The sequence below is a fragment of the Pseudonocardia oceanicola genome (genome assembly GCF_047200735.1).
In the GTDB taxonomy this organism is placed as follows: Bacteria; Actinomycetota; Actinomycetes; order Mycobacteriales; family Pseudonocardiaceae; genus Pseudonocardia.
Genome location: NZ_JBJZON010000001.1, coordinates 795,376 through 910,030, shown reverse-complemented (window position 1 = coordinate 910,030; position 114,655 = coordinate 795,376). Strand labels below are relative to the sequence as shown.

Annotated in this window: 96 protein-coding genes and 1 pseudogene (2 of these 97 running past the window's edge); 51 read left to right on the top strand and 46 right to left on the bottom strand. The window is 75.3% G+C overall.

Annotated features, from left to right (window positions below; all coding sequences use genetic code 11):
* Nucleotides 1–873, top strand: partial view of an NAD(P)H-dependent flavin oxidoreductase gene (locus ACL02T_RS04130; RefSeq protein WP_412829283.1) — the 3' portion only. It extends 180 nt beyond the left edge of the window; only the last 873 of its 1,053 coding nucleotides appear in the window; the start codon falls outside the window, past its left edge; it ends in the stop codon at nt 871–873.
* Between the two features lie 14 nt (nt 874–887).
* On the opposite strand, the gene ACL02T_RS04125 is transcribed toward ACL02T_RS04130, so the two are convergent.
* On the bottom strand, nt 888–1,862 hold the full coding sequence (locus ACL02T_RS04125; protein ID WP_412829282.1) for a class I SAM-dependent methyltransferase: 975 nt from the start codon (nt 1,860–1,862) through the stop codon (nt 888–890).
* A 241-nt stretch (nt 1,863–2,103) separates the two neighbouring features.
* Between ACL02T_RS04125 and ACL02T_RS04120 the strand changes: the two genes are divergently transcribed.
* From ACL02T_RS04120 to ACL02T_RS04110, 3 genes are all read left to right on the top strand, one after another.
* Nucleotides 2,104–4,800 (top strand): MGH1-like glycoside hydrolase domain-containing protein, encoded by a 2,697-nt coding sequence (locus ACL02T_RS04120; protein WP_412829281.1) that lies wholly within the window; start codon nt 2,104–2,106, stop codon nt 4,798–4,800.
* Nucleotides 4,797–6,917 (top strand): glycogen debranching protein GlgX, encoded by a 2,121-nt coding sequence (glgX, locus tag ACL02T_RS04115; protein ID WP_412829280.1) that lies wholly within the window; start codon nt 4,797–4,799, stop codon nt 6,915–6,917. Before ACL02T_RS04120 ends, glgX begins: the two co-directional genes overlap by 4 nt.
* A 204-nt stretch (nt 6,918–7,121) precedes the next feature.
* Nucleotides 7,122–7,895: an IclR family transcriptional regulator gene (locus ACL02T_RS04110; protein WP_412829279.1), complete on the top strand. Its 774-nt coding sequence runs from the start codon at nt 7,122–7,124 to the stop codon at nt 7,893–7,895.
* Nucleotides 7,896–7,923: 28 nt separating this feature from the next.
* Here the strand turns inward: ACL02T_RS04110 and ACL02T_RS04105 are convergent, their stop codons facing one another.
* Nucleotides 7,924–9,105, bottom strand: coding sequence for a geranylgeranyl reductase family protein (locus tag ACL02T_RS04105; RefSeq protein ID WP_412829278.1), 1,182 nt, complete (start codon nt 9,103–9,105; stop codon nt 7,924–7,926).
* Between the two features lie 310 nt (nt 9,106–9,415).
* Here ACL02T_RS04105 and ACL02T_RS04100 point away from each other — a divergent pair, with 310 nt between their 5' ends.
* From ACL02T_RS04100 to ACL02T_RS04080, 5 genes are all read left to right on the top strand, one after another.
* Nucleotides 9,416–10,822, top strand: coding sequence for an MFS transporter (locus ACL02T_RS04100; RefSeq protein WP_412829277.1), 1,407 nt, complete (start codon nt 9,416–9,418; stop codon nt 10,820–10,822).
* A complete protein-coding gene (locus ACL02T_RS04095; protein ID WP_412829276.1) occupies nt 10,819–11,883 on the top strand; it encodes a Rieske 2Fe-2S domain-containing protein in 1,065 nt (354 codons plus the stop codon). Before ACL02T_RS04100 ends, ACL02T_RS04095 begins: the two co-directional genes overlap by 4 nt.
* Nucleotides 11,880–12,116, top strand: coding sequence for a hypothetical protein (locus tag ACL02T_RS04090; protein WP_412829275.1), 237 nt, complete (start codon nt 11,880–11,882; stop codon nt 12,114–12,116). Before ACL02T_RS04095 ends, ACL02T_RS04090 begins: the two co-directional genes overlap by 4 nt.
* Nucleotides 12,117–12,148: 32 nt before the next feature.
* Nucleotides 12,149–13,114, top strand: a complete 966-nt coding sequence (locus ACL02T_RS04085) for a PDR/VanB family oxidoreductase (protein WP_412829274.1) — start codon at nt 12,149–12,151, stop codon at nt 13,112–13,114.
* A 141-nt stretch (nt 13,115–13,255) separates the two neighbouring features.
* Complete coding sequence (locus tag ACL02T_RS04080; RefSeq protein WP_412829273.1) at nt 13,256–14,311, top strand: tyrosine-type recombinase/integrase; 1,056 nt, start codon at nt 13,256–13,258, stop codon at nt 14,309–14,311.
* 129 nt (nt 14,312–14,440) lie between these two features.
* Here ACL02T_RS04080 and ACL02T_RS04075 read toward each other — a convergent pair whose 3' ends face one another.
* A complete protein-coding gene (locus ACL02T_RS04075; RefSeq protein ID WP_412829333.1) occupies nt 14,441–16,687 on the bottom strand; it encodes a HelD family protein in 2,247 nt (748 codons plus the stop codon).
* Between the two features lie 333 nt (nt 16,688–17,020).
* Between ACL02T_RS04075 and ACL02T_RS04070 the strand changes: the two genes are divergently transcribed.
* The gene (locus ACL02T_RS04070; protein WP_412829272.1) at nt 17,021–17,833 is read left to right on the top strand and encodes an RNA polymerase sigma factor SigF; all 813 of its coding nucleotides are present in this window, start codon (nt 17,021–17,023) and stop codon (nt 17,831–17,833) included.
* A gap of 42 nt (nt 17,834–17,875) precedes the next feature.
* Here ACL02T_RS04070 and ACL02T_RS04065 read toward each other — a convergent pair whose 3' ends face one another.
* The 4 genes from ACL02T_RS04065 to ACL02T_RS04050 form a co-directional block, all read right to left on the bottom strand.
* Nucleotides 17,876–19,039, bottom strand: a complete 1,164-nt coding sequence (locus ACL02T_RS04065) for a DNA topoisomerase IB (RefSeq protein WP_412829271.1) — start codon at nt 19,037–19,039, stop codon at nt 17,876–17,878.
* A gap of 68 nt (nt 19,040–19,107) precedes the next feature.
* Nucleotides 19,108–21,468, bottom strand: a complete 2,361-nt coding sequence (locus ACL02T_RS04060) for a glycoside hydrolase family 65 protein (protein WP_412829270.1) — start codon at nt 21,466–21,468, stop codon at nt 19,108–19,110.
* Nucleotides 21,465–22,202 carry a beta-phosphoglucomutase family hydrolase gene (locus tag ACL02T_RS04055; RefSeq protein ID WP_412829269.1) on the bottom strand — a complete coding sequence of 246 codons (738 nt, stop codon included), beginning with the start codon at nt 22,200–22,202 and terminating at the stop codon, nt 21,465–21,467. The genes ACL02T_RS04060 and ACL02T_RS04055 overlap by 4 nt, the downstream gene beginning before the upstream one ends.
* Before the next feature lie 114 nt (nt 22,203–22,316).
* Nucleotides 22,317–24,080 (bottom strand): ATP-dependent DNA ligase, encoded by a 1,764-nt coding sequence (locus ACL02T_RS04050; RefSeq protein ID WP_412829268.1) that lies wholly within the window; start codon nt 24,078–24,080, stop codon nt 22,317–22,319.
* A 163-nt stretch (nt 24,081–24,243) separates the two neighbouring features.
* On the opposite strand from ACL02T_RS04050, the gene ACL02T_RS04045 reads away from it, so the two are divergent.
* Nucleotides 24,244–26,805 (top strand): DEAD/DEAH box helicase, encoded by a 2,562-nt coding sequence (locus ACL02T_RS04045; protein WP_412829267.1) that lies wholly within the window; start codon nt 24,244–24,246, stop codon nt 26,803–26,805.
* A gap of 88 nt (nt 26,806–26,893) precedes the next feature.
* Here ACL02T_RS04045 and ACL02T_RS04040 read toward each other — a convergent pair whose 3' ends face one another.
* Together ACL02T_RS04040 and ACL02T_RS04035 are read right to left on the bottom strand one after the other, a co-directional pair.
* Entirely contained in the window at nt 26,894–27,217 is a 324-nt protein-coding gene (locus ACL02T_RS04040; protein ID WP_412829266.1) for an acyl-CoA dehydrogenase family protein, read from the bottom strand.
* A 143-nt stretch (nt 27,218–27,360) separates the two neighbouring features.
* Complete coding sequence (locus ACL02T_RS04035; protein WP_412829265.1) at nt 27,361–28,182, bottom strand: DUF742 domain-containing protein; 822 nt, start codon at nt 28,180–28,182, stop codon at nt 27,361–27,363.
* A 271-nt stretch (nt 28,183–28,453) separates the two neighbouring features.
* Here ACL02T_RS04035 and ACL02T_RS04030 point away from each other — a divergent pair, with 271 nt between their 5' ends.
* The 3 genes from ACL02T_RS04030 (at nt 28,454) to ACL02T_RS04020 (ending at nt 30,531) form a co-directional block, all read left to right on the top strand.
* On the top strand, nt 28,454–29,101 hold the full coding sequence (locus ACL02T_RS04030; RefSeq protein ID WP_412829264.1) for a Pr6Pr family membrane protein: 648 nt from the start codon (nt 28,454–28,456) through the stop codon (nt 29,099–29,101).
* A gap of 135 nt (nt 29,102–29,236) precedes the next feature.
* Nucleotides 29,237–29,845, top strand: a complete 609-nt coding sequence (locus ACL02T_RS04025; RefSeq protein ID WP_412829263.1) for a sulfite oxidase-like oxidoreductase — start codon at nt 29,237–29,239, stop codon at nt 29,843–29,845.
* Nucleotides 29,845–30,531 carry a ferredoxin reductase gene (locus ACL02T_RS04020; protein WP_412829262.1) on the top strand — a complete coding sequence of 229 codons (687 nt, stop codon included), beginning with the start codon at nt 29,845–29,847 and terminating at the stop codon, nt 30,529–30,531. Before ACL02T_RS04025 ends, ACL02T_RS04020 begins: the two co-directional genes overlap by 1 nt.
* Nucleotides 30,532–30,576: 45 nt before the next feature.
* Here the strand turns inward: ACL02T_RS04020 and ACL02T_RS04015 are convergent, their stop codons facing one another.
* Nucleotides 30,577–31,377, bottom strand: coding sequence for a DUF1932 domain-containing protein (locus ACL02T_RS04015; protein WP_412829261.1), 801 nt, complete (start codon nt 31,375–31,377; stop codon nt 30,577–30,579).
* A gap of 8 nt (nt 31,378–31,385) precedes the next feature.
* Nucleotides 31,386–32,180, bottom strand: a complete 795-nt coding sequence (locus ACL02T_RS04010) for a metal-dependent hydrolase (protein WP_412829260.1) — start codon at nt 32,178–32,180, stop codon at nt 31,386–31,388.
* Nucleotides 32,181–32,246: 66 nt separating this feature from the next.
* On the opposite strand from ACL02T_RS04010, the gene ACL02T_RS04005 reads away from it, so the two are divergent.
* A complete protein-coding gene (locus ACL02T_RS04005; RefSeq protein WP_412829259.1) occupies nt 32,247–32,960 on the top strand; it encodes an HpcH/HpaI aldolase family protein in 714 nt (237 codons plus the stop codon).
* A 22-nt stretch (nt 32,961–32,982) separates the two neighbouring features.
* On the opposite strand, the gene ACL02T_RS04000 is transcribed toward ACL02T_RS04005, so the two are convergent.
* From ACL02T_RS04000 to ACL02T_RS03965, 8 genes and pseudogenes are all read right to left on the bottom strand, one after another.
* On the bottom strand, nt 32,983–33,207 hold the full coding sequence (locus ACL02T_RS04000) for a hypothetical protein (protein ID WP_412829258.1): 225 nt from the start codon (nt 33,205–33,207) through the stop codon (nt 32,983–32,985).
* A gap of 90 nt (nt 33,208–33,297) precedes the next feature.
* Nucleotides 33,298–34,143, bottom strand: a pseudogene (locus ACL02T_RS03995) (YihY/virulence factor BrkB family protein); the annotation flags it as partial.
* A gap of 425 nt (nt 34,144–34,568) precedes the next feature.
* Nucleotides 34,569–35,552, bottom strand: coding sequence for a methylmalonyl Co-A mutase-associated GTPase MeaB (gene meaB, locus ACL02T_RS03990; protein WP_412829257.1), 984 nt, complete (start codon nt 35,550–35,552; stop codon nt 34,569–34,571).
* Nucleotides 35,552–37,798, bottom strand: a complete 2,247-nt coding sequence (scpA, locus tag ACL02T_RS03985; protein ID WP_412829256.1) for a methylmalonyl-CoA mutase — start codon at nt 37,796–37,798, stop codon at nt 35,552–35,554. Before scpA ends, meaB begins: the two co-directional genes overlap by 1 nt.
* Complete coding sequence (locus ACL02T_RS03980) at nt 37,795–39,741, bottom strand: methylmalonyl-CoA mutase family protein (protein WP_412829255.1); 1,947 nt, start codon at nt 39,739–39,741, stop codon at nt 37,795–37,797. Before ACL02T_RS03980 ends, scpA begins: the two co-directional genes overlap by 4 nt.
* Before the next feature lie 143 nt (nt 39,742–39,884).
* On the bottom strand, nt 39,885–40,355 hold the full coding sequence (locus tag ACL02T_RS03975; protein ID WP_412829254.1) for a Rieske (2Fe-2S) protein: 471 nt from the start codon (nt 40,353–40,355) through the stop codon (nt 39,885–39,887).
* Between the two features lie 16 nt (nt 40,356–40,371).
* On the bottom strand, nt 40,372–41,460 hold the full coding sequence (locus ACL02T_RS03970) for a DUF6529 family protein (RefSeq protein WP_412829253.1): 1,089 nt from the start codon (nt 41,458–41,460) through the stop codon (nt 40,372–40,374).
* A 22-nt stretch (nt 41,461–41,482) separates the two neighbouring features.
* Nucleotides 41,483–42,085, bottom strand: coding sequence for a hypothetical protein (locus tag ACL02T_RS03965; RefSeq protein ID WP_412829252.1), 603 nt, complete (start codon nt 42,083–42,085; stop codon nt 41,483–41,485).
* A 224-nt stretch (nt 42,086–42,309) separates the two neighbouring features.
* Between ACL02T_RS03965 and ACL02T_RS03960 the strand changes: the two genes are divergently transcribed.
* Both ACL02T_RS03960 and ACL02T_RS03955 read left to right on the top strand, forming a co-directional pair.
* Entirely contained in the window at nt 42,310–42,873 is a 564-nt protein-coding gene (locus tag ACL02T_RS03960; RefSeq protein WP_412829251.1) for a sigma-70 family RNA polymerase sigma factor, read from the top strand.
* Nucleotides 42,870–43,544 carry an anti-sigma factor gene (locus ACL02T_RS03955; RefSeq protein WP_412829250.1) on the top strand — a complete coding sequence of 225 codons (675 nt, stop codon included), beginning with the start codon at nt 42,870–42,872 and terminating at the stop codon, nt 43,542–43,544. The genes ACL02T_RS03960 and ACL02T_RS03955 overlap by 4 nt, the downstream gene beginning before the upstream one ends.
* 29 nt (nt 43,545–43,573) lie before the next feature.
* Here the strand turns inward: ACL02T_RS03955 and ACL02T_RS03950 are convergent, their stop codons facing one another.
* Entirely contained in the window at nt 43,574–44,629 is a 1,056-nt protein-coding gene (locus ACL02T_RS03950; RefSeq protein ID WP_412829249.1) for an LLM class flavin-dependent oxidoreductase, read from the bottom strand.
* Nucleotides 44,630–44,770: 141 nt separating this feature from the next.
* Between ACL02T_RS03950 and ACL02T_RS03945 the strand changes: the two genes are divergently transcribed.
* Genes ACL02T_RS03945 through ACL02T_RS03925 form a run of 5 tightly spaced genes read left to right on the top strand, consistent with a single transcriptional unit; the run spans nt 44,771 to nt 52,077 of the window.
* A complete protein-coding gene (locus tag ACL02T_RS03945; protein WP_412829248.1) occupies nt 44,771–46,189 on the top strand; it encodes a cytochrome ubiquinol oxidase subunit I in 1,419 nt (472 codons plus the stop codon).
* Nucleotides 46,190–46,233: 44 nt separating this feature from the next.
* A complete protein-coding gene (gene cydB / locus ACL02T_RS03940; RefSeq protein ID WP_412829247.1) occupies nt 46,234–47,235 on the top strand; it encodes a cytochrome d ubiquinol oxidase subunit II in 1,002 nt (333 codons plus the stop codon).
* Between the two features lie 50 nt (nt 47,236–47,285).
* Nucleotides 47,286–48,974: a thiol reductant ABC exporter subunit CydD gene (gene cydD / locus ACL02T_RS03935; protein WP_412829246.1), complete on the top strand. Its 1,689-nt coding sequence runs from the start codon at nt 47,286–47,288 to the stop codon at nt 48,972–48,974.
* A 6-nt stretch (nt 48,975–48,980) separates the two neighbouring features.
* Entirely contained in the window at nt 48,981–50,711 is a 1,731-nt protein-coding gene (gene cydC / locus ACL02T_RS03930) for a thiol reductant ABC exporter subunit CydC (RefSeq protein WP_412829245.1), read from the top strand.
* A 13-nt stretch (nt 50,712–50,724) separates the two neighbouring features.
* On the top strand, nt 50,725–52,077 hold the full coding sequence (locus ACL02T_RS03925; RefSeq protein WP_412829244.1) for a hypothetical protein: 1,353 nt from the start codon (nt 50,725–50,727) through the stop codon (nt 52,075–52,077).
* Between the two features lie 95 nt (nt 52,078–52,172).
* Here the strand turns inward: ACL02T_RS03925 and fabG are convergent, their stop codons facing one another.
* Nucleotides 52,173–52,934, bottom strand: a complete 762-nt coding sequence (gene fabG / locus ACL02T_RS03920; protein WP_412829243.1) for a 3-oxoacyl-ACP reductase FabG — start codon at nt 52,932–52,934, stop codon at nt 52,173–52,175.
* A gap of 163 nt (nt 52,935–53,097) precedes the next feature.
* Between fabG and ACL02T_RS03915 the strand changes: the two genes are divergently transcribed.
* Both ACL02T_RS03915 and ACL02T_RS03910 read left to right on the top strand, forming a co-directional pair.
* The gene (locus ACL02T_RS03915) at nt 53,098–53,859 is read left to right on the top strand and encodes an SDR family NAD(P)-dependent oxidoreductase (RefSeq protein WP_412829242.1); all 762 of its coding nucleotides are present in this window, start codon (nt 53,098–53,100) and stop codon (nt 53,857–53,859) included.
* Between the two features lie 18 nt (nt 53,860–53,877).
* The gene (locus ACL02T_RS03910) at nt 53,878–54,249 is read left to right on the top strand and encodes a VOC family protein (protein ID WP_412829241.1); all 372 of its coding nucleotides are present in this window, start codon (nt 53,878–53,880) and stop codon (nt 54,247–54,249) included.
* Nucleotides 54,250–54,320: 71 nt separating this feature from the next.
* On the opposite strand, the gene ACL02T_RS03905 is transcribed toward ACL02T_RS03910, so the two are convergent.
* Entirely contained in the window at nt 54,321–54,779 is a 459-nt protein-coding gene (locus ACL02T_RS03905; RefSeq protein WP_412829240.1) for a hypothetical protein, read from the bottom strand.
* Between the two features lie 297 nt (nt 54,780–55,076).
* Between ACL02T_RS03905 and ACL02T_RS03900 the strand changes: the two genes are divergently transcribed.
* Entirely contained in the window at nt 55,077–56,648 is a 1,572-nt protein-coding gene (locus ACL02T_RS03900; protein ID WP_412829239.1) for an AMIN-like domain-containing (lipo)protein, read from the top strand.
* A 130-nt stretch (nt 56,649–56,778) separates the two neighbouring features.
* On the opposite strand, the gene ACL02T_RS03895 is transcribed toward ACL02T_RS03900, so the two are convergent.
* Nucleotides 56,779–58,374 carry a Na+/H+ antiporter gene (locus ACL02T_RS03895; RefSeq protein ID WP_412829238.1) on the bottom strand — a complete coding sequence of 532 codons (1,596 nt, stop codon included), beginning with the start codon at nt 58,372–58,374 and terminating at the stop codon, nt 56,779–56,781.
* A 42-nt stretch (nt 58,375–58,416) separates the two neighbouring features.
* Here ACL02T_RS03895 and ACL02T_RS03890 point away from each other — a divergent pair, with 42 nt between their 5' ends.
* From ACL02T_RS03890 to ACL02T_RS03875, 4 genes are all read left to right on the top strand, one after another.
* Nucleotides 58,417–58,950, top strand: a complete 534-nt coding sequence (locus ACL02T_RS03890; protein ID WP_412829237.1) for a YbhB/YbcL family Raf kinase inhibitor-like protein — start codon at nt 58,417–58,419, stop codon at nt 58,948–58,950.
* 49 nt (nt 58,951–58,999) lie between these two features.
* A complete protein-coding gene (locus tag ACL02T_RS03885; protein WP_412829236.1) occupies nt 59,000–59,581 on the top strand; it encodes a hemerythrin domain-containing protein in 582 nt (193 codons plus the stop codon).
* Between the two features lie 42 nt (nt 59,582–59,623).
* Nucleotides 59,624–60,454 carry a family 1 encapsulin nanocompartment shell protein gene (locus ACL02T_RS03880; protein ID WP_412829235.1) on the top strand — a complete coding sequence of 277 codons (831 nt, stop codon included), beginning with the start codon at nt 59,624–59,626 and terminating at the stop codon, nt 60,452–60,454.
* A gap of 212 nt (nt 60,455–60,666) precedes the next feature.
* Entirely contained in the window at nt 60,667–61,491 is an 825-nt protein-coding gene (locus ACL02T_RS03875) for an alpha/beta fold hydrolase (RefSeq protein WP_412829234.1), read from the top strand.
* Nucleotides 61,492–61,592: 101 nt separating this feature from the next.
* On the opposite strand, the gene ACL02T_RS03870 is transcribed toward ACL02T_RS03875, so the two are convergent.
* Together ACL02T_RS03870 and ACL02T_RS03865 are read right to left on the bottom strand one after the other, a co-directional pair.
* On the bottom strand, nt 61,593–62,543 hold the full coding sequence (locus ACL02T_RS03870) for a hypothetical protein (protein WP_412829233.1): 951 nt from the start codon (nt 62,541–62,543) through the stop codon (nt 61,593–61,595).
* Entirely contained in the window at nt 62,540–63,184 is a 645-nt protein-coding gene (locus ACL02T_RS03865; protein ID WP_412829232.1) for a hypothetical protein, read from the bottom strand. Before ACL02T_RS03865 ends, ACL02T_RS03870 begins: the two co-directional genes overlap by 4 nt.
* An 85-nt stretch (nt 63,185–63,269) precedes the next feature.
* Here ACL02T_RS03865 and ACL02T_RS03860 point away from each other — a divergent pair, with 85 nt between their 5' ends.
* Together ACL02T_RS03860 and ACL02T_RS03855 are read left to right on the top strand one after the other, a co-directional pair.
* Nucleotides 63,270–64,361 (top strand): hypothetical protein, encoded by a 1,092-nt coding sequence (locus tag ACL02T_RS03860; protein ID WP_412829231.1) that lies wholly within the window; start codon nt 63,270–63,272, stop codon nt 64,359–64,361.
* Between the two features lie 205 nt (nt 64,362–64,566).
* A complete protein-coding gene (locus ACL02T_RS03855) occupies nt 64,567–65,646 on the top strand; it encodes an AbrB family transcriptional regulator (RefSeq protein WP_412829230.1) in 1,080 nt (359 codons plus the stop codon).
* A gap of 54 nt (nt 65,647–65,700) precedes the next feature.
* On the opposite strand, the gene ACL02T_RS03850 is transcribed toward ACL02T_RS03855, so the two are convergent.
* Nucleotides 65,701–66,582, bottom strand: coding sequence for an ABC transporter substrate-binding protein (locus tag ACL02T_RS03850; protein WP_412829229.1), 882 nt, complete (start codon nt 66,580–66,582; stop codon nt 65,701–65,703).
* Nucleotides 66,583–66,710: 128 nt separating this feature from the next.
* Between ACL02T_RS03850 and pgm the strand changes: the two genes are divergently transcribed.
* Both pgm and ppgK read left to right on the top strand, forming a co-directional pair.
* Nucleotides 66,711–68,342, top strand: coding sequence for a phosphoglucomutase (alpha-D-glucose-1,6-bisphosphate-dependent) (gene pgm / locus ACL02T_RS03845; protein ID WP_412829228.1), 1,632 nt, complete (start codon nt 66,711–66,713; stop codon nt 68,340–68,342).
* Complete coding sequence (gene ppgK, locus ACL02T_RS03840) at nt 68,339–69,103, top strand: polyphosphate--glucose phosphotransferase (protein ID WP_412829227.1); 765 nt, start codon at nt 68,339–68,341, stop codon at nt 69,101–69,103. The genes pgm and ppgK overlap by 4 nt, the downstream gene beginning before the upstream one ends.
* A gap of 48 nt (nt 69,104–69,151) precedes the next feature.
* Here the strand turns inward: ppgK and ACL02T_RS03835 are convergent, their stop codons facing one another.
* From ACL02T_RS03835 to ACL02T_RS03815, 5 genes are all read right to left on the bottom strand, one after another.
* Complete coding sequence (locus ACL02T_RS03835; RefSeq protein ID WP_412829226.1) at nt 69,152–70,627, bottom strand: mannitol dehydrogenase family protein; 1,476 nt, start codon at nt 70,625–70,627, stop codon at nt 69,152–69,154.
* A gap of 48 nt (nt 70,628–70,675) precedes the next feature.
* Nucleotides 70,676–71,581 carry an aldose 1-epimerase family protein gene (locus ACL02T_RS03830; protein WP_412829332.1) on the bottom strand — a complete coding sequence of 302 codons (906 nt, stop codon included), beginning with the start codon at nt 71,579–71,581 and terminating at the stop codon, nt 70,676–70,678.
* 88 nt (nt 71,582–71,669) lie between these two features.
* Entirely contained in the window at nt 71,670–71,954 is a 285-nt protein-coding gene (locus tag ACL02T_RS03825; protein ID WP_412829225.1) for a nitroreductase/quinone reductase family protein, read from the bottom strand.
* A gap of 512 nt (nt 71,955–72,466) precedes the next feature.
* Nucleotides 72,467–76,057 (bottom strand): AAA family ATPase, encoded by a 3,591-nt coding sequence (locus tag ACL02T_RS03820; protein ID WP_412829224.1) that lies wholly within the window; start codon nt 76,055–76,057, stop codon nt 72,467–72,469.
* 3 nt (nt 76,058–76,060) lie between these two features.
* Nucleotides 76,061–77,332 carry a metallophosphoesterase gene (locus ACL02T_RS03815; protein ID WP_412829223.1) on the bottom strand — a complete coding sequence of 424 codons (1,272 nt, stop codon included), beginning with the start codon at nt 77,330–77,332 and terminating at the stop codon, nt 76,061–76,063.
* Between the two features lie 211 nt (nt 77,333–77,543).
* Between ACL02T_RS03815 and ACL02T_RS03810 the strand changes: the two genes are divergently transcribed.
* Both ACL02T_RS03810 and ACL02T_RS03805 read left to right on the top strand, forming a co-directional pair.
* Nucleotides 77,544–77,825: a hypothetical protein gene (locus ACL02T_RS03810; protein ID WP_412829222.1), complete on the top strand. Its 282-nt coding sequence runs from the start codon at nt 77,544–77,546 to the stop codon at nt 77,823–77,825.
* Between the two features lie 212 nt (nt 77,826–78,037).
* A complete protein-coding gene (locus ACL02T_RS03805; protein WP_412829221.1) occupies nt 78,038–78,697 on the top strand; it encodes an RNA polymerase sigma factor in 660 nt (219 codons plus the stop codon).
* A gap of 133 nt (nt 78,698–78,830) precedes the next feature.
* On the opposite strand, the gene ACL02T_RS03800 is transcribed toward ACL02T_RS03805, so the two are convergent.
* From ACL02T_RS03800 to nhaA, 3 genes are all read right to left on the bottom strand, one after another.
* Nucleotides 78,831–81,896 (bottom strand): helix-turn-helix transcriptional regulator, encoded by a 3,066-nt coding sequence (locus tag ACL02T_RS03800; protein WP_412829220.1) that lies wholly within the window; start codon nt 81,894–81,896, stop codon nt 78,831–78,833.
* 235 nt (nt 81,897–82,131) lie between these two features.
* On the bottom strand, nt 82,132–83,355 hold the full coding sequence (locus ACL02T_RS03795) for an MFS transporter (RefSeq protein WP_412829219.1): 1,224 nt from the start codon (nt 83,353–83,355) through the stop codon (nt 82,132–82,134).
* 115 nt (nt 83,356–83,470) lie between these two features.
* Nucleotides 83,471–84,763, bottom strand: coding sequence for a Na+/H+ antiporter NhaA (nhaA, locus tag ACL02T_RS03790; RefSeq protein ID WP_412829218.1), 1,293 nt, complete (start codon nt 84,761–84,763; stop codon nt 83,471–83,473).
* A 148-nt stretch (nt 84,764–84,911) separates the two neighbouring features.
* Between nhaA and ACL02T_RS03785 the strand changes: the two genes are divergently transcribed.
* A complete protein-coding gene (locus ACL02T_RS03785; RefSeq protein ID WP_412829217.1) occupies nt 84,912–86,135 on the top strand; it encodes an ROK family transcriptional regulator in 1,224 nt (407 codons plus the stop codon).
* Here the strand turns inward: ACL02T_RS03785 and ACL02T_RS03780 are convergent.
* Entirely contained in the window at nt 86,119–86,859 is a 741-nt protein-coding gene (locus tag ACL02T_RS03780) for a GNAT family N-acetyltransferase (RefSeq protein ID WP_412829216.1), read from the bottom strand. The two genes, ACL02T_RS03785 and ACL02T_RS03780, sit on opposite strands and share 17 nt — an antisense overlap.
* 88 nt (nt 86,860–86,947) lie before the next feature.
* Between ACL02T_RS03780 and galT the strand changes: the two genes are divergently transcribed.
* From galT to ACL02T_RS03765, 3 genes are read left to right on the top strand one after another with little or no spacing between them, the layout of a single operon-like run.
* Nucleotides 86,948–88,048, top strand: coding sequence for a galactose-1-phosphate uridylyltransferase (galT, locus tag ACL02T_RS03775; protein ID WP_412829215.1), 1,101 nt, complete (start codon nt 86,948–86,950; stop codon nt 88,046–88,048).
* Complete coding sequence (galK, locus tag ACL02T_RS03770; protein WP_412829214.1) at nt 88,045–89,169, top strand: galactokinase; 1,125 nt, start codon at nt 88,045–88,047, stop codon at nt 89,167–89,169. Before galT ends, galK begins: the two co-directional genes overlap by 4 nt.
* Nucleotides 89,166–89,522 (top strand): YchJ family protein, encoded by a 357-nt coding sequence (locus ACL02T_RS03765; RefSeq protein ID WP_412829213.1) that lies wholly within the window; start codon nt 89,166–89,168, stop codon nt 89,520–89,522. Before galK ends, ACL02T_RS03765 begins: the two co-directional genes overlap by 4 nt.
* A 3-nt stretch (nt 89,523–89,525) precedes the next feature.
* Here ACL02T_RS03765 and ACL02T_RS03760 read toward each other — a convergent pair whose 3' ends face one another.
* A complete protein-coding gene (locus tag ACL02T_RS03760; RefSeq protein WP_412829212.1) occupies nt 89,526–90,140 on the bottom strand; it encodes an Rv1733c family protein in 615 nt (204 codons plus the stop codon).
* Nucleotides 90,141–90,263: 123 nt separating this feature from the next.
* Nucleotides 90,264–91,475 carry a PucR family transcriptional regulator gene (locus ACL02T_RS03755; protein WP_412829211.1) on the bottom strand — a complete coding sequence of 404 codons (1,212 nt, stop codon included), beginning with the start codon at nt 91,473–91,475 and terminating at the stop codon, nt 90,264–90,266.
* Nucleotides 91,476–91,601: 126 nt separating this feature from the next.
* Between ACL02T_RS03755 and ACL02T_RS03750 the strand changes: the two genes are divergently transcribed.
* From ACL02T_RS03750 to ACL02T_RS03715, 8 genes are all read left to right on the top strand, one after another.
* Nucleotides 91,602–92,675: a squalene/phytoene synthase family protein gene (locus ACL02T_RS03750; RefSeq protein ID WP_412829210.1), complete on the top strand. Its 1,074-nt coding sequence runs from the start codon at nt 91,602–91,604 to the stop codon at nt 92,673–92,675.
* Nucleotides 92,672–93,802 (top strand): squalene/phytoene synthase family protein, encoded by a 1,131-nt coding sequence (locus tag ACL02T_RS03745; RefSeq protein ID WP_412829209.1) that lies wholly within the window; start codon nt 92,672–92,674, stop codon nt 93,800–93,802. The genes ACL02T_RS03750 and ACL02T_RS03745 overlap by 4 nt, the downstream gene beginning before the upstream one ends.
* Nucleotides 93,799–95,208 carry a hydroxysqualene dehydroxylase HpnE gene (gene hpnE, locus ACL02T_RS03740; RefSeq protein ID WP_412829208.1) on the top strand — a complete coding sequence of 470 codons (1,410 nt, stop codon included), beginning with the start codon at nt 93,799–93,801 and terminating at the stop codon, nt 95,206–95,208. Before ACL02T_RS03745 ends, hpnE begins: the two co-directional genes overlap by 4 nt.
* A complete protein-coding gene (locus tag ACL02T_RS03735; RefSeq protein WP_412829207.1) occupies nt 95,205–96,251 on the top strand; it encodes a polyprenyl synthetase family protein in 1,047 nt (348 codons plus the stop codon). Before hpnE ends, ACL02T_RS03735 begins: the two co-directional genes overlap by 4 nt.
* Before the next feature lie 106 nt (nt 96,252–96,357).
* Nucleotides 96,358–98,268, top strand: a complete 1,911-nt coding sequence (gene shc, locus ACL02T_RS03730; RefSeq protein WP_412829206.1) for a squalene--hopene cyclase — start codon at nt 96,358–96,360, stop codon at nt 98,266–98,268.
* Complete coding sequence (gene ispH, locus ACL02T_RS03725) at nt 98,265–99,812, top strand: 4-hydroxy-3-methylbut-2-enyl diphosphate reductase (RefSeq protein WP_412829205.1); 1,548 nt, start codon at nt 98,265–98,267, stop codon at nt 99,810–99,812. The genes shc and ispH overlap by 4 nt, the downstream gene beginning before the upstream one ends.
* Before the next feature lie 68 nt (nt 99,813–99,880).
* Nucleotides 99,881–100,885, top strand: coding sequence for an adenosyl-hopene transferase HpnH (gene hpnH, locus ACL02T_RS03720; protein ID WP_412829204.1), 1,005 nt, complete (start codon nt 99,881–99,883; stop codon nt 100,883–100,885).
* A 204-nt stretch (nt 100,886–101,089) separates the two neighbouring features.
* Nucleotides 101,090–101,749, top strand: a complete 660-nt coding sequence (locus ACL02T_RS03715; protein WP_412829203.1) for a VC0807 family protein — start codon at nt 101,090–101,092, stop codon at nt 101,747–101,749.
* Nucleotides 101,750–101,778: 29 nt separating this feature from the next.
* Here the strand turns inward: ACL02T_RS03715 and ACL02T_RS03710 are convergent, their stop codons facing one another.
* Nucleotides 101,779–102,909 (bottom strand): MGDG synthase family glycosyltransferase, encoded by a 1,131-nt coding sequence (locus ACL02T_RS03710; RefSeq protein ID WP_412829202.1) that lies wholly within the window; start codon nt 102,907–102,909, stop codon nt 101,779–101,781.
* A 59-nt stretch (nt 102,910–102,968) separates the two neighbouring features.
* Between ACL02T_RS03710 and ACL02T_RS03705 the strand changes: the two genes are divergently transcribed.
* From ACL02T_RS03705 to ACL02T_RS03695, 3 genes are all read left to right on the top strand, one after another.
* A complete protein-coding gene (locus ACL02T_RS03705; protein ID WP_412829201.1) occupies nt 102,969–105,344 on the top strand; it encodes an MGDG synthase family glycosyltransferase in 2,376 nt (791 codons plus the stop codon).
* 224 nt (nt 105,345–105,568) lie between these two features.
* Nucleotides 105,569–106,492 carry a DMT family transporter gene (locus ACL02T_RS03700; RefSeq protein ID WP_412829200.1) on the top strand — a complete coding sequence of 308 codons (924 nt, stop codon included), beginning with the start codon at nt 105,569–105,571 and terminating at the stop codon, nt 106,490–106,492.
* Between the two features lie 115 nt (nt 106,493–106,607).
* Nucleotides 106,608–107,345: an SDR family NAD(P)-dependent oxidoreductase gene (locus ACL02T_RS03695; RefSeq protein WP_412829199.1), complete on the top strand. Its 738-nt coding sequence runs from the start codon at nt 106,608–106,610 to the stop codon at nt 107,343–107,345.
* A gap of 158 nt (nt 107,346–107,503) precedes the next feature.
* Here ACL02T_RS03695 and nusB read toward each other — a convergent pair whose 3' ends face one another.
* The 3 genes from nusB to ACL02T_RS03680 form a co-directional block, all read right to left on the bottom strand.
* A complete protein-coding gene (gene nusB, locus ACL02T_RS03690; RefSeq protein WP_412829198.1) occupies nt 107,504–107,923 on the bottom strand; it encodes a transcription antitermination factor NusB in 420 nt (139 codons plus the stop codon).
* 1 nt (nt 107,924) lies between these two features.
* The gene (gene efp, locus ACL02T_RS03685; RefSeq protein ID WP_412829197.1) at nt 107,925–108,488 is read right to left on the bottom strand and encodes an elongation factor P; all 564 of its coding nucleotides are present in this window, start codon (nt 108,486–108,488) and stop codon (nt 107,925–107,927) included.
* Nucleotides 108,489–108,729: 241 nt separating this feature from the next.
* Nucleotides 108,730–109,860 (bottom strand): aminopeptidase P family protein, encoded by a 1,131-nt coding sequence (locus ACL02T_RS03680; RefSeq protein ID WP_412829196.1) that lies wholly within the window; start codon nt 109,858–109,860, stop codon nt 108,730–108,732.
* A 23-nt stretch (nt 109,861–109,883) separates the two neighbouring features.
* Between ACL02T_RS03680 and ACL02T_RS03675 the strand changes: the two genes are divergently transcribed.
* Nucleotides 109,884–110,594, top strand: a complete 711-nt coding sequence (locus ACL02T_RS03675; RefSeq protein ID WP_412829195.1) for an MBL fold metallo-hydrolase — start codon at nt 109,884–109,886, stop codon at nt 110,592–110,594.
* Nucleotides 110,595–110,618: 24 nt separating this feature from the next.
* On the opposite strand, the gene aroQ is transcribed toward ACL02T_RS03675, so the two are convergent.
* The 5 genes from aroQ to ACL02T_RS03650 form a co-directional block, all read right to left on the bottom strand.
* Complete coding sequence (aroQ, locus tag ACL02T_RS03670) at nt 110,619–111,053, bottom strand: type II 3-dehydroquinate dehydratase (RefSeq protein ID WP_412829194.1); 435 nt, start codon at nt 111,051–111,053, stop codon at nt 110,619–110,621.
* On the bottom strand, nt 111,050–112,204 hold the full coding sequence (aroB, locus tag ACL02T_RS03665; protein ID WP_412829193.1) for a 3-dehydroquinate synthase: 1,155 nt from the start codon (nt 112,202–112,204) through the stop codon (nt 111,050–111,052). Before aroB ends, aroQ begins: the two co-directional genes overlap by 4 nt.
* A 165-nt stretch (nt 112,205–112,369) precedes the next feature.
* Nucleotides 112,370–112,999, bottom strand: coding sequence for a shikimate kinase (locus ACL02T_RS03660; protein ID WP_412829192.1), 630 nt, complete (start codon nt 112,997–112,999; stop codon nt 112,370–112,372).
* 131 nt (nt 113,000–113,130) lie between these two features.
* Nucleotides 113,131–114,318 carry a chorismate synthase gene (gene aroC, locus ACL02T_RS03655; protein ID WP_412829191.1) on the bottom strand — a complete coding sequence of 396 codons (1,188 nt, stop codon included), beginning with the start codon at nt 114,316–114,318 and terminating at the stop codon, nt 113,131–113,133.
* A 12-nt stretch (nt 114,319–114,330) separates the two neighbouring features.
* On the bottom strand, nt 114,331–114,655 hold the 3' end of the coding sequence (locus ACL02T_RS03650) for a prepilin peptidase (RefSeq protein WP_412829190.1). The gene runs 602 nt beyond the window's last position; only the last 325 of its 927 coding nucleotides appear in the window; its start codon lies beyond the right edge, outside the window; the stop codon is at nt 114,331–114,333.

The window sequence follows — 114,655 nt, the reverse complement described above, 5'->3', positions numbered from 1 at the left end:
GTCGAGCGGTTCCGGGCGGGCACGGACGGGCCGCTCCAGCTCAACATCTGGATCCCGGACCCGCCGGTCGACGACCCCGACCGCCGGCGCGCCGCCGAGGAGTACCTCGCGGGTTTCGGCGACCCGGGCGACCCGGGACCGGCCGCGCCCGACTTCGCCGAGCAGTGCGAGGCCATGCTCGAGGCCGCGCCGACCGTCATCTCCTCCATCATGGGCGTGTTCGAACCGGACTACGTCGAGCGGATGCACGCCCGCGGCATTGCCTGGTTCGCCTGCGCCACCACGCTGGCCGACGCCCTGGTCGCGCAGGAGGCCGGGGCCGACGCGGTCGTCGCGCAGGGTATGGAGGCGGGCGGGCACCGCGGCACGTTCGAGCCCGCCGCGGCCGAGCACACCGACGTCGGGCTCGTCGCCCTGCTCCCCCACCTCGTCGATCGGCTGCGCGTCCCGGTCGTCGCCGCCGGCGGGATCGGCGACGGCCGGGGCGTGGCGGCGGCGCTGGCACTCGGCGCCAGTGCCGTCCAGGTGGGCACGGCCCTCCTGCGGTCACCGGAGGCCGGGCTCGACGACGCCTGGACCTCGGCGTTGGCCGAGCTGCCTCCGGAGCGGACGGTGCCCACCCGGGCCTACTCCGGGCGGCTCGGTCGGGCCGTGCCGACGCCCTTCGTGACCGCATGGAGCCGTCCCGACGCGCCCGCGCCGGCGCCCTACCCCGATCAGCGGCGGCTGGTCGGGCGGTGGCGGCGGGGTGGCGCGGCCGGGGTGGACGCCGTCAACCAGTGGGCCGGACAGGGCGCGGCGCTCGCGCGCCGCGCGCCCGCCGGCACCATCGTGCAGGAGATGTGGGACACCGCCCGCTCCCTGCTCGCCTAGGGAATCGACGGCGGTCAGCAGCTGCTGCCCGGGTGCGGGCTCCGAGCGCACGGGTCCCGCTTGCGCAGAGCCACCTGCCAGTCCTCGAACAGCAGGTCGTACTGCCCGTGGAGCAGCGAGCGGAACGCCGTGACCGCGGGCCCGGCCGACATGCCGAACGAGTCGGGGAAGAGGGTGTGCTCGCAGTCGTCGAAGACGACGATGCCGCCGGGACGCAGCAGCCGCCAGGACATCGCCGCGTCCTGCAGCACGTCCAGGTTCCGGTGGGAACCGTCGACGTAGACGAAGTCGAAGGCGCCCTCGGGCAGGAGCGGAAGGACCTGGTGGGAGAGACCCCGCACCGTGACGATCCGGTCCGCGCACCCCGCGACGCGGACGTTGTGGTCGAAGTTGCGCTCCTGCCCCTCGTACTCGCCGAACGGCTCGACGCAGAGCAGCCGACTGCCGGGCCCGCTGAGCAGGTGCGTCGCGATCCAGCACGCCGACCGCCCCTCGTAGGAGCCGATCTCGACGGCCTGCAGCCCCGGCCGCCCGGCCAGCTGCCCGAAGTGCTCGAGCCAGTGCGTCTCGTGGTAGGAGAACCAGTCCTGCGTGTAGCGCCCCGGCCCGTCCAGCAGCTTCGGCTGGAAGCGGTCCGTGATCAGGTGCCGGACCCGGTTCGTGCTGGCCGCGGACACCGCACCCTGGGCGACGACCCGCTCCAGCAGCCCGCGGATCTGCTCGCGCCCGTAGGCGAGCCCGGCCTGGCCGATCCGGCCGGAGCGGTGCGCGGCCTCCAGGGTCTCGATCTCGGCGACCGCGGCGTCCACGATCGAGGGCACGTCCTCGTCGGCGAGACCGGCCGTGCGCATCGCCCGGAACCAGTCGAGGTAGGACGCGCGGAACGGTTCGCTGAGCACCGCCATCCGTCGCCGGATCGCCCGGACCCGGTCGGACGACCCGGTCCGTTCCTCCTGGCCCGTGCACCCCGGCGCCGAGCGGTGTGCCATCTCCGCATCCTCCCCGGTGAGCAGCAAGGGCCCGGGCCGCCTCGCTCACTCGACCGGCCCGGCGACGGCCGATCCAGGCTAGCGGCGGCACCGCCCCCGCGCAGGGTGCTTCGGCCGAGGCACTCTGCCGGCGGGGCGTGGACGGCACCGTGCGAGGGCGCGGTTCGCCTTCCCCGGGTGAGCCCCCGGGATGCACGTGGGCCGGAGACTCCGCGCCGGGCGACGGGACCGGGAGGCACGGATGGGCGTGGAGACCGAGCGGGTGCGGGGGTTCGAGAGCCTCGACGAGGGGCTGCGGACGGGTGATCCGTGGTACCGCTGGGGGCCCTACCTCAGCGAGCGGCAGTGGGGGACGGTTCGCGAGGACTACAGCCCCGACGGCGAGGCCTGGTCCTACCTGCCGCACGACCGGGCCAGGTCCCAGGCCTACCGGTGGGGCGAGGACGGCCTGGCCGGCTTCTCCGACGTCGAACAGCGGCTCTGCCTCGGCCTGGCCCTGTGGAACGGGCGGGACCCGATCCTCAAGGAGCGGATCTTCGGGCTCACCGGACCCGAGGGGAACCACGGCGAGGACGCCAAGGAGTACTGGTGGTACCTCGACGCCGTCCCGAGCCACGCCTGGAACCGCTGGCGCTACCACTACCCCCAGCGCGCCTTCCCCTACGAGGACCTGGTGGCGACGAACGGGTCGCGCGGCCGCCGGGATCCCGAGTACGAGCTGCTCGACACCGGCGCCTTCGACGACGACCGCTACTGGGTGGTCGAGGTGCACTACGCGAAGGCCGACCCGGACGACCTGCTGGTGACCGTCGAGATCACCAATGCCGGGCCCGAGCGGGCCGAGGTGCACGTCCTGCCGAGCATCTGGTTCCGCAACACCTGGTCCTGGGGCCCCGCCGCGACGGCACCGGCGATGCGCGCGACCGGCCCGGCGTCCGTCGCGGTGCCGCACCCCTTCCTCGGGGGCCTGGAGCTGACCGCGGGCCCCGGCCCCGACGGGACCGCACCCGACCTGCTGTTCTGCGACAACGAGACCAACCTGCAGCGCCTCTACGGTCGCCCGGGACCGCGGTACCCGAAGGACGGGATCAACGACCACGTCGTGCACGGCGCGACCACGGTGAACCCGGACCGCACCGGGACCAAGTGCGCGGTGCACCACCGGGTGGCGGTCGACCCGGGTGCGACCGCGGAACTGCGTCTGCGGCTGCGCCCCGAGGACCGGCCCGCCGACCTGGGCGAGGAGTTCGCACGGGTCCGCGACCTGCGGCGCGCGGAGGCGGACGAGTTCTACGCCGAGCTGACGCCCGCGGCGGCCTCCGCCGACGAGGCGAACGTGATGCGCCAGGCCTTCGCCGGGCTGCTGTGGAGCAAGCAGCTCTACCACTACGACGTCGCGCGCTGGCTCGACGGCGACGCCGGCCAGCCCGCGCCGCCGGACTCCCGGCACCGGGGACGCAACGCCCGATGGCGGACCTTCAACTCCTTCGACATCATGTCGATGCCGGACAAGTGGGAGTACCCCTGGTTCGCGTCCTGGGACCTGGCCTTCCACTGCGTCGCGCTGGCCCATGTCGACCCGGCCTTCGCCAAGTACCAGCTGCTCCTGGTGTGCCGCGAGTGGTTCCAGCACCCGAACGGCGCCCTGCCCGCCTACGAGTGGGACTTCGGCGACGTGAACCCGCCGGTGCAGGCCTGGGCCGCGGTCGAGGTGTTCGCCATCGACGGCGCGCGCGACATCGACTTCCTCTCCCGGGTCTTCGACAAGCTCCTGCTCAACTTCACCTGGTGGGTCAACCTGGAGGACTCCGACGGCTCGAACGTCTTCGAGGGCGGCTTCCTGGGCCTGGACAACATCGGCCCGATCGACCGCTCGCACCTGCCACCCGGCTACGTGCTCGAGCAGTCCGACGCGACCGGCTGGATGGCGTCCTACGCGTTGGCCATGGGGGTCATCGCGACCGTGCTGCGGCACTCCGGGCAGCGCCCGGCCGACGACCTGGTCCGCAAGTTCCTCGAGCACCTCGCCGCCATCCGCGGCGCCGTCGAGGCCGAGGGCCTGTGGGACCCGCAGACGGGTCTGTTCGCCGACCGGCTCCTGACCCCGGACGGCACCACCGTGCCCGTGGCGGTGCGGTCCATGGTCGGCGTGATCCCGATGCTCGCCGCCGGGGTCGCCGACGAGCCGATCCTGCGGCGCGCGGCGACCGCCGGTAAGCACTTCGCCGACTTCCTGGACCGGGAGGGCCTCAACGACCAGCAGGAGCTCGCCGAGCGCGGGCTGCTGCGCGGCGAACCGGGGAACCGGCAGATGCTGCTCGGGGTGGTCGGCGTCGACCGGCTCGAGAGCCTGTTCGCCCAGCTGTTCGATCCCGCCGAGTTCCTCTCCCCGCACGGCCTGCGCTCCGTCTCCGCGTACCACCGGGAGCACCCGTACGTGCTCGACGCGCCCGGCCTGCACGCCCGGATCGACTACGAGCCGGCCGAGTCGACCATCCCGATGTTCGGCGGGAACTCCAACTGGCGCGGCCCCGTCTGGTTCCCCGTCAACCACCTCGTGGTCACCTCGCTGGAGCGCTACCACCGCTTCTTCGGCGACGACTACACCGTCGAGTACCCCACCGGGTCGGGGAAGCGGATGCGCCTCGACGAGGTCGTCGGGGACCTCTGGGAACGTCTGGTCTCGCTCTTCCTCGCCGACGAGGACGGCCGCCGGCCCTGCTTCGGCGGTGTCGAGCGGCTGCAGCGCGACCCGCGGTGGAAGGACAACCTGGTGTTCTCCGAGTACTTCCACGGCGACGACGGCGCGGGGCTGGGCGCGTCGCACCAGACCGGCTGGACCGGCCTGGTCGCGGACGTGATCCGCCGCCGGCACGGCGCGGTCGGCTCGGCCGGGGACGTGTTGCGCAGGCTGCGGGACGAAGGCACGGGCCGGTGAGCGCGCCCGACCGCGCCGTGCTGCCCGGCGCGATCGCCCCGCTCGGCGCGACAGTGCGCGACGGCGGCACCAACTTCGCGGTGGCCTCGCGCGCGGACGCGATCGAGCTCTGCCTGTTCGACGGGACCGACGAGCAGCGGCACGCCCTGACCGAGTACGACGCCGGCGTCTGGCACGGTTTCGTGCCGGGTGCCGGCCCCGGGCAGGCCTACGGCTACCGCGCCCACGGCCCCTACGACCCCGCCCGGGGGCTGCGCTACAACCCCGCCAAGCTGCTGCTCGACCCCTATGCGCGGGCGGTCCGGGGCGAGGTCCGCTTCGGCCCCGAGGTGCTCGGCCACGATCCGGACGACCCGGACCGGCCGAGCCGGCTGGACTCGGCGGCGCACGTCCCGCGCGGTCTGGTCGTGGGCCCGTCCGCGACCACCGCCGGGCCGGCACCGCGGTACACCTACGCCGACACCGTGATCTACGAGGTCCACGTCAAGGGGTTCACCGCGACCCATCCCGGCGTCCCGCCCGAGCTGCGCGGCACCTACGCCGGTCTGGGGCACGACGCCGCCGTGGCCCACCTCGTCGGACTGGGCGTCACCACCGTCGAGCTGCTCCCGGTGCACCACCACGTGTCCGAGGCGTTCCTGCCCGGCCGCGGCCTCACCAACTACTGGGGCTATAACTCGATCGGCTACCTCGCCCCGCACCCCGGGTACTCCGCCGAGGTCCGCGCCGGGCGCCCGGGCGGCGAGGTCGCGGAGTTCCGGGAGATGGTCGCGGCGCTGCACCGGGCGGGTCTGGAGGTCGTGCTCGACGTCGTCTTCAACCACACCGGGGAGGGCGGCCCGGAGGGCCCGACCCTGTGCCACCGCGGCCTCGACAACGCCGGCTACTACCGGCTCGACCCGGCCGAGCCGCGCCGCTACCTCGACACCACCGGCTGCGGCAACTCGCTGAACACGGCGGACCCGTTCACGTTGCAGCTGATCATGGACTCGCTGCGCTACTGGCTCGGCGTGCTGGGCGTCGACGGGTTCCGGTTCGACCTGGCCCCCACGCTCGCCCGCGACGACGGCGGGTTCGACCGTCTCGCGGCGTTCTTCGACCTGGTCTCGCAGGACCCGGTGGTGTCGCGGGCGAAGCTGATCGCCGAGCCGTGGGACGTCGGGCGGCCGGACAGCTACGACCTCGGCCGGTTCCCGCCGCTGTGGCGGGAGTGGAACGGCCGCTACCGCGACAGCGTCCGCGACTTCTGGCGCAGCCACGACGGCCTGCTCGGCGAGTTCGCGACCCGGTTCGCGGGATCAGCCGACCTCTACGGCGGTCGCGGACGCCGACCCACCGCCTCGGTCAACTTCGTCACCGCGCACGACGGGTTCACCCTGGCCGACCTCGTGGCCTACGACGGCAAGCACAACGAGGCCAACGGCGACGGCAACCGCGACGGCGGCGACGACAACCGCTCCTGGAACTGCGGGTGGGAGGGACCGACCGACGACCCGGAGGTGCTCGCGCTCCGGGGCCGCCAGCAGCGCGCCCTGCTGACCACGCTGCTGCTCTCGTTCGGCGTCCCGATGCTGCTCGGCGGCGACGAGCTCGGCCGCACCCAGCGCGGCAACAACAACGCCTACTGCCACGACGACGAGCTGACCTGGTTCGACTGGGCGCACGTCGACGAGGAGCTGCTCGCGTTCACCCGCAGGCTGATCACGCTGCGGCGCACGCATCCGGTGTTCCGGCGGCGGCGTTTCCTCTCGGGCGTCGACTGGCGGAACCTGCGCTGGTACACCCCCGCGGGCACGATCGTCACGGGCGCCGAGTGGGCCGATCCGGGCGCGCGCAGCGTCGCCATCTACCTCGACGGCCGGGACGCGCCGGACCGCGACGCCGCCGGCGGCCTGCAGCTCGACGACGACTTCCTCGTCCTGGTCAACGCCTGGTCGGAGCCCGTGCGCTTCACCGTGCCCGACCTGCGTCCGGACCAGGCCTGGCAGGCCGAGATCGACACCTTCGCGCCGGCCGAGGTGGAGGTCCACGGCAAGCCCGCCGCGGGCGACGCCGTGACCGTGCGGCCGCGCTCGGTCGTCGTCCTGCGAGGCCCCTCCGACGGCTCCACCACCTGAGCCCGGCCTCGGCCGGCCCGGGGCCGCGATCACCCGTCCGGGACGGAAGGGGTCGGATACCGATCAGCCACGTCCACGATCGGCGATCATCGACACCTCGGCGCCCTCGTCAGCGGAGCGGGGCCCGGGTACGCCGTTCCCGGCGCGGGCGGCTGCCACACTGGGACCCCGGTGACACGGCCGGGGCGAGCAGGGAGCGGGGCGGTGGCGCGAGGGCGGCCGGCGGGTCCGACGGGCCCGGTGCTGACCCGCGGGCTGGCGCTGCTCGGCGCGTTCGGCCCGACCCGCCCGGCGCTGACGCTCAGCCAGCTGGCGCGGCACACGGGGATGCCGCTGTCGACCGCGCACCGCCTTCTCGCGGAGCTCGTGGACTGGGGCGCCCTGGAGCGCGACGACACCGGGTCCTACCGGGTCGGGCTGCGGCTCTGGGAACTCGGTGCGCTCGCCCCGCGGGGGCAGGGCCTGCGGGAACGCGCGCTGCCGTTCCTGGAGGACCTCTCCCAGATCACCCGGGAGAACGTCCAGCTCGCCGTCCGCGAGGGCACCGAGGTGGTGTTCGTCGAGCGGATCGGCGGGTCCGTCGCCGTGCCGGTGCTCACCCGGGTGGGCGGCCGGTTCGCCCTCACCGCGACCGGTGTCGGTCTCGTGCTGCTCGCGCACGCCCCCGCCGACGTGCAGGAGGACGTGCTGTCCGGCCGGATCGAGCGCTTCACCCGGTACACGGTCACCGACCCCGACCGGTTGCGCCGCATGCTCGCCGACGTCCGCGTGAACGGGTTCTCCATCAGCGACCGCCAGGTGACCACGGACGCGCTCTCGGTCGGCGCGCCGGTCCAGGACGAGCGCGGCCAGGTCGTCGCGGCCGTCTCGCTCGTGGTCCGGCACGGCACGGCCTCACCGCACGCGTTGAGCCCGCTGGTCCGGACCAGCGCCCGGGCGATCAGCCGGGCCCTCGCCGACCGGTACCGCGGCTCCTGACCGGGTCACCCCGCCCGCGCCGGACGGATCAGGTCGTCGCCGGTTCGAGCGGACGGTGCCTGCGCGGGCGGGGTGCCACACCCCGGGCCGGCCCCACGAACGCGGCGCCGATCGCCGCGAGGACGCGGGGTGCGGCGGTGCCGCGCTCCAGGCCGACCTCGACGACGGTGTCGAACACGCGCTGGTCCCGGGCGGCGGCGAGCACCGCGGCGTGGACGAAGCGCGGGCTGCGCATCAGGCGGGACAACGCGGCGGTGTGCCGGTGGTGGCGACCGAAGCAGCGGCGCAGGGCCGCGCGGTGCACCGCCCCCGCCGCCGCCCCGCAGAGCGCGGCCTGCCCGGCGAGCACCCCCGAGGCCACGGCGTCGAAGATGCCCTCGCCGGTGAGCGGGTTGACGAGCGCGGCGGCGTCGCCCGCGAGCAGCACCCGCCCGTCCGGCTGGGCGCGGGCCCCGGTGGACAGCGGGAGGCGGTGGCCGCGCACCGTCGCCGGATCGAGGTCCTGCCCCGGCAGGTGCGTGGCGAGCCCGGCGAGGAGCTCGTCACGGCTGGTCGGGGCGGTGCCGTCGAAAATCCCGTAGCCGACGTTGGCCCCTCCGCCGGCCAGTGGGAACGACCAGGCGTAGGCCGGCCGGCGACCCTCGGCGAACGCGATGTGGAGGGCGTCGGGCACCACCGGGTCCTGTGTGGTGTAGCCGCGGACGGCCACGGCCGTGCTCCGCGGCCGGGACGGGACGCCCAGGCTGCGGCGGACCACCGAGTTCGCGCCGTCGGCCCCGACGACCGTGCGTGCGGCGGTGTCGCCGTCGAGCACCACGTGGTCGCGACGCACCTCGATCCGCCGCACCCGCTGCCGCCGCACCCGTGCCCCCCGCTCGAGGCAGGCGGAGACCAGCGCGTGGTCCAGGACGGCGCGGGGCACGACCCGGTTCGGCCGCGCGCAGCTCCGGTCGACCACGGCGCCCCACGGCGAGCGCACGTGCAGGCGGGGTACGGCGGCGCCCAGCCGGGCGAGGTCGGGCAGGCCGAGGGCGGCGAGGAGGTCGAAGACGCCGGCGGCGATCCCGTCGCCGCAGGTCTTGTCCCGGGGGAAGGTGGCGGCGTCGACCAGCAGCACACGGGCCGCCGGGTCGAGCCGGAGCACCCGGAGGGCGGCGGCCGCGCCCGCCGGGCCCGCGCCGACCACGGCGACGTCCCACATCTCCGTCATCCCGACCTCCCCCGCGGCCGGGACGCCGACGACGCGCGAGGTGGTACCCGGCCCGTCCCGTATCGAACCACCCGGCGCGCCGCGACGGGACGCGATCCGGCGGCCGCGCACAAACACTTCCATTTCCCGGAAGTCGGGTTCGGTCGCGCCGGACGGCGCACGCATGCTCTCGACACCGCCGCGGGGACCCGGGCGGCGCCCGCTCCCACCACCACCGCACGGCGCGGTCCGGTGCGGGCCGAAGACGCAGTCGACGACGGAGTGCTGCCATGCCTTCTCCCACCCCATCCGCACCCGAGGGCCGGCGCGCATGAGCGCCACCGTCCGGGACCTGATCGACGACCGGCCGATGTCCCGCTTCCAGTGGGGCGCCGTCGTCGTGTGCGTGCTGCTGAACATGCTCGACGGCTTCGACGTGCTGGTCATGGCCTTCACCGGCAAGTCCGTCTCCGCCGACTGGGGCCTCTCCGGCGCCCAGCTGGGCCTGCTGCTCTCGGCCGGTCTGATCGGCATGGCCGTCGGGTCGATGGTCGTGGCCCCCTGGGCCGACCGCCTCGGCCGCCGCCCGATCGTGCTCGGCTGCCTGGCCGTGGCCGCCGCCGCGATGCTGCTCTCCGCGGCCAGCCGGTCCCCGGTCCAGCTCGGTGTGCTCCGCGCGGTGACCGGCCTCGGCATCGGCGGCATCCTGGCCACCAGCAACGTCATCGCGGCCGAGTACGCGTCGAGGCGCTGGCGCGGTCTCGCCGTGAGCCTGAACTCCACCGGCTACGCGCTGGGCGCCACCGTCGGCGGCCTGCTCGCGGCCGTGCTCATCGGCCAGCTCGGCTGGCGGTCGGTGTTCCTCGTCGGCGGCCTCGCCACCCTCGCGTCCATCCCGCTGGTGTGGTGGCGGCTGCCCGAGTCGCTGGACTTCCTGCTCGCCCGCCGCCCGGTGCGCGCCCTCGAGCGGGTCAACGCCCTGCTCGCCCGCATGGGCCACGCGGCACTCGGGGAACTGCCCGAGCGGACCGCCGCACCGAAGGGCGTCGGCGCCGGCTACCAGGAGCTGCTGACCCCGCGCCTGCGCCGGACCACGCTGGTGCTCTGGGTCGTCTTCTTCTGCATCATGGCCGGCTTCTACTTCGTGACGAGTTGGACGCCGACCCTGCTCACCGAGGCCGGCCTCTCCCCCACGGCCGGGATCGCCGGCGGCACCCTGCTCAACGTCGGCGGGATCTTCGGCGCCGCGCTGCTCGGGCTGCTGGCCGCGAAGTTCGCCCTGCGCACCGTCCTCGCGTCGTACCTGGTCGCCACCGGTGTGCTGCTGGCGGTCTTCATCGGCGCCTCGTCGTCGCTCACGCTGGCCTTCGTGATCGCCGCCGTGCTCGGCGTGTTCGTCAACGGCTGCGTCGCCGGGCTCTACGCCCTCACCCCCACGGTCTACGACCCGGAGGTCCGGACCACGGGTGTGGGCACCGGCCTGGCCATCGGCCGCGCCGGCGCGATCCTCGCCCCGACGCTGGCCGGCACGCTGCTCGACGGCGGTTGGACGCCCGCGCAGCTCTACATCGCCTTCGGCGCGGTCTTCGTCCTGACCGCCGCCCTGCTCTTCCTCCTCCGCCTCCGCGGCCCCGCCCGGAAGACCGGGGCGGCCTCGAACGACGCGGCCTCGACCACGAACACCGCCTCGCCCGCCGCCGAGCCCACCACCCTTCGAGCCGAGGGAGCCTCCTCATGAGCACGATCCCCCGCGACCAGTGGTACGTCGCCGCCTACGGCTCCGAGATCCGCCACGAGCTGTTCTCCCGCACCCTCTGCGACGAGCCGATCCTGTTCTGGCGCACCGAGTCCGGTGAGGTCGTCGCGAACTCCGACCGCTGCGTGCACCGCCGCTTCCCGCTGTCGCAGGCCCCGTCCCGGCTGGTCGACGACACGGTCGTCTGCGGCTACCACGGCTTCACCTACGGCTCGGACGGCAAGTGCGTCGCCGTGCCCGGCCAGACCCGGGTGCCGCGCACCGCCCGGCTCACCCCGTACCCGGTCGTCGAGCTCGACTCGCTGGTCTGGATCTGGATCGGCGACCCCGAGCTGGCCGACCCCACCCGCATCCCGCGCGCCCCCTACCTGGCCTCACCGGGCTTCACGACGGTCCGCGGGAGGGAGCCGCTGGCCGCCCGCTTCTCGCTGCTGGTCGACAACTTGCTCGACCTGTCGCACGAGACCTACCTGCACGGCGGCTACATCGGCACCCCCGAGGTCGCCTCGACCCCGATCTCCACCGAGGTCGACGACGAGGCCGGCATCGTCTACGTCTCCCGGCACATGGACGACGCCGAGTGCCCGCCCTTCTACTCGCGGTCCACCGGCCTGCAGGGGCGGATCGCCCGCTGGCAGGACATCGAGTACGCCCCGCCGTGCCTGTACAAGCTGCACAGCCGGATCGCACCCGTCGGCTCCGTCCCGAACCCCGACGGCACCGATCCGGACGCCTTCCACGTCGAGGTCGTCTACGCGATCACCCCGGAGACCGAGCACTCCACGCACGACTTCTGGATGGTCGCCCGCGACTTCGCGCTCGACGACGCCGAGGTCTCGGCCTTCCTCGCCGAGAACAACCGGACCGTCGTGCTGCAGGACGTCGAGGCGCTCGACGTCCTCGAGCAGGTGATCCAGGGCGAGCCGGAGGGCTACCAGGAGCTTTCGATCAACATCGACACCGGCGGGCTGGCCGCGCGGCGGATGCTCGCCCGGATGGTCGGGCAGGCCCCGCGCAACGCCCCGGCGGCCCCCGTCCGATGAGCGCCGGCATCCCGGAGGCCCCGCCCGTCCTGGGCGGCGACCGCGTCTACCGCATCCACTGGGTCCTCGGCACCGACCGGCTCCGCGCGGTCTGCCACTGCGGCAGCGAGCGGATCTTCGAGGACCCGGTGGAGCTGTGGGAGTGGCTGCTCGCCCACCCGGACGGCCACGAACCCACCGACACCGGCGCCGGCCCGGCGCCCACCCGCGAACCGGCCCCCGCGTCGGCCTGACGCGACGGCCCGTACCGAGGAGGAACGAGGAGATGGCGACCGAGCCGCACCTCGAGCACGAACTGGATCTGGTGCTCGACAAGAAGGAGACCCTGGCCGAGGGCGTCGTGCAGCTGACCCTGCGCGACCCGGCCGGCGCGGACCTGCCCGCCTGGGAGCCCGGGGCGCACGTCGACCTCGCGCTCACCGGCGACCTGACCCGGCAGTACTCGCTCTGCGGCGATCCCGCGGAGCGCTCGGTGCTGCAGGTCGCCGTGCTGCGCGAGCAGGCCGGGCGCGGCGGCTCGGCACACGTCCACGACGTGCTGGCCGAGGGCGACATCGTGCGGGTGCGGGGGCCGCGCAACCACTTCGCGCTGGTCGACGCGCCGCGCTACCTGTTCCTCGCCGGCGGCATCGGCATCACGCCGATCCTGCCCATGATCGCGGCGGCGGAGGCGGCCGGCGCGGACTGGCGGCTGGTCTACGGGGGCCGCACCCGCGCGTCGATGGCCTTCCGGGACCGCCTGGAGGACCGGCACCCGGACCGGGTCGAGGTCCGCCCGCAGGACGAGACGGGCCTGCTGGACCTGGCCGCCCTGCTCGGCGAGCCGGCCGCGGGCACCGCGGTCTACTGTTGCGGCCCGGAGCCGCTGCTGGCGGCCGTCGAGCAGCGGTGCGCGGCGTGGCCGGAGGGTGCCCTGCACCTCGAGCGGTTCGCGCCCAAGGCCGGCGCGGACGACGGGCCTCGGGAGGCGTTCGAGGTCGAGCTCGCCCAGAGCGGCACCACGCTCACCGTCCCCGCCGACCGGTCCGTCCTCGACGTCGTGGAGGAGGCGGGCGTCGGAATCCTCTCGTCCTGCCGGGAGGGCACCTGCGGCACCTGCGAGACCGGCGTCCTCGAGGGCGTGCCGGACCACCGCGACTCGGTGCTCGCCCCCGACGAGCAGGCCGCGAACGACGCGATGATGATCTGCGTCTCCCGCTCCTGCTCGGCGCGGCTGGTCCTCGACCTGTGAGCTGAGGGCGACTCCCCGGTCCCGAGGGGGCGGCGGCCGCCGCAGCGACCGTCGCCACCCGGGGCCGACCGGGCGCGTCGCGGGCGACCCGGAGCGGCCGGCTCCTACCCTGCAGCACATGCACGACCGAGCCCTGTACCGGTGACGGACGCCGCCCTCACCCGGCGCGCGCGGTCGGCGCCGCGACGCCGGCCCCTGCCCGGCGACCCGGTGTCCGACGCGGCCCTGCGGGTCGAGGCGCTCGACGCGGCCGCGGACCACTACCTCGACGCCGAACGGGTCGCCAGCACCCGTGAGGCCTACGCCCGGGACTGGGCGGCCTGGGAGGACTACACCAGCTGGGCGGGCATCCCGCTGCTCTCCGGCGGCCGCGGTGCCCTCGTCGGGTTCGTGCTCTGGCTCGAGCAGGGCGCACCGCGGATCGGCCGGGAGCCGGGCGAACCGGCGGCGCCGGCCACCATCCGGCGCAAGCTCGCCGGCGCGCTGCACGGGCTGCGGAAGTTCGGCGCCGACGTCGACCCGCGCGGTCCGGCCGCGGCCCGCGAGGCACTGACGATCTACCGCAGGCGCCTGTCGACCGAGGGTGTGCGGCGCGGCCGCGGGCAGGCCCATGCCGTGGACCTGCCGGCCGTGCTCGCCATGTCCCGCGCCTGCCCGGACACCCACCGCGGGCTGCGCGACCGCGCCATGGTGACCCTCGGCTTCTACGGCGCCACCCGGGCCAGCGACCAGGCCCACCTGCTCACCTCCGACGTCACCGTGGAGCACAACGGCATCGTCCTCGACGTCCGCGTCGGCAAGACGACCGGGCGCACCGCGCTGCCCCGTCGGCGCCATCCGCTGCTCTGCCCACGGTCGGCCTGGCTGGCGTGGCTGCGCGCGAGCGGGCACACCGGCGGCCCCGCCTTCCGGCGCATCGACCGGCACGACACCGTCCGCGACGAGCCGCTGTCCCCCGACGCCGTCACGGCCGTGATCGCGCGGGCCGGCGAACGCGCCGGACTGCCCTACCCGGTCACCTGCCACTCCCTGCGGGCCGGCTTCGCCACGGAGTCCTACCGGGCGGGGGCCTCCCTGCTCGACATCGCCACCCAGGGCCGCTGGGCGCCAGGCTCGCAGGAGCTCTTCCGCTACATCCGCACCGTCGACCAGTGGCGACACAACGCCGCGGACGGACTCGACCTCGACCCGGCCTGAGGCCGTGTCGACCGCTGCGGCCCGGGAACGCAGGTCCTCGACCCGTGAAGGGAGCAGCCATGCTGTCCGACAAGGCCCGTCCGGTGGTCGAAGCGACGCTGCCGGTGGTGGGCGAGCGGGCGCCGCGGCTCAGGCCCGGCGCAGCCGCTTGAGGGGTTCGGGCAGGTCCGCGGCGTGGGCCACGGTGAGCCGCTGCGTGGCGCGGGTCAGGGCCACGTAGAGGTCGTTCATCCCCCGCGGGCTCTCGGCCAGCACCTCGGCCGGCTCGACGAGCACGACGGCGTCGAACTCCAGCCCCTTCGACGCACCGACCGGCAACACGACCACCGGGGCCTCGAGGTCCTCCGGGTCCTCGGGCGCGGCCTCGCCGAGCACCGCCTCGCGCACGGCGGCGACCCGCGCGGCCGGCACCAGCACCGCGGTCCGCCCCTCGCCCACGGCCCCCCGCTCCTCCGCGACGATCTCGGCGAGCACCCCGTCGGAGCCCTCCAGGGAGCCCGCGGCCACCGGCACCGCCCGCGGCGGCACCCCGGTGCTGCGCACGGACGTCGGCGGGGTGAGGCCCGGGTCGATGGCGGCCAGCACGTCGTCGGCGACGTCGGCGATCTCGGCCGGCGTGCGGTAGTTCACGGTGAGCTGCTCGAGCCGCCACCGGTTCGCCACGAACGGCGAGAGCACCTCGGCCCAGGTCGACGCCCCGGCGATGTCGCCGGTCTGCGCCACGTCGCCCACGACCGTCATCGAGCGGCTCGGCACGCGGCGCATCACGAGCCGCCACGCCATCGCCGACAGCTCCTGCGCCTCGTCGACGATCACGTGCCCGTAGGTCCACTCGCGGTCCGCGGCGGCCCGGTCGGCGGTCGACTCGTAGGTCCGCACCTGCATGCGTTCGGCCAACCGGTCCGCGTCGACGATGTCCGTGGCCCGCAGCAGCTCCGGGTCCAGCTCCTCCTCGAGGTCCAGCACGTCGAGCACCCCCTGGGCGTACTCCACCTCCTCGCGCAGCGCGGCCTGCTCGGCGGCCCGGGCCGCGGACCCGTCGTCGCCCAGGAGCTCGGCGGCCTCGTCCAGCAACGGGACGTCCGCGGGCGTCCAGCGCAGGTCGGCCGGCACGTCGGCGGCGGGCGCCGGCCGCTCCAGCAGCGCCCGGTCCCCGGCGGGGATCCGCCGCGCGATCGAGTTGAGCCTGCGCCGGTCGGCGAACAGGTCGGTGAGCAGCTGCTCGGGGGTGAGCGTGGGCCACAGCGCGTCGAGCTCGCGGGCGACCGCGGGGTCGTCCGCCAGCTCCTCGCGGATGTCCTCGACGTCGAGCCTGCCCAGCAGGTTCCGCCCGCCGAGGTGCTGGGCCACCTGCTGGGCGAGCAGCCGCAACGCCTCGGCACGGAAGGTCCGCTTGGCCTCGTTGTGCGGCTTGCGCGAGCGCCGGGCCCGCGAGCGGGCCTGGTTCACCACGTCCCGGTCGATCCGGACCGGCTGCTGCTCCACCACGAGCTCGATCGGCCGACGCGGCAGCTGCTGACGGTCGCGGACCGCCGCGGCGACCACGGCGGCCATGTCGGCGCGGCCCTTCACCGCGGCCGTGCGGGCGTCCTCGGGCCGGCGCGCGTGCAGGCCCGGGTACAGCTCCGCCGGGGTGGCGAGCACGACCGAGGTCTCGCCCAGCGACGGCAGGACCTGGCCGATGTAGCGCAGGAAGGTCGGGTTCGGGCCGATCACCAGCACGCCGCGGCGGGCCAGCCGGTCCCGGTGGGTGTAGAGCAGGTAGGCGGCGCGGTGCAGCGCGACCGCCGTCTTGCCGGTGCCGGGCCCGCCCTGCACCACCAGCACGCCCGACGGCTTCGACCGGATGATCCGGTCCTGCTCTGCCTGGATCGTGGCCACGATGTCACTCATGCGGCCGGTACGGGGCTCGACCAGGGCACCCATCAGGGCGGCCTCGCTGGTCAGGCCGGATCCGCTGCCCTCGGCGGCGGCGTCGGCGAGGTCGAGCACCTCGTCGTCGACGGCGACGACCGTGCGCCCGCGCGTACGCAGGTGCCGGCGCCGGCGCATGCCCTCGGGGTTGGCGGCCGTGGCGGTGTAGAAGGGCTGCGCCGCCGGGGCACGCCAGTCCATGAGCAGCGGCTCGTAGTCGTGCTCCTCGTCGAGCAGGCCGAGCCGGCCGACGTAGCGGACCTCGCCCGTCTCCGCGTCGAGCCGGCCGAAGGCCAGCCCGTGCTCCGCGGCGCGCAGGGCGGCGAGCCGGTCGGTGTACATGGCGGCCGCGGCGTCGCGCTCGGTGAGGGCCTGGGGGGTGCCGACGGTCTCGCCGTGCAGCACGTCGGCGAGGCGGCGGGCGGTCTCCCGGCGGCGCTCGTCGAGCCGCTCGTAGAGCATCGCGACGTAGGCGCGCTCGTGCTCGAGCGGCGTCTCGCCCGTGGCGGGTTCGGGGGTCGGCACCTGCGGGGACGTCCTTCACGGGAGGGACGGAGCGGCCGGTCGGCCCGGTCGTCCGCGCGATCTGTCGGCATCTGGCCCGCCGGCGGCGCGGCCGACGTCCTCGTCGTCCCTCGTCGCCCGACGGCGCGGCAGTCCAACCTACCAGCGATCTCCGGCGGGTTCCGCCCGGATTCGGTGCTCGTCCCCGTCCGGGGCCCGCGTTTCCTGAGCCGATCGGTCGGGTAGGTCCGTACGTGGCGTCGGACAACACCAGACCCTCCCCGGGGCGTCGTGACTGACCGCGACCCCGCCCAGGACCCCGGCCAGACCCCCGAGCGGGAGAGCCGGGGGTCGGACTCCGAGTACGCGCACCTCGCCCCGCTGTTCGAGAAGTTCGTGGCGCTCCCCGCCGACCATCCCGACCGCGACGCACTGCGGGCCGAGCTGGTCACCGGCCACCTGCCGGTCGTGCAACACATCGCCCGGCGCTTCGCCAACCGCGGCGAGCCGGTCGACGACCTGGAGCAGGCCGGCACCGTCGGGCTGATCAACGCGGTGGACCGGTTCGAGCCGGACCGCGGCGTCGACTTCCTCTCCTACGCGATCCCGACCATCACCGGCGAGGTGCGCCGGCACTTCCGGGACCGCACCTGGGCGATGCGGGTGCCACGGCGGCTCAAGGAGATGCAGAGCTCGATCAACGGGGCCGTCGGGCCGCTGTCCCAGGAGCTGGGGCGTGCGCCCAGGCCGTCCGAGATCGCCGAGCGGCTCGGCATCTCGACCGAGGAGGTGCTCGAGGGGCTCGACGCCCAGCAGGCCTATCGCGGCCCGTCGCTCGACGAGCTGGTGGCCGGGGCCGACTCCCCGCTCGCGGACACCCTCGGCGAGGCCGACGCGGAGCTGGACAAGGTCGAGTACCGGCAGACCCTCGCGCCGCTGCTCGACGAGCTCCCGGAGCGCGAGCGCACCATCCTGGTGCTGCGGTTCTTCGGCAACAGGACGCAGACGCAGATCGCCGACCACGTCGGGATCTCGCAGATGCACGTCTCCCGCCTGCTGGCCCGCACGCTGGCCCAGCTGCGGAGGCGGATGAGCGAGGAGTAGGCGGCCCAGCAGGAGACGAACCAGCAGGAGACGGCCGGGGGGTCAGCCCGTGATCAGGCGCACGACCGCACGTTCCACCGCGGCGCGGCTGCGGTCGTCGGTGAGGTCGGGGGTCTCCAGCCGCCGGAGCGCCACCAGCACCGTACGGCCCTCCTCGAACCGCTCGACCACCCGCGGGTCGACGTAGGAGTTCCTCGCCACGGTCGGGGTGTTGCCGAGGTGGTCGGACACCGTGGTGACGGCGTGCCGGACCATCCGGGTCCGCGCCCGCTTCGCCGACGGGACCCGGCCCTCCTCGGCCACCGCCCCGGCGAGCGTGACGGCGGCGAGCACGGTGGCGTTCCAGGTGCGCAGGTCCTTGCAGGTGAACCGGTCCCCGGCCAGCTCCTTCACCGCGATGTTCAGGTCCTCGGAGCGCACGTCGTGCCAGCCGGTGCGGCCGGTCCGGTAGGCCAGCAGGTCCTCGCCGCCGCCCTTGCGCCGCAGCAGCCCGTTGACCAGCCGGTGCAGCAACGGGTCGCGCAGGTCGAGCCGGCGCGGCACCCCGCCCTTGGCCGGGTAGTCGAAGTGGATCAGGCCGCGGCGCAGCGTGACGTGCTCGCGGCGCAGCGTGGCCAGGCCGAAGGTGCCGGTGTCGTCGTGGTCGTCGCCGTCGTGCCCGCAGCCGGTGGAGCCGGTTCCGTCGTGCCCACGACCGGTGGAGCCGGTTCCGCCGGAACAGTCGTCCGAGCCGTCGTCCCCGCAGCTCGGGGCGTACTGCTCGCCGCCGGCCCGGAACACCCCGATGTCGAGCATCCGCACCGCCCCGGCGAGCACCCGCTCGCGGTGCAGCCCGCTGGTCCCCAGCCGCGTGGTGATCTCCCCGCGGACCTCGGAGAGCTTGCGGCCCAGGGACAGCACGCGGTCGTGCTTCTCCTGGTCACGTGCCCGACGCCAGTCGTCGTGGTAGCGGTACTGGCGGCGGCCGGCGTCGTCGGTGCCGACGGCCTGGATGTGGCCGCGGGGATCGGGCGAGATCCAGACGTCCCGCCACGCCGGCGGGATGACGAGGTCCTTGATCCGCGCGATCTCCGCCCGGTCGTCGATGCGCTCGCCGTCCGGCCCGAGGAAGACCCAGCCCCGGCCGGACCGGCGCCGACAGAGCCCCGGCCCGGAGGGGTCGGAGCGGACGAGCCCGGCGGGGGGATCGACTGCTGCTGCCGTCACGCCGCGGTGATACCCCGGCCGCCCGCGGGCAATCCACCGGGTGACCGGTGCGGGCGCGTCGGTCCGGGTCAGCCGCCGTGGTGCCGCTGCCGCGGGCTTCGCCCGTACGGCTGCTCCACCGGGTCGACCGTGGGCGGCGAGGGCATCGGCCGCACCTGCGGGTCCTCGGCGAGTGCGACCGGCTCGCCGTGGTGGCGCAGCCGCATCGGCGGCCCGCTGACCAGCCGGTACTCCACCTCGTCCTGCGTGATCGTGACCCGGATGTGCCGCCCCTGCCAGCGCAGCCCGAACGAGATCCGGGTCAGCGCGGCCGGCAGCACCGGCGCGAAGGCCAGCCCGGTCGCGTCGCAGGTCATCCCGCCGAGCCCGGTGGTGATCGCCACCCAGGTGCCGGCCATGGACGCGATGTGCATCCCGTGGTCGGTGTTGCCGGCCAGGTTGTTGAGGTCGATGAGCGCGGCCTCGGCCAGGTAGTCGTAGGCCAGGTCCAGGTGGCCCGTGCGGGCCGCGACCATCGACTGCGTGCACGCCGACAACGAGGAGTCCCGCACGGTGATCGCCTCGTAGTAGGCGAAGTTGCGGCGCATCTGCTCGGGGGTGAAGGCGTCCGGCCGCAGCTGCATCGCCAGGACCAGGTCGGCCTGCTTGATCACCTGCTTGCGGTACAGGTCGAAGTACGGGTAGTGCAGCAGCAGCGGGTAGGTGTCGGCCGGGGTGTTCTCGAAGTCCCACACCTTGTGCTTGGTGAAGCCCTCGGACTGCGGGTGCACGCGCAGCTCGTCGTCGTACGGGATCCGCATGGAGGCCGCCGCGTCCCGCCAGCTGGCCATCTCCTCGGAGTTCACCCCCAGTCTGGCCGCGCTGCGCGGGTGCTTCGCGGCGACCTCGGCGGCGTAGCGCAGGTTCAGCTGCGCCATGAGGTTCGTGTAGACGTTGTTGTCCACGATCGCGGAGTACTCGTCCGGGCCCGTCACACCGTCGATCCGGAACTCGCCGGCCGAGTCGTGGTGGCCCAGCGACCGCCACAGTCGCGCGGTGGCGACCAGGATCTCCAGGCCGACCTCCAGCTCGAACTGGGTGTCACCGGTGGCCGCGACGTGGCGGCGGACCGCGTCGGCGATGTCGGCGTTGATGTGGAAGGCCGCGGTCCCGGCGGGCCAGTAGCCGGAACATTCCTCGCCCCGGATCGTGCGCCACGGGAAGGCCGCGCCGTCGAGACCGAGCTGTTGGGCGCGCTCGAACGCCTTCGGCAGGATCGACTGCCGCCAGCGCAGCGCGTCCGCCGCGGCGTCGGGCGCCAGGAAGGACAGCACCTGCAGGCAGAAGGTCTCGGTGTCCCAGAAGGTGTGGCCGTCGTAGCCGTCGGCGGTCAGCCCCTTGGCCGAGACGCAGCGGCGCTCGGCGCGGGCACCGGCCTGCAACACGTGGAACGTGGCCAGCCGGACCGCCTGCTGCAGCTCCGCGTCGCCGTCGATCTCGACGTCCGCGGTCTCCCAGAAGTCCTCGAGGTACTCGGCCTGTTCGCGGAGCAGGCCCTCCCAGCTCGTGTACCGGGCGGCGGCCAGCGCGGCCCGCACCTGGTCGTAGACGGCGGGCAGGCTGCGCTGCGAGGACCAGCCGTAGGACAGGAACTTGACGATCTTCAGCGTCTCGCCGGGCTTGACCCGGCCGATGATCGTGGTGCTGCCGGTGTCCTCGGTGGCGTCCGAGGTGATCTTGATCCCCTCGGGCCCGTGCACCTCGTGGTCCATCGCCGCGGCGACGCGCAGCCCGGACTTGCGGGTGCTGTGCACGAGCGTGGCCCCCGCCTCGTCGGCCCGGTGCATCTCGGACTCGAGCGCGTTGGTGAGCGCGGCCTCCAGGCGCGGGTCGTCCGCGCCGCGGGTCGGCAGCTGCTCGTTGGCCACCAGCTCGGACTGCACCACGAGCAGGGCCGGCTCGTCGAGCACCTCGACCTCGTAGCAGATGGCGGCGATCGCGCGCTGGGTCAGCGAGACCAGCCGCGTGCTGTGCACCCGCACCACGCGCCCGGCCGGGGACTCCCACTCGACCTCGCGGGACAGCGTGCCGGCCTTCAGGTCGAGCACCCGCTCGTGCCGGCGGAGCTTGCCGTAGCGCAGGTCGAACGGCTCGTCGTCGACCAACAGCCGGATCAGCTTTCCGTTGGTGACGTTGATGATCGTCTGCCCGGACTCCGGGTAGCCGTAGCCGCCCTCGGCGTACGGCAGCGGCCGGACCTCGTAGAACGAGTTCAGGTAGGTCCCGGGCAGGTGGTGCGGATCGCCCTCGTCCAGGTTCCCGCGCAGCCCGATGTGGCCGTTCGACAGGGCGAAGACCGACTCCGTCTGGCCCATCGCGGCGATGTCGAGGGTCGGCTCCCGCACGACCCAGGGCTCGACCGCGAACGTGCGGCCCGCGTCCGGCTTCACCACTGGTCCTCCAACAGCTCGGCGAGGTCGGCCACCACGACGTCCGCGCCGTGCTCGCGCAGCGCGTCGGCCTGCCCGAGCCGGTCGACGCCGACCACCCGGGCGAACCCTCCGGCCCGGCCGGCCGCGACGCCGGCCAGGGCGTCCTCGTACACGACGGCCGCCTCCGGCGGCACGCCCAGGTCCTGCGCCGCCGCGAGGAACGTGTCCGGCTCCGGCTTGCCCGGCAGGTGCCGCTCGCGCGCCACCACCCCGTCGACCCGGTGGTCGATCAGGTCCGTCAGCCCGCCCACCTCGAGCACCTGCGCGGCGTTGGCGGACGACGACACCACGGCGACCTTCATCCCCGCCGCCCGGACCGCCTCCAGGTAGGGGCGCGAGGCGGGGTAGACGTCCACCCCGCTCTGCCGCAGCACGACCTGGACGAGGTCGTTCTTACGGGTGGAGAGCCCCCAGAGGGTCACCGCGTCCGGGGGGTCCTGCGGGCTGCCCTCGGGCAGGGTGATCCCGCGCGAGGCGAGGAAGCTGCGGGTGCCCTCGAGGCGCGGCTTGCCGTCCACGTACGGCCCGTAGTCGGCGGCGACGTCGAAGGGCCGGTAGCCGGGGCCGTCGCGCTTCTCGAGGAACTCGTCGAACATCGTCTTCCACGAGGCGGCGTGCACGCTCGCGGTGTCGGTGAGGACACCGTCGAGGTCGAACAGGCAGGCGCGGGCGCCGTCGGGGAGTCCGAGCATGGGCGGAACCGTAGCGTCCCGATGATCGCCCTCGCAGGGCGGCGCCGTCACGTCACACGCTTGCCGTGCCCGTTGTCACGTCCCGTTCACACGAGGGGACGGAGCAGGACCGGTTCAGCAGGCGGCCGCGGTCGCCCCGGGCACCCGCAGCCGGGTCTCGCCGTGCCCCCGGTCGCCCACCACGACCTCGGCCCCACCGGCGCCGTCCGGGGCGGCCTCGACGAGGACCGCACCGCCCTCCGGGCGGGGCTCGATCCGCCGCTGCACGACGTCACGGACGAGGACCAGTACCTGCAGCGGCACGACGGTCACGTCGTCCAGTCCGTCGGCGACCGCCACCGCGGTCTCCAGGCGCCGGCCGAACCGGGCCTGCTCGATCGCGAGGTAGGCGCGCACCGCCGCCAACTCGTCGGCCAGCGGGATCGCCGGGCTGCCGGCGCGGTCGGCCGTCCGGCTGAGGTCGGCGAAGCCGAGCAGCAGCTCCCGGGCCCGTCCGGGATCGGTGCGCATCAGCGCGGCGATGGTGTTGAAGGCGTTGTAGACGAAGTGCTGTTCGAGGCTGCGGTTGAGCGAGCTCGCCGCTGACGGCGGCGGGATCGCGGGCGCGTCCGGCGCCCGGGCGGCCGGCGTGCCGGCCGGCACCGCGGGTTCCTCGGTCCGGTCGGGCTCGGCGGGGACCCCGGGCGTCGGTGGCGTCGCCGGAGCCGGGGGCACGGTCGGCGCGGTCGGCGCGGTGCTCGGTGCCGGTCCGGACCGGTGCGCGGTGGCGACCCGCTCCCCGCGGCCGGGCGGGCCCCAGACCTCCGCGCCGTCCGGCGCGGCACGCTCGGCCGGGTCGGCCTCCCGCGCCCAGGGTGTGCCCGCCCAGTCCTCGGCCGCGACCTCGTCGGGTCGCAGGATCCCGCGCCACACCGGCAGCCGCAGGTGGGCGCCGCGGGTCCAGCCCTGGTACTCGGCCTGCCCGACGATCCGCGGCACGAGCCAGCGGGCGTCGCCCGCCACCGCCTCGGGCACCGCGCCGGGACCGTCCGTCGGGAACGGCGGCACCCGCGCGCCGAGGGTCCGCAGCACCTCGCCGATCTCACGCCGCGCGGCACCCGCCCCGATCCCGACGCGCCCGACGTAGCGCAGCGGGCCGAGGGACCCGCCCGGCGCGGGCGGGTGCTCCGGGATCCCCAACAGCAGCGCGCCGATCCGCCCAGGCCGGTTCCGGTCGGCCGGCATCCACCCCCCGACGACGACCGGACGTGCGCGGCGCAGCGGCACCCGCAGCCAGTCCCGGGTGCGCCGGCCGGCCTTGTACGCGGCGTCGACCCGCTTGAGGTGGAGCCCGTCGAGGCCGTAGCGCTCGGCGGCCTCCATCACGAAACCCGCCTCCGCCGCGGGGTGCGAGGGCGGGACCAGCACCGGCGGCCCGGCGATGCCGAGCCCCTCCAGCAGCCGCCTGCGCTCGGCGTAGGGCCTGCGCAGCAGGGACCGGCCGTCCAGCCACAGCAGGTCGGTGACGACGAACCCGACGGGCACCCGCGCGCGCAGCGACTCCGAGGGCGTCACGGTCGAGGTGCGGCGCATCAGCGGGCCGCGGCTGGGCCGGCCCGAGTCGCCCATGGCGACGACCACGCCGTCGAGCACCATGCCGGAGCCGCGCACGCGCTCGCCGAGCACGGCGAGCTCGGGGAAGCTGCGGGTCACGCTGCGCGCGGTCGAGGAGAGCAGCCGGACGTGGCCGGGCCGGACGTAGGCGACGCAGCGGAAGCCCGCCCACGCGAACTCGACCGCCCAGTCGCCGCCCCGCTCGCCGTCGGCCAGGTCGCCCTGCGCAGGGAGCATCGGCGGGACGACGTCGGGCATGCCACCGCCCGCAACCCGCCCAGTCACGGTCCTCACCGTAAACGGCCGTACCGGTGCCGTGTCACCTGATCGGCCGTACGGCGCCGGCAGCGCGCCCAGGGAGCCGCGATCTGCGGCGGATGGCGCCCGGCGGGGCGGTGGACCGAGCAGGTCGCCCCGGCCGGCCGGACTCGTGGACAATCGGGGCATCATGACCGCCACCTCCGCCGCGCTGCTCACCGACCGCCTCCCCACCGGGGACGACCCGGACACCCTGGTCGAGGTGTTCGCGGACTGGGCCTTCGAGGAGCGGGGCCTGTCGCTCTACCCCGCGCAGGAGGAGGCGCTGCTGGAGATCGCCACCGGCGGCAACGTCATCCTCTCCACCCCCACCGGGTCCGGGAAGTCGCTGGTCGCGATCGCCGCGCACGCCGCCGCGCTGTCCCGCGGCGCCCGCACCTTCTACACCGCGCCGATCAAGGCGTTGGTCAGTGAGAAGTTCTTCGACCTCATCGGGGTCTTCGGCGCGGACAAGGTCGGCATGCTGACCGGCGACGCCGCCGTGAACGAGGGCGCCGAGATCATCTGCTGCACGGCCGAGATCCTGGCCAACATCGCGCTGCGCCAGGGCGCGCGGGCCGACGTGGGCTCCGTGGTGATGGACGAGTTCCACTTCTACGCCGACCCGGACCGCGGCTGGGCCTGGCAGGTGCCGCTCGTCGAGCTGCCCCAGGCCCAGTTCCTGCTGATGAGCGCCACGCTGGGCGACACGTCGTTCTTCTCCGACGACCTGACCCGGCGCACCGGCCGGGCCACCCGCGAGATCACCTCCGTCGAACGGCCGGTGCCGCTGCACTTCCGCTACGTGCTCACCCCGCTGCACGAGACGATCGCCGAGCTGCTCGAGACGCACGAGGCGCCGGTCTACGTCGTGCACTTCACCCAGCAGTCGGCCGTCGAGCGGGCGCAGGCGCTGATGAGCGTCAACGTCACCGCGAAGGAGGAGAAGGCGGCGATCGCCGAGCTGATCGGCGACTTCCGGTTCACCGCCGGGTTCGGCAAGACCCTGTCCCGGCTGGTCCGGCACGGGATCGGCGTGCACCACGCCGGCATGCTCCCCCGGTACCGCCGGCTGGTGGAGACCCTCGCCCAGGCCGGGCTGCTCAAGGTCATCTGCGGGACCGACACCCTCGGCGTCGGGATCAACGTGCCCATCCGGACCGTGCTGTTCACCGGGCTGTCGAAGTACGACGGGCGGCGCACCCGGCCGCTCAAGGCCCGTGAGTTCCACCAGATCGCCGGGCGGGCCGGCCGGGCGGGCTACGACACCGTCGGCACGGTCGTCGCCGAGGCCCCCGAGCACGAGATCGAGAACCACAAGGCGCTGCAGAAGGCCGGCGACGACCCCAAGAAGCGGCGCCGCGTGGTGCGCAAGCAGCCGCCGGAGGGGTTCGTCGGCTGGTCGCAGACCTCCTTCGAGAAGCTCCAGGCCGCCCAGCCCGAGCCGCTGACCAGCCACTTCCACGTGTCGCATGCGATGCTGCTGAACGTGATCTCCCGGCCCGGGGACGCGTTCGCCGCGATGCGGCACCTGCTCGAGGACAACCACGAGCCGCGCCCCCGGCAGCGCAAGCACATCCTGCGCGCGATCGCGATCTACCGGGCGCTGCTCGCCGCGGGCGTGGTGGAGAAGCTCGACCGGCCCGACGCCGAGGGCCGCACCGTCCGCGTGGTCGGCGACCTGCAGCTGGACTTCGCGCTCAACCAGCCGCTGTCGCCGTTCGCCCTGGCCGCCTTCGAGCTGCTCGACCGCGAGTCACCGGCGTACGCGCACGACGTGGTCTCGGTCGTGGAGGCCACCCTCGACGACCCCCGCCCCGTGCTCTACGCGCAGGAGAACAAGGCCAAGGGCGAGGCCGTCGCCTCGATGAAGGCCGAGGGCATCGAGTACGAGGAGCGGATGACGCTCCTCGAGGACGTCTCCCACCCCAAGCCGCTCGAGGAGTTGCTGGTCGGGGCGCTGGAGACCTACCGGCGCGGGGCGCCGTGGGTCGAGGACGCCCGGCTCTCGCCCAAGTCCGTGGTCCGGGACATGTCCGAGCGGGCCATGACCTTCCACGAGTACGTGGCCTTCTACCAGCTGGCCCGCTCCGAGGGGTTGGTGCTGCGCTACCTCGCGGACTGCTACCGGGCGCTGCGGCAGACCGTGCCCGAGCACGCGCGGACCGACGAGCTGACCGACCTCATCGAGTGGCTCGGCGAGCTGGTGCGCCAGGTCGACTCCAGCCTGCTCGACGAGTGGGAGAAGCTCGCCGCCGGCGGCGGGGTCGAGGACGAGTCCGCTCCCCCGTCCCTCGACCAGGGCCCCGCGGGCGTCACCCGCAACGCCCGCGCCTTCCGCGTCCTGGTGCGCAACGCGCTGTTCCGCCGGGTCGAGCTCGCCTCGCTCAACCGGTGGGACCTGCTCGGCGACCTCGACAAGGAGTCCGGCTGGACGGCGGACCGCTGGCGCGAGGCCTTCCAGCCCTTCTTCGACCTGCACGGCTTCGGCGGCATCGGCATCGGTCCGGACGCGCGCGGCCCCAAGATGATCGACATCGTCGAGGAGCCGGAGCGCTGGCTCGTCCGTCAGGTGATCGACGACCCCGAGGACGACCACGACTGGGCCATCACCGCCGAGGTCGACCTCGCCGCGTCGGACGAGGCGGGCGAGGCGGTCGTGTGGGTCACCGGCTTCGGCGACTCCGGAACCAGGCCCACCATGGAACCATAATGCGATCTGATGGCGCTGACTGACGCGTTATGGAACCATAATGCGATCTCACGGCCCCGATGTGCGCATTATGGTTCCATAACGCTGCTCAGCCGGGCGGGCAGGCACCCGCAGGCCGTCGAACTCCAGGTCCCACGTGACGAAACCGTGGTAGCCGATCTTGTCGATGGGGCGGCCGGTGAGCCCCTCGGGGAAGGCGTCCCGCTCCTACCGTGATGCCGAAGTAGCCGAGCTCGGCCATCTCGTCGAGCAGCGAGCGCGGGATCTCGCCCTTGACCTTGTCCAGCTCGTCGGCCACGGGCAGGACGCGCTCGGCGGCGAAGGCGCGCGCCCGCTCCTGCAGCTTCTCCCGCTCGGGGGTGTGGAACGGGGCAGGGACGACCGGGACGGGCGGGGCCAGGAAGTCGCGCATGGAGGAGTCGTGCCACACCTCGGCCCGACGCGCCCGCCCGATCGGCCGGAGGCAGGGGCCCGACCGGGCGGGGCGGTCGGAACCGCCGCGTCGGGGAGGGCGGTGCGGGGCGACGGGTGCGGGGCCGGTCGGGAGGGGCGGTGTCAGAGCCGACGCAGTCCGCTGAGGACCCGCTCCATCAGGGCCAGGTCCGGCCCTTCGGCCGTGACGGCCCGGTGCACCTCGAGCCCGCCCGTCACCGCGAGGTCCCCGACCACGACCCGGGCGACGCCGAGCGGCATCCCCATGATCGCGCCGACCTCGGCGATGGACCGCGGCGCGCGGCACAGCTCGAGGATCGCGGCGTGTTCGGCGAGCTCGGCGCGGCGCAGGGCCGCGGGAGGGGTCGAGACCAGCGTCTCGATGGCGAGCTCGTAGCGCGACCGGGTGCGGCCCTTGGTGTAGAAGTACGGCCGCACCGCCAGCGAGCGGCCGCGCTCGTCGTGCACGTACTCCGGGTCGGCCCCGTCGGCCCCGTCGACCCCGTCGGCCCCGTCGACCCCGTCGACCGCGTCGGCGATGTCGAGCGGGCCGCCGGCGGGCGGGGACATGTGGGCCGGCTCGGTCGGCTCCGGGGCCGGCTCCGGATGGTCCTCGCGGTCGCGCCGGCGCCGGGCGGACCCCCCGAACCGGGCGCCGGTGGAGCCGACGGACGGGGCTTCGGGGAACCCGGTGGGCGCGCTCGGGCGCGGCGCGGTGTCGCCGGCCGGAACGGGGTCCGGAACCACCACGGTGGAGCCCACGGCGAAGGCCGGGGTCGCTTCGCCGACCACCGGGATGGCCACCGTGTCCGCCTCGTCCGCGGTCCGCCGGTCGGGCAGCGCGGGGCCCGCGGGCTCCTCGCCCTTCTTGCGCCGCCGCTTGCGGGGCGCACCGCCGAAGCGTGCGCCGGTGCGGCCGATGTCGAAGTCGTCGGCGGGCGTCATGCGTCTCCTTGATCGGAGGACCGGAGCGTGGAGCGCTCGCACCGTCTCGACCACGTGTTACGCAGCCGTGACACCGACGTTCCACGGTCATGACGATCGCTCTCCGTGGTTCTTCTCCGGCGAACGGGTGAGGCGGGTGCAGCCCAGCGTGACCGGCGCGACCGGGCGCACCGCCCGGAAGGTGGCGACCAGGACGCATCACCGTCGGCGTCGTGACCGTGGTGCCGTTCGGCCGGCCCTCGTCGCGCGGATTCGCGGCTAGAGTCCCCCGGTGGTCCGCTACCTCCCCCTCGCCCGTCCGTGGTTCGGGCTCGTGGCGGCGTTCGCCCTGCTCGGAGTGGTGCTGCAGGTGGTGGCGACGGCGGTGGACCCGGCCCCGTACTCGATCTTCACCAGCACGGGGGCGCGCGTGGCCAACGTGTTCGCCTTCTTCACGATCCTGAGCAACCTGCTCGTCGGCGTCGTCCACGTGCTGCTGGCGATCGACCCCGAGCGGGACTCGCGGGTGATGCGGGTGCTCCTGCTCGACGCCGTGGTGGCCATCGCCGTCACCGGCATCGTCTACAACCTGGTGCTGGCGCAGATCGCGAACCCACACGGCCTGCACCGGGTCGCCGACGTGCTCTGCCACATGATCACGCCGCTGTTCGCCGTCGTCGGGTGGCTGCTGTTCGGCCCGCGCGGGCTGGTGGACCGGGACGTCGTCCTGCTCGCGGCCCTCTACCCGCTCGTCTGGCTCGCGTTCACGCTCGTCCGCGGAGCGCTGACCGACTGGTACCCGTACCCGTTCGTCGACGTCGTGGCGCACGGCTACGTCCGGGTCGCGATCAACTGCCTGGTCGTGGCGCTGTTGTTCCTCGGGCTCGGGTTCGGGGCGCTCGCGCTGGACCGCAGGCTGCCGGGACTCTCGGCCGGCTGACCCCGCCCGGACGACGGTGCGGGCCGGCAGCGGACGGGCGAGGTCTCCCCACGCGGCTCCCGTTCACGGGAACGTCCCACCCGTCCGCCATGCTGTGTCCGGCGAGGACCGCGGGGCCGAGCGAAGGGGACGGGCATGGCGATCACCCGAGGATTCACCGGACGCGGCCGGGCGGCGCGCGACCCGCGGCTGCCCCCGGGCCAGTACGACGCCAAGGACGACTGGCCGGTGCTCAACGCCGAGGCCACACCACGGATCGGCACCGACCGGTGGACCTTCACGATCGAGGGGCTCGTCGACCGTCCCCGCAGCTGGACCTGGGACGAGATCCACGCCCTGCCCGGCTCCCGGTACTCCGGCGACATCCACTGCGTCACCACGTGGTCGAAGCTGGGCGTGACGTTCGACGGCGTCTCGGTCGACACCCTGCTCGAGGCCGTGGGGGTGCAGCCGGAGGCGAAGTTCGTGACGGCCACGGCCCACACCGGCTACACCACGAACCTGCCGCTGGCCGACGTGACCGACGGGAAGGCCTGGGTGGTCTGGCGGGCGGACGGGCGACCGCTCACCGTCGAGCACGGCGGCCCGGCGCGGCTGCTCGTGCCGCACCTGTACTTCTGGAAGAGCGCGAAGTGGGTCTCCGGCCTGCGGGTCACGGCGGAGGACGAGCAGGGCTTCTGGGAGCGCAACGGCTACCACGACCGCGGCGACCCCTGGCTCGAGCAGCGGTACCAGGGGGACTGATGGCGGCCTGGCAGACGGCGACGGTCCTCGACGTCCGGCGCGAGACGCCCTCGGCGAAGACCTTCCGGCTCAAGCTCCCGGGACCGTCCGGGCACGTCGCCGGGCAGTACTACGTGCTGCGGCTGACCGCCGAGGACGGCTACACCGCCCAGCGCGACTACTCCGTCGCCTCCGTCCCGGGCACGGACGAGATCGACCTGACCGTCGAGCTCCTGCCCGGCGGGGAGGTGTCGGAGTTCCTGCACGAGGTCGTGCAGCCCGGCGACGAGCTGGAGGTCCGGGGCCCGATCGGCGGCTGGTTCGCCTGGCCCGGCCGCACCCCGGCGTTGGGGGTCGCGGGCGGGTCCGGGGTGGTGCCGCTGATGGCGATGCTGCGGTCGGCGCGGATCGCGGGGTCGGGGCTGTTCCGGCTCCTCGTCTCCGCGCGCCGGCCGGCGGACCTCTACTACGGCGACGAGCTGCCCGGGCCGGAGACGACGATCGTCTACACCCGCCAGGTGCCGCCCGGGTACCCGCGCCCGCCGGCCCGGCTCGTGGCGGCCGATCTCGAGCCGCTGCTGCTCCCGGACCAGACCGTCTTCGTGTGCGGCACGCCGCCCTTCTGCGACACCGCGACCGACCTGCTCCTCGGGCTGGGCGTCGACACGGACCGGATCCGGGTGGAGCGGTTCGGCCCCTCGAGCTGACCTCGCCCCCGCGAGTCGCGCCTTCCGCCCCCGCGAGTCGGCAGGTCAGGCGCGCCGGTACATCTCGGCCGCGGCGCGGGAGAAGCCGTCGGGGACCCCGGCGGCGGCGAGGGCATCGGCGGCCTCCTCCATCTCCGCGACCCATCGCCGGCCCTTCTCCTTCGCCCGACCCGCCACCGCCGCCAGCTCGGCGGGGTAGTCGACGCCGGTGCGCGCCAGCTCCTCGCGGAGCGCCCCGTCGACGCCGAGGCTGCGGGCGGCCTCGTCGAGCGCCAGCCAGATCGCCGGCAGGGCCTTGCTCTGCAGCGCGAAGCAGGCCTTGAGCGCGCTGGCGGTACCCAGCTCCGGGCCGAGGGTGCGCGCGGTGAAGGGCGTCCCGGCGAACAGCGCCTCGACGAGCACCGCGTGCGGCCCCGAGAGCCACAGGACCGTGCTGCCCGCCTCCCACGCCGGGGGGCCGATCACGGCCCCGTCGACCACGGTGCCGTCCGGGAACAGCTCGCCGATGGCGCCGACCGTGGCGGGCGAGACCGCGTTCGCGTCGACGTACAGCGGCGTCCGTTCCTGCCCGGCGACGGCCTCGGCGACCTCGGCGGCCACCTCGTGGGCCGCACCGGGCGGACAGATCGAGAGCACGACGTGCGCGCGCCGGGCCAGCTCCCGGACGTCCGGCACCGCGACCAGGTCGGCCAGCTCGGCCCGCTTCGACGTGGCCTGCGAGCGGCCGGCGGCCGCCCAGATCACGGCGCCGGCACGCGCCTTCAACGCCGAGCCGAGGGCGGCGCCCATGGCCCCCGGGTGCAGGATCCCGATCACGGGGCGGGCAAGCAGGTTCCGGTCGCTCACGCCGACCATCATCCGCCCGCGACGAGCCGGGCGCGCAGGTCCAGCAGGACGTCGAGCGCACCGGGCACCACGTAGACGGCCAGCGCCAGCGTGCCGAGGGTCAACAGGGGTGCGACCAGCAGCGCCTCCACCCGCCCGCCGGCGCGGAACCGCAGCGGTCGCGGACTGCCGACCGGGTACCAGTGCCGGCCGCGGATCGGCAGCGGCCACAGCAGCGGCGCGCCCGACTCGGTGACGGCGTCGCCGAGCGAGTGCACCAGCATCCCGAGCCCGACCGCGAGACCCAGCCACCCCGCCGTCCCCGCCGTCCCGCCGGGGAGCCGCTCCTCGGCCGCCCACGTCAGCCCGGCGGCGATCACCAGCGAGGGCGGGCCGGGGACCAGACCGTCGAGTCCCTTGATCGCCAGGGCCAGGCAGACGAACAGCACACCGGCGGTGACGGGCGTGCCCCACCGCGCGCTCGCGACGCCGAGGCCGCCGGCGAGCAGGAGCGCTCCGGCGAGTGTGTGGGTGAGTCCGCGGTGCGTCCCCCGGCCGGAGTCCCGCGGGCCCTTGGTGAGCCGGAAGACCAGCGCCGACAGCGGCCGGACCGCGTGCCCGGCCAGCCAGGACGCCCAGGAGAACCGACGGCTGGCCGTCGACGACGGGTGGTCGAGATCGGGCAGCAGCGCCGCGCCCGCGGTGACGCCGGCGAAGGTGAGGATCGTGCCCGCGGTCGGGGCGATGCCCACCGCCTGTGGGGCGAGCCCCGCGACGGCGAGCCCGAGGGCCGCTCCGGACGTGGCGTGACTGACCCCGAGCACCGCGTGACCCTACGGTGGCCGGGCGCGCCTTCCCGCGAGGCGCGCCGAGGGGCAGGGTCTGGGTGCATGACCCTCTCCTTCGACGGCGCCGTCGCCGGCTGGTGCCAGCTCCCCTCCCCCGCCGCGGCCGAGATCGTCGGCTCCTCCGGTGTGGACCTCCTGTGCCTCGACGCCCAGCACGGCCTCCTCGGCGACGACTCCGTGCTCGCCTGCCTGCAGGCGCTGCGGGGCGTCCCCACCCTGGTCCGCGTGCCGCACAACGCCCCGGACCCGATCGCCCGGGCACTGGACCGGGGCGCCGACGGCGTGATCGTCCCGCTGGTCGACTCCGCCGCCGAGGCCGCCGCGGCCGTCGCCGCCTGCGCCTATCCCCCGGCCGGGGTCCGCAGCTTCGGCCCCACCCGGGTCGGCTGGTCCGGCGCCGACGTCCTGGCCCGCGGCCGCTGCGTGATCATGGTCGAGACCGTGTCGGCGGTCGCGGACCTGCCGGCGATCCTGCGGCTCGACGGCGTCGACGCGATCTTCGTCGGCCCGTCCGACCTCTCGTTGAGCTCCGGCCGGGCCGCGATCCCCCCGCTCGACGACGAGGGCTACCGCGACCTGTTGCGTACGGTCACCGAGGCGTGCCGCGGGGCGGGGATGCCGGTCGGGGTCTACTGCGGCGACCCGGCCTGGGCACCGACCTTCCGGGAGCTGGGCTTCACCTGGCTCACGATGCCGGCCGAGTCCGGGCTGCTGCAGGCCGCGGTCGGATCGGCCCTCGCCGCGCTCCGGCCGTGAGCGGGGCCCGGACGCGGCGTGATCAGCCCTGCAGGTGGCCGAGCCGGCGGAGGATCGCCATGTTGTCCCAGGTGAACCGCAGGAAGTCCTTGAGCTCGTCGAGGTCGGTGACGACGACCGCGGGGGTGGCTTCGCAGTGCCGGACGACGTCGGGCGCGATCAGGGCGTCGAGGTCGTCGAGCCGTCGTTCGTTCATGGCGCTCTCGAAGCGCCGCATCAGGTCCTTGGTCTCGCCCGGGGTCAGCACGCGCGGAACACCTCCTGGTCGCTGTCGACCGGGGGGCGTTCGGAGCGGATCTCCCGGACGTTACGACAGGTGCTGCTGGGTCACCGCGTTGCGGCGGTCCCTGAGCCGCTTGGGCCAGTAGTGCTGGATCGCCGCGTTGAAGTGCGCACCCAGCACGATCGCGAGCCCGATGAAGAACGCCGCGAGCAGGAAGGCGATCGGCGCGGCGAGGGCGCCGTAGGTGTACCCGGTGGTGGTCAGCCAGCTGATGTAGACCCGCAGCCCCGTGACCCCGGCCAGGAAGACGACGGCGGCGAGCAGCGCGCCCGGCAGACCGCGGTGCCAGGGCGGCTTGGCCGGCAGTGCCAGCTTGTAGAGCGTGGTCAGCGCCAGGACCAGCACGAACCCGAGGACCGGGTAGTACAGCCAGCCGATCAGCGTGACGGCGGTGTCCTGCCAGGAGGCGGGCAGCAGCTTCGGCAGCCGGTCCGGTCCGAGGGCCAGCAGCGGCAACGAGACGATCCCGCCGATCAGCGCGACCACGTACATCAGCAGCGCCAGCATCCGCTGCCAGACGGGGTTGCGCACGCCGTACTGGTCGTGGGCGCGGGTGATGGCGTCGACGAACGACGACATGGCCGACGACCCCGACCAGAGCGAGATCACGAAGCCCAACGACACCAGCTCGCTGCGGCCCGTGGTGAGGATGGTCGAGACGGTCGGGGCGATGATCTCGTCGACGACGTTGGGGCTGAACACGGTCGACGCCCCGCGGACGATCTGGGCCTCGGCGAGGTCGATCGTGTCGGGGCCGAACCATCCGCCGATGTAGCCGAGGCTGCCCAGCAGGCCCAGCAGCAGCGGCGGCAGCGACAGGGTCTGCCAGAACGCGGCGGCCGCCGCCTCGCTGAAGATGTTGTCGTCCCACGCCCGGACGACGGTCCGTTTGACCAGCAGCCAGGCGCCGCGCCGCCCGTACGGCCGCGGTTCGCCGGCCGCCGTGAGCCGCGCGGTCGAGCCGCCGTGCGGCCCCGCGGGGTCCGACGGCCGGGTCGGAGCGCGCTCGTCCGACGGAGTCCGCTCGTCCGACGGAGCCCGCTCGTCCGACGGAGCCCGCTCGTCCGACGGAGCCCGCTCGTCCGACGGAGCCCGCTCGTCCGACGGGGCGCGATGGACCGCGGGGGGCGATTCCCGGGGGGCCGGACCACCGGTGGACGCCGGACCGGCCGCGGGCGCCGGGTGCGCGGCGCCGCCGGGCTGCGCCTGCGCGCGCTCCCGGGCCCGCCCCACCACGTCCGCCACGTCCCCCAGCATGCGCCGACCCGTGGCATCTGTCTCGTCCGGGACCGGGCCGGTACAGGCGCGGTCCGGACGGGGGCGGATCACCCGAGCAGGTCGAGGATCTCCTGCGCCGCGAGCGTGGGCGTCAGGTCCCCGCTGCGGACCTCGTCGGTGAGCGCGGGCAGGCGCTTCTTCACCCCGGGGTCGCTGGTGAGCCGGTCCATGAGCTGGTCGCGGACCATCGCCCACATCCAGTCGACCTGCTGGTCCGCCCGGCGCGTCGCGAGCTCGCCGGCCTTCTCCAGGGCCGCCCGGTGCTCGAGGACCGTGCCCCAGACCTTGTCCAGGCCCTTCCCGGTCTGCGCGCTGCAGGACAGCACCTTCGGCCGCCAGTGCTCGCTCGCCGGGGCCATCATGTGCAGCGCCCCGGCGAGATCCCGGGCCGCGGCCTTCGCCTCCCGCTCGTGCGGGCCGTCGGCCTTGTTCACCGCGACCACGTCGGCCAGCTCCAGGATCCCCTTCTTGATCCCCTGCAGCTGGTCGCCGGTGCGGGCGATGGTGAGGAACAGGAAGGTGTCGACCATCCCGGCCACGGTGACCTCGGACTGGCCGACGCCGACCGTCTCGACCAGCACGACGTCGTAGCCGGCGGCCTCCATCAGCACCATCGTCTCGCGGGTGCGCCGGGCGACCCCGCCGAGCGTGCCGGCGCTCGGCGAGGGCCGGATGAAGGCGTTGTCGTCGACGGCGAGGGCGGCCATGCGGGTCTTGTCGCCCAGGATCGACCCCTTCGTCCGGGTGGACGACGGGTCGACGGCCAGGACCGCGACCTTGTGCCCCTCCCCCGTCAACCGGGTTCCGAGCGCCTCGATGAAGGTCGACTTACCGACCCCCGGCACGCCGGAGATCCCCACCCGCGTCGCGCCGCCGGCGTGCGGCTGCAGCTCCAGGAGCAGCTGCTGGGCCGCCTGCCGGTGGTCGGCGCGGTTCGACTCGACGAGGGTGATCGCCCGGGCCAGGACCGTGCGGTTGCCGTCGAGCACGCCCTTGGCGAGCGCCGGGACGTCCGGCGGCTTCGGGGGCATCAGTCGCCGTGCTCCGACCCGGCCTCCGCGTGCTCCCCATGCCCGTGCTCCCCATGCCCGTGCTCCCCATGCCCGTGCTCCCCGTGCCCGAGGGCGGCGGACAGCTTGCCCAGCAGCTCGACGGCCGATTCCGCGATCACGGTGCCGGGCGGGAACACCGCCGCGGCGCCCATGTCGATCAGCTGCGGTACGTCGGCCGGCGGGATCACGCCACCCACGACGATCATGATGTCCTCGCGGCCCAACTTCGCCAGCTCCTCCTTCAGCTCCGGCACCAGCGTGAGGTGCCCGGCCGCGAGCGAGCTGGCCCCGACGACGTGGACGTCGGCCTCGACGGCCTGCCGCGCCACCTCGGCCGGGGTCTGGAACAGCGGGCCCACGTCGACGTCGAAGCCCAGGTCGGCGAACGCCGTGGCGATCACCTTCTGGCCGCGGTCGTGCCCGTCCTGGCCCATCTTGGCGACGAGGATGCGGGGCTGGCGGCCCTCCTCCTCGGCGAACCCGGCGACGAGCTCGCGGGCACGGGTGATCGCCGGGCTGGCCCCGGCCTCCTCGGAGTACACGCCGGAGATGATCCTGATCTGCCCGGAGTGCCGCCCGAACACCTTCTCCAGTGCGTCGGAGATCTCGCCGACGGTGGCCTTCGCGCGGGCGGCGTCGACGGCCAGGGCCAGCAGGTTCTGGTCGAAGCCGCGGTCGGTCCCGTCCGCGATCGCCGCGGCCGAGTCGGTCAGGGCCCGCAGCGCCGCGTCCACGGCACGGGAGTCCCGCTCGGCGCGCAGCCGCTCGAGCTTCTCGATCTGCTCGCGGCGCACCTGCGCGTTGTCGACCTTGAGGACCTCGACGACCTCGTCGGAGTCGACCACGTACTTGTTCACGCCGATCACCGGCTGGCGGCCGGAGTCGATGCGGGCCTGGGTGCGGGCCGCGGCCTCCTCGACGCGCAGCTTCGGGATGCCGGCGTCGATCGCCCGGGCCATGCCGCCGGCCTTCTCGACCTCGGCGATGTGCCCCCACGCCCGCCGGGCCAGGTCGTAGGTGAGCTTCTCGACGTAGTACGAGCCGCCCCACGGGTCGATGACCTTCGTGGTGCCGGACTCCTGCTGCAGCAGCAGCTGGGTGTTGCGGGCGATCCGCGCCGAGAAGTCGGTGGGCAGCGCGAGCGCCTCGTCGAGCGAGTTCGTGTGCAACGACTGGGTGTGACCCTGCGTCGCCGCCATCGCCTCGACGCAGGTGCGGACCACGTTGTTGTAGACGTCCTGCGCCGCCAGCGACCAGCCCGACGTCTGCGAGTGCGTGCGCAGCGACAGCGACTTCGGGTTCTTCGGCGAGAACTGGTTCACGAGCTTCGACCAGAGCAGGCGCGCGGCCCGCATCTTGGCGACCTCCATGAAGAAGTTCATGCCGATGGCCCAGAAGAAGCTCAGCCGCGGGGCGAACGTGTCGACGTCCAGACCGGCGTCGATGCCCGCCCGCAGGTACTCCACGCCGTCGGCCAGGGTGTAGGCGAGCTCGAGGTCGTTCGTCGCCCCGGCCTCCTGGATGTGGTACCCGGAGATCGAGATCGAGTTGAACTTCGGCATCTTCTGGCTGGTGTAGCCGAAGATGTCCGAGATGATCCGCATGCTCGGCTGCGGCGGGTAGATGTAGGTGTTGCGGACCATGAACTCCTTGAGGATGTCGTTCTGGATGGTCCCCGCGAGCTGCTCCGGCTTCACCCCCTGCTCCTCCGCCGCGACGATGTAGAGGGCGAGCACCGGGAGCACCGCGCCGTTCATCGTCATGGACACGGACATCTTGTCCAGCGGGATCCCGTCGAACAGCTGCCGCATGTCGTAGATCGAGTCGATCGCGACGCCGGCCATGCCGACGTCGCCGCCCACCCGCGGGTGGTCGGAGTCGTAGCCGCGGTGCGTGGCCAGGTCGAAGGCGATCGACAGGCCCTTCTGGCCGGCCGCGAGGTTGCGGCGGTAGAAGGCGTTGGACTCGGTGGCCGTGGAGAAGCCCGCGTACTGGCGGATCGTCCAGGGCTGGCTCGCGTACATGGTCGGGTACGGCCCGCGCAGGTACGGCGTGATGCCCGGGTAGGTGTGCAGGAAGTCCAGGCCCTCGGTGTCCGCCGCGCCGTAGAACGGCTTGACCGCGATGCCCTCGGGGGCCTCCCAGGCCTCCGGGCCGCCGGCCCAGTCGGCGGGGGGCGCCACGTCGGAGGTCAGGTCGACCTTGGTGAAGTCGGGGATACTCACTTCTCGACCTCCAGAGCGGCGTAGACCTCGTCGATGACGGCCAGGGCGTCGCACCCGGCGAACAGGTACCCGTCGACGCCCTCGTAGGAGCCCCCGGACGAGGAGGGCTTGCCCGCCAGCAGGATGCGTGCGGCACCGGCCTCGCGCAGCGCGGCGGCGGTGGCCTCGGCGCGCTCGCCGTACAGCGCGTCCGTGGAGCAGAGGACCGCGACCGGGGAACCCGCCTTGCGGAAGGCCTCGGCCACCTCCTCCGGTGTCTCGGTCGGGCCGGCCTCGGGCCCGGCGATCCCGCCCGCCTGCAGCAGGTTGCGCGCGAACCCGGCGCGGGCGGTGTACGCCGCGAGCGGGCCGAGGGTGGCCAGGAAGGCGGCCGGGCGCGCGCCGGTCTCGGCGAGGATCTCGTCCGACCGGTCCCGGTGGGCCTCGTAGGCCTCCGCGGGCCGGTAGAGCGGGAGGCCGCCGCGGGCCACCGGCTCCGGGAGCGGCGTGCGCTCGACCGGCTTCTCGTCGAGGTCCGGGAACTCGCTCACGCCGGTCAACGGGGTGCGGCGGGTCGCGACGCCCTTCTCGCGCTTCGCCCGGACCTCGCCGATCTTCTCCGCGAGCAGCCCGGAGTCGAGCGCGGCCACGGCGCCGCCCGCCGCCTCGAGCTCCTGGAAGAAGGCCCAGCCGGCGCGGGCGAGGTCGTCCGTGAGGTGCTCGACGTACCAGGAGCCGCCGCCCGGGTCGATCACCCGGGCCAGGTGCGACTCCTCGATCAGCAGCGCCTGGGTGTTGCGCGCGACGCGCCGGGAGAAGGGCTCGGCCTCGCCGATCGCGATGTCGAACGGCGGGACGGTCACGGCGTCGGCACCGCCGACGCCGGCCGCGAACCCCGCGACCGTGCCGCGCAGCATGTTCACCCACGGGTCCCGCCTGCTGAACAGCGTCGGCGAGACGACGGCGTGCTGGGCCTGGCCCGGGCCGTCCGCACCGGACGCCTCGAGGACCCGGCTCCACAGCCGGCGGGCGGCGCGGAGCTTGGCGATGGTCGGGAACTGCTCGGCGGTGGCCGAGTAGCGGAACTCGAGCACGCGGGCGGCGTCGGACACCGCGAGCCCGGCGCCGGTGAGCGCGCGCAGGTACGCCACGCCGGCGGCGAGCGAGAAGCCGAGCTCCTGCGCCTCGGACCCGCCGGCCTCCTGGAGCGGGGTGGCGTCGACGACCACGGCCCGCACCTGCGGATACTCCCCCGCGATGCGGGTGGCGAGCGGAACCACGGAGTCGACCGCCGGTCCCGACCCGGCGCGGGCGCGCAGGCCGACGGGGTCGAGCCCGAGGGTGCCGAGCAGGGCGTCCTTCGCGACGCCGCGCTCCTCGGCCAGCGTCAGGAAGGCCTCGGCGGCCTCCGCGGCCGACTCCCCCGCGTCGAGCACCACCGGGGCGAGGTCGAGCTCGACGCCGTCGAGCGCCGCGCCCAGCTCGGCCACGGGGATCCCGCCGGCGCCCACGGCGAGCCAGATCGACGAGACGCCGTTCTCGAGATCGGCCAGCACGGCGTCGTGCACCGCCGCCGCGGAGGGCGCGGCGTGGTGCTGGCGGACGTCCCACCCCGCCGGCACGTGCCCGCCGGCACGGGAGCCACGGACGAAGGGCAGCGCCCCCGGGACGCCGGTCGCGGGCAGGTCCGCGACGTCCTCGGCCGTGTAGAGCGGCCGCACGCGGATGCCGTCGGCGGTGTCCCAGGCGAGCTTCTCGACGCCCGCGCCGAGCGGCGCGTCCTCGCCGATGCGCCCGGACTTCCGGACGACGCCGTCGACCGCCGCCGCCCACTGGTCACGGGTGGCGTCGGTGAACTCGGCCGCGAGCACCAGGTGCTCCGGCGGCCCAGGGGCGTTCTCGCCGAGCTCCTCCTCGTCCACCTGGTCGGTCGGGGCGTCCTGCGGTGCCCTGCCTGATGTCATCCGCGCACACTCTCCTCACCCACCCCGGCGAGCGCACACGCCGTGGTGCGTCGTCGCTACGCGGGGTCGTGCGGAGTCTAGTGACCGTCCACAGGCACGGTCAGCCGTGACCGGCCGTGATCTCGGACTCTGATCGCCGCTGCTCAGGCCAGGGTCACGGTGTCGCCCGAGACGGTGACCGCCTTCTCGGGGAGCGGCTTCTTCGCAGGTCCCTCGGTCGGCGCGCCGTCGGTCACGGAGAAGTGGCTGCCGTGGCAGGGGCACACGATCCGGCCGTCGGCGACGGAGGTCACCTCACAGCCCTGGTGCGTGCACGTCGTCGAGAAGGCCTTGAAGAGCCCGGGGGCCGGCTGGGTCACGACGACCTGCTGCGCGGCCAGGATCACCCCGCCGCCGACCGGGACCTCGGCGGCCTTCACGAGCGGGGCGGCCGCGGCGCCGGCGGGCTGCGGCGCGGCCGTGCCGCCCGCCTGCGGGGCGGGTTCGGGCTCCGGGGCCGCCGAGTAGGTGGCGCAGCCGGCGAGTGCGGCGCACCCGGCGGCGCAGGTGCCGGCGAGGACGGTCCGGCGGTTCAGCAGGGCGGCGGTGGTGAGGAGGGAGCGGCGCGAGCTCATCGTGGGGTCTCCGTGGTCAGAAGGTCAGGCCCGTGGTGGTGAAGAACCACACCGAGGACGTGAGGAACAGGCCGGTGAGCACGACGAACACCAGGCCGCCCAGGACGGGCAGGGCCCAGCGCGGGGCGTCGCGCTTCGGGAGGACGAGCATCTTGGCGGCGAAGGCGCCGTAGAAGAAGCAGCCCAGCAGCGAGTGCAGGAGCACGCGGAGGTTCGCGTCGGAGTAGCCGAGCGCGTAGAGGCAGTGCACCGCGACCGGGATGGTCAGCAGCACGGCCAGCCGCCCGGACCAGCGGTGGACCGTCGCGGTCCCGCGGCCGGCGGGGCGACGCCCGATCCGCCCGTACATCCGCATCGACGTCCACAGCTGCACCAGGACCAGCACGAACGCGGCCGCGGTCAGCCAGCTCTTGGCCGCGAGCCCGCTGGAGAAGCCGGCCAGGTTGATCGCGGTGCCGGTGCCCTCGTGGACACGGGCGTACACGCCGAGCCCGACGGAGATCGCCACGCCGACGACGACCGGGACCAGGAGGGCGCCGAGGCGGCTCCCCGGTCGGCCCGGGGTCTCGACGACGTCCGCCGCGGCGCGGAGGCTCTCCCCCGCGGGATCATGAGCGGGGGCGTCGAACCCGCCGAACCCGCCGAAGCGGCCCAGGTCGTCGAGGTCGTCGGCCCGGCCGGCGGCGCTGCCGGCCCGGTAGGCCAGGTCGGACTCGTCGTCGGGGTCGGGGCGGTCCCAGGAGCGGTGGCCCCAGGTGGGGTCGGCCCAGGTGGGGTCGGCCCAGGCGGGTGCGGCGCTCTCGTCCCGGACGGACTCGTCGTCGGGGTCGGGGCGGTCCCAGGAGCGGTGGCCCCGGGTGGGGTCGGCCCGGGTGGGGTCGGCGCTCTCGTCCCGGGCGGGCACGGCGGCGAAGATCGAGGTGGTGGCCTCCTGCATCCCGGTGTCGGGGTGCGCCCGGACGGTCGGGAGGTCCGGCAGGGTCGGCGGGTCGAACCGGCCCGGGTCGTACTCCGGCCGGTAGCCGGTGCCGGCGGCGTCGGGGTGGGTGCCGGTCTCGGGGTCGTACCCGAGGTCGGTGGCACCGGTGCGCGGGGAGCGGCTCACAGGGTCCTCCGGGGGATCGGGATCAGGCGGTGCCGAGCGTCTTCAGGACGGTCCGGTCGGTGGCCGATCCGGTGGGTGCGTCCGCGGGCTGCGCCGAGAAGGGCCAGCTCCTGCCGCCGACGGCGACGGTGCCGAACACGGCCCGGTCGGTGACGTCGGCGGTCAGGTCGCCGTCGACCCCGCTGAGCTGGAGCTTTCCGCCGGTCACGGTGCCCTCGAACCAGGACTCGAGCTGCTCGCCGTCGCAGACGTACGCGACGACCTTGTCCCCGTCGACGCCCATCGCGACGGTCACCTCGTTGCCGGCGGACCGGCCGGCGAAGGTGGCGTCGGAGACCGTGGGGGCCGCCTGCTCCGGGGCTTGCTGGGGGGCCTGCTGGGGGGCCTGCTGGGGGGCCGCGGCCTCGGGGGCGGCCTGGGCCCGGGGAGCGGCCCGGGGTGCCTGCGCGGCGGGGGCCTCGGCGGGGGCTCCGTACCCGTCGGAGCCCGCCGAGCCAGACGGCGCGGTCGTGGCCACCGCGGGCTCGTCCGCCGGTGCGCCGGCCACGACCGTGTTCACGGCGAAGACCGCCACGCCGACCGCCAGCACGGCGAGCAGCGTCAGCAACGGGCCGCGTGTCCTCATCGGTTCACCTCGTTCACGGGGGAGCGTTCACGAGGGGACACGGGCGTGGGGGCGAGGTGGTTCACCGGTCCGGGGAGAAAGTTGCGGTGAACCGTCGGCTCCGCCCGTCCGTGTCGTCGACGTGGACTTCGCTACCCTCACCGCGCTCCGCAGGGGCACGGGACCGCCGGTCCGCCCGGTGGTGGTCGCCCGCGGTGTCGTCCGTCGTCTCTCCGGGAGCGTGCATGGTCGGGTCGGGTCACCGGGCGCGGGGCGCCCGACGACGCACGGGTCCGCGGGACCCGGACGAGGCGCTGATCCGCGCCGTCTACGCCGAGCACGGCCGGGCCCTGCTGGCGTTCACCACCCGGCTGCTCGGCGACCGGGCGGCGGCCGAGGACGTGGTCCAGGAGGTCCTGGTCCGGGCGTGGCAGCACTCCGACGTGCTGACCAACGGTCGCGGCTCGGTCCGCAGCTGGCTGCTGACCGTCGCCCGCAACCTGGTGACCGACCGGGTGCGGGCACAGCGGGCGCGGCCGTCGGAGGTCGAGGAGGACGCCGCTCCGCCGGTGCAGACCGGCGACCACGCCGACCGGGTGGTCGACGCCCTGACCGTCCTGCCGGCCCTGGAACGGCTCTCGCCCGACCACCGCGACGTCCTGGCCGAGGTGTACTTCCGCGGCCGGACGCTGCCGGAGGCGGCCGCCGTGCTCGGCGTGCCGCCGGGCACGGTGAAGTCCCGCTCGTACTACGCCCTGCGCGCACTGCGCACCGCGCTCGGCCCGACCGTGGAGGGAGTGCCGGGATGACGACCTGCGGGATCGACGGCGGCGAGCTGTCCGCTCACGTCCTGGGGTTGCTGACCGCCGAGGAGACGTCCGCGGTCGAGGCTCATCTGGAGGGGTGCGCGCCGTGCCGCACCGAGTGGGAGGACCTGCGCGCGATGACCCGGACGCTGGACGAGCTGCCCGACGAGGCCCTGCTGGAGGGCCCGCCCGACAGCGACCTGGTGCTGCACCGGGCGCTGCGCGACATCCGCGACGAGCGCGCCTCGCAGGGGCGCCGCCGGCTGCTGACCCGTGCCGTGGCGGCGGTGGTGGCGGCCGCGGCGCTGGTCGGCGGCGGGATCGTCGCGGGCCGGGCGCTGGCTCCGACCGCCCCCGCCACGACGATCGCCGCGGGCGCCCGGACCATGGAGACGACCCGGGGTGCGGTCACCGCCGCGGTCACCGTGACCCCCGCCAACGGCTGGGTGCGGCTCACGGCGGACGTGAAGGGCGTTCCCGCGGGCGAGCACTGCCGCCTGGTCGTGCTCGCGAAGGACGGCTCCCGGGAGGTCGCGGGCGGGTGGGTGGTCCCGCCGCGGGGCGAGGAGGGTGGCGTCCACCTCGACGGCAGCGCCGATATCCCCGCCGCCCAGGTCGCGGAGGTGGTCGTGGAGAACACCACGGGGCACCGGTACGCCACGATGTCCGCGTGAGGACGGCCGGCCGCTCACCGGGCCGCCGCTCACCGGGTCGCGCCGACCTCGCCTGCCGTGCGGGGCCCCGCGGGGCACGCGGGCGGGAGGGCCAGGGCCGCCACGACCTCCGCGCCGAGGCGGGTCACGTTCTCGCAGGTCCGGGCGGTCTCCCCGGTGGTCTCGACCATCAGCGCGAGGGCACGGGCGCCGGTGCGGCGCAGCGTCCGCCCGAGGCGGGCGCGGCAGAGCGCGGGGTCGCCGACCGGGTGCAGCCGACAGAGGAGATCGGTGTACTCGTCGGCGTCGCGCGGGACGCGGGGCGCGCCGTCGTAGCGGGTGTAGCCCGCGAGCCCCGGCCGTAGCCAGCGCGGCAGCGACTCACGCACCTCGGCCTGCGCGGCCGCCGCCGTGTCGGCGACGTGCGCGAGGTGCGTGCTGACGTGCGCGACCTCCGGCCCGCCCCGCTCGCGGTAGGCGCGGACGAACCGGGCCTTCTCGCCGTCGTCGGCGTGCAGGCCGAGCAGCATCGGCAGCCCCCGCTCGGCGGCGAGCCCGATCCCGGTCTGCGAGGTGACGGCGAGCAGCGGGTCGACCCCGGCCCACGGACCCGGCACGACCTGGACCGGACGGAACCGGAAGACCGGCCCGTCGGCGCGGACCTCGGGCCCGGCCAGGGCGGCGAGCAGCAGGTCCAGGGACTCCGCGAACCCGGCCTCGAGCCGCTCCGGTCCGGTGCCGAACACCTCCAGGTCCACCCACGGCCCGCCGCGCCCGACCCCGAGCCGGAACCGCCCGCCGGACACCTGGTCGAGTAGCAGTGCCTGCTCGGCGAGCGCCACCGGGTGCTGCACCGACAGCACGCTGACGGCGGTCCCCACGGTGATCCGGGAGGTCGCGCCGAGCACGTAGCCGGCCAGTGTGACGGCCGAGGGGCAGAGCCCGTAGGTCATGAAGTGGTGCTCGGCGAGCCACACCGCGTCGAACCCGGCGTCCTCGGCGGCGACGGCCGCGGCGACCGTCCCCTCCAGCACCTCGCTCGCCGAGCGGCCGGGGAAGCCCGGTGCCGGCAGGAACACCCCGACCCGGGGCCGAGAGCCGATCATGGTCCGACGGTAGCGGAGCCCGTCGGGCGGCCCTCGCCGGTGATCGGACACACCTGCCCGGCGCCGTGACGCCAACTTCTACCCGGTGTAGAACTGAGTCGAATCTCTACAGATCGTAGAAGTTCGGGAGGAGCCTCCGCGATGGCGCTCGACCTGGCCCGTTGGCAGTTCGGGATCACGACGATCTACCACTTCCTGTTCGTCCCGCTGACGATCGGGCTGTCGGTGGTCGTGGCGTCCCTGCAGACCGCGTGGCACCGCACGGGGCGGACCGAGTACCTGCGCGCGACGAAGTTCTTCGGCAAGCTCTTCCTGATCAACTTCGCGATGGGCGTGGTCACCGGGATCGTCCAGGAGTTCCAGTTCGGGATGAACTGGAGCGACTACTCGACCTTCGTCGGGGACGTCTTCGGCGCGCCGCTGGCCATGGAGGCGCTGCTCGCCTTCTTCCTCGAGTCGACGTTCATCGGGCTGTGGATCTTCGGCTGGGACAAGCTCCCCCGCCGTGTCCACCTGGCCTGCATCTGGGCGGCCGCGATCGGCACGAACCTGAGCGCCTACTTCATCCTCGCGGCCAACGCCTGGATGCGGCACCCCGTCGGCTTCGCGATCGACCCGGCCACCGGCCAGGCCCGGCTGACCAGCATCTGGGCCGTGCTGAGCAACGACCAGGCCTGGTCGACGTACCTGCACGTCGTCTCGGCCGCGTTCATCGCGGCGGGCTTGTTCGTCGCGGCGGTCAGCGCCTACAAGCTGATGAAGAAGAAGGACCCGCGCGAGCACGAGCTGTTCCGCAAGAGCATGCGGGCCGGGTTCGTGGTGACCGCGGTGGCGGGCGTCGTCGTCACCCTGAGCGGCGACCACCAGGCCAAGCTCATGGCGCAGTACGAGCCGATGAAGCTCGCCGGCGCCGAGGCCCTGTGGGACGACGAGCCCGGCGCCGGATTCTCGATCTTCGCCGTCGGCGACGTCCAGGACGGCCGCAACCACGTCAACGTGCAGGTCCCCGGCGTGCTGGCCTTCCTCGCCACCGGTGACCCCGGGGGCGACGTCCAGGGCATCAACGACATCCAGGCCCGCTACGAGCAGGTCTTCGGGCCCGGCACCTACATCCCCAACGTCGGCCTCCTCTACTGGGCGTTCCGGATGATGATGGGCCTCGGCCTGGCGGGCGTCGCGATCTCGGTCGTGGGCCTCTGGCTGACGCGCAAGGGGCGGCTCTTCCCCTACCGCTGGCAGTACGGGCTGGTCGTCGCCGCGCTCCCGGCGGCCCTGCTGGCCAACATCTTCGGCTGGATCCTCACCGAGATGGGCCGCCAGCCGTGGACGGTCGTGGGCGAGCTGCTCACGGCGCACAGCGTGAGCCCCGGCGTGAGCCTCACCGAGGTCGCGATCTCGCTGAGCGCCTTCACGCTGATCTACGCCGTGCTGGCGGTGGTCGAGTTCGGGCTGCTGTTCCGGTACGTGAAGGCCGGCACCGCCGCCGTCATGCCCTACCCCGAGGACGACGCCGCCGAGCCCGAGAAGACCGACGACCGCGTCCCCGCATTCGTCTACTGACGACGGACCTGCTCGTCGGCGTCCGACCATCGAAGGAGCACACGATGGACCTCCCCCTGCTCTGGTTCGTCGCCATCGCCGTCCTCTGGACCGGCTACCTGGTCCTGGAGGGCTTCGACTTCGGCGTCGGCGCGCTGCTGCCGGTGCTGTCGCGCGACGACACCGACCGCCGCGTGATGATCAACTCGATCGGCCCGGTCTGGGACGGCAACGAGGTGTGGCTGATCACCGCGATCGGCGCCACCTTCGCCGCCTTCCCGGCCTGGTACGCCTCGATGCTCAGCGGGTTCTACCTGCCCGTGCTGCTGATCCTGCTCGCGCTGATCGGTCGCGGCGTGGCGTTCGAGTACCGCGGCAAGGTCGACTCGGTGGCCTGGCGCCGGCGCTGGGATGCGGTCATCGTCGCCGGCAGCGCACTCCCGGCCTTCCTGTGGGGCCTGCTGTTCGCCAACCTGGTCCGCGGGCTCGCGATGGGCCCCGACCACGTCGTCACCACGAGCGTCGCCGGGCTGTTCGACGGCTACGCGCTGCTCGGCGGGCTGCTCACCCTGGGCCTGTTCCTGCTGCACGGCGCGGTGTTCCTCAGCCTCAAGACGGACGGGCCGGTCCGGCTGCGGGCCCGGTCGTTCGCCGTCTGGGCGGCGCTGGTGGTGCTGCCGCTGCTGGTCACGTTCACCGGCTGGACCCAGGCCCGCAGCGGCGAACCGTGGACCCTCCCGGTCGCGATCGCCTCGGTGGTGGCCCTCGCCCTCGGCGCGGGGCTGGTCCGGCGCGGCCGCGAGGGCTGGGCCTTCACCGCGACCGCCGTGTCGGTCGGGATGCTCGCGGTACTGGTCTTCGGGTCGCTGTTCCCGGAGGTCCTGCCCTCGACCACGGATCCCGCCCACTCGCTCACCGTCGACAACGCCGCGTCGGCCCCCTACACACTCACCGTGATGACCTGGGTCGCGGCGGTCTTCCTGCCGCTCGTCCTGGCCTACCAGGCCTGGAGCTACTGGGTGTTCCGCAAGCGGGTCACCCGCGCCCACATCACCCCGGCCCACTGACCACCGCGCGTCGGCGGCTCCGGCGGCCGACCAACCTCCCGGGACACACCGTGAAACCCCTGGATCCCCGCCTGCTGCGCACGGCGAGTGCCGTCCGCACCCACCTGGTCGTCGCGACCGGGTGCGGCGCGGCCCTCACCGGGCTGATCCTGCTGCAGGCGTGGCTCGTGTCCCGCACCGTCTCCCGCGCGACCGACGGTGCCGGGCTCGAGCAGCTCGCCCTGGTGATCGCGGCCGTCGCCGCGGTCGCGATCGCCAGGGCCGGGCTCGCCCACGGCGCGGAGGTCGCCGCGCTCCGCAGCGCGGCGAGGGCCAAGTCGCAGCTGCGGATGCGGGTCGTCCGGCACGTCACCGCGGGAGTGCCGCGGGACCGCGACGCCGGCGAGCTGGTCACCCTCGCCACCCGTGGGCTCGACGCCCTCGACGACTACTTCGCCCGCTACCTCCCCCAGCTCGTGCTGGCCGCGATGGTCCCGCTCGCCGTGCTCGTGGTGATCGCGGGCGCGGACTGGGTGTCGGCGATCGTCGTCGCGCTCACCGTGCCGCTGATCCCGCTGTTCATGGCGCTGGTCGGGATGCACACCCAGGCCCGGACGAACCGGCAGTGGGCGCTGCTGAACCGGCTCGGCGGGCACTTCCTCGACGTCGTCGAGGGGCTGCCCACCCTCGCCCTGTTCCGCCGGGCCAAGGCCGAGGCCGCGCTGGTCCGCCGGGTGACCGACCGGCACCGCGAGGCCACCATGGGCACCCTGAAGGTGGCCTTCCTGTCCGCCTTCGTGCTCGAGGTGTTGGCCACGTTGGCCGTGGCCCTGGTCGCCGTCGAAGTCGGCTTCCGGCTGATGTACGGCGGGCTCGACCTCCAGACCGCGCTGCTCGTGCTGATCCTCGCGCCCGAGGCCTACCTGCCGCTGCGGGAGGTCGGGGCCCGGTTCCACGCCAGCATGGAGGGCATCGCCGCGGCCGAGCAGGTCTTCGCGGTGCTCGACGACCGGACCGGGGCCGTCGTGACGGGCACGGGGCCGGCACCGGCCGGCGACCTCCGCCTGCACGGCGTCGTGGTCCGGTACCCCGGCCGGGAGCGGCCCGCGCTCGAGGACCTCGACGTCGTACTGCCCGCCGGGCGGACGACCCTGGTCACCGGCCCGAGCGGGGCCGGCAAGTCCACGCTGCTCGGGCTGCTGCTGCGGTTCGTCGACCCGACGACCGGGCGGATCACCGTGGGGGGCATGGACCTGGCCGCGACCGACCCGGACCGCTGGCGCCGGGCGGTCGCGTGGGTCCCGCAGGACCCCCACCTGTTCGACGACACGCTCGCCGGCAACATCCGCCTCGGTGAGCCCGACGCCCCCATGGCGGCCGTGCGCCGCGCCGCCACCCTCGCCGAGCTCGACGAGGTCGTGGCCGGGCTGCCGGCCGGGTTCGCCACCCGGCTCGGCGAACGGGGAGCCCGGCTGTCGGCGGGGCAACGCCAGCGGGTCGCCCTGGCCCGGGCCTTCCTCCGGGCCGAACGCTCCCCCGTCCCGCCGCTGGTCCTGCTCGACGAGCCGACCGCCCACCTCGACCCGGACAATGCGGCCTCGGTCCGGCGGGCGGTCGGCCGGCTGGTGGCGGGCCGCACCGCGGTGATCGTGACGCACGACCCGGCGTGGGCCGACGAGTTGCCCGGCGACGCCCGCGCGCTCCACCTGACGGCCCCGGCGCCGCCCGTCCTTCCCGTTCTCGCACGTCAGGAGGCGTGAGTGGCGATGAGTGCCCGAGCGAACATCCGCACTCACGGGGTCGTGCGGATGCTGGGACTCGCGCGGCCCCGCCGCGGCCGGTTCGCCCTGGGCGTGCTGCTCGGGGCGGTGGCGACCGCGTCGGGCGTCGGGCTGCTCGCGCTCGCCGCCTGGCTGATCGCGACGGCCGCGACCCACCCCCCGGTCACGGCCCTGGGCGTCGCGGTGGTGCTGACCCGGGCGCTCGGTGTGACCCGCGGGGTCGCCCGCTACCTCGAACGCCTGGTCACCCACGACGCCGCGCTGCGCACGCTGACCGACGCCCGGGACCGCGTCTACGCCCGGCTCGCGGCCACGGAGCCGGTCCGCCGGTTCCGGTCCGGCGACCTCGTCTCGCGGCTGGTCAGCGACACCGACGCGACGCAGGACCTGCTGGTCCGGGGGCTCACCCCACCGCTGTCGGCGCTGCTCGTGGGCGGCGGGGCCGTCGCGCTGTCGACCGCGCTGCTCACCGAGGGCGGCGCGCTGCTCGCGGCCGGGCTGGTCCTCGCCGGCGTGGCGGTGCCACTGCTGGCCGCACGGGCCGGGCGCGGGCCCGGCCGCCGGGCCACCGCGGCCCGCGCCGAGCTCTCGACGGCCCTGGTCGACGCCCTGCAGGGGGCGGCGGACCTGGTGGCCTACGGGGCGATGGACCGGGCCGTCGCCCGGGTGGCCGCGGCCGACGCCGACCTCACCCGCACCGCGCGGCGCGACGCGCGGCTGCTCGGCCTCGGCGCGGGGGCCACCGCCCTGCTGGCCGGGCTCACGCTGTGGGGCTCGCTGCTGCTCGGGGTCGCCGCGGTGTCGGCGGGCCGGCTGAGCCCGATCCCGCTGGCCGTGCTGGTGCTGACCGCGCTCGCCGCGTTCGAGATCGTGGCGCCGCTGCCCGCGGCGGCCGCCCGGCTCGGCGCGGTGCGGGCGAGCGGCGAGCGGCTCTTCGGGGTGCTCGACACCCCGCCGCAGGTCCGTCCGGCGTCCGACGAGCCCGTGCCGACGGGGCCCGCCGACCTGCGCATCCGCGGTCTCACCGCGCGCTACGACGGCCCGCACGTCCTCCGGGGGCTGGACCTCGACGTCCCGGCCGGGGCGCACGTCGCGGTCGTCGGGCCGAGCGGGTCGGGCAAGAGCACGCTCGCCGCGGTCCTGTTCCGCTTCCAGGACGCCGAGGGCGGCTCGGTGCTGCTCGGCGGGACCGAGCTGCTGGGCCGCTCCCCCGACGCCGTGCGCGCGGTGGTGAGCGGCGTTCCGCAGGACCCGCACGTCTTCGACAGCACCGTGCGGGAGAACCTGCGCCTGGCCCGCCCGCACGCGACCGACGACGAGCTGCGCGCCGTTCTCGCGCGCGTGCGCCTCGACCTCGACCTCGACGAGCCCGTGGGGATCTGGGGCAGCCGGCTCTCCGGCGGCATGCGGCAGCGGCTCGCGCTGGCCCGCGCGCTGCTCACCGACCCCGTGCTCCTCGTGCTCGACGAACCGACCGCGCACCTCGACCCGGCCACGCGCGACGCCGTCCTGGACGACCTGCTCGACGCCGCCGCGGGCCGCGCCACCCTGCTGATCACCCACGATCTCGCCGGGCTGGACCGGATGGACCACGTCCACGTCGTCCGCGAGGGGCGGGTCGCCGAGCACGGCACCCCGGACGGGCTGCGCGCCGGCGGGGGTCGGCTCGCGCGCGCCGGCGCGCGCCCTCTCAGCCGGTCCACAGCGGAGCACTGACACTCTCCCGGCCGTGCGATCCCGCCGATCCCTTCCCGTCCTCGCCGCCCTCGCGGCCGGCCTGCTCGCGCTCACCGGCTGCTCGTCGACCATCCCGCCCGCGACCGGCGAGACCGCCGACCGGTCCGCCTCCGGGCTCGATCTCGGGGAGGGCTGGACCTGGACGCCCCAGGGCGCCCCGCTCGACCTCGGGGTGACGCACACCCAGAGCAGCCTCGACGGTCACGACCCCGCCGAGGCCAACGCCCGGGGCGAGGCCGTCCTGCGCGAGTCCGCCGTGTGGCAGAACGTGCACCTCATGGGCTTCGGCACGCTCAGCCCCGAGCCGGCGCCCGGGCAGTACGACTGGTCGACCCTCGACGAGCGCATGGCGCTGGTGCAGCGCACCGGCGCCCGCACCGTCCTCACCGCCTGCTGCGCACCGGACTGGATGAAGGGTGGCGTCGCCGGGCAGACCGACTGGACGAGGCTCGAGGTCGCCCCGCTGCCGCAGGACTTCCAGGCCTACGCCGACCTCGTCGCGCAGACCGTGCAGCGCTACCCGCAGATCGAGCGGGTCGTCGTGTGGAACGAGCTCAAGGGCTTCTTCGACCTGAGGAAGAACCGCTGGGACCACGAGGGCTACACGGCGCTCTACAACGCCGTGTACACCGCGGTGAAGGCGGTCCGCCCGGACGTCGCGGTCGGCGGCCCGTACCCGGTGATGATCAGCCTGCCGCCGGACGACCCGAACGCCTCGACCACCCTCACCGGCAGTTGGGGCGCGATCGACCAGCGGATCCTCGACGCCCTCGAGTACTGGGACGCGAACAAGCTCGGCGCCGACTTCCTCGCCGTGGACGGCGGGACGGCGCAGCGCGGCGGGACGATCAGCGGCCGGCTCGACGACGCCGCGGTGAAGTTCTCGGACGTCACCCGCTTCCTGCGCACCAGGACGACGCTCCCGATCTGGTGGACCGAGTTCTACTCCGAGGTCCCGGAGGACACGACCGGTGCCGCGGACAGCCAGGCCAGCGCCGCCTCGACCCTCGCTTCCGTGGCGGCGTTCGCCCGGTCCGGGGCCTCGGTCGCGCTGCTGTGGGGCCCGCAGGGCAGCTCGCTGGAGTACTCCGCGCTCTGGACGGACGCCACCGAGGCGGGCGGCGGGCAGCCGACCCCGCTGACCCGGGCGTGGGGGTGGCTCGTCCCCCGGCTCGCGGCGGGGACCGTGGAACTCGGCGCCGCGCAGGACGCCCCACTGATCGCCTTCCGGGCGCCCGACGGCTCCGCGCTCCTCGTGAACGTCTCCGACCAGGAGGTACCCGTCGAGGGGCAGGAACCGCTGGCGCCCTACGCCATCGGGCTCCGGGACACGCCCCGGCCGTGAGCGCGGGGCCGCGGCCGCGGCTCGAGGGGGCCGCAGCCGCGTCCGCGGAGCCGGTCGGTGGTCACCGCCCGGCCGCCGTCGGCCCGGTGGGCCCGTCAGACCTTCGGACCGCCGGCGACGTAGATGACCTGGCCGGAGACGAAGCCGGAACGCTCGTCGACGAAGTAGGACACGGCCTGCGCGATGTCGTCCGGGGCCCCCGCGCGCTGCACCGGGATCTCCTTGGCGCGCGCCGCCTTGAACTCCTCCCAGTCCACGCCGAGCCGCTCGGCGGTGGCCTTGGTCATCTCGCTGGCGATGAACCCGGGCGCGATGCAGTTGGCCGTGACGCCGAACTTGCCCAGCTCGATCGCGAGGGTCTTGGTGAAGCCCTGCAGGCCGGCCTTCGCGGTGGCGTAGTTCGCCTGGCCGCGGTTGCCCAGCGCCGAGGTCGAGGACAGGTTGACGATGCGGCCCCAGCCGGCGTCGACCATGTGCTCCTGCACGGCCCTGGTCATCAGGAACGAGCCCTTGAGGTGCACGTCCATCACCGAGTCCCAGTCCTGCTCGCTCATCTTGAACAGCAGGTTGTCCCGGGTGATGCCGGCGTTGTTGATCAGTACGGTGGGCGCGCCGAGCTCCTCGGCGACCCGCGCCACCGCGGCCTCCACGGCCGCGGCGTCGGACACGTCGGCTCCCACGGCGATCGCCGTCCCGCCCGCGGAGACGATGGCGTCGACCGTGGTCTTCGCGGCCGACTCCTCCAGGTCGATCACCGCGACCGCCAACCCGTCCTGCGCCAGCCGCTGTGCGGTGGCCGCACCGATCCCCCGCGCCGCTCCCGTCACGATCGCGACGCGCTGCTGGGACTCCGCCATGTCCTCGTCTCCTTCGAGCTCGCTCGACTCGCACCGGCCGTGAACGACCGATCGTTTCGCGCCGATCCTCGCACCGGGGTCCCGGCGCGGCGCAACCCGCTGTCGCCCGTGCCACGTCCGCGCACCCTCCGCGGCTTGGTGCGACTGCATTAAGGTCCCGCCCATGACGGTACTGCAGCGGTTCTCGCTCGAGGGCAGGGTGGCCATCGTGACGGGCGCGTCGTCCGGGCTCGGCGTCGCGTTCGCGAAGGCGCTGGCGGAGGCGGGTGCCGACGTCGTGCTCGGCGCGCGGCGCGCCGACCGCCTCGAGGGCACGAAGACGATGGTCGAGGAGCTCGACCGGCGGGCGATCGCGGTGACCACCGACGTGGCGCGGCAGCCGGACTGCCAGAACCTCGTCGACACCGCGATGGCCGAGTTCGGCCGGGTCGACGTGCTGGTCAACAACGCCGGCATCGGCACGGCGGTCCCGGCCACCCGGGAGACGGTCGAGGAGTTCACGCGGGTCGTCGACGTGAACCTGAACGGCTGCTACTGGATGGCGCAGGCGTGCGGGCGCGTCATGCAGGCGGGCAGCAGCATCGTGAACATCTCCAGCGTCCTCGGACTGACCACCGCGAACCTGCCGCAGGCGGCCTACGCGGCCAGCAAGGCGGGCCTGATCGGGCTGACCCGGGACCTCGCCCAGCAGTGGGGCGGGCGCAAGGGCATCCGGGTCAACGCGCTGGCCCCCGGCTTCTTCGAGTCCGAGATGACCGACCAGTACCAGCCCGGCTACATGGACCAGATGATGGCCCGGGTGCCGCTGGGCAGGAAGGGCGACCCGGAGGAGCTGGCGGCCGCGCTGATCTTCCTCGCCGGCCCCGCGGGCGGCTACGTGACCGGCCAGACCATCGCCGTCGACGGCGGCATCACGATCACCTGACGGGCTACGGTCACCGGCGTGAACGAACCCGTGAACGAGCCCGCGGCCCCCGTGAGGATCGGCAACGTCCTGCACCCCGTGACCGACGTCGAGGCCGCCGTCCGCTTCTACGCCGACACGTTCGGCCTGCCCACGAAGTTCGTCGACGGCGACCGCTACGCCGCCCTCGACGCCGGCGGCACCACGCTGGCCCTGGCCGGCCCGGCCGAGGACGTCACCGGCGGGGTGCCGGCGGCGTCGTTCAAGGTCCCCGAGGTGGCCGCGGCCCTCGCCGCCCTGGTGCAGGGCGGCGGGACGGTGGTCCGCGAGCCCGAGCAGGGCCCGCACGAGGTTCGGGCCGTCGCGCGGGACCCGTGGGGCAACACCGTGGTGGTCTACGGACCGCGCTGACCGCCGACCGCCGCGCCCACCCGACGACGACCGTGCGGCCGCGGTGGGCGCGGGCCCGGACGCCCGGTCGGTCAACCGGGCCGCTGCGCGCGGCCCGGGACGTCGGCCAGCAGGAGCACGGCGATCAGCACCTCCATCGCCACGGTGGTCAGGCCCACGTCGTTCCAGCCTCCCGAGAAGCCCGGCAACCCGATGGTGCGGGTCACGAAGTAGCCGGCGATCAGGCCTGCCATCAGCAGCAGACCGCCGGCCCACGTCAGCATGCCCGGTCCCGAGCCCGGCCCGTCCCAGGGCGGCCGGACGAGGGCGATCGCGAGCATGCCCAGGAAGACGATCGCGAAGCCGAACAGGATGCCCATGTAGAGGGCCTTCTCGAAGTGCTCGCCCAGGACGGCGGCGTGGATCATGCCGTCGGCCAGCGCGAGCCCGGCCGCGGTGATGCGCAGCAGGCCGCGCCCGGGACCGACTGCGGCGCCGGAGGGCCGAGGGCCGGACCCTCGGGCGGTGGTCGTACCGGGGGCGGTGGACATGGTGTCTCCTCCTGTGTTCGTGTCGTCGCCGGTGTCGTGTCGTCGCCGGTGTCGTGTCGTCGCCGGTGTCGTGTCGTCGCTCCGGGCGCCTACCCCGCGGGCATGGTCCCGAGCGCGGACGGCGCGACCGTAAGGACCTCGCCAGGTGCGCCGCGGGGCGGACCTGACGACGACCTTGCGGTCGCGGCGCACCGGTGCCTCCGCCCCCGAGCCGGGGTACGCGCCGCGCGGCGGCCCCTGCGCAGGACCAGGCCCGCAGAGGACCGCCCAGATCGAGCGATCCGAACGGGAGGGACCATGCGCCCCACGACACCGGAGCGAACCGGCCGAACCGGCGGGCGGTGGCGCACCGGCGCGACCGTGCTCGCGGGCGCGTTCGCGGCCACCCTCGTGGCCGCGGCCTGCGGCCGGCCACCCGATCCGAGCGAGCCGATGCCGCCGGGCAGCGGCGCAGGCGACCCGACCGGCGAGGGACCGGCCAGCGCGAGCGCGACCGCCTCGCCGGGTCCGGGCACACCGACCACGGGTTCCGACCCCTCCGATGGGGGCTCCGGAGCGCCCGGCGACCCGCTCCGACCCGTCGGGCCCGGCGGCACCGCCACCGAGACGGCCGAGGCGAGCGGGCCGCCGGTCACGGTCACGGACGTGCGGTTCGGCGCCCACCAGGGCTTCGACCGGATCGTCGTCGACCTCGCCGGCCCCGGTCGGGCCGGATGGCGGATCGGGTACGTCGACCGGCCGCGTTCCCCCGGCTCCGGGAAACCGGTCGACGTCGCCGGACCGGCGACCCTGCAGCTGGAGCTGACGGGGATCGCACTGCCCGGGGACGCACCGGCCGGCGTGGAACCGTGGACGGGCCCGGAGGTGCTGCGACCGGCCGACACCCGGGTCCTGACCGAGATCGTCCGCGGACCGCTCTTCGAGGGCTCGCGGACGCTCTGGGCCGGGGTGAGCGGTGAGCAGCCGTTCGCCGTCGCCCGGCTGTCCGATCCGCAACGCGTCGTCGTCGACGTCCTGACGGGTTCGACCGACCGGCCGATCCGGCTCACCCAGGACTGCCGCAACCCCGCCGGGTTCGCCCTGTCCTATCCGGAGGGCTGGGCGGCGAACCCGGGTGACGCCGCGCCGCCCTGCAGCTTCTTCGCGCCGGCCCCGTTCGACGTGCCGGAGGACAGCGACGTGCGGCCCGCACCCCTCGCGGCCTCGGTCGAGTCCGTGCCGTTCGGCCGAGCCGCGACACCCGCCCCGGCGGAGCGGGGCCGGGCGGCGACCGTGATCGACGGTCGGCAGGCCGTCCGCACCGAGCGGGTGACCACCGGCGAGGGCCTCTACCCCGACGGCACGCCGATCACGTCCTATCTCGTCGATCTCGCCGTGGGAGTGGACGACGGGCCCGGCGTCCTGCGTGTCGACGCGGTCGGCCTCGACCGCGCCGCTCATCCGCGCGAGGCCGCGGTGCTCGACCGCATGGTCCGCACGCTCGAGATCGACGCCGGCGAGGCCGCCGGGGAGGGCGTCGTCGCCGCCTACCAGGGCGGTGGTGGCGCCTTCACGGTGACCGCTGAGGTCCGCGACGGCCGGGTGTGCCTGCGCATCCCGCCCGGAGGCGAACCGGCCTGCCTCGCACCGACCTACGGCCGCGGCGTCACCACGGTGCCGCTGCCCCTGGTCGGGGACCGCCGCGTGCTCGCGGGGCTGGCCGGGTCCGAGGTGTTCCGCGTCAGCGCCGCCCGCGAGGAGGCCGAGCCGCTGGCGGTGCTGCCGGCCCCGGTGCCCGGCGTCCCGGTCCGGGCCTTCGCGTTCCCGGAGGGACCGGGCTCGGTGGGCGAGCTCTCCGTCTTCGGCATCGGCGGGGCGCGGTTCGGCTGAGCTCCACGGCACGCCGGCGGGGCGCACCGAACGCGGAGCGCCCGCCGACGCGGCACCGCGTCCGGCTCCCCGCACCCGGGCCGGCCTCGTCGTCGTGACCCGCGGCCCGACACAGGGCTCCCCCGGGCAATCAGTCGAGCAGGACGGTCCGGAGGTCGAGCCGGCGCAGCACCCGGTCGGCGGCCTCCGGATCGATGCCCGGCTCGCGCCGGGCCGCGAGGACCTCGGCCCGGGCGGCGGCGAGCGCGTCGGCCTCGATCGTCCGGAAGGTGCCGCGGCGGTCCCGGATGGCCTGCAGCCGCTGGCGCTCGTCCTCGGACAGCGACTCGCCGGACAGCACGGCGTCGAGCCGGCTCATCCGCTGCCGGATCGCGGCCTCGACCTCCTCGGGCAGCTCGTCGGCCCGGTCGGCCTCGCCGATCCGCGCGGCCATCCGGTTCAGCGCGGCCCGCTGCGCCCGGCGGGTGATCAGCTTCTCGGCGCGTTCCTCGGCGTCGGCCCGCTCGGCCACCCCGAGCAGCCGGACCAGCGACGGGAGCGTGAAGCCCGGCAGCAGCAGGGTCACCAGCAGCACCGACACCGCGATCAGGGTGAGTTCCGCGCGGGCCGGGAACGGCGTTCCCGACGCCACGGTCGCGGGCAGCGAGAGCGCCAGCGCCAGGGTCGCGAGCCCCCGCATGCCGCACCAGGTCAGCACCACGGCCTCCCGGCCGGTGCGGGGCGCGGCGGACGGGTCGGAGGAGCGGCGCACGGTCAGCCACGCCGCCGTCATCCACAGCGCCCGGATCCCGACGACCGCCAGGCAGACCAGCCCCGCGTGGCCGACCATCCGCGGCAGGTCCGAGCCCGCCTCCTCGACCACCCCGCGCAGGTCCAGCCCGATCAGCCCGAACGCGACGCCGGTGACCAGCAGCTCGACGACGTCCCAGAACGAGCGCTGGACCAGGCGCTCCGCGGCCTCGTCGGCGTCGCCGAGCCGGCGCAGCTGCAGCGCGACCACGACGACCGCCACCACGCCCGAGGCGTGCACCTCCTCGGCCGCGAGGTAGACCGCGAAGGGCAGCACCAGGGTCAGCGCGCTGCGCCCGATCGTGTCGGTGACCCGGGCGAGGACCACCCGCGCCAGCCACGCGACGACGAGCCCGATGAGCACCGCGGCGGCCGCGCCGAGCAGGAAGGACAGCGCCAGCCCGCCGACGGACAGCTCGTCGCCCCGCACGGTGGCCAGCACCGCGGCCTGGAACACGACCAGCGCCGTGGCGTCGTTGAACAGGCCCTCGCTCTGCAGCACGGCGAGCAGCCGGCGCGGGATCCGCACCGGCCCGGCGACGGCCTCGACGGCGACCGGGTCCGGCGGCGCGACCATGGCGCCGAGCGCGACCGCGGCGGTGAGCGTGATGCCCGGGACGAGCGGCACCGCGAGCCCGCTCACGAGCACGGTCGTGACCACCACCAGCGCGATCGCCAGCAGCGCGATGGAGCGCCAGCGGGCCCGGAACAGCGACCACGAGGTCCGCTGGGCCGTGGCGAACAGCAACGGCGGGAGGAACAGGGGGAGGATCAGCTCGGGGTCCAGCTCGAAGGAGTCCGGCAGGCCCGGCGTGAGCGCGACGAGGGCACCGAGCACCACCATCAGCGCGGGCCACGGCAGCCGCAGCCGGTCCCCGACCCCCACCAGCAGCACCGCGCCGAGCATCAGGCCCACGATGAGCAGCAGGTTCTCCACCCGGGAAGCTTCCCAGCCCGATCGGTGCCATCATCCGGGACCATGAGCCACGACCCCTACAGCGACCTGCCCGACCTCCCGACCTTCACGCTCACCAGCGACGACGTGACCCACGGGGGCACCCTCGACACGCCGCACCTGTCGGGCCTGATGGGCGCGGGTGGCGAGGACCGGTCACCGCACCTGTCGTGGAGCGGCTTCCCCGAGGGCACCAAGTCGTTCGCCGTGACCTGCTACGACCCGGACGCGCCGACCGCGTCGGGCTTCTGGCACTGGGCGGTCGCGGACATCCCCGCCTCGGTCACCGAGCTGCCCGCGGGTGCCGGCGACGAGGGCTCCTCCGCGCTGCCGGAGGGCGCCGTCGTGCTGGCCAACGACGCCGGGATGAAGCGGTTCGTCGGTGCCGCGCCGCCACCCGGGCACGGCCCGCACCGCTACATGTTCGTGGTGCACGCCGTCGACGTGGAGAGCCTCGGGCTGCCCGAGGGCGCCACGCCGGCCTTCCTCGGCTTCAACCTCTTCAGCCACGCCGTCGCGCGTGCGAGCCTGGTCGCGACCCACGAGAACAGCGGCTGACCGCACTTAGAACGGGCGCGGCGGGGCCGTTGCGCAGTACGGTCCCGCCGTGCCCGACATCACTGCGCTCATCCTCGACGACCACGAGTGGTTCCGCCGCCGCTTCGCCGAGCTCGACGACCTGCGCGCGGAGGGTGCCGAGCCCACCGCGCTCCGCGCCGTCTGGCGCCCGCTGGCCGACCTGCTCGACGTCCACGCGGAGGCGGAGGAACGCATCTTCTACCCGCAGCTGCTCCGCAAGGGCGAGAACGACCCTGCGGAGGAGACGCTCGACGCCATCGGGGACCACAACGACATCCGCGACGGCGTGCGCGAGGCCGACCGCAACCCCGTCGGCAGCGCAGGCTGGTGGGCCGGCGTCGACCGCGCGCGCGAGGCCAACGACGAGCACATGGGCGAGGAGGAGAACGAGGGCCTGCCCGACTTCCGCCTCAACGCCACGTCCGGCCTGCGCGACGCCCTCGGCCGGCAGTTCACCGAGTTCAAGGAGCAGCACCCGGGCGGACGAGGCATCGAGATCACCGACAAGGACCCCGAGGAGTACGTGGAGACCATCGAGCGGGAGATCCACCCGCCGTCGGACTTCTCCGGCGACGTCTCGCTCGGCATCGGCGGGCTCCGCGACCGCTGACCGACCTCCCCCGTCGCCTCCCCACCACCGCAAGGAGCACACGTGAGCGCACCCTCCGATCATCTGCTCAGGGCGAACGCGCCCATCCCGACCGAGGCCTGGAAGGCGATCGACGACGAGGCCCGCGAGCGGCTCACCCCGCTGCTCGCCGCCCGCACGGTGGTCGACTTCGTCGGCAGCGGCGGCTGGCAGCACTCGGCACGCAGCCTGGGCCGCACGACCGGGCTGGCGGGTCCGCCGCCCGGGGTCACGGGCGGCGCCGGGGTCAGCGCCCGCGTCCGCCGGGTGCTCCCGCTCGCCGAGGTCCGGGTGCCCTTCACGGTGTCCCGCGCGGAGATCGACGACGTCCAGCGCGGCGCTCCCGACCCCGAGTTCGACGACCTCGACCGGGCCGCCCGGGTGGCGGCCGAGATCGAGAACCGCACGGTGTTCCACGGTTGGCCGGCCGCGCACGTCCAGGGCATCGCCCAGGCCGCGCCCTACAAGTCCCTCGCCCTGGGACGGGACTGCCTGAAGTGGCCGGGCGTGGTCGCGCGCGGGGTGGACACCCTGCGCCGCAACGGCATCGGCGGGCCGTTCGTGCTGGCGGTCGGACCGGACCTCTACACCAAGATCGTCGAGACCACGGAGTACGGCGGCTACCTGCTCTTCGACCACCTCAAGCGGATCCTCGGCGGATCGGTGATCTGGGCGGCGGGGGTCGACGGCGCGGTGCTGGTGAGCGAGCGGGGCGGGGACTTCGCGCTCGACGTCGGGCAGGACCTCGCGATCGGCTACTCCCACCACGACGCCGACTCGGTGACCCTCTACATCGAGGAGAGCTTCACCTTCCAGGTGGTCGAGCCCGACGCGGCGTTCGCGCTGACCCTGTGAGGACGTGACGACCGAGGGCCGCGGACCGGGCGATCCGCGGCCCTCCGTCCTCGTGTCGATGGCGGCCCGGCGCCGCCGCGCGGCGCCGCGCGGCACCGAGGGGCGGCCGTTCGGTGGTGGGCCGGCTCGGGGGCGGGGAGTACCGTCCGGTGGCCTCCGCGCGCGAGCACCCGCGTCGGGTGCCGCGCACCGATCGCGGCGAGGAGGTCGTCATGAGCACAGCGATGGAGCGCGTGTCCGTGAACGGAGCCGAGCTGGAGGTCGCCGTCGAGGGCTCGGGCGAGACCGTCGTCTTCGTGCACGGGGCCGCCATCGCGGACTCCTACCTCCCCGTCGCGACCGACCCGATCGTGCGCGACCACTACCGCACCGTCCGGTACCGGCGCCGGGGGTACGGGGGGAGCAGTCCGGTGCAGGGCATCATGACCGTCGCCGAGCACGCGGACGACTGCCGAGCCTTGCTGGACCAGCTAGGGATACGGCAGGCCCACGTGGTCGGGCACTCCTACGGCGGCGCGGTCGCGCTGCAGCTCGCCGTCGACGCGCCCGACGTCGTCACGACCCTCACCGTGTTCGAACCGGGCCTGCTGGCCGTCCCGAGCGGCCCGAGCTTCTTCGAGCAGGTCGCGCCGATCTTCCAGCTGTACGAGCGGGGCGAGCGGGTCGCGGCCGTGAACGCATTCATGACCACCGTGGCCGGCGCGGACTGGCGCAGCAACGTCGACCGCACCGTCCCGGGCGGCGCCGCCCAGGCCGAGAAGGACGCGGCCACGCTGTTCGAGTCGGACCTGCCCTCGATCGGAGCGTGGCGGTTCGACGCCGAGCAGGCGGCGACCCTCAGGCAACCCGTGCGCTACGTGCTCGGGTCCGACACCTTGCCGGTGATCCGCGAGGGGCGGGACCTGCTGCGCTCGTGGCTCTACCGGATGGAGGACGCGGTGCTGACCGACGCCACCCACTTCCTGCAGATGGAACAGCCCGCGGCCGCGGCGGCGGCGCTCGTGGACTTCCTGAAGCGCCACCCCGCCGCCGCGTAGCGCGCTCGTCCGGGCCGCCACGTCGCGGCACGGTCCGGCTGCACACGGCGGAGGGGCCGCGGGAAACGATCCGCGGCCCCTCGTCGTGGTGGTGGCGCTCGTCAGATGGTGAGCAGCCGGTCGAAGAAGCTCCGGTAGCGGCCCAGGGCCAGCCGGAGGTCCTCGGTGGAGGCGGACTCGTTGTTCAGGTCGCGCTCCAGCTCGCTGCGCTGCCGCTGGAACAGCTGCTCCAGCTCGTCGAGCACCTCGCCGACCAGGACGTTCGCGTCCCGGACGGCACCGCGGGGCTCGTCCACGAAGCCGGCCTTCAGCGACTCCCACCGGCGCAGGTAGTCCGCCGAGCGGTCCTGCGGGATGAGGGTCGCGTGGCCCGAGGAGTCGGTCTCCTGGGTGGTGGGCGCGGCCATCGCGTCGGCGCGGGAGCGGCCGGAGTCCCCGGGCCGGGTGTCGCGGTGGGAGTCGCCGGGCGCGTCGTGGCGGTCGCGCGCCTCGCGCAGGCCCGAGCCGCCCTCGTCGCCGGGCATCCGCTCGTCCGGGACGCCGGACCCGTGCGTCCGCACGTCGTGGCCCGTGTCCTGCCCGGTGTCGCGCACCGTGTCCCGCCTCGTGTCGCGCCTCGATTCGTGCGCGGTGTCGTACCCGCTGTCGCGTGCCGGGTCCCGGGTCGTGTCCGGATCCGCGACGCCGGTGGCGCCCTCCTGCCCGCCGCGCAGGTCGACCGTGCGCACGCCCTCGTCGCGGCGGAGGTCGCGGTGCCCGCCGCCCTCACCGGTGTCGTAGTGGCGCTCCCGGGTGTCGACCCCGCCCCGCTCCTCGCGTGCGCCCCCGTGCCCCTCGCCTGTGGCGCCGTGCCCCTCGCCTGTGGGCCCCTCGGGGCCGCCGTGTCCCGGGTCCCGCCCCAGCACCTTGTCCAGGAAGCTGCGGTCGTCGGTCCGGTCCCCGTGGGCGGTGCCGCCGTCGGTCCGGGGGTCGAGCCGGTCCGTCAGCCGCTCACCTCGCGTCTCGTCGGGGTGCCGATCGGGGTGCCGCTCGTGGCCGGTCTGCTCGCTCATGCGCTCGTCTCCTTCCGACGGTCGTCCTGCCCGGTGGCCTCACCAGAGTGCCGGCCGGTGTCGTGGCCGCCGGTGCGGCCGTCGCGGTGCCCGTCGTGCCGCTCGTCGCCGAGGAGCGCCTGCACCAGCTCGCGGTAGGAGGTCACCGCGCCGCGCAGCTCCTCGGTGTCCGCGCGGTGCTCGCGGTTGGCCCGGGCGATCCGCCGGGCCTCGCGGTAGCGCTGCACGACCACCGGGTGCTCGACGGAGATGTCCGCCGCGCGCTGCTCGAAGTCGTCCACGGGGTAGCCGCGGGCGGTCATGACCTCGTCCACCAGCGCGTCGGCCCGGTCCACGGCCCGGTCGGGGTCGTCGACGAACTCGCTCTGCACCTCGGTCCAGCGCCGCTCGAAGGTCTCGCGCTCCCGGTCGTCGAGCGTGCGCAGGCTCAGCCCGCGGTGTCGCTTCTCCCGCTCCGCCAGGACCCGCTCGGTCTCGGCCGGGTCGTTGGTCTCCGACAGATGGCGGTCGTACTCGGGGCCGAAGCGCTCCCGGAGGCGCCGGCTCCGTCGTCGCCCGGCCGTCGACCACGCGAACGCGGCGAGTGCCAGCAGGGCGATCACCACCACGACGATCACTACGATGACTGTGGTGCTGCTCATGGCTGCCGGGTGCCCAACGTGGACCTGCCACAATCGGTGAGCGCCGGATTGATCTGTGACTGCTGCCACACTGAATCGAGTGAGCATGAACCGCTCTGCTCCGGGCACCGACGCGGACACCCCCGAACGTCCGCCGCGCGATCCCGACGACGGGCCGACCGACCCGGAGCCCAAGGACACGGGCGAACGGGTGGAGGCGGCCGCCGACGAACTCTACGGCGTGCCCCCGGACGACTTCGTGCCGGTGCGCGACGAGCTGGTCGCCGAGGCCAAGCAGGTCGGCGACAAGGAGGCGGCCAGGGCCATCGGGCGGTTCCGCCGCCCCACCCAGGCGGCCTGGCTGGCCAATCTGCTCGCCCGCGAACGCGGCGAGCAGCTCGACGCCCTGCTCGACCTGGCCGGGGAGCTGTCCTCCGCCCAGCGGAGCCTCGACGGCGCCCAGCTGCGCCAGCTGTCCGCGCAGCGCTCGAAGCTGGTCGGGGCCATGGCACGGGAGGCCCGGCGGCTGGCCGCGGCCGACGGGCACCGGGTCACCGAGTCCGTGGAGAAGGACCTGCGCGGCATCCTCGAGGCGGCGCTGGCCGACGAGGACGTCGCCGACGAGGTGCGGTCGGGGCGGCTGACCCGCACGGTCAGCTGGTCGGGGTTCGGCTTCGGCGGCGAGACGACCGTGGGCTCGGGGGCCCGCAGACCCCGGGAACGCGACCCGGACGGTGCGCGGCGCCGCCGACCCGCCGGCCGCCCGGCCCGGCGGCCCGGGACCGGGCGCCCGGCCGACACCGGCACGGCCGCCGGAACCGAGGCGGGCACCGAGGGCGGCGCCGAGGCCGAGGAGCGCGCCGAGCGGGAGGAGCGCGAGCGCCGTGAGCGCGAGCGGGCCGAGGCCCGCGAGGCCCTGGACGAGGCCCGCCGTTCCGCCGACGCCGCCGAGGACGCCCACGAGGACGCGGCCACGGCACTCCGCGACGCCGAGTCCGACCGCGACGACGCGACGGCCCGGGTCGAGGAGCTCACCGCCGAGCTGGACCGCGCCAGGCAGGCCCGCAGCGCCGCCGCCGAGGGGGTGAAGGACGCCGCCCGGGCCGAGCGGGAGGCCGGCCGCGCCGCCCGGGATGCCCGGACTGCGCTCTCCCGCGCCGAGGAACGCCTCGCCGAGCTCGAGGAGGACGAGGAGTAGGTCGGGCGAGCGCTCGCGGAGCTCCTGTTCGAGCAGCTTCCCGGTGGCGGTGCGGGGCAGCGGCCCGTCCCACCAGAACACGTGGGCCGGCCCGTGCTCGCGTCGCTGGACCCCGCCGCCGGGCCGCCGTTCGTCCGGGCTGACCGGCACCTGCCACGTGCGTCCCCCTCGCGCGATGCCCTTGGCGCCGTGACAGGGTCGCGGGGTGGCGGAGGAGCGGACCGGGATCGCGCGCTGGGCCCGCGCCTCCCCCTGGGGACGGTGGGTGCTGCTCGTCGCGCTGACGGTCGCCCTCACGGTGCTGCTGCAGGCCCTCGGCGTCCCCTCCCCCGCGCTCTTCGCCGGGCTCGCCGTGGCGACCGTGCTGGCCCTGGCCGGTGTCGGGCCCGCCCGGGTGGCACGCCCGGCGACGTCGGCGGCGCAGGCGGTGATCGGCGTCGTCATCGGCGTGCTGGCCCGGCCGGACACGCTCACCGCGGTGGCCGCGGCCTGGCTGCCGGTGCTGCTGGTCAGCCTCGGGACGTTGGCCGTGAGCATGTCCGCCGGCCTGCTGCTCGGTGTCCACCGCGGAATCTCCCCGCTCACCGGGATGCTCGCGCTCACGGCGGGCGGGGCGTCGGGGCTGGTCGCGATCACCCGCGAGCTCGGCGGCGACGAGCGGGTCGTCTCCGTGATCCAGTACCTGCGCGTGGGCATGGTCACGGCGACCATGCCGATCGTCGCGACGGCGGTCTTCGGGGCCGTCCACCTCGGCGTCGGCAGCGGCACCGGCCCGGCCACGGGCCCGTGGTACCTCGGTGTGGCGCTGGTCGCGGTCTGCGCGCTCGTCGGGGTCCCCCTCGCGAACCGGCTGCACGTGCCCGCGGGTGCCCTGCTGGGCCCCATGGTGATCGCCCTGGTGCTCAGCCTGTCCGGGCTGACGTTCGACGCCTCGCCGCCGGCCCTGCTGGTCGACCTCGCCTACGCGGTGATCGGCTGGCAGGCCGGGCTACGGTTCACCCGGCCCGCGCTGCGGACGGTGCTGCGGGTGCTCCCGCTGGCCGCGGGACTGATCCTCGCCATCGTCGCGGCGTGCGCCGGGCTCGGCCTCGTGCTCTCCGCCGCCACCGGCGCGAGCCTGCTCGACGGGTACCTGGCCACCACCCCGGGCGGGATCTACGCCGTGCTGGCCACGGCGATCTCGTCGGGCGGGGACGTCACCTTCGTCGTGGCCGTCCAGGTGCTGCGGGTGATCCTCATGCTGCTGGTCGCGCCGTTCCTGGCCCGCCTCGTGGGCCGGCGGTAGCCGGCCGACGCTGCGCGGGCCCGGGTTGCGCAGCGCCGGTCGGGGTCGCCCCGCTCAGCGCCGACTGACCCGGCCCGCCGGCGGTGCGGGCACGGCGTCGGGGTGCAGCGCCCACGCGAGCGCCTCCACGCCGTCGACCAGCCCGGGGCCGGCCTGTACCACGTAGGCGGCCGAGTCCATCGCGACCAGCGCGACCCCGGGCAGGTGCGCAGCCACCTCGCCGGCCCGCCGCTCGGCCTCGGCCAGCCCGAACCCGCACGGGGCGACGACGGCGACGTCCGGGCGCAGGGCCGCGAGCTCGCCCCACTCCGCCGCCACGCTGCGGCCGCCCTCCACCGCCGCGAGCGGCTCCCCGCCGGCCCGCCGCACGAGCTCCGGCACCCAGTGCCCCGCGACGTAGGGCGGGTCGGTCCACTCCAGCAGCAGCACCCGCGGCACGGAACGCTCCGCGACCGCCGCCCCGACGGCCGCCAGCCGCCCGCGCAGGCCGCCGACCAGGCGTTCCGCGGCGTCGGCGGCGCCCGCGGCCTCCCCGACGGCGAGGATCGCCGCCAGCACCTCGTCGAGCGTGTGCGGGTCGACGGAGACCACCGCGGCGTCCGTGCCGATGTCCACCAGCGCGTCGGCCACGGTCCCGGCGGGCAGTGCGCAGACCCGGCAGAGGTCCTGGGTGAGGATCAGGTCCGGCCGGGCCGCGGCGAGCGCCGCGCGGTCCAGCTCGTACATCGGCAGACCGGCGGCGGCGCGCTCGGCGACCCAGTCGTCGATCTCCTTCGGCTCCAGCCCCGGCGGGATCGCGGTGTCGACCACGACGGGCACCCCCTCGGGCGCACCCGAGGGGAGGCCGCACTCGAAGGTGCGGGCGACGAGCGCACCGCCGAGGCCCAGCGCCCCGACGATCTGCGTGGCGGCCGGCAACAACGAGGCGATCCGCATGGCGCGGAGGGTAACCCCGCGCGCGTCGGCGACGCGTCCGGATGACCGCGCGGACCGGATGCGGCAGGCTACGGGGGCACCGCGCCGGAGGACCGCCCGGCGGCACGCGGACGATGCGGAGGACGACCATGGCCATCCACCCGCGGGCCGGCACCCCGGCCCGCCCCGAGGACCTCGTCGACGTACCGGCGCTGCTGGCCGCGTACTCCGAGCGGCATCCCGACCCCTCGGTCGCGGAGCAGCGGGTCGCGTTCGGCACCTCCGGGCATCGCGGGTCGGCCTTCTCGGCGACCTTCAACGAGGACCACATCGCCGCCACCAGCCAGGCGATCTGCGAGTACCGGGCGCAGCAGGGCACGGACGGCCCGCTGTTCCTCGGCAAGGACACCCACGCGCTGTCCGACCCGGCGTGGGAGACCGCGGTCGAGGTGTTCGCGGCCAACGGGGTGCGGGTGCTCGTCGACGCCCGCGGCGGCTGGACCCCGACCCCGGCGGTCTCGCACGCGATCCTGACCCACAACGAGGGCCGGACCGACGGCCTGGCCGACGGGGTCGTCGTCACGCCGTCGCACAACCCGCCGCGCGACGGCGGGTTCAAGTACAACCCGCCGGACGGCGGCCCCGCGGGCACCTCGGCCACGAGCTGGATCGCGAACCGCGCGAACGAGCTGCTCGAGGCGAAGCTCCAGGGGGTGCAACGGGTGCCGCTCGACCGGGCCGAGCGCGGGACCCACGACTTCCTCGACGCCTATGTCAGCGACCTGGGGTCCGTCGTCGACCTCGACGCGGTCCGCAGCGCCGGCGTGGTGCTGGCCGCGGACCCGCTCGGTGGGGCCGCGGTGCACTACTGGGGCGCGATCGCCGAGCGCTACAAGCTGGACCTCACGGTGGTCAACCCGGACGTCGACCCGGCCTTCGGCTTCATGACGCTGGACTGGGACGGCAAGATCCGGATGGACTGCTCGTCGCCGTACGCGATGGCCTCGCTGGTCGGCCGCAAGGACGAGTTCACCATCGCCACCGGCAACGACGCCGACGCCGACCGGCACGGCATCGTCACCCGGGACGCCGGGCTGATGAACCCGAACCACTACCTCGCCGTCGCCATCGGCTACCTGTACGCGCACCGGCCCGGCTGGCCGGGCGGCGCGGCCGTCGGCAAGACGGCGGTGAGCTCGTCCATGATCGACCGGGTGGCCGCGGACCTCGGCCGGGAGCTGCTCGAGGTGCCCGTCGGGTTCAAGTGGTTCGTGCCGGGCCTGCGCGACGGCAGCATCGCCTTCGGCGGCGAGGAGAGCGCGGGCGCCTCCTTCCTCCGCACGGACGGCCGCCCGTGGTCGACCGACAAGGACGGCATCATCCTGTGCCTCCTCGCGAGCGAGATCACCGCGGTGACCGGGCAGACCCCCTCGCAGCGGTACGCCGAGCTGACCTCGCGGTTCGGCGACCCCGCCTACGCGCGGACCGACGTCGCCTGCTCCCGGGAGGACAAGGCGAAGCTGGGCCGGCTGGCCGCCGACGACGTCGCCGCGACCGAGCTGGCGGGCGAGCCCATCACCGCGCGCCTCACCACCGCGCCCGGCAACGGGGAGGCGCTCGGCGGGCTCAAGGTCGTGACGGAGAACGGGTGGTTCGCCGCCCGGCCCTCCGGCACCGAGGACGTCTACAAGGTGTACGCGGAGAGCTTCCGGGGTCCCGAGCACCTGGCCCGGGTCCAGGAGGAGGCGCAGCAGGTCGTGACGGGAGCGTTGGGCGGATGACGAAGAAGAAGCACCACGGCCACCACCACGGCCTGGGCATCGACATCGGCGGTTCGGGGATCAAGGGCGCGCCGGTCGACCTGGACAAGGGCAGGTTCGCCGACGAGCGGCTCCGCATCCCCACGCCGCAGCCGTCGACCCCGGAGGCGGTCGCCGAGGTCGTCGGGCAGATCCTCGACCACTTCGACTGGGACGGCCCCTTCGGCTGCACGTTCCCGGCCGTCGTCCAGCACGGGGTCACTCGGACGGCCGCCAACGTCGACCCGTCCTGGATCGGCTGCGACGCCCAGGGGCTGATGCGCGCGAAGACCGGCCGCAAGGCGCTCGTGGTCAACGACGCCGACGCGGCCGGGATCGCCGAGGTCGAGTTCGGGGCGGCCAGGGGCCACCGCGGCGCCGTGCTCGTGTCCACCCTCGGCACCGGCATCGGGTCCGCGCTGATCCTGCGCGGGCACCTGTTCCCCAACACCGAGCTCGGGCACCTGGAACTCGACGGGTACGACGCCGAGACCCGGGCCGCCGACTCCGCCCGCGAGCGCGAGGACCTCTCGTGGGAGGAGTGGGGCGGCCGGCTGACCCGCTACTTCCAGCACGTGGAGAACCTGCTGTGGCCCGATCTCATCGTGGTCGGCGGCGGGGTGAGCAAGAAGTTCTCCCGCTGGCAGCCGTATGTGCAGACGCGCACGCCGATCGTCCCGGCGGAGCTGCTCAACGACGCCGGGATCATCGGGGCGGCGTTGCTGGCGCACGAGGAGCACTGAGGGGAGCGCCGACCGGGACCCCGGCGCCCGGTGGGCCGGTGGCCGGCGTCAGCCCCGCTCGACCAGCTTCTCCACGGTCGCCCGGGCGCCGTCGCGGTGCAGCGAGTCCAGCGCCCAGCGGTAGGCCTCGCGGAAGCGCTCGTTGTCCGCGAGGTCGCCGAACACCGCGGTGTTGCGGATGAACGCCTCCGGGTGCTCGCGCTGGCTGCGGGCCAGCGGGACCAGGGTGTCGGCCAGCCGGTCCTGGACGTCGATCGGCGAACCCTTCTCGTCGACGCCCTCGGCGTAGCGCGCCCAGCTGGCGACCACGGCCGTCGCCCGCTCCATCTCGCCGCCGTGTTCCAGCTGGTGGCGGATCACCGGCAGCACCCACAGCGAGATGCGGTCGGAGCTGCCGAAGTTGATCCGGGCCAGGGTGTCGGCGACACCGGGGTTGGCGAAGCGCTCGATCAGGGTGGTCTTGTAGGCGTCGAGGTCGACCCCGGGGACGTCGAACAGGGTCGGGGTGCCCTCGCGGTCCATGTAGGCGCGCAGGAACCGCGCGAACAGCGGGTCGCCGGCGACCTCGTGCACATAGGTGTGGCCGGCGAGGAACCCGAAGTAGCCCAGCGCCTGGTGGCTGGCGTTGAGCAGGCGCAGCTTCATCAGCTCGTAGGGCACGACGTCCTCGACGAGCTGGACGCCGACGTCCTCGAAGGGCGGGCGGCCCGCCGAGAAGTGGTCCTCGAGCACCCATTGGGTGAAGGGCTCGCACACGACCGGCCAGCCGTCCGCCAGGCCGAACTCGTCCGCGAGGCGCGCCGCGTCCTCGGCGCCGGTGGCCGGGGTGATCCGGTCGACCATCGAGTTCGGGAACCCGACGTGCTCCTCGACCCAGGTGCCGAGCTCCGGGTCCCGCAGCCGGGCGAAGGCGGCGAAGGTGCGGGCGGCGGTGTCGCCGTTGCCCTGGATGTTGTCGCAGCTCATGATCGTGAAGGCGGGCAGCCCGCGCTCGCGGCGCCGGGCGAGCGCCTCGATGACCAGGCCGAACACGGTGGTCGGTGCGGCACCCGGCTGCAGGTCGGCGCGGATCTCCGGGGTGTCCTCGGCGAACTCGCCGGTCACCTGGTCGATGTTGTAGCCGCCCTCGGTGATCGTCAGCGAGACCACGCGGGTGCTCTCGGCGGCCATCTTCTCGATCACGGCCTCGGGCGAGTCCGGGGCGAACAGGTACTCGGTGATCGAGCCGATCACCCGGGGCGCGAGCGAGCCGTCGGGCTGCTTCACGACGAGCGTGTACAGGCCCTCCTGCTCGGTGAGCACCTCCTGCATGCGCCGGTCCCCCGGCAGCACACCCACGCCGCAGATGCCCCAGTCGAGCGCCTCGCCCTCGTTCATCAGGGCGTCGACGTACATCGCCTGGTGCGCACGGTGGAACCCGCCCACGCCGAAGTGCACGATGCCCACGGTGACCGCCGACCGGTCGTAGCGCGGCACCTCCACCCCGTCGATCTCCGGCACCCTGCCCCCGGCCAGAGTCTGCATCGCTGCCCCCTCCTGCGCGTCGACCGTGACCGGGACGACCCTAGCCGCTCACGCCGTGAGCGGCCGGATTCCCCAGCCCGCGGCCCACTCCTCCCCCGGGGCCAGCACCGCGAGGTCGGTACCGGAGTTCAGCGCGTCGGGCGGACAGGTCATCGGCTCGACGGCGACACCCCGGCCGTGCCCGGGCATGTCGGGCGGGGTGAAGACCTGCACCCACCGGAACACCGGCTCGGCCCACAGCTCGACGCCGGCGCCGTCCGGCGCGACGAGGCGGTGCCGGACCAGGTCGTCGCCCTCCGCCGGGGCGCAGTCGCCGAAGGCGGAGTCCAGCTCCAGGCCCTTCAACCGGACCCCCGCGCGCAGCGGGTCGTCGGCGGCGAGCGGCTGGAGCGGGCCCCCGGGCAGCTGGTCGGTGAGCGGGAGCGCGGCGCGGGCGGCGAGGACGAGGGTGCAGTCGTCCGTCGGGGTGTCGCCGACGCGCAGGTAGGGATGGAAGCCGAGGCCGAACGGGACGTCGTCGGACCCGAGGTTGGTGGCGGTGGTGGTGACGGTGAGGCCCTGCTCCCCGACCGCGTAGGTGACGGCGACGCGGACCGGCTGCGGCCAGCCGTTCTGCGGCGGGGCGACGGCCTCGAGCGTGATCGCGGAGTCCGTGCGGTCCGTGGGGCGCCAGAAGGCGTAGCGGAGCAGGCCGTGGATCGCGTTGCCGGCGCCGGGCTCGGTGAGGGCGAGCTGCTGCACCCGCCCCTGCCAGGTCCATCGGCCGCCGGCGACGCGGTTGGGCCAGGGCGCCAGCAGCGATCCCGACCCGCGGGGCGGGCGGACACCCTCGGGCTGGGGCTCGGTGTAGTCGACGCCGGCCACGGAGAAGGAGCGCAGGCCCGCCCCGACCTCGTTCACCGCCGCCCGCGCCGCGCCGGACGCGATCACGAAGTGCTCGCCGCTCGGATCCATCACGGACGCCATCCTGCCGGGTCCGGGGTGGACCGCGGGGCCCGGCACCACTCCCGCACGGGGCGCCCTCACGACGGCGTCGGTGGGATCAGCAGACCGGCCGCGATGGACCGGGCGCCTCCACGGCGGGCACGGCTCGGCTGTCGGGGTGGAGCAGGAAGATGCGGGGGACCCGGCCGCCGCTGCGTCGCCGGCAGGCGGCCACTCCCGGGTAGATCAACGGGGTGATCCGCTCCCGGCCGGTCCGTGCACCCGTGGTGTGCAGGATCAGTCCCGGGGTGCCGTACACCCGCGGGGCGAACCGTCCGGCCGTGCGGCGGGCGAGCCACGTGTCGAGCCCGGGGCCCAGGTGGGGGTAGACGATGGCGAACAAGCGGGTCCCACCGAGAACGCGGAGCAGGTGCGCCGCGGGTGTCCTCCGCAGTCCTCTCCACCGCCGCGACCTTCCGCAACTTCTCCTGCAGGCTCGAGCTTCCGGTACGGGTCATCGGCGGCGTCGAGGACGTCGACGAGGCGGACGCGGTCGTATCCGAGCTACGCCGCTTCGACGCGACCTTCCTGCACGGCCATCTCGCCGCGGAGGGCATCGACGACACTCCCGAGGACATCGCCCGGAACCTCCGGCGTCTGCACATCCGGCGCCTGGAACCCACCCAGGAGCAGGGACCACCCATGCTCGAGGCGGACCTGGTCGGCCTCTGCCGCGTCCCGGCGGTCGCCGCCGCGGTGGGCGCCGCCGCGGTGGGCGCCGCCGCGGTGGGCGCCGCCGCGCGTGGGCGCCGCCGTGTCCGGCGCCGTGTGTCTGTCCAGTCGCCGGTCTCGTCGCCTCGGGGCGGGCACGCGGGCTTCTCGACCACGACGGGCGGCGTCGGTCCGGTTGGCCGGTCAGGCGGGGTGGGCCAGCGGGACGGCGACGGGGGCGGGCGGGCCCAGGTCGAGGACCGTGACCTCCTCGACCGCGCGGTGGGCCAGGCCGGCCAGGTGCTCGTGGTGGGTGAACAGCAGCACCTGCCAGTTCGTGGCCAGCTCGCCGAGCACGGCGAGGGCGGCGGCGGCGCGGGCGTCGTCGAAGGTCATGAGGACGTCGTCGAGCACGACGGGGACGGCCGGCAGCCCGGCGGCCCGGCGTTCCGCCTGCAGCTGGCGGATCCCGGCGAGCCGCAACGCCAGGAAGACCTGGTCCGCGGTGCCCTCGGACAGCTGGTCCGGGGCGAGCTCCTCCCCGTCCGCGCGGGCGGCGACGAGCGTGCGGGCCTCGCCGCCCGCCGGGCGCAGCCCCGAGAAGCGCCCGCCGGTGAGCCGCTCGAGCAGCCGGCCCGCCTCGTCGAGCAGTGGCGAGGAGTGCCGGCGCTCGTAGCTCTCCAGCTCGCGGCGCAGCGTCTCGCGCTGCAGGTGCACGATCACGTACCGCTCCGCGGCCTCGGCGGCCCGGGCGAGGTGCCCCTGCGCCTCGGCGTGCAGCACGGCGGCGCCGTCGGCCCCCTCGAGCACCCGGCGGCGGTCCCGCAGCCCGCCCAGCTGCTCCAGCAGCTCGTCGTGCTCCCGCGCGAGCTCGGCCGCGGCCGCGCGGGACCGCTCCAGCTCCTCGGCGAGCGCGCTCTCCTCGAGCGACTCCGAGGCCGCGACCAGCTCGTCGGCGTCGAGATCGGGGGCCGCGGTCCGGAGCAGGGCCAGCGCCGTGGCCTCCTCCTCCCGGATCCGGACGGCCTCGCGGCCCCGCTCGGCCGCCGCCTCCAGCCCGCCCTCCTCGGGCGCGGCGGTGAGCCACAGCTCCACGGCGAGCCGGTCGAGGCGCTGCCGTGCCGCCGCGGCCTCCCGCCGGACGCGACGCGCCGCCGCCTCGGCCTGCTCGGCCGCGGCGTCGACGTGCCGGGCCGACACGGCCGCCTCCGCCGCCTGCCGGACCCGCTCGACCAGCTCCGGCAGCGCGACGGCCGGGGGCAGCGCGCGGCCGAGGTGACGCTCGGCGAGCGCGGCCACGGCCTTCTCGTGCGCCGAGACCCGCCCCGCCAGCCGCTTGGCCTCCGCGGCCAGGGCGCGGGCGTCGGACTCGGCCCGGACGGCCTCGGCGAGCACCTCCTGGCGGACGCGCCAGCCCGCCGGGCCGGCGTCGGCCGGGCCGCCGGCGGCCCGCAGGGCGTGCCGCCAGCGCAGGAACGCCCGGTCCAGGTCGTGCCGGCGGGCGTCGCTCTCCGCGGCGGCGCGTTCGGCGTCGGCCTGCAGGCGCTGCAGGACCGTGCGTCGGTCGCGCGCGGCGTCGGCCTCCGCCTCGAGGTCCTCGGCGGCGCGCAGCAGCGCGTCGAGGTCGGCACCGGGGCGGGGCCGGCCGGCGGCCCCGAGCGCGGCGGCGAGGGTGGTGGCCTGGGCGGTCTCGTCGGCCGCGAGGCCGTCGGCCCGGGCGGCGGCGTGGTCGCGCTCGGCGAGGGCCTGCCGGGCGGCGAGCAGGCCGCTGCGGACCGTGTCGGCCTCGTCCGGGTGCGGAGCCGGACAGGCGCCCCACAGGGCGATCCACCGCTCGCGCGCCCGGGCACGCTCGTCGGCGGCGGTCCGGGCGGCGCTCTCGGCGGCCGCGTGCTCCTCGTCGGCGGCAGCGGCGTCCGCCCGGGCGCGGGTCAGCTCGGCCATCCGGTCCGCGGCGGTGATCATGCCGTCGGCCAGGGCGTCGGCCTCCCGGACGGCCCGCTCGACGGCGAGTGCGGCCCGGGCGAGCCCGGCCGGGTCCGTGGTCGCGGGATCGCGAACGGCGGCCAGCAGCGCGTCGACGGCGGTGTCGCGCTCCCGCCGGACCGCGGCGAGGGACTCGGGATCGGCCGGCGCGCCGGCGGCGACGAGCGCGTCGAGAGCCCCGCGGGCCGCGTCGCGGCGGTGGGTGGCCCGGTGGACCTCGCGGCGCGCCTGCCCGTCCGCCTCGGCGGCCTGCCGCAGCGCGGTCCGGTGCGCGGCGATGCGCGCGGCGGCGGGCGGCTCGGGGACCGGTGGGAGCGCGCCGGCCGGGAGATCCGTGGCCGGGCTCGTCGGATCGGGTGGCGCCCCGGCCGGGGCGCCACCCGCGCCCTCCCCGGCCGGCTTGGTCTCTCCGGACGCCGCCCGGCCCAGGCCCGTGCCCTCCAGCGCCGTGCGGGCCCGCAGCGCGGCGTCGGCGGCCTCGCGCAGGGCGGCCCGGCGCAGGGCGCACGCCGAGCCCTCGGCCAGGATCGAGCGGCGGGCCTCGGCCACCCGTGCGACCGCGGCCGAGTCCGGCCCCGTCGTGCCCTCCGCGGCCTCCCGGGCAGTACGCCGCGCCTCGCGGTGCTGCTCGGCGGCGCGGTCCTCGGCCGCGGCCACCCGCTCGACCTCGGCGGCCAGCGCGTCGAGATCGGCGGCCCGGTCCGCCGGCACCGTGAGTGCCTCGAGCCGGCGGCGCACGGCCCGTGGCTCGACGCCCGGCTCGATCCGCTCGAGCAACTCCTCGGCGCGCCGCGCCCGGTCGGCGGCGTCGACGCGCAGGGTGCCCAGCCGCTCGGCCTCGGCCTGCCGGGCCTGGCGCTCGCCGTCGAGCCGGTGGATCTGCTCGGCATCGGCCGTGACCGCCGCGTCCACCCGGATCTCGGCCCGTTCGGCGCGCAGCCCGCGGAGCCGGTCCTCGAGCTCGGCGAGCGCCGCCTCGGCCTGGTCCCGCGCCTCCCGGGCGGCGTCGAACTCGGCCAGCCGCGTGGCGTCGAGCACCACGCCGGACTCCGCGAGGTCGGCCAGGTCCGCCCGCAACCGCGCCAGCTCCCGCGCGGCCGGGTAGGCCCGCACCCGCTGCTGCGCCTCGGCGCCGGCGCGGGCCGCGCTCTCCCGGTCCCGGGCCAGGGCGGTCGCCCGGCGCTCGAGCCGGCCGATCTCCTCGGCGAGGGCGGCGACGTCGCCGGCCCGCGACATCTGCTCCGCCGCCGCGGCGTCGGCGTGCTCGTACGCGGACAGCGCACGCCGCAGCTCGACCTTCTGCGCGTTGCGGTGCTCCTTGTAGAGGCGGTCCGCCTCCTCGTCGAGCTCCGCGAGGATCGCCCGGACGTCCCGCCCGCTGCGGGCGGTGAAGACCAGCTCCGCCAGCTCCCCGCCGCCCTCGCAGAGCCGCGCGCCGCCCTCGCGCAGCGCGGCGTGCCCGAGCCCGAAGCTCTGCTGCCAGGTGCGCCGGGCCTGCGCGCCGCCGGGGCCCCAGGGCGCGTCCAGCGGCTCCTCGCCCGGCCCGAACAGCCCACGGGTGGTACGCCGGACGGCGAGCTGCCCACCGGGCAGCGCGACCTCGGCCGCGATCGCCAGCCGGGCCGGCGAGGCGGCGTAGGCGTGCCGGACCGGGCGCGGGAAGCCCCACAGCAGATCCGACACGGCGTCGAGCAGCGTCGACTTGCCGGCCTCGTTGGGGCCGGTGACCAGGGTGAGGCGACGGCCGAGCGCGAGCACCCGGCCCTCGTGCGTGCCGTAGCGCTCGAGGGTCAGCCCGGTGATCCGCACCCGTCAGGCCGCCGATCCGCGCCCGGCCGGGTCGGCGCCGGCGAGCCGGGCCCGCAGCTCCTCCTCCGCCCGCCGGGCCAGCTCGGCCAGCCCGGCCGGGTCGCGCAGGTCCAGCCCCGCCCCGCGCAGCCGCCGGCCCGCCTCGCGTTCGAGCACGGCGACGAGCTCCCCGGCCCGCTCCGGTTCCGCGACGAGGCGCGACGCCGCCTCCGTGACCGCACCCGCCAGCTCCTCGTCCACGGCGGCGACGGCCTCGCCGGGCGCGTCCGAGGCCCGCGGGCTCCGGGTGCGGTTGCGGACCATCTCGACGACGGCGCCGGACTTCTCCGCCACGACGTCGATCTCCGCGCGCAGCCACTCCGCGTCGAGCAGGGCGGGCGCCGCCGGGGTCGGCCCGTCGAGCGTGACCCGCGCCGCGACCGGCCGGGAGCCCGCGGCCAGGCCGGTCTCGCGCAGCCGCGCGTCGAGCGCCTCGAGCACCTCGTCGGCATCGGCGCAGGAGCTCGCGTCGAGCCGGACGTGGGTCCAGCGGGCGACGTCGCACACCTCGTGCCGCAGCTCCGCCCGGGCACCCGGCCCGACCTCGACCACGGTGGCACCCTTGGCCCCGGGTTCGCGGGGGTGCCGGCCCTGCAGGTTGCCGCTGAACGCGGCGACGTGCTCCCCGTCGTCGACCACGCGGCGCTCGTGCACGTGCCCCAGGGCGAAGTACTCGTACCGGCAGCGCGCGAGATCCTCCGGGCTGCAGGGCGCATAGGAGTCGTGCCCCTCCGCCCCCAGCACGGAGGTGTGCAGCAGACCCACGTTGACCAGGCCGGGGATCCGGTCGGGATAGGCCGGGACCAGGTTCTCGAGCACCGCGCGGGTGGCGAAGCCCTGGCCGTGCACGGCCAGTCCCACCTCGTCGAGCACCACGGTCTCGGGCCGGTCCGTGGCGAGCCGGTGCACGTTCGGGGGCAGGCGCAGCGAGCGGGTGATCTCGCTCTCCGCGTCGTGGTTGCCGTTGATGAGGAAGACCGGGATCCCCTCGTCGTGCAGCCGGGACATCTGCCGGACGAAGAAGGCGCCGGTGGCGTAGTCCCGCCAGTCCCCGTCGTAGACGTCGCCGGCGAGGAGCAGCGCGTCGGCCCGCTCCGCGACGGCGAGGTCGACGAGGTTCTCGCAGGCCCGCCGGGTGGCGCGGCGCAGCGTGTCCGCCAGGTCGGAGTCCTCCAGCCGGGACAGCCCGAGCAACGGGCTGTCGAGGTGCAGGTCGGCGGCGTGGACCAGGCGCACTCCGTAACCTCCAGACGGGCGAACTACACGCGTGCGATTCGGGCTGCGCCGAGCGTACAACCGCCCGCCGACAATCCCGGACGTGCGCGACGCCACCCCCCGCGACCTGCGGACCACTGTTCCCGCATGCGAGAATCCGACAGCTCAGCGTCCGATCCCGCCTCGTCTCAGCGCCGACCCGGGGCCCCGTCCCGAGCCCGTGGGAGGCGAGTTGAAGGTCCACCTGTGCGAGCGGTGCTACGCGCCGATCGACACCGCTCGCGAGCGCTACACCACCCTGGCCCACATCGACCGCGTGCTGCCCGACGGCGGCATCGCGTGGGTCCACTCCGCCCTGCACGTCGACCCGTGCGGTGCGCCGGCCCGGGAGCGCTCCGCCGCCGAGCCGGCGGACACCGGCGGGTGGGACCCGACCCGGCGCGGGCACTCCCCGGCCGCCGCGGAGCACGCGGCCCGCCGGGCCCCGGCCGAGGACGTGCGCACCCGGCGTTGACCACGGGTGGCGCCGCGCCGCCGGGGGCGGTCCCCCGGCCGGGGTGCGGCTCGCCCGCCGGAGGCGGGGGTGGTCCCCCAGGGAAATAGGGGGGTCCCCGCGACCCTCCTAGGGGGTTGTCCAGACGCGCGGGAGGCCGCCCGGGCGGAAGTCTCTGAGGGGTCATCAGCGAGCCGGTGCCCCGGCCGTGCAGGACCCCCTCGGAGGCATCCATGCGCACGCCCGTCCCGTCCCCGTCCGGCGCCGACGCGCCCGTCCCGGCGGCCGCCGACATCCCCCGCACCGATCTGCTGACGAGGCTCGCCGCCGGCGACCAGGGCGCGTGGCGCGAGGTCGTGACCCGGTACGAGCGGCTCGTCCGCTCCCGGGTCCGCGGCTTCCGGCTGCAGCCCGCCGACGCCGACGACGCCGTGGCCGCCACCTGGCTGCGGCTCGCCCAGAACGCCGACCGGATCAACGACGTCGAGCGGCTGCCGGGCTGGCTCTCCACCGTGGCCGGCCGCGAGTGCCTGCGGATCCTCGACCGCGCCGGGCACGCCGGTGTCCCGGTCGGGGACGCGGGGCTCGCGGTCCCGGAGTCCGGCCCCGGGCCCGAGCAGCGGGCGGTCGACGCGGACGTCGCCCGGGAGCTGCGTGCGCTGGTGGCGGACCTGCCCCGGCGCCGGCGACTGCTCATCGGCGCGCTCTTCGGCGAGGACACCTGGAGCTACGAACGGATCAGCCGGGTCACCGGCATCCCCACGGGCTCGATCGGCCCCACCCGCGCCCGCGCCCTCGACCAGCTCCGCCGGCTCGCGGTCGAGCGCGGCCTGGGCGCTGCGCACCCGGTCGTCCAGGGGCTCGCCCCCGCCGCCGGCACCGTGGCGGGCTGAGCGGGAGAGCTCGGCTGCGGCCCGCGGGAGGCTCCGGTGCCCACGCGCGGTCGCGGAAGCTCAGGGCCCGACTCGCGGAAGCTCAGGGCCCGACTCGCGGAAGCTCACAGACCGACTCGCGGCAGGTCGACGGTCAGCGGGTGGGGCGGGATTCGGTGGGAGCGGCGCGGACGTAGACCGCGCCCGCCTGCACCCGGCTGCGCACGCCGAGCTTGGCGAGCAGGTGCGTGACGTGGATGCCCACCGTCTTCTCGCTGATGAACAGCCGCTGGGCGATCTCGCGGTTGGTGTGCCCGGCCGCGATCTCGGCGAGCACCTCGTTCTCGCGCGGGGTGAGCGAGGCGAGGGCGTCCCGGCGGGGCGACGACCGCGACGCGGCGGTCCGCGGGGCGGGCGGGCGCCCGGCCTCCCGCACCTCGTCGGGCTGACCGGTCGCCGACCCGGGACCGGTCGGCACGGATTCGGCGGGCGGGTCCGGCAACCGGATCCGCGCCCGTCGGCCCAGGTCGCGAACCTCCTCCAGGAACGGCAGGGCGCCCAGCCGCCCGGCGATGTCGTGCGCCTCGGCGAGCGCCTCCGCGGCGGCCTTGCTGCGGGTCCGCCGGGCGAGCAGCGCCTCCGCGCGGCGCAGCCGCCCGTAGGCGACGTTGTAGGGCTGCTCCCGGCGCCGCCACTGCGCGGCGACCTCGTCCCACAGCTCGGGATCGGAGTCGCCCTCGGCGCGGGTCACCTCGGCGTCGCACATCCGCGCGAACACCCCGACGAGCCCGGCGACCATCGGCACGGCCTGCCGGGCGCGGTCGTGCAGCCCCGCGCCCGACTCCCGCAGCCGGGCCACGACGTCGTCGGCGGGCGGCGGACGGTCCAGCCGGACCGTCTCGGCGTGCGCCCGTAGGCCGTGCCAGACGAGCGGGGCCTCGAGCCAGACGTCGTCGTGCCCGCCCTCGACCACGTCGAGCCCCGCCACCGTGTGCTCCACGGCCCGTTCCGGCCGGCCGAGGAACATGTCCAGGCCGGCGCGCAGCGTGAGCAGCGGGACCCGGTAGCGGGCGCCGACCGTGTCGTGCGCCAGCATCGCGACGGCGTCCAGGTCCTCGGCGGCGCCGGCCAGGTCGCCGCGCCCGACCCGCATCCGGCCGCGGGAGAGCCGGATGTCCAGCGCCTCGCTCCCCGACGGCCGGGCCCGGAAGGCCTGGTCGATCACCTCGACCGCCTCGTCCCAGCGCCCGCAGCGGAACTGGCCGTTCGCGGCGAGCGCCAGCAGCCGGACCCCGTGCGTGCGGCCCAGACCCAGCCCGGTGAGCCGCTCGGCCCCGGTCAGCGCGAGGTCGATCCCCTCGGACAGGGCGTTGAGCGGCCCGGACAGGAGCTCGGCGCGCCGGTGGTAGGCGTTGCCCAGCACCGCGGGCGATCCGCTCGCCTCGGCCACCCGCAGCCCTTCCGCGAGCGCGGCGGCGCCCGCCTGGGTGTCCTCCAGGTACGCCAGGCTGAACCCGAGCGTGACGAGCACCCGGGCCTGTTCGTCGAGCGTGCCCGTGCGCCGGGCGGCCTCGAGGGCCCGGGTCGCCTCGGCGCGGGCGTCGGCGAACCGGCCCGCGGCCTGCAGGGCCTCGGCGTGCCCGGCGAGCAGGGCGACGTGCGCCCCCCCACCCAGCCGCAGCGCCTCCCGGTACGCGCCCTCGGCCTCGACGCCCCGCCCCGCGGCCAGCAGGTAGTCGCCGAGCCGCGTGACGAGCGTGGCCCGGTGCGGGTCGGCCGGGTCGGTGAGCCCGATCCGCTCGCGCAGCACGCCCACGGCGGCGTCGTGCTCGCCGGCCAGGTGCGCGGCCTCGGCCGCGCGTTCCAGGCTGGCCGGGCGGTCCAGCCCGACCGACACCGCCGGCTCCGGCGAGGGCGGGAGCGGCGCGACGGCCCGCCCGGCGACCAGGTCGGCGACCCGGCGCCAGTGGCGATAGGCGTCGGCGTAGCCGTGCACCCGTTCGGCCGCGCTCGCGGCGTCGGCGGCGGCGCTGAGGGCCCGCGCGTCGTCGCCCGCCCGGTCCCAGTGGTGCGCGAGCAGCGCGGCCACGGCGGACCGGTCCCCGCCCGCGGTCAGCTCCGCGAGCGCGGCGGCGTACCGGCGGTGCAGGTCCCGCCGCTCGGCGGGCAGCAGGTCCGCGGCCACGACGTCGACGGCCAGCCCGTGCCGCAGCCGGTAGCCGTCGTCGCCACCCTCGGCCCCGGGCCCGTCGAGCACGACCGAGCCCTCCTCGACGACCTCCCGGACGGCGGTGAGCAGCCGGTCCGGCGGCAGCGCGGTGACCAGCCGGGCGAGCTCGTGCGAGACGGGGCCCTCGGCGACCGACAGGGCCCGCACGACGGCCCGGGCGTCCTCCGACAGGGCCCGCACCCTGCCGAGCACGAGGTCCCGCAGGGTGCCCGAGACGGCCATCGGGTCGTGGTCGCGCAGCGCGCGGACCGTCTCCTCGGCGATGAACGCGTTGCCCCGGGAGCGTTGCCAGACCAGCTCGACCGGGTCGTCGACCTCCGTGGCGGGCAGCGGCTCGCGCCCGACCAGCGCCGCGATGGCGGTCCGGTCGAGCGGGCCGAGCGAGAGCCCGTGCACCCGCGGATGGCGGCGCAGCCCGCCGAGCCCGATCTCGTCGAGCCCGGATGCGCCACCACCCTCGCGGTGCGTGACGACGACGAGCAGCCGGGCGTCGAGCATGATCGCCGTGAGGTAGGACAGCAGGTCGCGGGTGGCGCGGTCCGCCCAGTGGACGTCCTCGACCACGAACAGCACCGGGCGGTCGGCCGCGAGCCCGAGCAGGACCCGCCCGGCCGCGTCGAGGTGGTGCGGGACGCTCTGCACCGGTCCACCGGGCGACGGCGGCAGCAGCCCGAGCGCCTCCAGCTCGCCCCGCCAGGGCTCGACGATCGCGCGGCCGGCGGGTTCGCGGGCCAGCGCGCGCACGGCGAGCGTGAGTGGCAGCAGCGGCGGGCTCTCCCCCACGTCGACGGCGGCGCCCGCCAGCACGACGGCCCCGGACCGTTCGGCCCGGGTGACCAGCTCCGCCACCAGCCGGGACTTCCCGACGCCCGCCTCCCCGCAGACGAGCGCGACCCCCGGCGTGCCCGCCCGGGCCGCCTCGAACAGCTCGACCAGGACCCGCAGCTCGTCCGTTCGTCCGAGCAGAGGCGGACGGGCGGGCGCGGTCACTCTGCGTACGGTATTCAGCCCGGGCCTCCTGGTCCAGCAGGTTGACCTCCCGGGGAACGCCCCGGTCCCCCGCCGGCGATCCGGCCGTGGGAGACCGCCGGGCCGGGACGGACACGGGCACGGGACCCACGGCCCGCTCCTGCGCCACCCCCTCGGCCCCGGCCCGGCGGCACCCTCCCCCACGCCGATGAAGAGGCGGCCGGACGGGCGCCGGATACGCGCGACCGGGAGAAAGTCAGTCGGTGCGCCGGCCGGAGGCCGCGCAGCCCGCCGTGCACAGCACCAGCACCGCGCCGAACACCACCAGCAGCGGGGCCGTCCAGGTACCGGTGGCCTGGTGGACGGCACCGACGACGGCCGGCCCGGAGGCCGCGACGGTGTAGCCGCCGCCCTGGACCAGCGCCGACATCCGGCGGTTCTCGGTGAGGTCCCGCGCGCGCCGCACGACGAGCGAGAAGATCACGGTGATGCCGCCACCCTGCGCCGCGCCGCCCAGCGCGCACCAGACCGCCCAGCCCTGCGGGGCGAGCAGCAGGCCGAGGGGCAGCGCCGCCCACGCCGCGCAGACCACGGCCACGACGAGCCGGGGGGTGGGCAGGACCCGCAACAGCACGGGCACGCCGAAGGCGCCGACGATCGCCGCGATCTGGAAGATCGACGAGCCGGCGCCCGCGGCCGACTCGCTCATCCCCAGCTCGTCGCCGAGCAGCAGCGGCAGCCACGCCGTCACGCCGTAGTAGGCGAAGGCCTGCCCGGCGAAGGCGATCGTGAGGCCCCAGACGACCGGGCGGCGCCACCAGACCGGCCCGGGTGCGGCCGGTGCCGGCGCCGCCGAGCGGGCGGCCGGGCCCGCCTCGGGCAGGGACCGGGTCGCCCACCACCAGACACCGGCCGCGGCCAGCACCAGCACGCCCCAGGACGCCAGGGCGAACCGCCAGTCGGTGGCGCCGGCGATCGGCACGGTGAGCGAGAGCGTGATCATCGAGCCGACGTTGAGCGCCGCCGTGTACATCCCGAGCACCGCACCGGCCTGCCGCGGCAGGTCGCGGCCGATGACCACGGGCACCGCCACGTTGCCGACGGTGATCGCCGCACCGATCAGCAGGGTCCCGGCGACCGCGGCCGGCAGTCCGCCGAGGGACCGCACGACCATCCCGGCCAGCAGCACGCCGAGAGCGACCAGCACCCCGCGGCCGAGCCCGGTGCGGGCCAGCAGCGCCGACGCCGCCGGGGTGGCAAGCCCGAAGCACAACACCGGCAGGCTGGTGAGCAGCCCGGCGGTCCCGGCGTCGATCCCCAGGTCGGCGCGGATCGCCCCGGTGACCGGCGAGACGGCGACGATGGGGCCGCGCAGGTTGAGCGCGAGCAGCAGGATCGCGGCGACGAGCAGGGCGGGGGCGACGGCGGGGGGCGGCGCGGGCGCGGGCCGGGGGCGCGCGGTGTCGTGCGTGGCGGTCACTGCTTCCATACTTGCAGCGCGGAACCCGGCACTCACGCGGTCGTGAGCGACGGAACCGGCGCGCGCCGTCTCCCGCCGGCTCGGAACCGCGCCGTCCGCCCCGTGCGGGCCGGCCTCAGCTCCCGTCCTCGCGGCGCTGGTAGGCGTCCGGCACCCCGTCGTCGTCCATGTCGACCGTCTCGGCCAGCTCCATCCGCCGGTAGTGCGCGTTGCGGACGCGCAGGATGACGCTGGCCACCAGCGCCGCCAGCAGCGAACCGGCGAGCACGCCGATCTTGACCTCGCTGTCGATCTCCGAGCCCGTGCCGTAGGCCAGCTCGCCGATCAGCAGCGACACGGTGAACCCGATCCCGGCGAGCACGGAGAGCCCGAGGACGTCCCACCAGCTCAGCCCCTCCGAGAGCTGCGCGCGGGTGAACTTCTGCACCGCCCAGGTCGCGCCGAGCACGCCGAGGGTCTTGCCGACGAGGAGGCCCAGGATCGCGCCGAGCGCGACCGGGTGCAGGAAGGCCTCGAGCCCGGCGTCGACCACCGAGACCCCGGCGGCGAAGAACGCGAAGACGGGCACGGCGACCCCGGCGGAGATCGGCCGGAACCGGTGCTCGAAGTGCTCGGCCAGCCCCGGGCCGGGGCCCTCCGCCCGCCGCACGACCGGCACGGCGAAACCGAGCAGTACGCCCGCGACCGTGGCGTGCACCCCGGACTCGTGCACGAGCACCCAGGTGATCACGGCGAGCGGCAGCAGCAACCACCACGACCGGATCCGGCGCTGGACCAGGACGGTGAACAGCGCGAGCGGGACCAGTGCCAGCAGCAGCGGCACGGGGTGCAGCTCCTCGGTGTAGAAGATCGCGATGATCGTGATGGCCAGCAGGTCGTCGACGACCGCCAGGGTGAGCAGGAACGTGCGCAGCGCCGTGGGCAGGTGCGTGGAGATCACCGCGAGCACCGCGAGGGCGAAGGCGATGTCGGTCGCGGTCGGGATCGCCCACCCGACGGCGGTGCCGGCCGGGGCGTTGAACGCGACGAAGATCACCGCGGGGACGATCATGCCCCCGACCGCCGCGGCCACCGGCAGCGCGGCCCGGCGCGGGTCGCGCAGGTCACCCGCGACGAACTCGCGCTTGAGCTCCAACCCGGCGACGAAGAAGAAGATCGCCAGCAGCCCGTCGGCCGCCCAGGTCGCGAGGCTGAGGTCCAGGTGCAGGGACGCGGGCCCGACCGTGAGCGCGCCGAGCGCCGTGTACGCCTCGCGCCACGGCGAGTTCGCCCAGGCCAGCGCGATCACGGCGGCCCCGACCAGCAACAACCCGCCCACCGTCTCGGTCCTGAGCAGGTCGGCGATGCGCCGCGCCTCGGGCCAGCTGCCACGGGGGAACAGTCGGGGGCTACCGGCGGGAGTGTTCACGGAGGTGGGGCCTTTCGACGTTCGGGCAGGGCGGAACCTACGCCGACCAGACTTCCCGGCACACCGGCCCCCACCCTACGGCACGCTTGTGCACCCGAAAGACGAAAATGTGGCATCTTCGGTATCGACGCAGGTGAGGAGGCCCGTCATGACCGGAGTCGGCATCGGACCCGCCCGTGGGCGCAGGCCCACGTCCGCCCCGGCCACCGCCGGCGAGATCTTCGCGCTGATCCGCCAGGGTGCCGTCGCCACCCGGACCGAGATCGGGCGGGCCACCGGGCTCTCGCGCACCGCCGTCGCCGCGCGGGTGGACCGGCTGCTGAAGGAGGGCCTCGTCACCGAGGTGCAGGGCGGCGCGGCGACCGGCGGCCGGCCCGCCGCCCGGCTCGCGTTCCACACCGCGGGGGGCACGGTGCTCGCCGCCTCGGTGGGCGTGAGCCGGACGTCGCTGGCCGTCTGTGACCTCGCGGGCACCGTGCTCGCCCAGGACTCGCTGCGGATCCGGGTGCGCAGCGGGCCCGAGGCCGTGATGGAGGCGGTCGGCGAGCGGCTCGCCCGGCTGCTCGCGCAGATCGGCGCCGATCCGGCGCACGTCCGCGGCGTCGGGCTGTCGGTCCCGGGGACGGTGGACTCGGTCGCGGGCTGCAGCATCGGTGTCCCCGTGCTGCCGGGCTGGGCCGAGGTCAAGCTGCCGCCGCTGCTCACCGACCGGTTCCCCGTGCCGGTCCGGGTGGACAACGACGTGAACGTCATGGCGATCGCCGAGCAGCACGCGCACCCGGGCATCGACGACCTGCTCGTGGTGAAGGTCTCCACCGGCATCGGCGCCGCCGTCGTGAGCGGGGGCGCACTCCAGCGCGGTGCGCGCGGGTCGGCCGGCGAGATCGGCCACACCCAGGTCTCGGACGGCCCGGGCACGCCGTGCCACTGCGGCAACCTCGACTGCCTGGAGATCCTCGCCAGCGGCAGCGCGCTCATCCGGGACCTCACCGCCCGCGGGCGCACCGTCGACACGGTGTCCGGTGTCGTCGACCTCGTGCGTGCGGGCGACGCCGAGGCCGTCCGGCTGGTCCGCACCGCGGGCCGGCGGATCGGCGAGGTGCTGGCCTCGGCGGTGAACCTGCTGAACCCGGCGGTCATCACGGTCGGCGGCGACCTGGTCGGCGCCTACGAGCCGCTGGTCGCGGGCATCCGCGAGTCGGTCTTCAAGCGGTCGGTCGCCACCGCCACGCAGACGCTGCGGGTCGAGCCGGGCGCGCTGGCCGGGCGCAGTGGCGTCACCGGCTGCGCGATCCTCGTGCTGGACCGGGTGCTGTCCCCCTCGGCGGTGGACGACGTCCTGGCCCAGCACGACCTCACCCCGCCGGACTGACCGCCGCGCGGATGCTCGGTGCCCGGTAGCCGACGAACTGCAGCTCGCGGGACACCACGAAGCCGAGGTGCTCGTAGAGCCGGACGGCGCCGGCGTTCGACGCGGCGGCGTGCAGGAAGGGCCGCTCGCCGCGCTCCCGGATCACCGCGCCCACGGCGCGGACGAGCCGGGCGGCCAGCCCCTGCCCCCGCGCGGTCGGGGCCGTGCAGACCGCGGAGATCTCGGTGGCACCGGGCAGCCGCATGCGCTCCCCGGCCATCGCGACCAGTGCGCCGTCGCGGCGGATGCCCAGGTAGGTGCCCAGCTCGATCGTCCGGGTCAGGAACGGGCCCGGCTTGGTCCGGGCGACCAGCTCCAGCATCTCCGGCACGTCGGCGGGGCCGAGGCGCACCGCCTCGGGGTCCGGGGCGACCTCCAGCGCGTCGCCGGTCATCTGCACCCCGGGCAGGTCCATGCCCGTCTCCCAGCCCGCCGGGGCCTCCCGGCGCGGTCCGGCCAGCACGGCGGAGCCGCCGGGGCCGCTCAGCGCGGCCAGGTCCGCCCAGTCCCCCGCCGTGGGGTCGAGCGGCAGCCCCGCGAAGGGCGCGACGTCCGGCCGGTAGCGCGCGGCACGGCCGCGCACGTCGGCGAAGGCGCGCTGCGGCCCGGTGAGGGCGGCGAGCACCGGATTGGCGAGCGGAGCGGGCGGGAAGCCGGACACGGGTTCGGGGGACGGGAGAGCCACGAGAACCATCCTGCCCGCCCGAGCGGGGTAGCGTGCCGACGGCTGCCCACGCCACACGGACCGGCACGACCAGGTTGGAGCACCTCCCGTGACGCAGGCATCGACCCCCGCCGTCGTCGGCGGCGCGACCGTCCACCGCACCCGTGGCCGGCTGTCCGACGGCCGGGAGATCCTCTGGTACGACACCGAGCCCGGGCGGGTGCCCGGCAGGGACGAGCGGGGCCTGCCCGAGGTGCACACCGTCTCGCAGATCCGCTACGACGAGCTGCTCGACGAGTGGGTGGCCATCGCCAGCCACCGGCAGACCCGCACCTTCCAGCCGGCGGGCACGGCGGACCAGTGCCCGCTGTGCCCGACGATCCCCGGCCGGGTCACCGAGGTGCCCACCCCGGACTACGCGACGGTGGTGTTCGAGAACCGCTTCCCCTCCTTCTCCGGCGGGGTGGGGCGCGCGGAGGTGGTCTGCTTCACCAGCGACCACGACGGCCGGTTCGGCGCGCTGTCCCCGGACCGCGTCCGGCTGGTCGTCGACACCCTGGCCGACCGCACGGCCGAGCTGTCCGCGCGCCCGGACGTCGAGCAGGTCTTCCCCTTCGAGAACCGCGGGCCCGAGATCGGGGTCACCCTCGCGCACCCGCACGGGCAGATCTACGGCTACCCGTTCGTCACCCCGCGCACCCGCCAGCAGCTCGAGTCCGCCCGCCGGTACCGGACGCGGACCCGGGGCAACCTCTACGGGCACATCCTCGAGCGGGAGCGGACCGAGGCCGTCCGGCTGGTCACCGAGACCGAGCACTGGACCGCGTTCGTGCCCGAGGCCGCGCGCTGGCCCGTCGAGGTGCACCTCTACCCGCACCGCGACGCCAAGGACCTCCCCGAGCTCACCGACGCCGAGCGCACCGACCTCGCCACGATCTGGCTCGACGTGCTCGGCCGGCTGGAGCTCTTCCACGGCCGCCCCCTGCCCTACATCGCGGCCTGGCACCAGGCGCCGGTGCGCACGGACCGCGACCTCGCCTGGCTACACCTGGAGCTGTTCTCGATCCTGCGGGCGCCGAACAAGCTGAAGTACCTGGCCGGGTCGGAGTCCGGGATGGGCGTGTTCATCAACGACACCACCCCCGAGGACGTCGCCGCGAGGCTGCGCGAGCTGGGCGGCGGGTCCGGCGGCCCCGGGGCCGGCGCATGAGCGTCGCCGCGCGGTTCGCCGAGATCCACCGCCGCCCGCCCGCCGGGGTGTGGGCGGCGCCGGGCCGGGTCAACCTCATCGGCGAGCACACCGACTACAACGACGGCTTCGTCCTCCCCCTGGCCCTGGACCGGCGGACCCTCGTGGCCGCGGCGCCGACCGAGGGCCTGACCACCGTGCGCTCCTCCCGGGAGGCCGAGCCCGTCACGTTCACCGCGGCGACCGTCGTCCCGGGCGCCGTGACCGGTTGGGCGGCCTATGTCGCCGGCGTGCTGTGGGCGTTCCGCGAGGCGGGGCTGCCCGTCGTCGACCTCGACCTCCTCGTGGAGGGCGACGTCCCGGTCGGCGCCGGGCTGTCGTCGTCGGCCTCGCTGGAGTGCGCCGTGGCGGTGGCGCTGTCGGAGCTGGCGCACGTCGGCCTCGACCTCACGGAGGTGGCCCACCTCGCCCGGCGCGCGGAGAACGAGTTCGTCGGCGCGCCCACCGGCGGGATGGACCAGATGGCCGCGATGCACGGCGTCGCGGATCGCCTCGTCTTCCTCGACACCCGCACCGACCACGTCGAGCTGATCCCCTTCGCGCTCGCGGCGCACGACCTGCGGCTGCTCGTGATCGACACCCGGGCGCCCCACCGCCTCGTGGACGGCCAGTACGGCGAACGACGGTCCGACTGTGCGAAGGCGGCGGACCTGCTCGGGGTGCCGGCGCTGCGGGACGCGACGCTCGCCGGCGTCGAGACCCTCGCCGACGAGCGGCTGCGCCGGCGCGCCCGGCACGTGGTCACCGAGGACGAGCGGGTGCTGGAGGTCGTCGGGCTGCTGCGCGGGGGCGCGGACCCGCGCGCGACCGGGCCGCTGCTCTCGGCCTCGCACGCCTCGATGCGGGACGACTTCGAGATCACCGTGCCGCACGTCGACGTGGCCGCGACGGTCGCCGAGGAGGCCGGGGCGCACGGGGCCCGGATGACCGGCGGCGGGTTCGGCGGCTGCGTGATCGCGTTGGTCGACGCCGGGTCCGGCGACCGGGTCGCCGGGGCCGTCACGGCCGCCTACGCCGAACGCGGCTGGGACGCGCCGGTCGTGTTCGACGCGGTGGCGGCCGACGGCGCGGGGCGCGCATGAGCCCCTGTCCCTGCGGCTCGGGCGAGGTCTACGGCGCCTGCTGCGGCCGCTTCCACGCCGGGGAGCGCGCCGCGACCGCCGAGCAGCTGATGCGCAGCCGCTTCACGGCCTTCGCCCTGGGCGACGAGGCGTACCTGCGGCGCACCTGGCACCGGTCCACCCGGCCGCGGCGCGCGGCACCGGACCCGACCGTGGAGTGGACGCACCTGGAGATCGTGGACCGGGTGGCGGGCGGCCCGTTCGACACCGACGGGATCGTCGAGTTCCGGGCGCACCACCGGGCCGGGGTGCTGGCCGAGCGCAGCCGCTTCGTGCGTGAGGACGGGGTCTGGCTCTACCTCACCGGCGAGTGAGGGTCAGCGGCCGGACCACCGGGGCTCGTAGAGCGCCCACTCCCGGGTCCACGCGGCGTGGTTGGCCGCGGCGCAGCGGGCGCGGACGAGCGCCCGCAGGCCCAGCAACGCCAGCCCACCGACCAGCAGCACCAGCAGCCCGCCGACGACGGCCGTGACCCCGGCCTGCAGCGCGTCGACCGGCGGCGGGGCGATCGCCCCGCTCGTGCGGTCCACCCAGACCCGGACGACGGACCCGGCGGGCTGCGCGCCCAGCACCGGCACCGTCCCGGTGCGCGGGGTGCCGTCCGGCCCGACCCAGGAGGCCGGGGCGGCGACCTGCGCTGCTCCCCAGGCGGCTTCGACCCCGATCGCGCCGTCGACCGGCGCGAGGAGGGTGGCATCGACGGAGATCCGGCTCACGGCGTCGGAACGGGCCTGCTCGAGCCCGTTGCCGTGCAGGCGCAGGCCGGTCAGGACCGCCACCACGACGAGCACGAGGCCGAGGACACCGAGGACCCAGGAGGCCGCCGACTCGACGCGGTCCGTCCGCCGCCGGGGGATCCGGTCGGTGCCCGCCCGCGGGTACGGGCGCGGCCGGTCCGAATGATCCGAGTTCCCGGGCCGGTGGGATCGCACGTCGGGGGTCCTCTCCACGTCGGTCCCTCCACCGTGCTCCGGACGGCGGTACCCGGCAACGCGAGTGAGACCGAGTCGAGCGTGGCATCGATCACGCCGGGGCAGCGGACCGTCACCGACGGTTCACCGGACGTCCTCGGCCTCCGACGACCTCGGGGCGCCCCACGCGAGCGCCAGGAGGAGCCGGGCGCGATTCTCCGGGTCGTCCAGCTGCGACCCGAACAGCTCGTGCAGCCGCGCCAGGCGATAGCGCACCGTCTGCGGGTGGACGTGCAGCTCGGCCGCCATCGCCTGTCGGTCACCCAGGTGGCGCAGGTAGGCGGACAGGGTCTCGCACAGCCGCTCGCGCGACGCCGGGGCCGAGGCCTCCAGCGGGCGCAGCACCTGGGCCCGCAGCACCTCGAGCAGCCGGGAGTCGCGGTGCACGATGATCGCGTCGAGGTGCTCCTCGGCGAAGACCGGGTCCTCGGGCAGCACTCCGGTGCGTTGCAGCCGGGCCGCCACCTCGGCGATGTGCAGGCTCGCCGGGAGCCGGTCCGGCGGCACCGTGGGCCCGACGACGGCCCGGGTGCCGCGCAGCATCGCGGTCAACCGCCGCCGTCGCCCGCTCTGCGCCGGGTCCGGCACGATCGCGCCGGACAGCCGCGCCCGGTTGATCATCAGCGAAGCGGGGTCGAAGCGGGACAACATCCCCTGTCCGAGCAGGCTGTCCTCCTGCACCAGCACGACGGCCACCTCCTGTGGCACCTGCCAGCCGGCGCGCGCGGCGGCGGCCTGCACCGCCCCCTCGGTCGCCCGGTCGGACAGCAGCAGTTCCACCAGCTCCTCGCGCAGCCGCTCGCGGGCGACCGCGGCCTCCGACTGCTCCAGCACGAAGCCGTGTGCGGCGGCCGACGAGAGCCGGTCGACGAAGGCGAACACCCCCTCGGCCAGTCCGGCCAGCACCGCCGGCTCCAGGTGCAGCTCGACCGCGACGAGCGCGACGTGCCGCCAGAACACCCGCGCGCCGAGCTGGAAGGCCGACAGCAGCGTCGAGACGTCCCGGCCCTCCCGCCACTGCGTCCGGCCGATCTCCTCGAACAGCTCCTGCTCGCCGAAACCCGACGGGTACTCGCCCGTGGGCCCCGGAGCGGTCCCGGCCTCGTCGCCCGCGGCGACCAGCCGGTGCAGCGCGTGGTGCGCCGCCGCCGCCACCTCGACCCGATTCGCGTCGATGAACTGGGCATAATCCGGCCATTCGGACAACAAGGCCGCGCTGACCTCCTCCAGCACGGCCGGAACCCGCGCCAGCAGGGCCTCGACGAGGCCGTCCGTACCGGCGGGCGATGTGTCCACACCGGTGTTGTACGCCCGAAGGGGCGAGGGACGCACCACTTTTGTGCCCACGTGACAATTCTGGCCCGAAAGAATTAACACCCGTTGAGGAGATACGCGCAGCCGCACTGCGACACGATCAGCGCCGTGGGACGGAGGAACGGGACGTCCGCCGGGTCGACGGCGGCCGCACGCGCCGCTTCGGCGGAGGGCGGGCGGCCGGTCGTGCCCGGCCCGGGTGGCACCCACCCGGCCGGGCCTGCCGACCCCGTGGACGCCGCGCGCCTGCGCGAGGCCGAGGCCGCCGAGAACTTCCCGGTCGCCCTCCGGGTCCTGCCCGCACGCCATCGCCGCAGGCTGCGGGCGGTGTACGACGTCGTGCGGACGATCGACGACCTGGGCGACGAGGGCGGCGGGACCCCGGCCGAGCGGACCGCCGCGCTCGAGGCCTTCCGCGCGGACCTGCACGCCGCCGCGCCGGCGATCCCCGCGGTCCGCCGGCTCGCCGCGGTCGCACCGGACCTGCCCGTGGCCCCGTTCGACCGGTTGCTCGACGCCAACGTCCACGACCAGCACACCGTGACCTACGACACCTGGGACCAGCTGCTCGGCTATTGCGCGTTGTCGGCGGACCCCATCGGGCGGCTCGTGCTCGCGGTGTTCGAGGTGCCCGCCGACGGCGAGATCGAGCACGCCTCCGACGCCGTCTGCACGGCCCTGCAGATCCTCGAGCACCTGCAGGACGTCCGGGAGGACCGCGGCCGCGGCCGGATCTACCTGCCCGCCGAGGACCGCGCCGCGTTCGGCGTCGTGGAGGCGGACCTCGACCGGCCGACCGCCACTCCCACCCTGCGCGCGCTCGTCCGGCACGAGACGGAGCGCGCGGAGCAGCTGCTCGACGCCGGCGCCCCGGTCGTCGGTGCCTTGCGGGGCTGGGCGCGGATCGCCGTGGCCGGCTACGTCGCCGGTGGCCGCGCGGCGGCCGACGCCCTGCACCGCGTGGACGGCGAGGTCCTCGGCCGCGCCGCCGAGGCCGCGCTCAGCCGCAGGCGGGACGTCCTGCGGCACCTGTCCACGCTGCTCCTGCGGGCCCGCCCCGCCCCGACGGTGTCCGGCCGTCCGCGCCGGACGATCGCGGCGAGCGGCCGGCCGGTCCTCGCGGCGCGCCGGGCCCGGTCCCGACCGGACCTCCCGCGCCCGACCCCCCGGAGCTGCCGATGACCGACCCGTCCCGGACGACCGCCACCACCGCCGCCACGACCGGGCACTCCCCCGGCCCGCCCGGCGGCGGCCGCACGAACGGACACGCCACGATCCCGCCCGACCCGAGCACCCGCTCCGCCACCGAGCACGACACCGAGCACGACACCGAGCACGGCCCCGGCACCGGCCCCGGCACCGACTTCAGCGCCGATCTGCCCGCCGCCTACGCCGCCTGCGAGGAGATCACCCGCCGCGAGGCCCGCAACTTCTCCTACGGGATCCGCCTGCTGCCGGCCCCGAAGCGCGCCGCACTCTCGGCCGTCTACGCCCTCGCCCGCCGGATCGACGACATCGGCGACGGCGACTTCGACCCGCCCGGCGGCACCACCGGGCTCTCCTCGGCGGGCTCCTTCGAGGACAAGACCGCCGCCCTCGCCGAGGTCCGCGCCTCGATCCGGGCCATGCGCGAGCAGGCCCCCGACCCGTCCGACCCCGTGCTGGTCGGTGTCGCCGACGCCGCACGCCGCTACCCGATCCCGCTCGGGGCGTTCGAGGAGCTGGTCGACGGCGTCGAGGCCGATGCGCGGATGGACCACGACGCGGCGCTCGGCGGCGAACCGGCTCGCCCGCACACCACCTTCGACGACATGACGGTCTACTGCCGGCAGGTCGCGGGTTCGGTGGGCCGGCTCTGCCTGGGTATCTTCGGGTCCCGCCCCGACGAGCGCGCCCCCGGGTACGCCGACCGGCTGGGCATCGCGCTGCAGCAGACGAACATCCTCCGCGACATCCGCGAGGACCTGCGCAACGGCCGTGTCTACCTCCCGACCGACGAGCTCGCCCGGTTCGGCGCGGAGCTGCGGCTCGACGAGGCCGGCGCGCTGGCCGACCCGGACGACGCCCTCGCCGCCTACATCCGCTTCGCCGCGGACCGGGCGCGCGGCTGGTACGCCGAGGGGCTGAAGCTGCTCCCGCTCCTCGACCGGCGCAGCGCGGCCTGCGCCGGGGCCATGGCCGGCATCTACCGGCGGCTGCTCGAGGACATCGCGGCCGATCCGCGCTCGGTGTACGCGCAGCGCAGGTCGCTGACCGGGGCACAGAAGATCGGCGTGGCCCTGCGGGCGCTGGCGGGGCGGACGGCGTGACGGGCGCGGCGCGGGTCGCGGTCGTCGGCGGGGGGCTCGCCGGCGTCGCCGCCGCGCTCCGCTGCGCCGACGCGGGGCTCGCCGTCACGCTGCTCGAGTCGCGTGCCCGGCTCGGCGGGGTCGCCGGCTCCTTCACCCGCTCGTGCGGCGGCGGCGAGCTGGCGGTCGACACCGGCCAGCACGTCTTCCTCCGCTGCTGCACGGCCTACCGCGATCTCGTCGTGCGCTTGGGCGCCGAAGACAGGATCATGCTCCAGGAGCGGCTGGACATCCCGGTGCTGGCACCCGGTGCCGCTCCGGCCCGGCTGCGCCGCACCGCGCTGTCCGTCCTGCCCGCCCCGCTGCACCTGGGAGCCGCCCTGCTGCGCTACCGGCACCTGCCCGTCGCCGACCGGGTCCGGCTGGTCCGGGCCGCGCTCGCGCTGGGCGCGGTCGACCGCACCGACCCCGCCGCCGACGCCCGGTCCTTCGGCGACTGGCTCGCCGCCCACGGGCAGGGCGAGCGGGCCGTCGACGCGCTGTGGGACCTGGTCGGCATCGCCACCCTGAACGCCCGTGCCGGCGACGCCTCGCTCGCCCTCGCCGCCACGGTCTTCCAGCTCGGCCTGCTCACCGACGCCGCCGCCGGCGACATCGGCTGGGCGACCGCGCCGCTCGGCGCGATCCACGACGAGGCCGCCCGCCGCGCCCTCGCGGCGGCCGGCGTGGAGGTGAGACGGTCCGCGAAGGCGCGGGCGCTCCTGCAGGACCGGACCCGTCCCGGCCGGTGGCGGGTCCGCGTGGGAACGACCGACGGAGAGGAGGGGCTCGTGACCGACCGCATCGTCTGCGCCGTGCCGCCGGGCCCGGCGGAGCGGCTGCTGCCCGCGGGGGCGCTCCCGCTGCCCGAGGGCTGGGCCGGCCGGCTGGGCAGCACCCCGATCGTCAACGTGCACGTCGTCTACGACCGCCCGGTGCTGGCGGAGGGGTTCGCGGCGGGTGTCGACACACCCGTGCAGTGGGTCTTCGACCGCACGGCCCAGTCCGGGGCCGCCGCCGTGTACGGACCGCGGGCCCAGTACCTGGCGGTGTCGCTCTCGGCCGCCGACGACCTCGTCCGCGTGCCGGCGGCCGCCCTGCGCGAGCGGTTCCTCCCGGCGCTGGCGGCCCTGCTGCCGGCCGCCCGCGACGCGGTAGTCCTCGACTCGTTCGTGACCCGGGAGCCGCACGCGACGTTCCGTGGTGCCCCCGGGCAGGCCGCGCTGCGGCCCGGCCCCCGCACCGCCCTGCCCGGGCTCTACGTCGCCGGCGCCTGGACCGACACCGGCTGGCCCGCGACCATGGAGGGTGCCGTGCGCAGCGGCGGGTCCGCCGCCGAGGCCCTCCTCGCGGACCGGGCCGCCGCGCCCGTGGGGGTGGCCGCATGACCGCCGTCCTCGGGACCACCGACGCCGCCGCCGGGCCGGACGTGCTGGCCCTGCTCGCGGGCAGCCGCGACACCGTCACCCCCGCGCTGCGGGCCGCCGTGGCCCGGCTCGACACCGCCAGCCGCGAACAGGCCGAGTACCACCTCGGCTGGGTCGAGCTCGACGGCTCGCCCGGCCGGGGCGGGGGCAAGGCCGTACGGCCCGCGCTGGCGCTGCTCTCGGCGCGGGCCGCCGGTGCGCCCGCGGCGACCGGGATCGCCGGGGCCGTGGCCGTGGAGCTGGTCCACAACTTCTCCCTGCTGCACGACGACCTCATGGACGGCGACACCGAACGCCGCCACCGCCCGACCGTGTGGGCCCGGTGGGGCGCGGCCTCGGCGATCCTCTGCGGCGACGCCCTGCTGGCGCTGGCCACCGAGGTGCTGCTCGAGGACCGCTCACCGCACGCCGCCGAGGCCGCACGGCTGATCGCCACCACGACCCGTGAGCTGATCCGCGGGCAGGCCGAGGACGTCGCCTTCGAGGACCGCGCGGACGTCGGGGTCGACGAGTGCCTGTCCATGGCCGCCGGCAAGACCGGTTCGCTGCTCGCCACGAGCGCCGCGATCGGTGCGGTGCTGGCCGGGGCACCGGCGGCCGCGATCGCGGGCCTGCGGCAGTACGGCGCCGCCGTCGGACTGGCCTTCCAGCTGGTCGACGACCTGCTGGGGATCTGGGGCGACCCGGCCGTCACCGGCAAACCGGTGCTCTCGGACCTGCGCTCGCGCAAGAAGTCCCTGCCCGTGACCTTCGCCGTGCAGCGCGGTGGGGCCGCCGGTCGGGAGCTGGCCGCGTGGCTGGCCCGGTCGGGCGACCCGACCGAGGAGGAGCTGCGGGCGGCCGCCGATCTCGTCGAGCGGGCCGGGGGGCGGGAGTGGGCCGCCGCGCAGGCCCGTCGGCAGCGGGACCTCGCGGAACGGGCCCTCACCGGTGCCGGGCTCGCCGCGGGTCCGCGGTCGGAGCTCGTCGCGCTCGGGCGGCACCTCACGACCCGGGACTTCTGACACGGCCCTCGAACCGGGGCGGACCCCCAGCTCCGGTCCCACACCGATCCGCAGCGTCGGTCCCCCGCCCGGGATCCCGACGCCGATCCTCGAACAGGGAGAACTGGTGACCCTCACCGCACCGGAGACCAGCACGACCGAGGCGGGTGACGCCCGGCGGACGCTCGACGCCGCCGTCGGGTTCCTCAGGTCGATCCAGCACGAGCGCGGCTGGTGGCAGGGCGACCTCGAGACCAACGTGACCATGGACGCCGAGGACCTGCTCGTGCGGGAGTTCCTGGGCATCCGCACCGCACGGGAGACCGAGGAGGCAGCGCGCTGGATTCGCTCCCAGCAGCGCTCGGACGGTACCTGGGCCACCTTCGCGGGTGGGCCGGGCGACCTCTCCACGACGATCGAGGCCTGGGTCGCGCTGCGGCTCGCCGGGGACGACCCGGCCGAGCCGCACATGCGCGCGGCCGAGAAGTTCTGTCTGGCCGAGGGCGGGATCGAGCGCTCACGGGTGTTCACCCGGATCTGGCTGGCGCTGTTCGGGCTGTGGTCGTGGGACGACCTGCCGAACATGCCCCCCGAGCTGATCTTCCTGCCGAAGTGGTTCCCGCTGAACGTCTACGACTGGTCGTGCTGGGCCAGGCAGACCGTGGTGCCGCTGACGATCGTCGCCACGTTGCGGCCCGCGCGGCCGCTGCCCTTCGGCGTCGACGAGCTGCGGTCCGGGGCGGCGCCCGCGGCGTTCGACGCGCCGTGGACCTGGTCCGGTGCCTTCCAGCGGCTCGACGTCGGACTGCACGCCTACGCGAGGCGACCGATCGCCCCGCTGCGCCGGCTCGCGATGCGCCGCGGCGCGGAGTGGATCCTGGCCCGCCAGGAGGCCGACGGCGGCTGGGGCGGCATCCAGCCACCGTGGGTGTACTCGCTGATCGCCCTGCACCTGCTCGGCTACCCGCTCGACCATCCCGCGATGAGGGCCGGCATCGAGGGCTTCGAACGGTTCCTCGTCCGCCGGGAGACCCCGGACGGCCCGATCCGCATGCTCGAGGCCTGCCAGTCCCCCGTCTGGGACACCTGCCTGGCCGTCACCGCCCTGCTCGACGCCGGCGTGCCCGCCGACGACCCGGCCGTCGTCCGGGCGTCGACCTGGATGCTCGACGAGGAGATCTCGGGCGTCCGCGGGGACTGGGCGGTCCGCCGCCCGGACCTCCCGGTCGGCGGCTGGGCCTTCGAGTTCGACAACGACGGCTATCCCGACACCGACGACACCGCCGAGGTCGTGCTGGCCCTGCGGCGGGTGGCGCACCCGGACCCCTCGCGGCTGCGGGCGGCGGTCGACCGCGGGGTCGCCTGGACCGTCGGCATGCAGTCCGCCGACGGGGGCTGGGGCGCGTTCGACGCCGACAACACCCGCGAGCTCGTCACCAAGCTGCCGTTCTGCGACTTCGGCGCGGTGATCGACCCGCCGTCCGCCGACGTCACCGCGCACGTGGTCGAGATGCTCGCCCACGAGGGCCTGGCCGACGGGGAGGCCTGCCGGCGCGGCGTGCGCTGGCTGCTCGACCACCAGGAGTCCGACGGCTCGTGGTTCGGCCGGTGGGGCACCAACCACGTCTACGGCACCGGCGGCGTCGTCCCGGCGCTCGTCGCGGCCGGGATCCCCGCCTCCGACCCGGCGATCCGGCGCGCGGTCGCCTGGCTGGAGCGCCACCAGAACGCCGACGGCGGCTGGGGCGAGGACATCCGCTCCTACGACGACCCCGACTGGATCGGTCGTGGCGAGTCCACGGCCTCGCAGACCGCGTGGGGGCTGCTCGCGCTGGTCGCGGCCGGTCGGGCGCGCTCGGACGCGGCCCGGCGCGCCGTCCGGTTCCTCGCCGACACCCAGCTGCCCGACGGGAGCTGGGAGGAGGAGATGTACACGGGCACCGGCTTCCCCGGCGCCTTCTACATCCGCTACCGGCTCTACCGCATGACGTTCCCCGTCTCCGCCCTCGGGCGCTGGTGCGAGGAGGTGGGTGCATGACCGCGCCGCGACGGGTTCCGGCCCTGGGGCCGCCGGTCGTCTGCGCCCCGCTGGGCGTCGAACGCGCCGCCCTGCGCGGCGTGGTGGGCGACGCGGCCGTCGTCCGGACCGGGATGGGTCCGGCCCGCGCGCGGGCCTCGGCCGCCTGGATCGCCTCCGGCGGTCCGCGTCCCGTGCTGGTCACGGGCGTGGCGGGGGCGCTCGACCCCGCCGTGCGGGCCGGTGACCTCGTCGTCGCCGACGAGATCCGGTTCACCGACTTCCGCGCACCCGTGCCCGTGCCGACCGCCGCGCCGCTCGCCACCGCGCTGCGCCGGCTCGGCCTGCGGGTCCACCTCGGCCCGATCGTCTCCTCACCGACCGTGGTCGAGGGCGCTCGACGGGCCGGGCTCGGCCGGGAGGGCGCCCTCGCCGTCGACATGGAGTCCGGCTGGCTCGCCGAGGCCTCGGCGGGCGGGCCGTTCGCGGTGGTGCGGGCGATCGTCGACACCCCGGAGGCGCCGCTGGTGCGGCCGGGCACGCCGGTGCGCGGCTTCACCGCCCTGCGGTCCCTGCGCCGCGCCGCGCCCGCGCTGCGGGAGTGGTTCGCGGCCGTCTGGGACGAGCCGGCGGCCCGCGAGGTGGTCCTCGCCGAACCGCGCAGCTTCTGCGCCGGGGTGGAACGGGCGATCGACATCGTCGACCGGGCGCTGGACCGCTACGGCGCCCCGGTCTACGTGCGCCGCCAGATCGTGCACAACGCCCACGTCGTCCGACGGCTCACCGAGCGTGGTGCGGTGTTCGTCCAGGAGGTCGCGGAGGTGCCGCGCGGCGCGACCTGCGTGCTCGCCGCGCACGGCGTCTCCCCCGAGGTCCGCGCCCAGGCCGAGGCCCGCGACCTCGCCGTCATCGACGCCACCTGCCCGCTCGTGGCCAAGGTGCACGCCGAGGTCAAGCGGCACACCGGCCGCGGCGAGACCGTCTTCCTCATCGGCCATTCCGACCACGAGGAGGTCGAGGGCACCGTCGGCGAGGCGCCGGCCGACATCGTCGTGGTCGAGGACGAGGCCATGGCGCACACGGTGACCGCGCGCGATCCGGGCCGCGTCGCCTACGCGATGCAGACCACCCTCGCGGTGGACGAGGCCGAGCGGATCGCCGAGGTCCTGCGCGGCCGGTTCCCGGCCATCTCCGCCCCCCGCCGCGACGACATCTGCTACGCCACCACGAACCGCCAGCGCGCGATCCGCGCGGTGGCCGCCGGGACCGACCTCGTGCTCGTCGTCGGCTCCGGGAACTCGTCGAACTCCCGCCGGCTGGCCGAGGTGGCCGGCCGGGTCGGCGACCCACCCACCCCCGCCCACCTCGTCGACGACGTCGGCGGGATCGACCTGGCCTGGCTCCGCGGGGTCCGACGGATCGGGGTCAGCGCGGGGGCGTCGGCGCCCCCGGAGCTCGTCGACGAGGTCGTGTCCTGTCTGTCCGGCCTCGGTCCGGTCGCGGTCACGACGACCACGACCGGGACCGAGGACGTCGTCTTCACCCTGCCCAAGGAGGTGAGCTGAGCACGTGAGCGACCCGTCCGCGCCGGCCCACCCCACCCATCGCGCCTCCACCGAAGGACAGTGATCCCATGGCGATGCCTCTGCGCCAGTCCCTCCGACTCGGTACGTACCTGCTGAAGCAGAAGATCAAGGGCACCGAGAAGTTCCCGATCCTGGTCGAGCTCGAGCCCCTGTTCGCCTGCAACCTCAAGTGCAACGGGTGCGGCAAGATCCAACAGCCCGCACACCTGCTCAAGCAGCGGATGCCGGTCGAGCAGGCCGTGAACGCCGTCCTGGAGAGCGGCGCCCCGATGGTCTCCATCGCCGGTGGGGAACCGCTGATGCACAAGGAGATCGACGTCATCGTCCGGCGACTGCTGGACCTCGGCAAGATCGTCTTCCTGTGCACCAACGCGGTGCTGCTGCCCAAGCACCTGCACCGCTTCACCCCGCACAAGAACTTCGCCTGGATGGTCCACATCGACGGGCTGCGCGAGCGGCACGACGAGTCCGTGGCCAAGGAGGGTGTGTTCGACCAGGCCGTCGCCGCGATCCGGATGGCGCAGGAGGCCGGCTTCCGGGTCAACACCAACACCACCTTCTTCGACACCGACACCCCGCAGGACGTCATCGACGTGCTCGACTACCTCAACGACGAGCTGAAGATCGACAACATGCAGATCTCGCCGGGGTACGCCTACGAGAAGGCCCCGGACCAGGAGCACTTCCTGGGCGTGCAGCAGACCCGGGAGCTGTTCAAGAAGGCCTTCGACGGCGGCCGGCGGCGGAAGTGGCGGCTCAACCACTCGTCGGTCTTCCTGGACTTCCTCGAGGGGCGCCGGGACCTCGAGTGCACCGCGTGGGCCATCCCGTCGTACTCGCTGCTCGGCTGGCAGAAGCCCTGCTACCTGCTCGACGACGGGTACGTGAAGACCTACCAGGAGCTGATCGAGGACACCGACTGGGAGGCGTACGGGCGCGGCAAGGACGAGCGGTGCGCCAACTGCATGGCGCACTGCGGCTACGAGCCCTCCGCGGTGTTCGCCACCCTGGGGTCGCTGCGCGACACCATCCGCACCGCCGCGGGCGCCTGAGCACACCAGCGGCGGAGCAGGTCGAGGGGCAGGTCGACGGACGGCTCGGCACGGTGACGGGACGCGAGCTCACGGGGAGGTCACAACGGGCAACCGGCCCGTTATCTCCCCGTGACCGGGCCCGCTACACTCCGGCGAACGCGCTGGACGACGAGCGCGGACTGGCCCCCCGAGCCGACGAGGACCTGCATGCCGGAGCACCGGATGACGACTCTGATCCACCTCCCCCCGATCGGAGCCCTGCTGCGCCACGCCGGCCGTCCGCTCCTGGAGTCCACGCTCGTCCCGCTCGCGTTGTTCTGGATCCTGTTCACGCACGCCGGCTTCGACGCCGGGATCATCGGAGCGCTGTCGTGGTCGGCCCTGGCGATCGGGCGGCGGGTCGTCACGCGGCGCAAGGTCCCGGCGATCCTGTGGCTGACCACCGTCCTGCTCGTCGCCCGCACCGCGGTGGGCCTGTGGTCCGGGTCCGCGTTCCTCTACTTCCTGCAGCCCACCGTGCAGAACTTCGTGTTCGCCGGGCTGCTGCTGGTCACCATCGGGCTGGACCGGCCGCTGCTGGCGAAGCTGGCGGACGACTTCTGCGCCTTCCCCGACGCCCTCACCCAGCACCCCGAGATGAAGAGCTTCTTCAAGAAGGTCTCGCTGCTGTGGGCGGCGGTCTTCCTGGTCAACGGCGTGACCACGCTCGCCGTGCTGGCCACCCAGACCGTCGGGAACTTCCTGATGGTCTCCACGGCCGGCTCGTACTCGCTGGTCGCGGTGGGCATCGCGCTCTCGCTGTGGTGGTTCCACCGCTCGCTGGCGGGCGAGGGCATCGGGCTGCGGATCGGGGTCCCGCAGCCCAAGCTCCGCGTGGGCTGAGCTCACCCCCCACCCCGGGCGCCGACCCGTCAGAGGCGGCGGGCGAGGTCCTCGAGCTCCGCGTCGAGGGTGCGGCGGGAGAACCCCCGGGCTCGCCGGCTCAGCTCCTCCCGCTCCTCCGGCTCGGCGCGCAGCCGGCGTACGGCGGCGGTCACGTCGGCTGGCCCCGGGCAGACCAGCGCCAACCCCGCCTCCTCCGTCATCCGGGCCCCGGCGCGGCCGTGCCCGGGCACGGGGTTCGCGAACAGCACGGGCGTCCCGACGGCGAGCGACTCGCTCGCGATCATCCCGCCCGCCGTGGTGAGCACCAGGTCCGAAGCGGTGACCAGCTCGGGCACCTCCTCCGTCCAGCCCAGCACCGTCAGCCCGGGCGCCCGGCGCGCCGCCAGCCGGGCCCGCAACCGCTCGTTGCGCCCGCACAGGACCACGGCCTCGACCGGCGGCCCGTCCCCCATGCCGCCCGCGAGCACGGCGTCGACCACGCCTTCCACGCCGCCGAACGCCAGCGAACCGCCCGTCACCAGGACCACGAACGCGGCCTCCGGCAGGCCCAGCTCGCGCCGGGTCGCCGCCCTGTCGCCGGGGCGGAAACGCGTGTCGACCGCCGCGGGCGCCACCCGCACCTCGGCCTCCGGGACCAGGGCCGCGGCCTGCGCGCGGCTGGCGGGGAGCAGCGTCCACGTCTCGTCGACCCCCGCCCACACCCAGAACGGGTGCACCGCGACGTCGGTGACCACCGCGACGCTCCGGCCGGGCAGCTGCCCGCGCCGGCGCAACCAGGCGAGCCCGCCACTGATCATCGGGTACGTGGAGACGACCAGGTCCGGGTGCTCCTCGCGGAGCAGGGGCGCCAGCGACCGGCCCAGCCGTGCGGCCGCGACCCGCTTGCACAGCGCGGCGAACCGCGGGTGCCGGACGAGCAGGTCGTAGCCGATGCCGTAGAGGCCCGGTGCCCACCGCATGGTCACGGCGTAGGAGCGGCGCAGGACCGCGTCCCGCAGGCCCCCGCGGCGGCCGCCGCTCGCGCTCTCCACCTCGTGCACCTCGGCCGCGGGCCAGAGCTCCCGCATCCGTGCCGCCAGGGCGCGCGCGGCGGCGACGTGCCCCTCGCCCACCGGGGCCGACAGCACCAGGACCCGGAGCGGCGCCTCACCGTCCATACAGGACACGGTACCCCCGACCCCGCTCCCCGAACCTCCTCCCCGACGGCAAGGACGAGATGACCGATCCGCAACGGCTGCTGCTGGTCACCGGCAGCATGGGCGCGGGCCACCACGCGGCCGCCCGCGCCGTCGACGAACGCGCCCGGCGACTGTGGCCGGGCGTCGAGGTGACCTGGACGGAGACGCTCGACGGCATGGGCCGCCGGGCCGGGCCGGTGTTCCGCACCGTCTACGCCGGCTGCATCCGGTACCTGCCCTGGCTCTACGAGCTGTACTTCCGCCTACTCTGGCACGTGCCCTTCTTCCGGGCCGGCACCCGCGCGGTGATCGGGCGCTGGAGCGGCCGCGGCCTCGAGCCCGCGGTCCGCGAGCACCGCCCGGACCTCGTGGTCGCGACCTTCCCGGAGGGCATCACGGGATTGGCGTGGCTGCGCCGGCGCGGCCGGCTGCCGATGCCGACGGTCGCCCTCGTGAACGATCCCGCCCCGCACCCGTTGTGGGCCTCGCCCGCCCTGGACCTGCACCTCGTCAGCACCGAGGAGGGCGCTGCCCGGCTCCGGTCGGCCGCCCCGGGCGCGCGGGTCCGGGTGGCCGCGCTGCCGGTGGTCGCGGCGTTCACCCCGCCCGAGGAGGCCCCCCGGGAGCGGCCCCGGGTGCTCGTCTCCTGCGGATCGCTGGCCTTCGGCGACGTGGCCGCGACCTGCGCGGGCGCGCTCGACGCCGGCGCCGACGTCCTCGTCACCACGTGCCGCCTGCCCGCCCTGCGCCGGAGGCTGGAGCGGCTGGCCCGACGTCACCCGCACGGTGCGCGGCTCACCGTCGTCGACTGGATCGACGACCCCGCGGCCGCCACCCGCGGAGCCGACGTCGTGATCACCAACGGCGGAGGTGCCACCGCGCTCGAGGCGCTGGCCTGCGCCCGTCCGGTGCTGCTCGCCGACCCGATCCCCGGCCACGGCCGGGCCAACGCCGACGTGCTGGCCGCCGCCGGCCTGGCGCGGGTCTGCCACGGCCGGGCCGGCGTCGCCGAGGCGGTCGGCGAGCTGTGGGACCCGGGCGCGCGGGCCGTCGTCGTCAAGGACCTGCGGCGGCGCCTCGAGGCCCGCGATCTCGACCGGGACGTCGCGGCCCTGGCCGGGCTGGACGGCCCGCCGAGACAGACGCGCCTGCGTCCGCAGGACGCCCTGTTCGTGCACGCCGCCACGCCCGAGGTCCCGCAGCAGGTCGGGGCCCGGATCACGGCCGTGGGCGCGCCCGCGGAGGGCTGGGTGGTGCACCTCGACGGCCTGGTCCGCGACCGCGCACCGCACCTCGACCTGCTCACCCGGCGGCTCGCCCCACCGCGGCCGGGCCTGCCGCTCCGCTGGGTCCACGATCCCGCGCCCGACCCGGCGGAGCACGTCCGGCGCGAGGTCTGGCGGATCGGCCCCACCGGCGACCACCCCACGTGGGACGACGCCGTGACAGCCTTCTTCGCCGACGCGCTCGACCCGGGCCTCGGTTGGGAGCTGCAGGCCGCGCAGGCCGACACGGGCGAGGCGGCCGTGCTGGCCCGGGTGCACCACGCCCTCGGCGACGGGCTCGCGGTCACCGACGGGCTGATCCGGCTGCTCGCGGACGAACACGCCGAGGCCCCCGCCACCCGGGCTGCTGCGGCGGCGGGCACGGGCAGCGCTGCGCGGTGGACGCGGCTGCGCTACGCCCTCACGGTCGTCCGGGGGATCGCGAGCCTCGCCACGGCCGGTCCCCCCGGTCGCTCGCCGCTGGTCGGACGGTCCGGACCCGGGCCGCGGCGGCTGTCCGTCGACGTCGACGGCGCCGAGGTCCGACGGGCGGCCCGCGCCCACGGCGTCGGCACCACGGTGCTGGTCCTGGCCGCTCTCGCCCAGACACTGCACGAGGAGCTCGACGCGCCACCACGGATCCGCACGATGGTGCCGATGACGACCCGGACGCGCGCGGGCGTCCGCAGCCGGGCCGGCGGGAACCGGACGGCGGCGGTGTCGGTGGACCTGCCGACCGGCCCGATGAGCCCTGCCGAGCGGGTCGCCCGGGTGGACGCGGCGCTGGCCGCCGGCTCGGCGACGGGCCAGCCCGAGGGAGCCGCGGCCGTGCTGGCGGCGCTCGGCCTGCTGCCCGGCCGGGTGCAGGGACCGCTCGTCCGGCTCGTCTACGGGCGCCGGTTCTTCCACCTGCTGGCCTCGGTCATGCCCGGTGCGCGCCGCCCGCTGCACCTGCGGGGCGGGTTGATCAGCACCGTGCAGCCCGTGCTGCCGCTCGCCGACAGCGTCGGCCTGGCCGTCGGAGCGCTGAACTGGGGCAGGTACACCTGCATCGGGATCACCGCGGATCCCGCCGTCCTTCCCGTGACCCAGGGAATACCTGCTGGCCTGAGGCGGTCGTTGGGGAGTATGCAGCTACCCGAAACCTGAGCGGAGCGTGCGGAGCGACCATCGGCACTGAGCGGAGCGAACATCGGCGCGAAGCGGAGCGACCATCGACACTGAGCGGAACGTGCGGAGCGAGGACCGGTGCGGATCGGAGCTCGCTGAGCGAAGATCAGCGCTGAGCGACGCTCGCGGAGCGACCGTCGACGCCGGCCGGAGCTCGCAGGCGGACGTCGGCACCGAGCGGGACGTGGACAGAGGGGGTGGACATGGACGGCGACATCCTGATCGCGGTCCCCGCCGCCGTGCTCGGGGCCGCCGGGTTCGGGCTCGCCACTGCCGCGCAGCAGCGCGCCACGCACGAGGTGGAGATCACCCCGACGTTGAACCCGCGCCTGATCAGCACGCTGCTGCACCGGCCGATGTGGCTGCTCGGCCTGGTGGCCACGGTCGTCGCGCTGCTGCTGCAGCTCATCGCGCTGGCCTTCGGGGCGATCGCGGTCGTGCAGCCGCTCCTGGTGACCGGGGTGGTGTTCGCCGCGGCGTTCTCCTCGCTGATGTCCCGGCGCCGCCCGGACCCGCTGATCCTGCTCGGCGCGCTGCTCTGCGCCGCCGGGATCGCCGCGTTCCTGCTGCTCGCACGGCCGGTGCCGGCGGAGAGCGAGCACGTCGACGTCTGGGGCGGGCTGCCGCTCGCGATCGCGCTGGCCGTCGCGGTGGTCGGGTCGATCCTGTACTCGTCGCTGGTGCAGCACCCCTCGCGGGTGCTGGCGCTGGCCCTGGCCACCGGGATCCTGTACGGCGTCACGGCCGGGCTGATGAAGGTCGTCACCGGGCAGCTACGGATCGGTCTGCTCGAGCCGTTCCAGCACGCCACGCTGTACGCGGTGTGCGTGATCGGCCCGATCGGCTTCCTGCTCAGCCAGAACACCTTCCAGCAGGGCCGGCTGGTCTCGCCCGCGGTCGCGGTGATCACGAGCGTGGACCCGGTGGTGGCGGTGCTGATCGGCGTGTGGTGGCTGGGCGAGCGGCTCGACGCCTCCCCCGCGCTGCTCGCCGGGCAGTGCCTCGCCGCGGTCGTGGTGATCGCCGGGATCGCGTTCATCACGCTGCGCGGCACGCACCTGCTCCACGAGCTCGACGCCGAACACGCGGCGGCGGGCCGTGGCCGACCGGACGTCGCGCCGGGATGAGCCGCACTCCGGAACCACGCCGCCGTGTGCGACGCCCGTTCTCCGCGTCGTGGAACCACGATGCGCATTCCTGCCGACGTGTCGCGCAGTACGGAGCCATGGTGCGAGGAGTGCGATGAGGGTCGCGGATCGGGTCGCGCTGGTGACGGGGGCGTCGTCGGGGATCGGCGCCGCGCTGGCGGAGCGGCTCGCGGCCGACGGAGCGCGGCTGGTGGTGACCGGGCGGGATGCGGAGCGGCTGCACCAGGTCGCCGAGCGGACCGGGGCGAAGGCGGTCGTCGCCGACCTGGTGGCGGACGGTGCCTCCGGGGTCGGCACCCTGCTGGACGCGCTGCCCGCCCGGCCCGCACTCGTCGTCCACTGCGCGGGCGCCGGGGCGGCCGGACCGCTGGCGGAGCTCGCCCCCGCCCGGGCCGACGAGCTCATCGACCTGAACCTGCGGGCCCCGATCCAGCTGACCCGGGCCCTGTTGCCGGACCTGCAGGCCGAGCGCGGGCACCTGGTGTTCGTGGCCTCGATCGCGGCCCTCGGGGTGGCCGGCGAAGCGGTGTACTCGGCGACCAAGGCGGGGCTGCGCGGGTTCGCCGACGCGGTGCGGATCGAGGCGCCCGAGATCGGCGTGACGACGGTGCTGCCCGGCGCGGTCGACACGCCCTATTTCGGGCGGCGGGGGCGGGAGTACGACCGCCGGTTCCCGCGGCCGATCCGCGCCGACCGGGTGGCCGAGGAGATCGCCCGCGGGATCCGGCGCGACGCGGTCGAGGTCGTCACGCCCCGGTGGCTCGCGCTCGGGGCGCGCGTGCACGGCGCCGCCCCGGCCCTGTTCGCCCGGGCCTCTCGCCGCTTCGGCTGACTCCCGACCGCGCGCAGGACGGTGTTCCACACCGCTCGCCCCCGTCCACGCTCGCATCGTGGTTCCACAACGCGATCCGGACGGCCCGAGAGCCGCATCATGGTTCCATAACGCGATCCCGACGAGCCGAGAGCCGCATCATGGTTCCACAACGCGGGTCAGAGCGTGGCGCGCAGGTGCTCGGCGATGTCCGCGATGCGGCCGAGGACGCCGTTGAGGAAGCGCGGCGAGTCGTCCGTCGACAGGGTCCGGGCCAGCTCCACGGCCTCGGTGATCGCCACCGGGTCGTCGATCTCGTCGACCCAGAGCAGCTCGTAGACGCCGATCCGCAGCAGCGTGCGGTCGACGGCGGGCATCCGGGCGACCGTCCAGCCCTCGGCGTGCTCGGCGAGGAGCTGGTCGATCCGCTCCCGGTTCTCCACGACGCCCCGCACGAGCAGCGCGGCGTAGTCCGAGACCGGCGGCGCGTCGTCCGTCTCGCGACGCTGGGTCAGCACCCCGAGCGGATCGACGCCGCGCGCCTCGGACTCGAAGAGGATGTCGAGGGCACGCTTGCGGGCCTTGGTCCTGGCCCGCACGTCAGCTGCTGACGCGGCCGAGGTACCGGCCGTCGCGGGTGTCGACCTTGACCTTGGTGCCGGTCTCCAGGAACAGCGGCACCTGGATCTCCGCACCCGTCTCCAGGGTCGCGGGCTTGGTGCCGCCGGTGGAGCGGTCGCCCTGCAGGCCCGGGTCGGTGTGCGCGATGACCAGCTCGACCGAGGTGGGCAGCTCGACGAACAGCGGCGCGTCCTCGTGGAAGCTGATCTGCGCGACCTGGTTCTCCAGCAGGTAGTCGGCGGCGCCGCCGACCACGTTCTCCGGGATCGGGAGCTGGTCGAAGGTGTCGCCGTCCATGAAGACGAAGTCCGCGCCGTCCCGGTACAGGTACGTCATGTCGCGCCGGTCCACCGTCGCGGTCTCGACCTTGGTCCCGGCGTTGAAGGTCTTGTCGACGACCTTCCCGGTCATCACGTTCTTGAGCGTGGTGCGGACGAAGGCGCCGCCCTTGCCGGGCTTGACGTGCTGGAACGCCTGGACCGACCACAGCTGGCCCTCCAGGTTGAGCACCAAGCCGTTCTTCAGGTCGTTCGTGGTGGCCACGTGCGGGTCTCTCCTGGTTCCTCGTCGTACACGGCAGTCGTACTCGGCGTGGGGCGCGGGCGCCGACCGTGCCGGCCGTGCCGACCTGGGCCCACGACGAGGGGCGGGACCGGTACGACCGCACGCGGCGGATGTCACTCCCGGCGGCGCCCGACTCCCGTCGGGCCGTGCCCCGCCGAACCGCCGTCGAGGATACCGCCGCGCCCGCGCGGGCGAGCGTGCCCCCGCCCGCAGGCGCCGCTCAGCCGACCTCGACGAGATCCTTGGTGAAGCCCGTGAGCCCCTCGGCGGGTCCGGACCCGGGAACGACGAGCGCGTCCTCGATCCGGACGCCGCCGCGGCCGGCCAGGTAGACGCCGGGTTCGACGGTGACCACCATGCCCGCCTCCAGCACGTCCTTCGAGGAGGCGGACAGCGCCGGCGCCTCGTGGATCTGCAGCCCGACGCCGTGGCCCAGCCCGTGCAGGAACTCCGCACCCCGGCCGGCCGCGGTGATCGGTTCCCGGGAGGCGGCGTCGACCTTCGCGGCCGGCACCCCCGCCCCGAGCGCCGCGCAGCCGGCGGCCTGTGCCCCCTGCACGAGGGCGTACAGCTCGCGCTGCCAGTCGGCGGCGCGGCCGAGCACCACCGTGCGTGTCATGTCGGAGTGGTAGCCGTCGACGAGCGCGCCGAAGTCGAGCTTGAGCAGGTCGCCGGGGCGCAGCGCGGCGTCGGTCGGGGCGTGGTGCGGGATCGCGGAGTTCGGGCCCGCAGCGACGATGGAGTCGAACGACGGCCCGTCGGCCCCGAGCGCCCGCATCCGGAACTCGAGGTCCAGGGCGATCTCCCGCTCGGTCCGGCCCGCCCGCACCCCGCCCGCGTCGAGCAGGTCCGTGAGCGCCGTGTCGGCGAGGGTGCACGCGCGGCGGAGGGCCTCGATCTCGGTGTCGTCCTTGACCACGCGCAACTGTGCGACCAGCCCGGGGGCCCGCTCCAGGGTCGCCCCTTCCGCGGCCCCGGCGAGGGCGGCGTGCGCGTCGACGGTCACGGCGTCGGACTCGAAGCCCAGCCGCCGGATCCCGAGGGCCGACGCCCGCGAGGCCAGGGCGAGCGCGGTCGCCCGCTCGACGACGGCGGGGAGGTCCGGCACCTCGGCGGCGGCCCGGGTCGTGTAACGGCCGTCGGTGCCGAACCGGCTGCCCGCGTCGTCGGTCGCGGCCAGCAGCAGGGCGCCGTTGGACCCGGTGAACCCGGTCAGGTACCGGACGTTCACGAGGTCGGTGACCAGCAGCCCGTCGAGGCCCGCGGCGCGCACCCGCGCACGGACGGCCTCGCGGCGCGCGGCCTCGGGCCGGGCGCCGCCTCGGGTGCTGGTCGGCACGGCAGCGGTCATGGGCCTCAGCCTAGGCTGGCGCCATGAGTGGGTCGGGGCTGTACTTCAGGCAGCTGCTGTCCGGGCGGGATTTCGCGGTCGGGGACCGCGTCGCCACGCAGATGGTCAACTTCGCCTATCTCCTCGGCGACGAGGAGTCCCGCGAGGCCGTCGTCGTCGACCCGGCCTACGCGCCGGGCGACCTGCTCGACGTGCTCGAGGCCGACGGCATGCGGCTGACCGGCGTGCTCGCCACGCACCACCATCCCGACCACGTCGGCGGCACCATGATGGGCTTCGACCTCGAGGGGCTCACCGGGCTGCTGGCGCGCACGCCGGTCCCGGTGCACGTCCAGAAGTCCGAGGCCGACTGGGTCTCCAAGGTCACCGGGATCTCCGCCACCGACCTCACCCTCCACGAGAACGACGACGTGGTGCAGGTCGGCGACATCCCCATCCGGCTGCTGCACACCCCCGGGCACACCCCCGGCAGCCAGTGCTTCCTGGTCGACGGGCGGCTGGTCGCCGGCGACACCCTGTTCCTGCAGGGCTGCGGCCGCACGGACTTCCCGGGCGGCGACGTCGAGGCGATGTACCGGAGCCTGCAGCGGCTCGGGTCGCTCGCCGGCAATCCCGTGGTGTACCCGGGGCACCGCTACTCCGAGCAGCCGCACTCCCCGCTGCTCGACGTCCGGCGTTCCAACGTGGTGTTCCGGCCGCGGTCGGCGGAGGAGTTCGCGCTGGCCTTCGGTTAGCGTCCGTCGGCCCGCTCCGGCGGCTCAGGCCGGGCGGCCGGCCAGGTAGCGCAGCGCCAGCACGTAGCCCTGCACGCCGAGACCCACGATGGTGCCGGTGGCGACGGGGCTGACGTAGCTGTGGTGCCGGAACTCCTCGCGCTGGTGCACGTTGCTGATGTGCACCTCGACCAGCCCGCCGGTGAGCATCGCGCAGGCGTCGCGCACGGCCACGCTGGTGTGGGTCCACGCGGCGGGGTTGAGGACGACCGGGGTGCCGGCGTCGGCGGCCTCGTGCAGCCACCCGATCAGCTCGCCCTCGGTGTTGGTCTGCCGGACCTCGACCTCCAGGCCCAGCTCGGTGCCGGTCTTCTCGCACAGCGCGACCAGGTCGGCGTAGGTCGTGTGGCCGTAGATGCCCGGCTCGCGCAGGCCGAGCCGGTTGAGGTTGGGGCCGTTGAGGACCAGCACGCGTGTCATGCGCTCACGGTGGCATAGGCCCGCTCGAGCAGCTCCGGGGACGGGCCCTCGAGGCGGCCGGGCCTCGCGAGCCCGTCGAGCACCACGAACCGCAGCATCCCGGCGCGGGACTTCTTGTCGCCCTTCATGGTCTCGACCAGCTCCGGCAGCACGCCGGGCGTGTACCGGGTGGGCAGGCCGACGGACTCGAGGACGCGGCGGTGCCGTTCGGTGGTGGCGTCATCGAGCCGGCCGGCGGCGCGCGCCAGTTCCGCGGCGAACACGAGGCCGACGCTCACCGCCGCGCCGTGCCGCCAGGTGTAGTCCTCGCGGCGCTCGATCGCGTGGCCGAGGGTGTGGCCGTAGTTGAGGATCTCGCGCAGGTGCGACTCGCGCAGGTCGGCGCCGACGACGTCGGCCTTGACCCGGATCGACCGCCGCACCAGCTCCGGCAGGACCTCGCCCGCCGGGTCGAGCGCGGCCTTCGGGTCCCGCTCGACGAGGTCGAGGATCACCGGGTCGGCGATGAACCCGGCCTTGATCACCTCGGCCGCGCCGGCGACGAGCTCGGGCTCGGGCAGCGTCTCCAGCGTCGCCAGGTCCACGAGCACGGCGGAGGGCTCGTAGAACGCGCCGACCAGGTTCTTCCCGGCCGCGGTGTTGATGCCGGTCTTGCCGCCGACGGCCGCGTCGACCATCGCCAGCAGGGTGGTCGGCACGTGCACGACCTTCACCCCACGCATCCAGGTCGCCGCGACGAAGCCGGCCAGATCGGTCGCCGCCCCCCCGCCGAACCCGATCACGACGTCCTGCCGGGTCAGCCCGATCTGCCCGCAGACCTCCCAGCAGAAGCCGGCGACGGCGAGCGACTTGCCCTCCTCCGCGTCGGGCACCTCCACGCGGTGCGCGTCGACACCGGCCTCCTCGAGCTCCTGCCGCACCGCCTCCGCCGCCTCGGCGAGGGCGGGCTGGTGCACCAGCAGGGCGGTCCGCGACCCCAGCTCCCCGACGACGGCCGGCAGCCCGGTCCGCACCCCGCGCCCGACGATCACGTCGTAGGGCCGCTCGGCCGCCACGCGGATCCTGGTGGGGCCGCCCGCGTCCGGTGCGGCGGACGTGTCCGCGGCCGGGCTCGTCGTGGGTCTCGTCTCCGCGGGGCCGGGCTCGGTCATGGGACGACCCTAACGGCCTCCGCCCGCCCGACCTGCAGCGCCGTCGAGCCCCCCGCCCGGTCCGGCTCGCACACCCTCGGACGCCGGCACTCACGTCGCCGCGGTGCGCCGAGCGTCCGCGGTCCGCAGTGCGCCGAGCGTCGGCGGCGGGGGGAGCCGGGGCGGTCAGGAGCCGGGGCGGCCGAAGACGGGGTCCGGGAGCGGGGCGTCGGCCGAGGGGGTGATCTCGTCGTCGGGGTCGCCGGGGCGCGGCTCGGCGGCCGGGGCCGCCTCGCCCTCGAGCCCCAGGGCTGTCAGCACCGCCGAGGCGACCTGGTTCGCGCTGCGCTTGACGGTGTCGATCTCGACGGTGGCGACCGACTCGTACAACGGGGCCCGCGCCTCGAGCAGCGCGCGGAAGGTGGCGCGCGGGTTCACCCCGGCGAGCAGCGGGCGCGCCGTGGACATGCCGGTGCGGCGGATGCCGTCGGCCAGCCCGACCTTGAGGTGGACGACGCGGTGCCCGGCGAGCCGCGCCCGCGTCGACTCGGCCAGCACCGAGCCGCCGCCGAGGGCGAGCACACCGCAGCCGGTGGCCAGCAGTTCGGCCACGACCTCGCGCTCCACCGCGCGGAAGGCCTCCTCGCCGCGCGAGGTGAACATCTCCGCGATGGTGGTGCCGACGCGTGCCTCGATCTCGCTGTCGACGTCCGTGAACGGCACCCCCAGCCGGCGCCCGAGGACCCGGCCGACGGTGCTCTTGCCCGCCCCGGGGGCACCCACCAGCACCAGCACGGGCCTCGTCGAATCGCTCACGGGCGCGATCGTATCCGCCGTCGGGCCGGCGTCCACCGACCGCCCGGCCCCCGTCCGCTCGGTCCGGCTGCGCGGGACCCGCCCGGGCCGAGCGGCCGGCCCCGTCCGCCCGGCAACGGCGGGGTCCGCGGTCAGTGGGCGAAGCGTCGCGCGACGTCCTCCCGGTACGCCGCAGCGTTGCGCCGGGTCTCGTCCAGCGAGTCGCCGCCGAACTTCTCCAGCGCCGCCTCCGCCAGCACCAGTGCGACCATCGACTCCGTGACCACCCCCGCACGCGGGACGGCACACGCGTCGGACCGCTGGTGGATCGCGGTGGCCTCGTCCCCGGTGGTCGTGTCGATCGTGCGCAGCGCCCGTGGCACCGTCGAGATCGGCTTCATCGCCACCCGCACCCGGACCGGTTCGCCGTTGGTCATGCCGCCCTCGATGCCGCCCGCACGGTTGGACAGCCGCTTCACCGGATCGCCCGGGATCATCTCGTCGTGCGCGGCCGAGCCCCGGCGGTGCGCGGTGCGGAAGCCGTCGCCGATCTCCACACCCTTCATCGCCTGGATGCCCATGAGGGCGCCTGCCAGCTTGGCGTCGAGCCGGCGGTCCGACTGGACGTACGAGCCGACGCCGACGGGCATGCCGTAGGCGATCACCTCGATGACCCCGCCGAGGGTGTCGCCGTCCTCGTGGGCCGCGTCGATCTCGGCCATCATCCGCTCGGCCGTGGCCTCCGAGAACGCGCGGACCGGACTGGCGTCGACGCGCTCGAGGTCGCAGGGGCCGGGCACCGGGTCGTCCTCGGGGGCGTCGACCGACCCGATCGCGACGACGTGCGACACGACGGAGACCCCGAACGCCTGTGCCAGGAAGGCCTTGGCGACCGTGCCGAGCACGACCTTCGCCGCGGTCTCCCGGGCGCTGGCGCGCTCCAGGACCGGGCGGGCCTCGGCGAAGCCGAACTTCGTCATGCCGGCGAGGTCGGCGTGCCCGGGCCGCGGCCGGGTGAGCGGCGCGTTCCGAGCCCGGTGCGCGATGAGCTCGGGGTCGACGGGATCGGCGGCCATGACCGTCTCCCACTTGGGCCACTCGGTGTTGCCGATCCGGACGGCCACCGGGCCGCCCTGGGTCAGGCCGTGCCGGATGCCGCCGATCACCTCGAGCTCGTCCGCCTCGAACGCCATCCGCGGGCTGCGCCCGTGGCCCAGCTTGCGGCGGCCGAGCTCGGCCTGCAGCTCCTTGGTCGTGACCCCGACACCGGCGACCATGCCCTCCAGCACGGCGACCAGCGCGGGACCGTGCGACTCCCCGGCGGTGATCCAACGCAGCACGGAGCGATTCTCTCACCCCGCACCCACCGGGCCGACGGCACCGCCGACGGCGCCGGCCAGGGCCGCCACGACGACCACCAGCCACGCCGAGCCGAGCATCGGTGGGCCGAGCGGCAGCTCCGCGGCGGGCAGGTGGGCCGGCGAGCCCCGCACCGCGCCCCGCCGCCACGCCCCCGACGACCGGCCGCACCGCACCGGTGTCGACGCCGGTACCGGTGCCGGCTCCGCTCCTGCCGCAGGGCCTGGTTCCGCCGGCGGGATCGGACGAGCGGCCGATCCCGCCGGTGGCGGGCCCTGCCCCGGACCGCGCCGACCCGGGCGCACCACCACGAACCCC

Excerpts from the sequence above, each read along its gene's own strand:
- ACL02T_RS04125 (WP_412829282.1), bottom strand. The coding sequence starts at position 1,862 with ATGGCACACCGCTCGGCGCCGGGGTGCACGGGCCAGGAGGAACGGACC.
- ACL02T_RS04120 (WP_412829281.1), top strand. The coding sequence starts at position 2,104 with ATGGGCGTGGAGACCGAGCGGGTGCGGGGGTTCGAGAGCCTCGACGAG.
- ACL02T_RS04105 (WP_412829278.1), bottom strand. The coding sequence starts at position 9,105 with ATGACGGAGATGTGGGACGTCGCCGTGGTCGGCGCGGGCCCGGCGGGC.
- ACL02T_RS04100 (WP_412829277.1), top strand. The coding sequence starts at position 9,416 with ATGAGCGCCACCGTCCGGGACCTGATCGACGACCGGCCGATGTCCCGC.
- ACL02T_RS04095 (WP_412829276.1), top strand. The coding sequence starts at position 10,819 with ATGAGCACGATCCCCCGCGACCAGTGGTACGTCGCCGCCTACGGCTCC.
- ACL02T_RS04090 (WP_412829275.1), top strand. The coding sequence starts at position 11,880 with ATGAGCGCCGGCATCCCGGAGGCCCCGCCCGTCCTGGGCGGCGACCGC.
- ACL02T_RS04085 (WP_412829274.1), top strand. The coding sequence starts at position 12,149 with ATGGCGACCGAGCCGCACCTCGAGCACGAACTGGATCTGGTGCTCGAC.
- ACL02T_RS04075 (WP_412829333.1), bottom strand. The coding sequence starts at position 16,687 with ATGCTCTACGAGCGGCTCGACGAGCGCCGCCGGGAGACCGCCCGCCGC.
- ACL02T_RS04055 (WP_412829269.1), bottom strand. The coding sequence starts at position 22,202 with ATGCTCGGACTCCCCGACGGCGCCCGCGCCTGCCTGTTCGACCTCGAC.
- ACL02T_RS04045 (WP_412829267.1), top strand. The coding sequence starts at position 24,244 with ATGACCGCCACCTCCGCCGCGCTGCTCACCGACCGCCTCCCCACCGGG.
- ACL02T_RS04040 (WP_412829266.1), bottom strand. The coding sequence starts at position 27,217 with ATGCGCGACTTCCTGGCCCCGCCCGTCCCGGTCGTCCCTGCCCCGTTC.
- ACL02T_RS04035 (WP_412829265.1), bottom strand. The coding sequence starts at position 28,182 with ATGACGCCCGCCGACGACTTCGACATCGGCCGCACCGGCGCACGCTTC.
- ACL02T_RS04025 (WP_412829263.1), top strand. The coding sequence starts at position 29,237 with ATGGCGATCACCCGAGGATTCACCGGACGCGGCCGGGCGGCGCGCGAC.
- ACL02T_RS04020 (WP_412829262.1), top strand. The coding sequence starts at position 29,845 with ATGGCGGCCTGGCAGACGGCGACGGTCCTCGACGTCCGGCGCGAGACG.
- ACL02T_RS04005 (WP_412829259.1), top strand. The coding sequence starts at position 32,247 with ATGACCCTCTCCTTCGACGGCGCCGTCGCCGGCTGGTGCCAGCTCCCC.
- meaB (WP_412829257.1), bottom strand. The coding sequence starts at position 35,552 with ATGCCCCCGAAGCCGCCGGACGTCCCGGCGCTCGCCAAGGGCGTGCTC.
- ACL02T_RS03980 (WP_412829255.1), bottom strand. The coding sequence starts at position 39,741 with ATGACATCAGGCAGGGCACCGCAGGACGCCCCGACCGACCAGGTGGAC.
- ACL02T_RS03975 (WP_412829254.1), bottom strand. The coding sequence starts at position 40,355 with ATGAGCTCGCGCCGCTCCCTCCTCACCACCGCCGCCCTGCTGAACCGC.
- ACL02T_RS03965 (WP_412829252.1), bottom strand. The coding sequence starts at position 42,085 with ATGAGGACACGCGGCCCGTTGCTGACGCTGCTCGCCGTGCTGGCGGTC.
- ACL02T_RS03960 (WP_412829251.1), top strand. The coding sequence starts at position 42,310 with ATGGTCGGGTCGGGTCACCGGGCGCGGGGCGCCCGACGACGCACGGGT.
- ACL02T_RS03955 (WP_412829250.1), top strand. The coding sequence starts at position 42,870 with ATGACGACCTGCGGGATCGACGGCGGCGAGCTGTCCGCTCACGTCCTG.
- ACL02T_RS03950 (WP_412829249.1), bottom strand. The coding sequence starts at position 44,629 with ATGATCGGCTCTCGGCCCCGGGTCGGGGTGTTCCTGCCGGCACCGGGC.
- ACL02T_RS03945 (WP_412829248.1), top strand. The coding sequence starts at position 44,771 with ATGGCGCTCGACCTGGCCCGTTGGCAGTTCGGGATCACGACGATCTAC.
- cydB (WP_412829247.1), top strand. The coding sequence starts at position 46,234 with ATGGACCTCCCCCTGCTCTGGTTCGTCGCCATCGCCGTCCTCTGGACC.
- cydC (WP_412829245.1), top strand. The coding sequence starts at position 48,981 with ATGAGTGCCCGAGCGAACATCCGCACTCACGGGGTCGTGCGGATGCTG.
- fabG (WP_412829243.1), bottom strand. The coding sequence starts at position 52,934 with ATGGCGGAGTCCCAGCAGCGCGTCGCGATCGTGACGGGAGCGGCGCGG.
- ACL02T_RS03915 (WP_412829242.1), top strand. The coding sequence starts at position 53,098 with ATGACGGTACTGCAGCGGTTCTCGCTCGAGGGCAGGGTGGCCATCGTG.
- ACL02T_RS03905 (WP_412829240.1), bottom strand. The coding sequence starts at position 54,779 with ATGTCCACCGCCCCCGGTACGACCACCGCCCGAGGGTCCGGCCCTCGG.
- ACL02T_RS03900 (WP_412829239.1), top strand. The coding sequence starts at position 55,077 with ATGCGCCCCACGACACCGGAGCGAACCGGCCGAACCGGCGGGCGGTGG.
- ACL02T_RS03890 (WP_412829237.1), top strand. The coding sequence starts at position 58,417 with ATGAGCCACGACCCCTACAGCGACCTGCCCGACCTCCCGACCTTCACG.
- ACL02T_RS03875 (WP_412829234.1), top strand. The coding sequence starts at position 60,667 with ATGAGCACAGCGATGGAGCGCGTGTCCGTGAACGGAGCCGAGCTGGAG.
- ACL02T_RS03870 (WP_412829233.1), bottom strand. The coding sequence starts at position 62,543 with ATGAGCGAGCAGACCGGCCACGAGCGGCACCCCGATCGGCACCCCGAC.
- ACL02T_RS03865 (WP_412829232.1), bottom strand. The coding sequence starts at position 63,184 with ATGAGCAGCACCACAGTCATCGTAGTGATCGTCGTGGTGGTGATCGCC.
- ACL02T_RS03860 (WP_412829231.1), top strand. The coding sequence starts at position 63,270 with ATGAACCGCTCTGCTCCGGGCACCGACGCGGACACCCCCGAACGTCCG.
- ACL02T_RS03850 (WP_412829229.1), bottom strand. The coding sequence starts at position 66,582 with ATGCGGATCGCCTCGTTGTTGCCGGCCGCCACGCAGATCGTCGGGGCG.
- pgm (WP_412829228.1), top strand. The coding sequence starts at position 66,711 with ATGGCCATCCACCCGCGGGCCGGCACCCCGGCCCGCCCCGAGGACCTC.
- ppgK (WP_412829227.1), top strand. The coding sequence starts at position 68,339 with ATGACGAAGAAGAAGCACCACGGCCACCACCACGGCCTGGGCATCGAC.
- ACL02T_RS03835 (WP_412829226.1), bottom strand. The coding sequence starts at position 70,627 with ATGCAGACTCTGGCCGGGGGCAGGGTGCCGGAGATCGACGGGGTGGAG.
- ACL02T_RS03830 (WP_412829332.1), bottom strand. The coding sequence starts at position 71,581 with ATGGATCCGAGCGGCGAGCACTTCGTGATCGCGTCCGGCGCGGCGCGG.
- ACL02T_RS03805 (WP_412829221.1), top strand. The coding sequence starts at position 78,038 with ATGCGCACGCCCGTCCCGTCCCCGTCCGGCGCCGACGCGCCCGTCCCG.
- ACL02T_RS03785 (WP_412829217.1), top strand. The coding sequence starts at position 84,912 with ATGACCGGAGTCGGCATCGGACCCGCCCGTGGGCGCAGGCCCACGTCC.
- galK (WP_412829214.1), top strand. The coding sequence starts at position 88,045 with ATGAGCGTCGCCGCGCGGTTCGCCGAGATCCACCGCCGCCCGCCCGCC.
- ACL02T_RS03765 (WP_412829213.1), top strand. The coding sequence starts at position 89,166 with ATGAGCCCCTGTCCCTGCGGCTCGGGCGAGGTCTACGGCGCCTGCTGC.
- ACL02T_RS03745 (WP_412829209.1), top strand. The coding sequence starts at position 92,672 with ATGACCGACCCGTCCCGGACGACCGCCACCACCGCCGCCACGACCGGG.
- ACL02T_RS03735 (WP_412829207.1), top strand. The coding sequence starts at position 95,205 with ATGACCGCCGTCCTCGGGACCACCGACGCCGCCGCCGGGCCGGACGTG.
- ispH (WP_412829205.1), top strand. The coding sequence starts at position 98,265 with ATGACCGCGCCGCGACGGGTTCCGGCCCTGGGGCCGCCGGTCGTCTGC.
- hpnH (WP_412829204.1), top strand. The coding sequence starts at position 99,881 with ATGGCGATGCCTCTGCGCCAGTCCCTCCGACTCGGTACGTACCTGCTG.
- ACL02T_RS03715 (WP_412829203.1), top strand. The coding sequence starts at position 101,090 with ATGACGACTCTGATCCACCTCCCCCCGATCGGAGCCCTGCTGCGCCAC.
- ACL02T_RS03710 (WP_412829202.1), bottom strand. The coding sequence starts at position 102,909 with ATGGACGGTGAGGCGCCGCTCCGGGTCCTGGTGCTGTCGGCCCCGGTG.
- ACL02T_RS03705 (WP_412829201.1), top strand. The coding sequence starts at position 102,969 with ATGACCGATCCGCAACGGCTGCTGCTGGTCACCGGCAGCATGGGCGCG.
- ACL02T_RS03700 (WP_412829200.1), top strand. The coding sequence starts at position 105,569 with ATGGACGGCGACATCCTGATCGCGGTCCCCGCCGCCGTGCTCGGGGCC.
- ACL02T_RS03695 (WP_412829199.1), top strand. The coding sequence starts at position 106,608 with ATGAGGGTCGCGGATCGGGTCGCGCTGGTGACGGGGGCGTCGTCGGGG.
- ACL02T_RS03680 (WP_412829196.1), bottom strand. The coding sequence starts at position 109,860 with ATGACCGCTGCCGTGCCGACCAGCACCCGAGGCGGCGCCCGGCCCGAG.
- ACL02T_RS03675 (WP_412829195.1), top strand. The coding sequence starts at position 109,884 with ATGAGTGGGTCGGGGCTGTACTTCAGGCAGCTGCTGTCCGGGCGGGAT.
- aroQ (WP_412829194.1), bottom strand. The coding sequence starts at position 111,053 with ATGACACGCGTGCTGGTCCTCAACGGCCCCAACCTCAACCGGCTCGGC.
- aroB (WP_412829193.1), bottom strand. The coding sequence starts at position 112,204 with ATGACCGAGCCCGGCCCCGCGGAGACGAGACCCACGACGAGCCCGGCC.